The organism is Proteus sp. fly-1008, from assembly GCF_040140305.1.
In the GTDB taxonomy this organism is placed as follows: Bacteria; Pseudomonadota; Gammaproteobacteria; order Enterobacterales; family Enterobacteriaceae; genus Proteus; species Proteus vulgaris_B.
Genome location: NZ_JBEEWH010000007.1, coordinates 57,672 through 173,014, shown reverse-complemented (window position 1 = coordinate 173,014; position 115,343 = coordinate 57,672). Strand labels below are relative to the sequence as shown.

Here is a 115,343-nt window from a genome sequence, read left to right as displayed (position 1 = left end):
AATACCTAATTGCGCTAATTCTTCAACTGCGATAGAAGTAGATGGACCACCGATACCCGTTGAGCAAACAATGACAGCTTTGCCATCAATTTCACCACGCCATGACGTGTATTCACGTAAAGAAGCCAGATGGACAGGGTTATCCATTAATTTTGCAATTTTTTCAACACGCTTAGGATCACCTGGAACAATTGCTAAAGTGGCACCCTGTAGGTCATTTTTGGTTAAACCTAAGTGAAATACATCAGACATATCGGACTCCTCAATGGGACAAAACCAATGTTCATTAAATTAAGACTTACTTTATCAGCTTTACAGACCTTTTTAGTGACCAATATCACCTGCAAGGCGCCAAACAAAGTAACAATTTCATAAAATTGTGACCATAATCACGAAAAATGGCATTCGAAATACATTTTCAGCAAATACATCACCCATATTCGCTTACTAGTATAGATGCAATAAAAACCCTAGCGAATATAAATACCCAAATACATACATACTCTAAATAGTTCAAGATGTAGCTAGAATGAGTCGCTAGGAGCATACATCAGTATGTGACTAGCGCGAATAAACGAAGTCAACAACACTACAGCTTGAAGCATGACGAGTAAATACTCTAAATAGTTCAAGATGTAGCTAGGCGACAAGTGAACGAGTCGCTAGGAGCATACAATAGTATGTGACTAGTGTGAGAGAATGAAGTCAACAACGCTACAACTTGAAGTATGACGAGTATAGATGAATATACTAACTTCACGTACACTACCCGCCTTTAAAATTAACATCTAATGTGTGACACCTATTTTGTCACTGGAGTGATCATGAGTTTATTTAACCAAATTGCGAGCCTACTAGGTGGCGAAAAAATCAATCAATATAAAACTGTCCTCGACTGGGTTGAGTCTCAAGGTGGCATTGAGGGCTTAATAAAGCAATTTGATACAGCGGGTTTTAGTGAGCTAATCCAATCTTGGATAAGTACAAATACAAATTTACCTATCAGCGCTGAACAAATCGTAACTGTTTTCTCATCACCTGTTATTAACGAACTTGCGTCAAAGATTAATTTAAGTGCAACTGAAGCTTCTGAAATGGCGGCACAATATCTACCTAAACTCATTGATAAAGTGACGCCTGATGGAGTGGTACCTAAAGATTTAGATTTAGTCAGTGCAGGGATGGATATTTTAAAAGCGAAGATTTTCGGTGGTTAAATAAACCAACTATTTTAATCGTGCCTATTTAATGCGTTTCCTCTTACATCCCATAAGAGAAAACGCATTATGTTCTTAATAATTAAAATTGATTACAGCAAACCTTCTTCAATTAACGCGTCATGGAAACGTTGTTTCTCTTCTGGCGTTGCTTGAATACGCTCTAAAGGCACATCTAAAGCATAAGGGATATTTTGTTGTGGTGAATAAACAGCTAAGACATAAGTATTTCCATTTTGCTCAATCACAATAGGAGGTGTTTTCTTATTTCCTGAATAAGCAATACGAATATCTTTACCATCTAAGTTAAGATGATAAGTTGCAATAAATTGCTTATTACTCACAACCATTTTTGCCGGGATTGCTATTAATTTTAAAGGCTGAGTGCCCACTGATAATAATGCTTTTCTCACCTTACTCGTTAGTATTTGACGATAAATAAAAAAGATCACACTAAAACCAAATAAGCCGATAAAAATAATCGTACTAATTAAGCGAAGCCAAATATTATCTATCGCCACATCAACGGTCATTTTACTGAGATCATTTGCATCAGCGACGGGTTCAACTAACACATCTTTAGGGCCTAAATCTAAAAAAGTAAAATTACGCGAGACTTCATTGCCTTTATAGCGTAAGTCAACACTACAATTAGTCAAAACAAAGAGTTGAGAGCGACAAGAGCCATTTACTGTAGCATCAACAGGTACTGCATTCTCACTGATTTTATAATCATAAAGAATATTGGGAATTTGATAAGCACTAAATACAGTCATTACTAACATGAAAATAACTAAGAATAAGGTGCGAAATAATCCACCATCTCCTCTTAGTGGAACTAATTTCAAAGGTCGAGTTGGAAAAGCATCTAATACCTTATCCGAAAGTTTAATGCTAGTTTGCACAATAATTATATCCATAAAATTAAAGAGTTTTCGCAGTATAGCAACTCTAATGAATATCAATAATAAGATTTGTTCTGAGTTTTAATTAATTCTCTTTTTTATTTATATAAAATTAGCCTGCTATTTTGATGATGTAACTCTTTATCAAAGTAATCATTCAAAAAATAGCAGGCTAATAAGTAATTATTTTATTATGCGTTTTGGCGTAAATATTTAGCCGCTTCCACCATATTTGCTAATGCTGCACGTGTTTCAGTCCAGCCTCGTGTTTTTAATCCGCAGTCTGGATTCACCCATAAACGCTCTGCTGGAATACGCGATTGCGCTTTTCTTAATAATCCCACAATCCATTCCACATTGGGCACGTTAGGTGAGTGAATATCATAAACACCTGGCCCAATTTCATTTGGGTAATCAAAGTGTTCAAAGGCTTCTAAAAGCTCCATATCTGAACGTGATGTTTCGATAGTAATCACATCAGCATCCAATGCAGCAATAGAATTCATGATGTCATTAAACTCGCAATAACACATATGAGTATGAATTTGGGTGTCATCATCAGCGACAGCGGCACTTAATTTAAAGGCATCAACTGCCCAATCAAGATAAGCTTGCCATTCATCACGACGCAGTGGTAATCCTTCTCGTAAGGCTGGTTCATCTATTTGGATTATACCAATACCCGCTTTTTGTAAATCGTCTACTTCATCACGTAGTGCTAACGCAATCTGTTTTGCAATTGTTTCACGCGTCACATCTTCACGAGGGAACGACCAACATAAAATTGTCACTGGCCCTGTTAGCATTCCTTTGACTGGCTTTTCAGTTAATGATTGTGCGTAAGTTGCCCAATCCACAGTAATGGCTTCCGGACGACTAATATCTCCAATAATCACTGGTGGTTTTACACAACGTGAGCCATAACTTTGTACCCAACCATTTTGTGTAAAGACATAGCCATCAAAATGCTCGCCAAAATATTCCACCATGTCATTACGTTCAGCTTCACCATGCACTAATACGTCGAGGCCTAGGTTTTCTTGCTCTGTTATCGCTTGCTTAATATGTTCACTGATATTTTTGCGATAAGCGACTGTATCAATATTTCCTTTTTTAAAATCAAGGCGCACAGTACGAATTTCAGTAGTTTGTGGAAATGAACCAATGGTCGTGGTTGGCCATAATGGCAGATTAAACCGAGCACGTTGAACTTCTGCGCGTTGGGTATAAGGTGAATTTCGTTCACTGTCTTGCGTTTTAATCGACTCTAAACGAGCGGCCACTTTGGCATTATGCACGCGAGTAGAATGTTGACGTTGACGAATTGGGGCACTGTATTGTGCTAATTGATCATCATACTCGCCTTCGGGTGCATTTAGTGCCCTAGTCAACAAAGCCACTTCTTCACATTTTTGAATAGCAAAAGCAAACCAACTTTTTACTTCATCATCAAGTTTAGTTTCTGCCTTTAAATCAATTGGGCTGTGCAGTAATGAACATGAAGTTCCGATCCATAATGGACGTTTATCTTTTAGCGCAACGACTTGCTGATAACGTGTACTCAAATCGGCTTTCCAAACATTACGGCCATTAATGACACCTAATGACAGCACCCAATTTTTAGGTAATGTTTGATGTAAATGTTGCAAATCATCTTGGCCTGCTGAAATATCAACATGAAGCCCATTAATAGGTAAGTCCTTAATAATATCAAGATGATGAGAAACACTATCAAAATAAGTTGTTAGTAGTAATTTAACCTGCCCCGCTAATGCTTGATAAGCGGTTTGGTATGCGTTTTGCCATTCAATTGGTAAATCCAAGACCAATGCAGGCTCATCAATTTGTACCCACTCAATACCTTTTTCTTTTAATGCATTAAGAACTTGTTGATAGATAGGTAGAATTTCTTTTAAAAGCGTTAATCTATCAAATTCAGGTCCTTTTACTTTGCCTAACCAAAGATAAGTCACTGGACCCAGTAGCACCGGTTTTATTTTATGACCAAGAGCTAATGCTTCATCTACTTCATCTAATAACTCTTTCCATGCAAAGGTAAATGATTGACCTTGTTGGAATTCTGGCACGATATAGTGATAGTTAGTATTAAACCATTTCGTCATTTCAGATGCGGCAACAGGTTTACCCGTTGGCGCTCTACCACGCGCAACTCTAAATAATGTATCAAGATCTAATGAGCCATCTTCATTACGGTGGCGAGGTGGCACGTTGCCTAACAATAGACTTGTTCCTAATACTTGGTCATACCAAGCAAAATCACCAACAGGTAATAATTCGACACCTGCATCTGCTTGTTGCTGCCAGTGACGAGCACGAAGTGTTTTACCCACTGCGATAAGTTCTTCTTGTGAAATCTTGCCTGCCCAATAATTTTCTTGTGCCTTTTTTAGCTCTCTATCTAAGCCAATACGAGGGAAACCCAGTGTGTGATTGCGAATTGTCATAATTAAAATCCTATTTTTAGCCGTCTAGATGTTTACACATCCATAATCTACAGGTAGTGTATAAATCACAAGCGCAAATTTTTCATCAACAACCTGAAGGTTTCTCATGATAGAAATAAAACACTTAAAAACGATATTGGCACTAAAGCACACTGGCTCTCTTGCTAACGCAGCAAATCAACTACATCAAACACAGTCGGCTCTTTCACATCAATTTAGTGAATTAGAACATCGTCTGGGTTATCGAATTTTTGTGCGTAAAAGCCAACCACTGCGTTTTACTCCACAAGGTGAAATACTGGTCAAATTAGCTGAAGAAGTTCTGCCTATCGTACGCAGAGCGATTGAAGCGTGTAATGAGCCGGGGAGTTCAAATTTAAATATTGCGATTGAATGCCATAGTTGTATTCAATGGTTAACACCCGCATTACAGCAATATCGCCAAACATGGCCTGAAGTCAATGTTGATTTCCATTCGGGGGTTACGTTTGATCCACAACCAGCATTACTACAACGTGAATTAGATGTAGTACTAACTTCTGATATTTTAGATGATGCACGTTTACACTATACTCCGCTGTTTGACTATGAAGTTAAACTGGTTTTATCGCCCGACCACCCTCTCGCAAATCGCTTACATATTCAGCCACAAGATTTAATTGCAGAAACCTTATTTATTTATCCTGTGCAAAGAGAGCGTTTTGATGTGTGGCGCCATTTTTTACAACCCGCAGGAATAACACCACATTTTAAACATGTCGATAATACATTGTTGTTAATTCAAATGGTTGCGGCTGGCATGGGGATCGCTGCTCTACCTCATTGGGCAGTAGAGAATTTTGAAAAACAAGGATTAGTGGTGACAAAAACATTAGGTGAGGGATTATGGAGCCGGTTATATGCAGCCAATCGCAGTGGAGAGCAACATCAACCGGCAATTCGTGAATTTATTCGTTTATCAGGTCAGCACGCTGTTAACAATCTTCCTTTTGTAAAACAGGTCGGTGTATCCAGCGCCGATGGAACCAAAGCGATGCAACAATCAGGCTCGCGCCTATGATGAAACTTGGCCAATTTGGATGTTGTTGCCAAATAGAGAAATTCACTAATAACCCAGCTGGAACCATCATGTTATTCATAATAGCTAAGGTTCCAGCATCAACTTGTGTAGCACCATAGTTCCACATGAAATAGCCTATTCCAGAAGCCCCTATTCCTAACCAGAATAAAACCCCCCATTGTAGTGATGTTGTTGGCATTTTCTGCCAATCAGCAAAACACAATGCACCAACCAGTGAAACGGCAACTGCACCAAGATAAAACCAAGAAAACGCATGATGTTGTGGAATTGGATGTACTTCCATTAATCGCTTATAACCCACTTGGCCGATAGCAAAGAAAATATTAGCAAGTTGCACTAATAACAGCCCATACCAAAAATCATCACTTAAATGGTCATAACGAATAATAGCGGCGCCTAACACTGCTAATAAAGAGCTGAATACATAACCCCAGCGTAATTTTTGACGTTCTAATAGATCATAAATTAACGTGACATAAAGCGGTGTTAATACGGTAAACAGTAAGAATTCTGCGACGGTCAAATAGTTATAAGCATGGAAGACAAACAGATACATGATACCAAGTTGGCAAGCTCCCACACTCATATAAAGCAAAATTACCTTAAAACGAATTCCCTTCCAACGTAAGAAAGGTAAAAAGACCAAAGCCGCTAAAGAAACACGGATCAAAACAGAAAGCCAACTATCAACCTGACCCGCGAGATATTCGCCAATCAGGCTAAAAGAGGCTGCCCATAACAGTGTTGTAATAATGAGCAACCACATAATTAACTATCTTTCTCAACTAACAGCGCTTCCATTAAATCCAATTCATGTAGCAATAATTGGAGTGTTTCATTACTGATTTTTCGCGTAGCCCTTAAATGGTAAAGCTCACCACGTTCAGCACGTAATGCAGTTAGGCGAAAACGTCTTTCAAGATCTTCTTCTAACATGTTATGAACCATTTCATCTTGAGTTGCAGTACGACGTCGTAAATAGCCCGTTACCCGAGAAGCAACTTCATTAATTTCTTCTGCATCGAGTTGCTCTTCTGTACTCGCGGCTAAACGCTCTTCCATTTTATTCAAGCTGACAATCGCCACTTCTGCCATGATTTTTCGCGCATAACGAACTTCATTTTTATCGGCTTCTTTATCGGTAGTTTTCACGCCTTTCAACAGGAAAGGAAGCGAAATAATACCGACAAGGATTGACAGTAAAATAACACCTGCTGCGATAAAGATGATTTGATAACGCCCAGGGAAAGTACTGCCATCGGTTAAAAAGAGTGGAATAGAAAGCGCACCAGCTAGAGTAATCGCACCACGAACACCAGCAAATGACGAAAGCCACAGTTCACGCGTTGTATAATTGGCGAAATCAAGTGGGTGTTTTTTCATAAAGATACGGCTAATTTTTTTCATCAGCCATAACCATGTAAAACGTAAAATAAGTAATGCAAAATAGATGACGAATACGGCAGCAAACAACATCCATACTTCAACTTCTGGATCAAGGTCGGCTTGAATAACAGAGCTTGTCCAAATAATCGGAAGTTGTAAGCCAAGCATAATAAAGACCAGGCCGTTAAAGACAAATTCAAGCATTGACCACACACTATCAGCACGTAAACGCATTGCGAGTGGTGCATTACGAATAACACCGGATTTACTGATAGTCATACCGGCAGCAACTGCAGCTAAAATTCCTGAAAAACCAATATGCTCTGCAATTAAGTAGGATGCAAAAGGTAGCAATAACATAAAGACGATTTGTGTAGCAGGATCATCACCACTCCAGCGACTCATTAATCGCAGAGATTTACTGTAAATCAAGGTGACGCCAATACCGGCCAGTAGCCCGCCGACAGCGACTTTAAAGAACTCAAGTGTTGCACCACCCACAGTAAACACCATGGTGCCCATTGCCACAGCAACCGCAAATTTCAAGGCAACCAGACCTGAAGCATCATTCATTAATGCTTCACCCTCTAAAATGCCCATTATCCGCTTAGGTATTCGCCCTTTACCGACAATAGAAGAAAGTGCTACCGCATCCGTTGGAGAAAGCACCGCCGCTAATGCGAATGCAGAAATCAGAGGGATACTTGGCATCATCCAATAAATTAAATAGCCAATACCAACAACAGTTACCATCACTAAAACAAGTACAAGAATAAAAATTTCACGCCCATTTTGAATAAATTCTCGTGTTGGCGTTTTCCAACCATCAACAAACAACAAAGGAGGGATCAATAGGACGAGGAATAATTCAGGATCAAAAGTGACATGTAAACCAAACTGAGGCCATGCCAATAAAGCCCCTATCACAATCTGTATTAATGGTAACGGAACACGAAAGGGAATTAGTTTTGTAATAACTCCCGAAACTGAAACCACCAGTATTAAAATCAAAATAGTAAAGAAAATTTCCATGTTACCCTTACATGCCTATTTTTATCCCAAAAACCTGTTATCTTTTCCTTAAAAAAGAAAACCCTACTGAATGATAAAAAAACACACCCTGCAAAAACTTATGCGCCATGCCTTTCTTTACCTTTCCTTATTTTAAACAGATCCCACACAGACTCATGCGCGATTATTTAAAATTAAGATTAATCGTATCTAACGTAACAAATTGCACACTTCTCATTACTCTCTATTTATTAACGGCATTAAACATCGAAAGCATACGTTTTTATTTCTCTTTTTCCGTCTAAACGATGTAATTACTCGTATACAAACGTAAAACATTAAGAAATTAAATAAAAATAACAAATAAAAGACAATGTCGATTAATTTTTAGAGCCGCATCGCTTATTTACATGATTATTCAATCGTTCTTAACATCGACATCATGACAACATCACAATACTTTCCGTCTCTAAATGCTGCTTTACGGCGTATACCTTCAACTTCAAAGCCTAATTTTTTATATAAATGTAAGCCTTTTTCATTATCTGAATACACTTCCAACTCTAAACGTGTTGCGGCTAACCAATTGAATGCATAATCGATTGCTGTATTGATAAGTAACTTACCGACACCTTTTCCGGAGTACTCGGCACCCACACCAATACCAAAACTTACAATGTGGCGACGACGAGGATGATTATCAATTATCAGTGCTAAATGTCCCGCAACTTGACCATCAATAGTTGCTACAAAATTAGGAATATTTTGTTCTGCGAATTCGAGTAATCTTTTTTTCCACATCGTCACAGAAGGGTAAGGAAATTGGCAAGTACAAATATATAAATCAGGATGAGTATATAACTGTTGAATTGCGGCTGCGTCGTCTGGTTCGCCATGGCGTATTTTTATTTCTTGCATATATTCTACCAATTATTTAACAACTAAGCTTAATTTCGACAATAGCGAATTAAAGTAGATAAATAAATAGTAAAAAAGCGGAATATAGATATATTCCGCTTTTTGTCTTTAAAACCGATGATTCGAATTAAATCGCCCACTCACCCGCATAAAATGCCACTAAAGCAATTGTAATTAATACGGTACCAATATTGAGTTTACGCCATTCGCCGGCAAATACTCGACCAATCACTAAACAACCAAAACCTAGCATAATGCCAGTAACAATATTACACGTTAAAACAATAAAGACGGCACACACCATGCCTGACATTGCATCAACAAAATCACTGAAATCTAACTTAGTGACATTACCTAGCATCAATAAACCCACATACATTAATGCAGGTGCCGTTGCATAAGCTGGAACTAAATAAGAGAGAGGCGATAAGAAAAGGATCAGTAAAAATAAAATACCCACCACAGTTGCAGTTAGTCCGGTTTTACCACCTGCGGCTGTTCCAGCAGCTGATTCAACATAAACGGCTGCAGGTGCAGCACCAATTACACCTGCAAAAATACTACTGACAGAGTCAGAAGTCAGTGCTTTTCCGCCATTAATAATTTGTCCACGTTTATCTAATAAATTGGCTTGACCGGCAACGGCACGAATAGTCCCGGTTGCATCAAAAATCGCAGTCATCACTAACGCAAGAACACTTGGTAGAACTAAAGGCTGTAATGCTCCTTTAATATCCATTGCAAATAATAAAGAAAGCCCTTCTTCACCTAATTGAGGCATTTTAAAAACACCTTGATATTTTACATTAGGATCGAAAATCAGCCCAATAATAGAAATGGCAACAATCACCAATAATACGCCACCTGGGACTTTGCGTTTTTCTAATCCGAAAATAGCAGCTAAACCTGCAAGTGACATCAGAACAGAAAATGAAGTAAATTTACCCATCGCCACAGGTAAACCATCTAATGGATTTTTAACGACAAGTCCAACGCTATTGGCGGCAATTAAAAGTAAAAATAAACCTATCCCTATTCCTGCGCCATGAGCAATACCTGTCGGAATATTTTTTAAGATCCAAGTACGAATGCCAGTTAATGAAAAGACAGTGAATAAACACCCCATTAAAAATACGGCGCCTAATGCAACAGGCACAGAGATATTTTGTCCCAAGACCAAGCTAAAAGCGGTAAATGCTGTTAATGAAATAGCACAACCAATCGCCATAGGAAGATTTGCCCACAATCCCATTAGAAGGGAGCCCAATCCCGCGACTAAACAGGTTGCAATAAAAACTGCAGTATGCGGAAAACCGGCTTGTCCTAGCATGCTAGGAACAACAATCACGGAATACACCATAGCCAAAAAAGTCGTCAAACCGGCGATCATTTCTTTGCGAACAGTTGTACCACGAGCTGTAAGTTTAAAATAGCTATCCAGTTTACCAGTAGTTGCTGATTGATTAGCAGACATTACATTCCTCTGACATAAAAGCGGTTCACTCTCCAAAAAACGAAAACGATTACGTATCAATTAAAATAACCTCTTACTGATAAGGATCTTAAGAGGGAGTCAAAAGCAAACGTTTGGTTTTTCGTGTGGATTGAGTGAGAGAATTTGACGCAAACGATTATCTTGTGCTTTTAGGGTAAGAATCAAGCGAAAAAACATATTTTTAATAAAAATGTCATAAAAAGATAATTTAAAGTGAGAGAAAAAGAAAAAGAGGAAAGCCACTACCGACTTTCCTCATCATTCTACTTTTGTGCGGCCATCCAATGTCATGCTTATTCCATAGTATAAAAAAAGATTAACCAATTGGTTTAATTGAATTTATATTACATACCATGATAACTAGGTATATCTATCTATTATTAGTAACTTTAATAAGTTGCTTAGATAAATAATACCTTCCGTTCCCAATGTGTGGCGATTAATGATTTGCAGTATTCATGATTTTTATCTGAAGATAGTATTATCTTCTACTTCTAACGTTAGATGAATAAACGTCGTTTTAGCAAATTACTTCTGTTCAATATAAACATTTCTAGATTATTCTTAATAACTTTTAAAATAAGTACAATTACAAAAGATAATTATAATCATTTATAAAAAACAATAAGATAAAATTTGAATATTGAGAAATTAAGAAAAGGAAGACTTCCTCTATCGTATTCCTATCACCCTAAATGGAATACGATAAAGAAGAAATAATATTAAGATGAAATAATATTAAGGTGAACTGCTATTGAGTGCTTCAACACCCACATTCCAACGTTCCATAGTTGAAACTAAGAATAAACCTGTCATGGCGACCAATAGGAATGGTAGTGAAGATGAAGAGATTTCTGACAACGCCCCTGCCAGCAAAGGCCCAGATAAATTACCCACTCCCCATAACATGGCTGCTGATGCATTAGCGACCATCAGATCATTACCTGAGAAATATTGTCCTATTTGCACCAATGCAATGGTATATATCGCACCCGCTGTTGCGCCCAACACCAGTAATAAAGGCCAAATTAAAAATGAGTGAGACATAGTGATAGGTAATAATAAGCTTGCAAGTAGCGTTACCACACCACAAATTCGATATAACCGAGTCCTATTCATATGATCAGCAAGCCAGCCAAACGGCATTTGCATAATGGCATCACCTGCTAAAATCGCACTTATCATCATTGCGGCAATAGCTTCAGTGTGTCCCATACTTAAACCATAAATAGGAAACATAGAAAGTACGGTACCATCAAAAAAAGCAAAGAAAACAATACCGCCACAGATTGCTGGTGCAACTTTAACAAAGCGAATAATAGAAAAATTAGGCTCTTGTGTATCTTTTGGTAATTTATCACCCGTTTTTTGATCCATCATTAAAAACAGGATAATTGAGATAATATGAATAAAGACGCTAATTAGAATCGGTGTTTTATCTGCAACGCCATAAAGTGCAATAATTGAAGGCCCTAATAACTGGCTAATAGTAAATACCGTGGTATATACCGCTAAAATCCGCCCACGTTTATTATCTGGTGAAAGCTCATTAATCCACGTTTCTCCTAAACAAATCATCACACCACTGGCAATACCAGTGATTAATCGCAAAGGAAATAACAACTCTAGAGGTAAACTTCCCATTAAAGGTAATAAGCTTATTGCAGAAACAATGGTAGCTAATAGCATGGCAAAGCGTTTACCAATCCATTGCACAATACGTCGAGCAAAGGGTGAAATAATTAACATCCCAATAGCTGGTGCGGCAGAAATAAGTCCGATGATAGATTCACTAATACCCGCTAAATTGAGGCGTAGTGCAACCATGGGAATAGTTAATCCGATAACAATCCCGATAACGCCAATACTTACCGTGATAGTTGTTATCGCAAAAACTTCAGATTGGCGATAATTTTGATATGACATGTTATTTTGTTTCTGTAAGTAACAGAAACCTCTGTAATAAAAGAAAGGTAGTTAAATAAAATATTGTTGTATTATAAGGGATAAGAAATAGATAAACATGCTTAAAAAATAACATTAATTAGAGAAAGATCTCCATTTAGCTCACGAAGATCTTTGCCTTTCACAATATTCTCACTCCACCATAATTTACCCTAAAGATCTTAAGAGAAATAACGGTAAATAAGCACAGCACCAGATATCAATACAATGGTATAAATCACACTCATAAATCGTGCTTTCGACATACGTAATGTTAAATTTCGCCCTAACCAAACACCTGCAAACATGGCTGGTAAGAAAATAACAGCTAACTTAAGAATATCTAATTGCCAATAAATTCCTGCAAATAAAAAAATCACAACTCGAGTTAATGTACTGAAACCAATCAACGTCGTTTGTGTAATACGGAATTTATTTTTATCTGCAATTCGTCCTGACAAGTAAATGGCATATAAAAAGCCACCACTGCCAAATAACGCACTAAATACGCCGCCAATTAATCCAAAAGGATAAACTAAACGCTGAGAAAATCGGCTTTCTTGTTTTTTCCAAAATAGTGCATAAAGTGCATAACAAGCAGCAAAAATACCGAGAAGAAGAGAGAGTAAGTCCGGGCGGGTTGTTAATAGAATACTCGCACCGATAAGGCTACCAATAATAATCAGCGGAATAAGATAGCGTATCTCTTTGAAATCAGCTTGTTTTCCATCTCTTAATACATTAACCACAGCGGCACTTAAATCAATTAATGCCAATAATGGCACTATCATTGAAAGTGGTAAATAAATTGCCAATACAGGACCTGCAATTAATGCTGAGCCAAATCCCGCCATACCAAAAATAACATAAGCAAAAAATAAGGTCAGTAGGCACACAAAAATATCAGCCCAACTCAGTAATTCCATCACAATAAGCCTTAAATAGTTATCATTTTCAAAAATGATATTAGCTTAATTATTAAAAATCGAACAGCTATCATAAAGCTATTCATAAAATACAGCAGAAATAGGATCTCATTTTTCCGAAGACGGTTAATTAGTGTTATCATCTAATAAGAATGGCACTTTTAAACTAACGATATTTTGAATTGGCAATGAACCCACAACCTCCTAAAAAAACGAATGAGTACCTTGGTAATAAAGTCAAACAACTAAGACAATCTCGAAACTTGTCACTTAATGAGTTATCAAGAAAATCGGGAATATCCAAGGCTGCATTGTCAAAATTAGAATCTGGTGATTCTAATCCGAGGATCGATACCTTAGAGGCTATCGCAATAGCGCTTGGCTTTCCTTTGGGAGATTTATTTAGTTTTACACGCGAAGAATATCCTCGTTTAGAACGACATAAACCTATCGTTGGTGATTATGCCCAAGAGTTTAAATTCCGTATTGGTATCGGCAATATTACTGAGATTTGGCATATTGAGATGAAGCATGGCGCGATTATTAATAGCCCTGCTCACGCTGATGGTACTCAAGAACACATCATGGTCTATTCCGGTAAATTAATGATGCGTTTTGATAACGACGAAACCGTCTTATTAGAAACTGGGGATTTTTATGCTTTTCATGGCAATGCCCCCCACTCTTATATCTGTGTGGAAGGACACCTACGCGCATCCGTGATTATGTCTAGCCCAAATCAACAGCATTATCATCACCGCCCTTAAGCACGATATTGGCTCGCTCTTAATGATAAAGAGAGAGCCAATCTGCATTAATTTAAATAACTTTCCATTTGCTCAAAAACTCGTAAATCGTCGCTAAATCTCACTTCTTTTACATCTTCAAGCTTTTCTACCTGACTGACCATCTGCATTAGGCGATCATCTTTTTGCACTAATAGCCAAATACGACTTTTATCACTATTTTTCATTGGTAAACACAAAATGCCATCGACGTTAAATGCGCGACGAGCAAAGAGACCACAAATATGGGTCATAACACCGGGATGGTTGCGAACAATCAATTCCAGCGCGATAGGTTGTGATTGGTTTGACATAAATTAAGCTCCTATCATCTCAATATTTGCAGCCCCTGGTGGAACCATCGGAAACACTTTTTCATGGATATCAATCATAACGTGAATTAAGCAAGGCCCTGGTTTTTCAATAGCAGCTTGCAATGCACCTGCGGGATCTGCTTCCTGGTTTAAGTCACAGGTATCTAAACCAAAACCTTGTGCAATACGAATAAAATCTGTTTGATAAGGGTAAGCTGCAGCATAAATGCGCTCTTCAAAAAATAGCGTTTGTTGTTGGTGAACTAATCCTAATGCCTGATTATTAATCAAGATAATTTTGATATCTAATTGGTGTTCAGCCGCAGTGGCAAGCTCTTGAATATTCATCATAATACTGCCATCCCCCGAAAAGCAGAGGATTTTCTTATCTGGCTCAGCTAACGCCGCACCAATTGCGGCAGGTAAACCAAACCCCATCGTGCCTAATCCACCTGAAGTTAGCCATTGTCGAGGTCGATTTAACGGATACGCTTGTGCTACCCACATCTGATGTTGTCCTACGTCAGTCGTAATAATCGCATCATCATCTACGCAATTTGCGGCCGCCAATACAATACCGTAACCACTCAGAATATTTTCAGAGTTTTTCATCTCTAATGGATATTCTTGTTTCAGTGTCGTAACACGTTCTATCCATTCATTACGTTTATTGGTATTAATCAATGGTAATAACAGTGATAACACTGATTTTGCATCAGCATGGATCGCGATATCAGGGCGTTTGATCTTGCTAATTTCAGCGCGATCGATATCAACATGAATAATTTTAGCATTAGGGCAAAACTTCTCTGCTTTACCGATGGCACGATCGTCAAATCGAGCCCCTAATACAATCAACAGATCCGCTTCTTCTAAAATAAAGTTAGTACTACGAGTCGCATGCATACCCAACATCCCCAAATACAAAGGATGTGAAGGTGGCATTAAGCCTAACCCCATTAAGGTCATGGTTGTTGGCAGATTATTTTTCTCTGCCAATTCAATTGCCTCTTTACATGCCTCAGAGCTAATAATTCCCCCACCTAAATATAAAACGGGATTTTTAGCTTGATTAATCATTTGTGCCGCTTGTATCACTAAATCAGTATTAAAGGTGGGAACAGGATCCTTTTGTGGAATAGGTGGTAACGCTTCTAATGTAATTGTGGCTTGCTGAATATCTTTAGGCACATCAACCCAAACTGGTCCCGGTCTCCCTGACATTGCTAAACGGAATGCATCACAAATAATGCTAGGTAAGTCCGCAATATCGCGTACTAAATAGTTATGTTTAGTAATGGGAATAGACATGCCATAGGTATCAACTTCTTGGAAAGCATCGGTTCCGATCATGGCTGAAGAGACTTGGCCTGTAATACAAACCAAAGGAATAGAATCCAGTTTAGCATCAGCAATAGCTGTCACTAAATTCGTAGCACCTGGACCACTTGAGGCAATACACACAGCAGGTTTACCATTTGCTCTTGCAATACCTTGTGCAATAAAACCCGCACCTTGCTCATGGCGAGTTAAAATATGTCGAATAGAGTTACTTTGGCTCAATGCATCATACAAAGGAAGTGCAGCTCCACCTGGAATACCCGCAACTGTCGTAATGCCTTGTCGTTCCAGTAAATAAACGATTAATTGTGCGCCAGTAAACGTTCTACTTGTTGTGGCGTTTTCTTGTTGATCACCCATTTTTATCTGTCCTTTGTTCTAAGCCGGACTTGATGGGCAGGTAGAAATGAAAAACCCCGCCCAGTTAGTGCGCCGGCGGGGTTTCGAAACTGTGTTGATTCGGACCCGTTACGGCGCTTTGCCGACGACCACCACCACACGCACGACAACCACAGCCGCAATGTGCGCTGTTAGTCGTAGACTTTGTAGTAGAGTAGTGATGATCATGGGTTACCTATCAATTAATTTAATGATGTGTTTACGTGTTATCTGTATTTAAAAAAACATAACTTCTACAAATTAACAACCTTTTTTTTCGGTTTATTTTTTATCACCACTAAAAACGAGAACTAGATCACTTCTAATGAAAATCAAAAAATAATGACGATAACAGCACAAAAAACCAGATTAATTTCACATTACAGAATAACCAAAAATCCTTTTATCTGCGTAAACACACCAACTCAATTTTATAAAAACGCAACTTGCACTAAGAGTAATGTTGCCGAAAGTACAAACATAAATACCACCATTGGCATAATAAATTTGAGCCATTTGTTATAGGAGATATCTAACATTTGCAAGGTTGCTAACACCAGTCCAGTAGGAGCTAAGAACAACATAATATATTGCCCCCAATTATATGCTGACACTACCATATAACGAGGAACACCGACTGCGTCTGCTAATGGTGCCATAATTGGCATCGCTAAAACCGCAAGGCCAGAAGAAGAAGGAACAATAAAACCTAAACAAATAAAAACAACGAGCTGTGCTAATAAGAATAGGCTTGGTGGCATTCCTGCAACCATATGAGACATAAACTCAAGGATAGTATCGGCAATTTTACCTTGTTCCATCACAAGGTTAACACCTCGCGCTAAACCAATAATTAATGAAACGCCTACTAATTCAGATGCCCCGTGAATAAATCCATCAATGGCCGTTTTTTCTTTTAATCCAGAAAGGAAAATAATGACGATGGCAATGGCTAAAAAGAGAGCAGCCATTTGTGGAAACCACCAGCCCATATCCATGACACCCCAAACCATAATAGGGAAAGCGGCAACAAATAAGCAGAGGATCACTTTACGACGCCATGAAAATTCTAATATTTCGCTTGGATCGTAATTACTTAAAAAGCGCTGTTTAAAACTTTCGGCATTTTCATAGTTATAAGAAAAAGCAGGATCTTTTTTGATTTTTTTACAATACCAATATAAATAAACCAAAACGCCAATTGTACCTATAACTAACCCAATCGTACGAAAGCCAATCCCTTCAATAAAACTTATTCCTGATGCATTTGAGGCAATGACCACAGAGAATGGATTAACGGTTGAAAATCCAGCCCCCATTGAAGACGCAAGAAAAATAGCCCCCACACACACAATAGCGTCATAACCCAATATTAAGAATATCGGTACTAATATGGGATAGAAAGCTACGGCTTCTTCTTCAATCCCACAACTTGTCCCGCCTATGGATAATATAATCGTGACACCAAATACCACTAAAAACTCTTTACCTTTGGTTCGATTTGCCAGTGCTGTTAAACCTGCATTGAATGCACCGGTTTTATTAACAACCCCAATAAGCCCCCCCAAAACAAGAATGAAAACAATAACATCAGCTCCCTCTATCGTCCCTTTCACCATACTTTCGGTAATATCCATTATCCCTTTGGGTTGCTGTGCTACACGTTCATAGGTTCCAGGTATCGCTATTGGTTTTTTAATTGTTCCATCAGTAAATTTATTAATTTCAATAGAGACATTTAAATCGTTTAATGTCGCTTGAGTTGCAGGTAATACTTCATGAGAACCATCTATTTTCGCAACCACTAATGATGGTTCTGCTGAGTTATAACTTAATCGTTGATATTCGCCTGCCGGAATAATCCACGTTAAACCAACCACAATTACTGTAATTGCAAATAAAATAGTAAATGCGGTCGGAAACGCAAACTTTTTAAGTTTCATAGCGTCCTCGACTTAAATAAGAGGTAACGACTGCCAGTAGAAATAATATCTAACTGGCAGTGTTTATTTTTAAAATTAGTTTTAGAATAATAAAAATAATATTAATTAGAGATAATTATTGTGCCTGTTTTTCCTTCTAAAGCAGATAATGCATTATCTAAAGAAGTAATAATTGCTTGTGCATCCTTGTGACTTTCTTTTATAAAATTAAGACAAGCTTCAACTTTAGGTAACATACTTCCTTTAGCAAATTGCCCTTGAGAAATATATTCTTCAGCTTGAGAGAGTGTTATTTTATCTAAGTTGACTTGCTCTGGTTTATTAAAATTAATTGCCACTTTATCAACAGCCGTTAATATCAGTAAAATATCCGTTTTTAATTCGACAGCTAATTTAGCACTGGAGTTATCTTTATCAATAACGGCATCAATGCCCTCTAATAAATTATCTTTCCTAATAACAGGAATACCACCGCCACCAACCGTAATCACGACGATATTGTGTTCAACTAACTGTTTAATAATCGGTGATTCTACAATTTCTAACGGCTTTGGTGATGGAATAACGCGACGATATCCACGCCCTGCATCTTCCATAAAATGAAAACCATGCTCTTTTTGAATCGCCTCAGCTTGCTGTTGAGTATAAAACGCACCAATTGGTTTTGTAGGTGATAAAAAAGCAGGATCATTTTTATCAACAACCACTTGGGTCACTATTGTTGCACATCCATGATTTTTATTTAGATGTCGTGCACACAATTCATCATTAATAGCTTGTTGTAAGTGATAACCGATATAACCTTGGCTCATCGCACCACATTCAGCAAATGGCATATAAGGCGTGCCAATATTTTGTTGTGATGCATAATCCATAGCTAAATTTATCATCCCAACTTGTGGGCCATTACCATGACCAATAATGACTTGGTAACCTTTCTCAACCAAATCTACGATAGGCTTAGCGGTTTTTCGTACTATCTGCTTTTGCTCTAGTGGCGTATTTCCTAATGCATTTCCCCCTAAAGCAATAAATACCTTTTTAGGCATTGTTAACTCCTTGCTTTAGCTTAAAGTGGCGAACATAACTGCTTTAATGGTATGCATACGGTTTTCAGCTTGATCAAAAACTTTTGATTGGCGAGATTCAAAAACATCATCAGCCACTTCCATTTCACTCAAACCAAATTTCTGATAAATATCTTCACCAATAATAGTTAAACGATCGTGAAATGAAGGTAAACAGTGTAAGAAAATCGCATGAGGATTTGCCATTTTCATCATAGAACTATTCACTTGATAGGCTTTTAATAAGCGAATGCGCTCATCCCATACACTATCTGGCTCACCCATTGAAACCCAAATATCGGTATAGAGAACATCCGCGTCTTTTGCCCCTTTTTCAATATCCTCGGTTAACGTGATAGAGCCTTCATTTTCTGCCGCGATTGCACGACACTCTTTCACCAGTTGCTCTTCAGGCATTAAAGATGCTGGGCCACACGCTGTAAAATGTAAGCCTAATTTCGCACAAACCACCATTAAAGAGTTAGCAACATTATTGCGAGCATCACCAAAGAAAGTCAGCTTAAGCCCTTTTAAATGACCAAAGTTTTCTTCAACAGTCAGCATATCCGCCAACATCTGAGTTGGATGGAATTTATCAGTAAGACCATTCCATACTGGTACTCCTGATTTCGCCGCCAGCTCTTCAACTAATGACTGATCGAAACCACGATATTCAATACCATCATAGAAACGCCCTAACACACGTGCAGTATCTTCAATAGACTCTTTTTTCCCCATTTGTGATGAGCCAGGATCAAGATAAGTCACCCCCATTCCTAAATCATAGCCCGCAACTTCAAAAGCGCAGCGTGTCCGTGTTGAGGTTTTTTCAAATAATAAAACAATGTTTTTACCTTCCAAAGAACGATGAGGAATACCGGTCATTTTTAATGATTTAAAATGTTTAGATAACTTTAATAAATATTGAATTTCAGCAGATGAAAAATCGAGTAATTTTAAAAAACTTCTACCTTTAATATTAATAGACATAATAATCCTATCTCCTAATTATTCTGATAATAATAGAGTTAAAAATGATTTTTTATTTATAAAAATAGAAACTCCCCCAATAACACACGTTATTAGGAAATATGCTTTATATTTTTAGCGTGAGGAAAGAGAGCTTAGCCGTTAAAAACGGAGAAATGAAAACATTGACGTTTTTTATACATCATAATGTGGGCAATACGTCTAATATGAGGCGTTTTCCTATTATTATTTTCCATAATACTAGTACCTTCATCTATAGGTATTAAATGAGGGTTACAGTGAAACATATAGGAATTAACATTAATGTGATTATCATCTCAATTATCTATTTATGACTAAAATCATATCCCATTAAAAACAAATAATAAATCAAACATCCCATTAACACACAGATATTATAAGGAGAATTGAATTTATATTATAAAACTATCTCAATTAAATTAATAAGATAATATAAAATAAACCAATAAAAACAATCAGGCTTTATTTGGTTATTATTTATTATATTTTATAAATGTTAATATCAATGATATATTTTAACATTAAAATAATTTAGCCAGCATCATTACAGCACTACAAATAATTAAAACTAAAGTCGCATACTGAAACACCCTATCAGGCATCCTTATTAGCAACCATTTAGACAGCGGAATCGAGATCAACGAGCCTAAAAATAACAAAAGCGCCAAATGAATATCCGTATGCCCGTCTTGCATATAAGCCAGTGCCGAAGATCCCGATAACAATGTTGTGGTAAATATAGAAGTACCAATGGCCTGCTTAATAGAGAGGTTTGCATAACGTAGTAATAACGGTAATACAACTACACCGCCCCCCACACCGGTTGCACCTAAAATAACCCCTGCCATAACCGCAGGAAGTAAAAGTGCTTTAATATTTAAAGGTCCTAGTTTTATATTTTCAATCACAACCGGAGGTGATGAGAAAAACATTCTCTGCACAAAGAGAAAAAGAGAAAAAACAATCGCCCCCACGACAAGCGCATTAATTCCCCACTCTACTTGTTGCTGATACTGCTCTAATGAACCCAAATAGTTAACCAAAACGCTGGCCAAAAAGGTACTTGGTAGCATTATTCCTAATACAATCATTGCTCTTTTAAAAGGAATATTGCCAAGGCGAAAATGCATATAAGACGAGGTGACCTTCATCAACATCGATAATAAATTTGCAGTCGCCACAGCCATTAATGCATTCATACCAAAAAAATACGTCAATACAGGTAAAACAATAACACCCCCACCCACGCCCGTTGTGCTAATAATTAAACCAATAGCAGCACCCACCGCTAATGTGGTAATAAGTAACATTATTGATTTCCTTGCATGACAGCTTCTCGCCCTTTTAATAAGGCTTTTTCTGCTGACTCACTCGCCAGTGTCATATATTTAAAAAACAACACATCAAAGGCGACCATTTGTAAAACTTGTGGCGTGATCACCCCTAATTGAGAATGCTGTTCGTCATAAAAATAGGGCAATGTATAATCGGATAATCGAGTTGCTTCATCTTGTCCAAAACGCGTTAATGCCACCGTTAAACAGCCTTCATTCTTTGCTGATTTCAGCATCCGATTAATATCCGCCGTATTTCCTCTAGCCGTGACAGCAATAGCAATATCATCAGAAGATAAATTAGCGGAATAAGCCAGTTGAGCATGAAGATCCGAACTAAATAAGGCGTTTTTATTCACACGAATAAGCTTATGAAAAATATCACTTGCTACAACTGCTGATGCTCCAATACCAAACAGGACAATACGTTTAGCTGAGACCATTTTTTCAGCCAGCAGATCAATACACTTGGGATCTAACAAAGCCAATGAATCCTGAATAGCGCTAGTAAATAGATGACCTGTTTTTGAAATAATTAATTCTGTCGGATCTGTTTTCGCTAAATTACCATAAAGAATATCGCCACTGCTTTTTTGTTGCTTTTCTTCTGAAAGATAATCAATTTTAAATTCAGGATAACCACGATATCCCATTTGACGAGAGAAACGGATAACAGAAGCACTACTTACACCGGCTTTAAGTGCCAGATCAGCCGCATTCATACTGGCAATATTCTCACTATTCTCCAATAAATAATGAGCAATACGTTGTTCTGTACCTTTGCCTTGTGTTAGCAAACTTTCAAGCTTTTTTGTCAGCGTTGACATTCTGTTATCCTTTTTATCACTGGCTTATTTTTCTGGATCAGTAAAACCCATTAGCATACTGGCAATAAAACCGACAATCCATGCACCTAATACCGCGATCAGGAACTTAATAATTTGCCCATCACCAACTAACGGAATTAATGATAACCCAGCAGTACCAAATGGAATAATGATCCCCACTTGGAAATATGCCATTAATGCACCACCAGCAGCACCACCAATACATCCCGCTATAAAAGGTTTTCCTAATGGAAGAGAAACACCAAATAATAGCGGCTCACCGACACCAAAAATACCCACAGGTAATGCGCCCATTAATGTTTTCTTTAAACGTTGATTTTTAGTACGTAGATAAACCCAAAAACAAGAGCCTACTTGCCCCATTCCGCCCATAGCTAAAATAGGGAACAGGTAATTTAAACCAAAAGTATTTAAGATTTCGGTATGAATAGGAATTAATCCTTGATGTAATCCTGTTAAGAGTAAAAATAAGAAACTCCCCCCTAACGCAGCACCAGTTACAACCGCACCACCACCTTGATTTAATAGTGATAATGATACGCCTTGCGCTAATAACTGATTAAGGTAATGACCGATAGGTTGGAATATCATAATCGCCACAAGTGAAGAGACTAAAATCGTCACAAAGGGCGTAAGAATAAGATCGAGACTCTCTTTAACGATGCTACGAAACCACAGTTCTAATTTTGAAGAGAATACCACAACCATTAAGACGGCAAAAATTCCACCACTGTTTGGCTGTAATTTCTCACCAAATAACGTGATATCAGCAAGCCCTGGCATGGCTAATAATCCAGCCATTACCGCGCCAATTGAAGTTGATGCACCCAACTCTTTCGCTGTATTTATCCCAATCATAATGGAGAGATAAGCAAAAACGGTACTGCCGATTAATTTGAATAATTTAAATAACTCAGGGAACTGATCTACTAAACCGGGAGCCATTAAACGAATAATATTAATTAGCCCCATAATCAAGCCACAGCCAATTAATGCGGGGATCGTAGGAACAAAAATAGCTGCTAACGTATTAAGCATACGGCGAATAGAAAACCCTTTTTTCACAGGTGTTGACGCAGGCTCATCTTCACTACTTGCTGAACTTTTTTGCATACGCTTATTCATGATGGAATAAACTTTTGCAGCTGTTCCCATTCCGACAATCACTTGATGTTGCTCACCATTAAATACAACACCTTTAACGCCTTCGACTTGTTTTAAAGCATCAGCATTAAACAGCGAACTATCCTTTAAAACCAATCGAATGCGAGTCATACAATGTGTTAAGGTTGCCACATTTTGAAACCCACCAGCATGTTTTTCTATTTCTATTGCTAACGTGTCGAGGTGTTCTATTTTATTAGCCATATGTATGCCTGCTAAAGTTCAGAGTATTTACTCATATTGTTATTAATTAAATAGGGCAAGTTGCTGTTGTAGCGAACGATAAGGATATTGCTGTGTGATTTGCTCAACTTTCTCCACACTTAGATGAAGCTCATACATTAAAATGGCTTTTCTAGGATGATAATTAACCATTTGTAATAGTGTTCTGGCTCTTTCATTGGAAATTCCACACACTTCGCTAACAATACCTTCAGCACGACGTTGTAATTTCTCATTACTCGCAATCACATCTACCATCAGGTTTTTATGCACTTTACCGAGCTTAGTCATTACACTGGTGCTTAACATACCCAAAATCATTTTTTGAGCTGTACCACTTTTCATTCTTGTAGAGCCAGTTAATACCTCTGCGCCTACGTCTGGTGCAATAGATAAATCAGCAATCTCACTCATCTCACTTTTTCCACGCGTGGTAATAGATATTGTTAACGCTTTTAATTCCTTGCCATATTGCAACGCGGCAACCGTAAAAGGAGTTCGGCCGCTTGCAGCAATACCAATAACGACATCTTTATTACTAACATGGCGACGTTGAAGCTCTTCAATTGCCGCCTCTTGGCTATCTTCAATATTTTCAACTGCTTTTAGCATTGCATCATGACCACCTGCAATAATGGCCTGCACTAATGTAGAAGGTACACCAAAAGTTGGCGGACATTCGGCACTGTCTAATACTGCTAATCGCCCACTCGTTCCTGCACCAACATAAAAAATACGCCCACCTTTTTGCAAACGTTCAGTAATTTTTTCTACCGCATAGGCAATAGCTGGTAATTCTTTTTTGACTGCATTTGCAACCGTCATATCTGCACTATTGATTAATGTGACCAATTCCAATGCACTTAACTCTGAAAATTGGGTTGTTTCTTGGTTACTTTCATTTTTAAGACATTGGCTCAATGCATCTTCTTTCATCACAACAACCTTATGAAACTAAATTTCAATTAAAAATACATTTAATGAAATTATATTTCAATCCTATTTGTCCTGATGGTGTGAAATAAATCACATAATACGAGATCTTTTTCTGTAGAGAAAAATTTAATAGTCATCATCAATATAATTTAATTAATTGATTTCAATGGAGTTCTCTCAATTATCTTATGAGCTAGATAACTGAGAGAATAGAAAGGAGTGGTTATGAAAAAGGATATTACTTTGCTTGTGACAAAAACTGCCCAAACTCTTCAATACTCGGATAAGAAGATTGTGTGCCTTTTCCGGCGACACTTAAGCCTGAAAACATCACCGCTTTATTTAATGCTTCTTCAATATTATTAGTGTGAACATAATAATGAGAAAAACAACCAATAAAGGCATCGCCTGCTCCACTGGTATCTATTGCATCAACTTCAATAGCAGGAATATATTTTTCAATTTCACCATTCATCCATAATGCGCCTTTCTCACCTAATGTGACGATGACATTCTTAAAGCCTTTTTGTAGTAAAGAACAAGCGGCTTCGCGAATTTCATCCATTGTGGTGATTGGCATACCTGTCAAAATTTCAAGCTCTGTTTCATTCGGAACAAAAAAGTCACAACGGGCAGCAATATCAAGATCTAATGCTTTTGAAGCAGGTGCAGGGTTAAATAACACAGGAATATGGTGTTTGTTACCAAACTCAATAGCGTGATAGACCGTTTCAAGCGGGATTTCTAATTGCAGTACAATTATTTTGCATTTTTTCAGGCTATCTGCTGCTCTATCAATATCTTCTGGTGACAAATGTTGATTAGCACCCTTAACAATTAAAATACTATTTGATGATTGAGAAGTCACAAAAATAGGTGCAACACCGCTTGTTGTACCCGGCACTTTTTCAACATAGCGTGTGTTAATGCCATAAGATCCTAAATTCATGATGGTGTTATCCGCAAAAATATCATCGCCAACTTTTGTTAACATCATCACTTTTGAATTTAATTTAGCAGCAGCAACCGCTTGATTTGCTCCTTTACCACCACAACCAATTTTAAATGCCGGCGCCTCAAGGGTTTCACCCTCTTTTGGCATCCTATCTATATAGGTGATCAAATCCACCATATTTGAACCAATCACTGCGATATCCATAGCGCCTCTTACTCTTATGTAAAATTTATAAATGTGAAAATAGTGACATTCTGATAGATGTATAACAGTATCATGTTATTTAAATATCATTTGTGATTGTTATCTCGTTAAAACGGCACTAATATGTTGCCAAAGTAACATGAGTGATAAATAACAATCTTCTTATTAAGGAATATACAATGCGTCCATTAGCTAATTATATCGATCATACCCTTCTTGCTGCAGATACAACTGAAGCACAAATCAAGAAATTGTGTGCTGAAGCAGCTGAACACGGTTTCTTCTCTGTTTGTATTAACACTTCTTACATCCCTTTAGCAAGAACTTGCCTTGAAGGAAGTGATGTAAAAGTATGTTGTGTTATCGACTTCCCATTTGGTGCTGGTTTAACTGCAACAAAAGCATTTGAAGCCGCTGAAGCTATCCGCCAAGGCGCACAAGAAGTCGATATGGTTATTAACATTGGCATGTTAAAAAGCGGTCGTTTAGACTTTGTAAAACAAGATATCGAGGCCGTAAAAGCGGCTTGTGGTAACACAACACTGAAAGTTATTTTAGAAACTTGCTTATTAACTGACGACGAAGTACGTTTAGTGTGTGAAATGTGTCGTGAGATCCGCGTTGATTTTGTGAAAACATCAACAGGATACAGTACAATGGGCGCTACAGAACATCATGTTGCATTAATGCGTAAAACAGTGGGTGACGAAGTGGGCGTAAAAGCGTCTGGTGGTGTTCGCGATCGCCAAACAGCATTAAACATGATCAAAGCAGGTGCAACTCGTATTGGTGCTAGCGCAAGTGTCGCTATCGCAACAGATTCAGATGCACCTGAATCAAACTACTAAATAGTTTAGCGTATATTTTCTTGGAGTACGCTATTCAATAACACAAGGATCCTTCGGTGATAGAGACCAAACAGCACGAACGTTTGCGCCGCCTCAGTGAATGTATAAAACGCTCAGGTCGCATACATCTTAAAGACGCCGCGAGGATCCTTGAAGTTTCTGAAATGACGATTAGACGCGATCTTAGTTCTGACGCTGAAAATCCATTTCCAATGTCATTATTGGGTGGCTATATTGTTGCATTAGCCCAACCTCATTCTGGATTAATTTCAACATCATCCGATATTATTACACCAGATCAAACGGAAGAACTTCATATCCCTAATCTTGCTGCCGGTATGGTCTCTGAGGGTGATGTCCTTTTTTTCGATAATGGGCAATTTATTCCTACACTGATTGAACTTATACCTGATAATCTGCACTTCACGGGGATCTGTTATTCTCATCGTGTATTTTTAGCATTAAGCCAGAAAAAAAATGCCACCGTCTTACTTTGTGGTGGTGAATATCGTTCTAAAAGTGATTCATTCTACAACCCTACCCAACCTTCTTATCTTGATAGCATTAATCCTAAAAAAGCCTTTATTGCAGCTGAAGGTGTCCATCTCGATTTTGGTGTTACCTGTTATAACATCGACGATCTTTATATGAAGAAAAAAGCGATGGATAAATCTATTCGTAAGATCTTACTTACCAAATACCACTATTTTGATGAAACAGCGACAGGCAATATGGGCGATTTAGCTCAGTTTGATGTTGTTATCACAGATAGAAAATTAACGGATGATTACGAAGATTATTGCCGAAAAAGCTCAGTAAAAGTGATTTATTAATTAAAAATAGAGTGCTAACTAAAATAGATAATAAAGAAAAGTTAGCCTTAAATTAAATAAATTATATTTATTCTCTTTTATAAAAATAAAGAAAACTCACGCCACTTTTTGATTGCCAAGGCAAAAAAAAGTGGTTACTATGCCCGCGATTTATTATTTCTCACCCATTTTAATTAACGCAAGGAGGTATCCCATGACAACTAAAAATATGAATACTCTTTGCGGACAATCTCAGAAGTAATCCTTTTTTCCTTCTTTTTGCTGTCCGCCAATCAATTTATTTTTTTATCCTTTACATTATATGGATTGGTATATGGACAAGTGTGTTCATTATTTATCTGATAGCGTTTGTTATATCGCATCAGATAATACTTGGATTGAAAGCAAAGCAATCCAACAATTAGAAACAACGGCTCAACTTCCTGATATGACTTATGTCGCAGGTATGCCAGATCTACATCCTGGTCGTGGTTATCCTATTGGTGCAGCCTTTTTTTCTGTTAATCGTTTTTATCCTGCCTTAGTCGGAAATGATATCGGCTGTGGTATGACACTCTTTCAAACTGAATTTAAAAACAACAAACTCAACTTAGATAAAGCAGAAAAACAGTTGAGTGAAATGAGTGATATCGCACCTTCAGAATGGTTAGAAACTCATCTATCGACTGAAATGCAAAACCACTCTTTTGCTGGCTCTTTAGGCTCTATTGGTGGTGGTAATCACTTTGCTGAATTCCAGCAAATTGACCAAGTGATTAATGAAACGCTTTTCGCTGAAAGTGGTATCAATAAAAAACAGTTATTGCTCTTAGTCCACAGTGGATCACGAGGTTTAGGACAATCTATCTTACGCTCTCACACAGAACAATTTGGTCATAAAGGGCTGGTTGCAAACACTGATGATGCAAATGAATATTTGCAAGCTCACAATAAAGCACTTGATTATGCAAAACTAAATCGTCGCCTTATTGGTGAAAGAATGATGCGCCAAATTCATACTCAAGGTGAAGTCATTTCTGATGTTAATCATAATCTTGTAGAGCCTTGTGAATTACATGGTCAACAAGGTTGGTTACATCGTAAAGGTGCAACACCAGCACATCACGATATGGTCGTTATTCCGGGTTCACGCGGTGACTACAGTTATATTGTTAAGCCCATTGTGTCTGAATTAAGCCTTCATTCATTACCGCATGGTGCAGGCAGAAAATGGATGCGTACCGAGTGTAAAGGCCGTTTATCACACCGTTTTACACCCTTACAACTTTCACGAACTGCATTAGGTAGCCGTATTATTTGTGCCAATAAACAACTGATTTATGAAGAAGCACCACAATCTTATAAATCAATTGAAACTGTGATTGAAAGTATGGTGAGCATTGGGTTAATCGAAGTTATTGCACGTTTAAAACCTGTGATCACCTATAAAACAAGTGGGGAGATGGCGTAATGTTATTACAATTCACCTCCGCACAAGGCCCTGAAGAGTGCTGTTTAGCCGTTGAAAAAGCCTTAAATTACTTTTTGAAATCGACATTAAAACAACAAGTTAACGTAACCATACTTGAAAAAGAGCCTTCACGTTATGGCTTAAAATCTGCATTAGTGTCTCTTGAAGGCAATGATGCACAAACTATCGCCCAACAGTGGGCGGGTTCAGTACAATGGCAATGTGCAAGCACGTTACGACCACGACATAAACGTAAAAACTGGTTTATTGGTGTTGCTTGTTTTGAACAACCTGATGAAATTAATGACAAAGAAATTGTCTTTGAAACCATGCGTTCCAATGGCCCCGGTGGTCAGCATGTTAACAAAACAGAGTCTGCGGTCAGAGCAACACATATTGCCACCGGCATTAGTGTAAAAGTGCAATCAGAGCGTAGTCAGCACGCCAATAAAAAGCTCGCTAAGCAACTTATTGCATGGCATTTAGAGACTTATATGATGAAGCAACACGCCTCATTAAATAGCCAACGCCATATTGCCCATCACCGAGTTATTCGTGGCGATGCCACACTCTGTTTTAGTGGTAATGACTTTGTTCTGATAAGCAAATAATGTTATTAATCTAACAAAAGCAAAGCCACGATTTTTAATCGTGGCTTTTTTAAGACAAAAATACCCTACAATAAGATTTTTTAAATTAAAAAATCAATAAAGCGTATAGTGAGTTTTAATAAATAAATCTTACAGTTAATACATTTATTTTATTTAATTAATCTTATTTCTTTTAATAACATCACATTTATTCAAATATAAACGTTATTAATAATGATTAATTAAACGGATGCAGGTGTATTTCGCATTTTAACAGTGAATGTCACAACAGCAGAGGCAACCAATGCAATTATCATAAACATAAATGCACTGTCATAACTGCCACCACTTGCTTTAATTAAGAAGCCCATAACCGGTGCGGAAACAACACCCGCCATTTGACCACCAAAGTTAACAATTCCCGAAGCACGGCCCATGATTTTATTTGGGATAGTATCCATCAAAATACCCCAGAACATTGCCATGGCGAAGAACATAAATAATGCTGAAATACACTGATAAACTACTGCCATATCAGCACTTTCAACGGTGTAGGTCATATATAAAAAGCCTGCTGCAATTACTGCGGTAACCATATACAACCATTTACGTTGTGATTTACATTTATCAGAAACATAACCGCCTAATAATGTCCCACCAGCACCAAATAAGAATGGAATAGCCGCCATTACCCCTGTTTTCGCCAAAGAGAATTCACGAACAGTAATTAAATAGCTTGGCAACCAAGTTGAAAATCCCCAAAAGGTGATATCAAACAGAAACCAAATGGCTGCCATTTGCCATAACACTGGCATTTTTAACACATCTTTAAAAGGGACGGCTTCAACAGGTTTATCCGTTAATGTACCATCTGCCGCTAATTCATCGAGATCTTGCTGAGTAATGCTTGGGTGATCTTTTGGATTATCACGAGTAAAGAAGTAGATACCTGCGGCAATTAATAAGCCCGGAATACCTAAAACAATAAATACCATATGCCAGCCAAAAGCACCGATAATACTGGCTGCAACAATTACGGCTAATGCAGGCCCTAAAGTATTTACGGTTGATTGAATGGCAGTAGCACGACCACGCTCTTTAGATGGGAAATAAGTTGAGATCATTTTCCAAGAAGCGGATGGAAAACAGCCTTCACCAATACCAAATAAGAATCGTACCGCTAACATTAACGGTAATGTAAACACCATCCCCGTTAAACTGGTAAATACTGACCACCAAGCGATCCCTATTGCCATAATTTTACGTGCACCAAAGCGGTCAGCTAAGAAACCTCCCGGTATTTGGAATGCGGCATAACCGACAAAGAAGGCACTAATGATTAAGCCTTGTTGAGTGGTATCAAGATTAAGATCACGCCCAATAAAAGGTAACGAAACACTCATCACCATTCTATCTAAGAATGAAAGTAACCATGCTAACCAAATCAAAGATAAAACGGTGTAACGAGCTTTCCATGTCTTCTTCTGTTGAAGGTCTGGAATAATATTTGAACTCATTTTCCTGTTCCTCAGGTAAGGGGAAACCATCACGGTTGAAGAACAACCGTGATAAACAGAGATAAGATTTAACGTTTAAGAGCGCTATTGTGTTGTTATGCTCTTAAAACATGACCGCTACAGGCGTAACTTTCGACTCCATTAATTAAAGCGATACGCCCATTGACCATCACCAAATCAATTCCTTCTGGATATTGGTTTGGTTCAACAAACGTGCCTTTATCAATAATGGTCTCAGGATCAAGCATCACAATATCTGCTGCATACCCTTCTTTAATCAAACCTCTGTCGGTTAATCTAAGGACTTCAGCAGGTTTACCTGTCATTTTGCGGATAGCTTGTTCCCAAGTGAGGCATTTTTCTTCTCTAACGTATTTACCTAAAACACGAGGGAATGCACCAAATACACGAGGATGAGGTTTTCCTGCGCCCATTAATCCATCAGTACAGACGTTTTGCTCAGGACGACATAAAAATTTGATAACGTGCTCTTCTGTACCATAAAAATCCACCATACCTACCGCATTTTCTTCTTCATATAGCAGGTCAAAGGTTGCGTTATAGGGATCTTTACCTCTCAATTTGCCTAGCTCGACAAGACTAAGCCCAACAGCATCTTGGTTTTTTTCTGTTTTAGAACTAGTGACATAAATATTTTCTAATCCTGCGAAATCAATAAAGTTATCCCAACCTGGGATACCTTTTTCGATATCTTCAATCATCTTTTTACGCAGTTCAGGAGAGGCTAAACGTTCTAATAGTTTCTCTGTACCCCCTGCATGAACCCAAGGTGGTAAAATTACCCCAAGCATGGTACTGCCTGCCACATACGGATATTGGTCAAAAGAGATACGAATACCCTCTTTTTGGGCTTGCTCTAACATACCGAGCATTTCATCGATTAATCCCCAGTTTTTCTTACCGCATACTTTCATATGAGAAATATGCAACCAAACACCGGATGCTTTAGCGATATCAATAAGCTCTTGAGTAGACTGAATAATATCGTCAGCTTCACTACGTTGGTGAACAACAAAAATACCATTATGCTTCGCGGTAACCTTACAAAGCTCGATCATTTCGGCGGTATCGCCAAAGGCACAAGGCATATAAATCAATCCTGTTGATAAACCAAATGCCCCTGCTTTTAATTCACGCTCTAAGATCTCACACATTTTGGCGACATCTTCACGAGTAGAGGGATTACCTTCTAATCCCATTGCTTCCATTCTGATATTTCCATGAGGTACAAGGTAAGCGAGATTGGTTGCAGAGCCTCTGGCTTCCAACATCCCTAAGTAACCTTCGGTATTTTTAAAATGCCAATCAATACTGTCAGAATCTCCATCTAACCCCGCAATATTCTTACGCCATGCAGAAATATACTGCTCTGGCAATGGTGCTAACGCGACACCATCTTGCCCTAATAATTCCGTGGTGATCCCTTGACGGATCTTTGCCGATAATGCGGGATTAAGTAGAGCAGAAAGATCGGAGTGAGTATGCGTATCAATAAAGCCAGGACAGACTATCTTCCCTGTAGCATCAATTATTTGATCATTTGTTTTTGTCTCAAACTGACCGATTTTTATTATTTTTCCTTCATTAACCACGACATCAGCTTGAAATGCACTTGCCCCTGTTCCATCAATAACAGTGGCGTTTTTAAATATTGTTTTCATTCTGTTATTTCTCCAAAGAGCATCTGGCTATTTCGCCAGATACTCTTCTAGTAAGGATTTATTTGAGTAAGAATTAAAGGTGATAAAGGCTGTTCATAATGCTGTAATAACCGCGAGCAGCGCCTTTGAGTTGCTCAATCTCGATATATTCATCAATGGTATGTGCTAAATTTTCGCGAGATGGACCAAAACCAATCGTTTTAATACCCGCTTCACCCGCATAATGGCTACCGTTGGTACAGAAAGAGTATTGTGTGACCGTTGGTTTGAAACCAAATTCATGTAACCCTTTTAAAACACTTTGCACATAAGGGTCACTCTCTTCTAATACCCAACCAGGGAAGAAACGCTCACCTTCAATAGTCGCACCGGTGTAACATTTTTCAGTACCATAGGCATAAGAGACTTTGGCTTTAAAATCCGCATCTTGAGAAGCGAGTTCATCAATGGCTTTTTGCAGTGGTGCAAGCACGCCTTCTTTTGTTTCACCGACTAATAAACGGCGATCGTAAGTGGCTCGACAATACTCAGGTACAACAGAAGCTCCCGGATAAGGCGCTGATTTAATATCCGTCAGCTCTAAGATCCCTTTTCCTAATATCGGATGAACAGGTGGCGTTAATGCTCTGATCTTCTCGATCAGTTTTGCCATTTTATACACTGAGTTGATCCCAGCATCTGGGTTGGCGGAGTGCGCTGGCTTACCAAAGGTTTCAACAACAATTTCGGCACGGCCACGTTGCCCTATTTTCAGGTTTAATTCAGATGCTTCACCAATCACCACATAATCGGGTTTATATCGCTCTGAAACCAGTCTTGCCGCCACACCTTCAAAGCATTCTTCATGTACAATACAAGAGACATAAATACGGCCAGCAAAATTACGCTGATTATCTTGACCATAAAAACCAATTGCCGAAATCATCGCAGCCACAGCACCTTTCATATCACTAGTACCACGACCATAAATCTTGCCATCTTTTATTTCTGCACCATAAGGTTTTTCTTTCCAGTCTTGCTCACTCACTGGAACAGTATCGATATGACCATCAAAAATAAGGGTTTTCCCTGGGTGTTGGCCTATAATTCCACCAATAATATTGCCGTATTTATCAATATGAATATCGTCAAAATCATAGCTTTTCATCATCTCTTCTATGACTTTAACAACGTTACCTTCTTCACCCGAATAGCTTTTTTGTTGGATTAATAATTGGCAATTCTTAATAACTTCATCAAATCGGTTTGCTGATAACATACTTTTTCACTCCAAAAGACTTATTTGTTTTTTAAAATTGTTTGAAGCTAGGCAACTCACCATCCCACACGATATCGCGATAACGCTCAGGATCTGTGTCACCTTCAGTGCTTATCACAAGCACTCTTGCATTTTCATCTAATCCCAGCTCTTCTTTCACACTTTGATAAACCGGTGATTGCATTAAAATAGAGAGCAATCCTGTTGTCACAGCGCCAGATTCACCAGAAATGATGTGCGGATCACCGGGTAAAGGGTTCCCTAAAATCCGCATTCCCCTAGTCGCGACGGCATCAGGGCAAGAGAAAAATGCCGCTGAATAATCGCGTAACAAATTCCAACCAATACTATTCGCTTCACCACAAGCAAGCCCCGCCATAACGGTTTGTAAATCTCCGCCAACAGGAATGGCATCCGCTTTCCCTGATACGGCAGATTGATATAAACAGTCGGCAATACGTGCTTCTGCCACAATCACTTTAGGGGCTTGTTTGCCATAAGCTGCGGTTACCATGCCTTGCACCATACCCGCAAAAGAGCCCACGCCGGCTTGTACAAAAATATGCGTCGGTGGTACTTCATGTAATTGCGAAAGAGATTCCAGCATTAAAGTGCCATAGCCTTGCATGATCCATAAAGGGATCTCTTCATAGCCATCCCATGCAGTGTCTTGAACCACGATCCAGCCATATTTTTCAGCCATTTCCGCTGTCATTCTCACTGCATCGTCATAGTTCATATCAACGATTTCAGCGACTGCGCCTTCTCGTAAAATGGCATCTAAACGTTCTTGTGATGATCCTTTTGGCATATAGACCACCGCTTTTTGCTTTAACTGTCTTGCCATCCAAGCAACGCCACGTCCATGATTCCCGTCAGTGGTTGTCGCAAAAGTTACGCCATTTAACTTTTTCCTGATCTCATCACTGATCATTACCTCATAAGGTAATTCACTTATGTCCATTTCAAGAAAATCAGCGATATGGCGCGCCATCGCATAAGCACCACCTAACGCTTTAAACGCTTTTAAACCAAAACGGAAAGATTCATCTTTGAGATATAACTCACCAACCCCTAAAGTTTTAGCTAACTGGGGTAAATGAAATAACGGTGTAGGTGCGTATCCTGGAATAGTTCTGTGAAAATCTAACGCTTTGGCTAACTCGTCATAATGAAAAGGGGCAAGCTCAGCGGTTGGTTTTCGCGTAAATGAACTTTGGTTAATCAGGTACTGCAATTGCTCCTGCATGGAATTACCTCTTAATCACACTTTAAAATTCGCGATAACCCAATATCGCGATTAATCGGAATACATAGGGTTATCCCCTATATCGCAATATGTATGCCAACTCACTCAAAAAGCATCTAATAAAAATACAATTAATTGATTTTAAATATATTTATTACTTTAGTGATTAAGGGGTAAAATTTCTGATACAGAAAAGCTGTGATCTAGACGGTTTTATTTAGTTGATAAATTATCAATAATAAGAAACTGTGTGAGCTTTATACAAAATAAAACTAACCAATTAATAAATAACAATTAAATAAAACATCAAAAATAGATGATGATAATTTATTATCAATAATGATAATTTTAAGGTGAGAATGTGATGCACTCATTACTTAGTACACTGCAAGATGAAATCAGCAAATATACCGATGCCATTGCAGGGATCACTGGCACTGATGTTGAAATTATTGATAACAATTTAATTCGTATCGCAGGTACAGGACGTTACCGCTATATGCTCAATCAAGATGTCTCCAATAATGGGCATATTTATCGTCATGTACTGCAAGTACAAAAGACTATTTTGATTGAAGATCCGAAAGAAAATAGCCTCTGCCAACTTTGTCAAAATCGCTTAACCTGCACTGAAGAGCTTGATCTTAATGCCCCTATTTTTCTGAATAACCAAGTTATTGGTGTAATTGGAATTATCTGTTCTAACCGAGAACAAAAGATGTTTTTGATGAAGCAAAAACAAGCTTTTATCACCTTTATCGAACAATTTTCAGAAATGATCTCAAGCCGTATTTTTGAATGCCTTGAAAGGCTTCGTGAACAAGAGCGATTTGGCACTTTTCGAAATTTAATTGATGTGATGGATAGAGGCGTAATTGCTATTGATAGCCAAGGTAAGATTTGGCATGCCAATCTTTCTGCTTTGCGTTTTTTTGATTGTGAGCTTATTGGTCAGTCTCTTGATATCGATATGACTGGCGATATCCTTTATGGTGATGAAGAAGCGTGGCTGATATTAAACCAGCAACGCTACCATGTTCTGTGTAAAAAAATCACCTTTTCATCAGTTGATAACGACCAACTTACCATGGTTATCTTTCATGATGCCCGTGATTATATGACGCAGGTAAATGCCCTTTCCGTTGATGAAAATCCCCACTCTCCTTTAATTGGTAATTCACAAAATATGCTTCACTTAAAAAGCATGCTAAGTAAAGTTGCCGTAAGCCATGCCAGTGTGCTTATCACAGGAGAAAGTGGCTCAGGTAAAGAAGTGGTTGCTTATACTATTCATCAACAAAGCCTACGCACAAAGCAGCCTTTTATTACTATTAACTGTGCTGCTATTCCTGAACAACTCTTAGAAAGCGAGCTTTTTGGTTATGTGCGTGGCGCTTTTAGTGGTGCTGATCCTAAAGGCCGTATTGGTAAATTTGAATTAGCTCATGGTGGTAGCCTATTTCTTGATGAAATTGGTGATATGCCTTTGCATTTACAAGCCAAACTTTTACGTGTACTCCAAGAAAAAAGTATTACCCGTGTTGGCTCTAATAATCTAATTAATATTGATGTGCGTATTATTGCCGCCACAAACAAAGATCTGCGTGAAATGGTAAATAAAGGGCAATTTCGTGAAGATTTATTTTATCGTCTCAATGTTGTTCCGATCCATACACCAGCATTACGTGATCACAGAGAAGATATTGCAGAGCTTGCACAATTCTTTGCTGATAATCTGGCTTTAACCTATCAAAGGCCTTCCACGAAGATCCCCAACGTTGTTATTAACTACTTATATTCCTATGATTGGCCCGGTAATATTCGCGAGTTACGCAATGTGATTGAATATATGTATGTTATGCAAGGGGATACCGTCGATTTAAATCTCAGCCACCTTCCGCCTTATCTGTTAGAGGCTTCTCATGGTGATATATTAGAAAAAGAAAATCTTAGTCGTATCTATACCAAAACTAACGCATCCCATGAACATCAAACTCAATCCTTAAACACACAAGAACTTCTCAAAACTAGAAGCTTAACATCAGAGTATCAAACCATTATGGGCATATTAGAAAAAACAGGAACAACATTGGAAGGAAAGAAGAAAGCAGCAAAGATCTTAGGAATAAGCATTGCCACTTTATATAGAAAAATGAAAATACGATAAAAATTATTTAAAATTAAATTTTAATTTAATCAAAAGATTTAAATAAAATTTAAAGTTTTAATAAGAATTATTCCCACTAATTATTCTATCTATATTATTAGAAACTCTTCTTTTAATGACTACCTTTTATAAAGTATTGTTACCATGATATTTTAATCTTAATGCCATTTGTAACAAAATATATTTTCCATAAAGTAAATTTGAACTATCTCCCTTTCTTCCTTTCACTACATGAAAAATCAACTATATGAAAAATAAGCATAAATAATTTTATTTTCATTATCTTATTAATGTTTTTTCTAAATCACATAAGAAAACTTTGTAACACTGTACATAAGACATTATTAAATAAACTACATAGAATCCACCTGTACAGAAATTGAAGTCATTTTCTATATTCAGAATTAGTATTAATTATAAAAAGCAAAGTAATAAGAGTTGATTGTGAATTTTATGATTAATACTAAAAGCTATTGTATCTAAGATTATATTTCTATTAGAACTATCTTTTTTAATTTCTTATATCTATTGGTTCTTTTAGTTAACTTATGAGCAATAAGGATAAGCGGATCTTAGAGTAAATAGCACTTAATATAATTTATTAAATACTATTTATATCAATCACTAGGGGTCAACAATGTCTATTTTAACAAAAAAATTACTTCCAATGGCTTTCGTTATTTCAGCAATAACGGCAAGTACAACAGTTTCTGCTGAAGAGCAAACAGGTCAAATTTCTTTCACTGGTTTAATTTATGCATCAACTTGTACCATTGATATTAATGGCACCGGTTCTGATGGTAACGTTAATATGGGGCGTTATGCTACCAGTGAATTTGACGGTACAGGTAGCGAAGTAGGAGGAACTGGCGGTAATGGTAAATTAGATATCTCTTTAATTAATTGCCCACCTCAAGGTAAAGTTAAATTAAAACTAGAGGGTAAAACAGATAGTAGCTCTAACCAAATTTTGGCATTAGATAATCCTAATGATACTAACACCGCAAAAAATGTCGGTATTCATATTTATGATCATGATGATTTAGATGTTCCTTACAATATTAATTTTGCTGAAGAATATGATATTAAAGATAATGGAGATCTTAAATCTAAAACATTATCTTTTATTGCCAAATATGTCAGCACTGATAATGACGTTGAAGCAGGTCGTGCTGATGCAACATTAAATTATACTCTGACTTATCAATAATAAATAAATGCAGGTTAATTATTATATTAACCTGCATATCTTAAAGAGGTACTTTTTGATGATATTTAAAAAAATGCTATTAGGACTAGGCTTAATATTTAGCTCAATCACATCTAGCTTTGCTGGATTTGGTTTAGAAACAACCCGTGTTGTTTATAATGAAAGTAATAATAATGAAGGATTTGTTGCATTTAATAGCGATAAAAATACTAATTATTTATTACAATCTTGGGTCGAAGATCTTAATGGGAAACTTACCCAAGATTTTGTTATTACACCACCATTAATTAAATTAATAGCTCAACAAAAAAACACATTACAAGTGACTAAAAATACAATCTTACCTAATGATATTGAATCTATGTATTGGATAAATGTTAAATTTGTCGCACCAAGTAATGAGAACTTAGAGAATGTACTTCGCTATTCTATGACCAATAGAATTAAATTAATTTATAGACCTCAATCTCTTAAAAATGCCAATATTGAAAAAGAAATCAAAACGTTAAATTGGAATATAAAAAATGAAAACCTCGTAGTATCAAATAAATCACCTTATTTTATCAATATTGGGAAGCTAATAATCGATGGTAAAGAGATTGAAAATATACCTAGTTTTCTTTTACCAAAATCAGAAACAACAATTAATGTAGGTAAAACACTTCCGAGCAATAAGAAAATAGAATTATTTTATATCGATGATTTTGGAAAAAGTCTTCCAGTGGAATTCTCATTATAATAAGAGACGTTATTCAATATGAAAAAGACAATGGATAATTATTTAAATAAATCGCCACTCCATTTATTTATTGTTGGCGTTTTATTCGCTTCTTTTAATATATCTGCAAACGATTATTATCCAGCTAATCTATTAAATATTGAAGGAAGTACACAGCAAGTTACCAATGAAGATCTTAATGTCTTTAGAGAGAATAATATTGCTCCAGATAGTTATACTGTAACACTTTTTGTGAATGATAATCGCGTATTAACTCGTGAATTTGATTTCATTCTGATGGAAGATGAGGATGGTAATAAAATATTAGCACCTCGTCTTTCTGCTGAAGAATGGTATAACGCAGGTATTGATCTCCCTTATGATGTGATTAATAAAAACAAAAATAATGATTTTATTAATCTCAACGATATTAACAATGCCAGTGGTTATCTTGATCTAAATAGAAAAAAATATATTTTAACAATACCACAGTTATATGTTAACGAAGATAGACTAAAAGAAAATGAAATAAAAAATTGGGATTCAGGTATTCCTGCATTATTAGTTAACTATGCCTTATCTTCATTCAATAGCCGTAGTCATGGTAATACAACAGACAGTTATTATGGCAATATTCAAACCCAAGTTAACTTAGGACCTTGGCGCTTTAATAACTATTCAACCTGGTCAAAGAATGAGAATGGCGATAAAAAATGGAATACGCTAAGTAATGTGATTTCTAGAGCAATCACCAGTATTAATAGTGAATTAATGATTGGTGATCTTTATTCTTCTTCACAACTGTTTGATTCAGTAAAATTTAGAGGCATTAAATTAGTCACTGATAGATTAATGACACCAACACAAAATAGAACTTATGCACCGAGTGTTTCTGGTATTGCCAATTCAGAATCTATAGTGACTATTACCCAAAATGGTCAAGTCATTTATAAACGCAGCGTACCTGCGGGGCCTTTTAATATCACTGATTATTATCCGATGAACAGTGGTGGTGATTTACATGTTAGCGTTACTGAAGCCGATGGCTCTGAAAAAAATTTCATAGTCCCCTTTTCTTCTATTGCCAATCTTGAACGAAAAGGTGAAATAAAATATAGCTTTTCAACCGGTAAATATGACGGTAACAATAGCGGTGATGGCGCCTATGTTGTTCAAACTGAGGCTTTCTATGGTTTAACTGACTACGTTACTCTTTATGGCGGCGTGCTTGTTGGTGAAAAATATCAATCTGTTGGTATCGGAACAGGGCTCAATTTAGGTAGCTATGGTGCAATCACCTCTGATTTACTATACGCAAAATCTTCCACTAATCATGGTAATGACGCATTACATGGTAATGCCGTTAGAGTAAATTATTCTAAAAATATATCAGTTACAGATACAACACTTTCATTAGTCGGCTATCGTCATTTTGATGCCAACTTTCTTAATTTTACGCAAGCAATGGAACACAAGGATACAAAATATAATCCTAATAATGGATTAAAAAATGAATATACATTCTCCATTAACCAGCCTTTATTTTCTAATAATGCATCAATTAATTTAAACTCTGTTATTTATAAGTATGTCGATGGAAAAACTGTTCACTCTTATAATACAGGTATTAATAGCTCAATTAATAAAGTTAGCTATAGCGTTTATTATACTTATTATGATGGTAGTCGTTATAACGATAAGAATAAAAATAGTCATGATTTAAGTATGAATATTAGTATTCCATTCTCATGGAATGAAAACTACATTTGGGCTAATTATGGTATTTCGACTAATAATGATAGCCAAGTATTACAAACCGCACGTCTAAGCGGAACCTATGGTGATAAAAACCAAGCCAATTGGGATGTTTACCAAGGATATGGCAATAAAGGTGTTAATTATAGTGGTGGTTTAAACGGCTCTTATAAAGCACCAAACGCTGTCGTTAATGCAGGATATTCATATACAGAAGATAAACAAAATATTAACTACGGTATTAGTGGAGCATTAATAGCAACACAATATGGAGCGGTATTTACGCCTTCATTACAACAAACAAACGCATTAATATTGACCAAGGATACCTCTGGTGTAGAAGTGATTAATGGTCAATCTATTAAAACCAATAATAGTGGGTTAGCGGTTGTTTCTGGCATGTCTCCTTACCAAAAAAATAGCATTAGCGTTAATACCAATTCAATACCTAGTAACACTGAAATCTCGAACAATATTATTAGTAATATTATTCCGACCAAAGGTGCATTAGTGTTGGCTGATTTTGATGCCAAAAAAGGATTTAAATTCCTACTAACATTACAGACACCGGATAAAAGTACCATTCCAATGGGCGCTAAAGCCGTGATTGATAATGATGATACACAATTAGTAGCAAGCTTCCATCAACTCTATTTTGTTGCCAATAAACCACAAGGCAACATTCAAGTTTCATGGACTATTCACGGTGAGCAGAAAATCTGTCATGCAATTTATGACATTAATAACAAAGCGCCAGTTAATGGTTTATATATTTTAGATACTGAGTGTAAATAAGGAAATAAAATGACTAACTTAAAAAATAAGATGAATAAATTATTATTTCTAATTTTTATCCTTAGTTTATCTTCTCTCTCTTTTTACAGCCATGCGGCACCAAATTGTGTTAATAACGGGGGTATTAAACATGGCACGATGGATGCGAGAGGTGGCACAATTGAACTAAAAGGAATGGTCAAAAAAAATCAAGAAGTAGCCCGTTTTACATTTAAACGTGATGGCTCTGATGTTGCTGTTGCGGATTGTCCTGATGGTGCTGAGTTTTATGCTTATGCAACATATAGCGAGGCAAGTGGTGTAATGCCAACGTATTATATGGATATTGATGGTAGACCAGCTTATTACGTTGTTCGAAATGCCCCTATAGTCGGCTTAGATGATTATGCTTATGTTCTAATCGAAAACCAGTCTGGTCTTGCATTTAGAAGCCAACCAGGGCAAGAAGTCCCCGTTAATGCATCCAAGCTTAATACTAGAGACGCGACGGTAATTGTTTACGCCACTAAAGATAACCCTAAATCACAGCGTTTTACGACTCAATATATTGGCTCTATATTAATTAATCGGTTTAATTCAGGTGGTGGTACGACAGCCGTTGGCTTTAGTTACCGTTTATCGGTAAATATTATCAGCGCTCCCACATCATGCAGTGCAGAAAATACTAACCTTGAAATGAATCTCCCTAAAATGCCAATTACTGCATTTTCTAGCCTTGGTTTTCCACGCGATAATCAATATGCTGAAGATAATCTTAGAATAAATTGTACTGGTAATGCTTCCGCTAAAATTAAATTGATGGCACATAATACGACAAGTTATGAAGGGCAAAAAACAATTATAAAACCAGATAATGAAGGTGACGGTAATAATGCCAAAGGTGTAGGCTTTGTGGTTTCAGCCCCTCTAAATGATGATACGGTATTAATTAATAATCAGTTTGTGAAACTGGCTGATTTAACCAGTGGGATCAATAGTGTTCCATTAAAAACTGAATATTATCGTTATGGTGATGAGGTAAAACCCGGCAAGCTTAGTGCCTCTGCAAACTTTGTATTGGAGTTTAATTAAAAAGTCTTTGATAATTAAATAATCCACGATCTTTAAAAGAAAAAAACGCTATTCATTTTAATAGCGTTTTTCAATCAATAAGAAAGAATTAAGGATAAGCAGCTATTAATACGGCTGTACCACTATAATTACCCCCACTAGCATTTGTTCCTTTTAAAATACTTTCTATTTGGATCTGCTTATATTGCCCCACTCTAGAAGTAAATTTCTGTCCTCGATGACCAGTCTCAGCATCAATCATTTCAATTTTGCTATAGATAGTACTATTTGTGCCATCGACTTTTAAAGGTAAACGCTGTTGAGGATCACCATCTTTGGTATAAAACAGTTCAAATTCAACGGGGGTTGGAACAACGTGATCACAAGAGAAATTAATTGGTCTAACAACTCGGCTTTCATACTTTTCAGCATTTAATACACCGTGATTAATAATTAGACTTCCACCTACATCAGTTCGACATTCTGCTGGGGAAATAATAGTACCACCAATTAAACGCATAGGTGCCGTTACGCTAGATACTGGCATCATTTGTGGCAACTTAGCCATCGTTTGAGCTAATGGGAATGTACTGTATGCACGAGAATATCCCGCAAATTCAGAAGAAGGAATAACCGTGATCCCATCTAGGTTTCTCTTTTTTACATAAACAGATACTTCAAATGGAAATTGATAAACAAAGCTTTTCATAGTAGCAGTACCACTACCTGTTTGGCATATACTAGCTTTATAATTTATCCAATTATCCACCATTCCTTTATTTGAATAAATAGTCACAAAAGTATTAAAACTTAATTGATAGAGAGGTAATCCATTAATTGTTGCAGCACCCGGTGCACGAGGAATATAAGTAAAAATCCTATGAAAACCTTCTCTCTTAACCGGTTTTACACTAGCATCCTCTTGATAAAAAGCCCCCGTACAATTAACTCGTCCTGATGGGCGTAATCCCTTATCACTGATAACATAAGTCTCACCGACTTTATAATAATAAACACCATCAGTACCAACAGTAGGTATATTGGATATTTTCGCATTCCGACTTAAGTCAATAATATATCCATCTTGAGAACTTTGTGCCGTGCTTGTATATATTTTAGCAGGTGCCGCTACTGCATTGTTTGTTAACAATAGTCCCGTTACAAAAATAGTGTAAGAAATTTTATTTAGCACTATTAAAAAACTCTTCATATCAACCTCTAATTATAATCAACTAATAACGAGACATTAGCTGTAAAAGGTCCCATTTTAAGCTGTGAGCCAGCTTGATTTGATACCAACTGAGTACTTAGTGAAATTTTTCCTGAATTACTACTACTAAGGATCGGTGTAATACGTTCATAACGCTGAACATTAATTTTACGTTTACCACTGGTAATATCAGAAAATTCAATACCTAATTGAGCTGTTGTTGTAGCTAATACATCAGTACCATTATAAGAAAAATAACCATTATCTTTAGGAGAAAGATATAAGTTCATCATTTTATTTAAGTTACAATCTTTAATTAATACATCAAAGGTTTTAGGTGGTGTTTTTACTATTGCATTAACATCTACATTTTGAAAATCAACAAATAGCTCTTTCGCGCCTTTAGCATCCGTCACTGTACATGCCGGATTAATTAAGGTCGCATTAACTGTAATATAAATTTCAGCAGATGAAATAGGTACATATAATAAGCTAATAGTTAGCGCTAGTATTATTTTTTTCATTATCGCCTCCTATTGATAATCAATATTAAATGTAATTGTCGATGAAAATGCACCCTCTTTTAAATCCCCAGTGACAGGTGGACGTGCATAAACCTTAAAATTCAATAAATTTTGTTCATTTTGACCTGTCACCAAAACACGAGCCATATCAATTTTTTCATTAAATTTAATGACTGTATCGTTATTATCCAGTAGACCTAATAAAACATTAGAGCCACCTTCTGTTTTTAAATAGCTAATACCTTTATCTGTTACAAGAGTATTGCTATTTAATTTTATTGAAATTGTTTTATTTAAATCACTCACATAACAATCAATAATGGGTATAGAAAAATCGACAGGTTGAGAACGGCCATATTCATAAAGATATTTGCTACTAATTTTATTAAGCTGAACCTCTAAGTTATAAGGTGATTCAGGGAGCTTACACCCTGTAGAAACTAGATTTCCCATAAAAGAAATATCTAATGAACCACCCGCATAGCTATAAGTAGAAAGGCTACATAATGGCAATAGTAGATAAATCAACTTATTCATAATATATCTCCATCAGATAGCTATGAGCACCTAATTCTCGCGCTTCAAATTGCAATGCATTTTTACCATTTTGTAATGAAAATTTATGCTTTGATAAAACACGATCATATTCAATAAAAGATAAATTAATCGGTGTCGGTGCCGTCATATTTTTAACAGTCTGTGGAGCAAAAGAATTACCCATACCACATTCAGATAAATTCGCTGTAATTAAAAAAGCGTCATAACTTAGAAATTTATTTTTTGGACGATAAGTTTTTATTTTGTAGTCAATGAATTCACAGGGCGAACTAACAAGATTTGCAGTGACATAAATATAGCCACTGCTTTTATTGTTATATGCACTTTCTATCGTCTCAGTAGAATTTAATAAAGGTTTTGTTTCAATAGTAATTATTTTGGCATAGGCATAACTCCCAGATAATAAAATTATCATAGATAAACAGCTATTTTTTAGATAACGAAATTTCCGGGAATTCATATTCTATTCCTTATGTTACATTTCTTTTGCTACTGTGCATTTAGCTTGATCACACTTAAATTGCAGCGTCGGTTTTCCGCCATAATCATTAATAATGGTCATATAGGGAACATTTGTTTTAGGTACAGCAACTTCATAATCTGATTTAGGTGGGATCATCACAACACTAAAGGCGCCTGTTTCAGATGCTTTTTGTGTTGAAGCCAATCCAATCACAGTTAAATAAAAAGGTGTCACGTTATTCACGGTATACCCTTTCGCGGATGGTGTTAATGTCACATTATGGAACCACATGCTGTCTGCTTGTGACAGAATTTCTGCAGGACGATAGAACAGTTTTACTCTACTTTGTAATGCAATTTGTAAAACATTCGCTTCTTCAGATTTAGGCGGAACTTCACGTAAGTTATAGTAAAAAACAGTCTCTCTATCTTTTGGTAATGATGCGATAGAAGGTGTCGTACTAATTTGTACAATACTTGATGATTTAGGATCTAGACGCTGGATTGGTGGCGTCGCAATTAATGGCCCTGTTGTTAATTTTTTTTCATTAGCATCATCAATCCACGTTTGTGCTAAATAAGGAAGTGTTGGATTATCATTACGAATAGTAATGTTAATCGATTTTTCAGTTCCAGGAAAAATCACTCTCGTTCTATCTAGTGTTACTGCACTTTGAGCAACACTAGAGATCCCCATTAATGAGATAAAAAGAGTGGAAATGACAGTTTTATTAAATTCTTTTTTCATTTACGGTTAACCTTATTAGTATCACTTACATGGCATTAATAGCATCTGTGTTTTTGGATCAATGGTTTCAGGTAAATTAATGGTGCAACGCTTTTCATTTCCCCAGAAGACGCCCAGTTCTTCATTTTCAGCAACACCCACTACCCAAGCTATACCTTCGTCTCCAACAATACCTAATTCCACATTATCTTTATTACGAATACTTGCCCCAAATGGTGGGTGTTTACCATCACTCATATTAACTGTGGCAAATAACTTATAACCTTTAATTACTTTCATTTGGCGATAACCAATTGCACCTCTTGTTAAAGTGACATCTGTCATCGTATCAATAGCGTCATAGTTATCCGGTAATGCACTTACATCAATCGCTGCTGATGAACTACGGAAACTAGTAACACTTGGTATAACTGCTAATCCAAATGCGTTTGTTTTTACTGATTCACCTTCAATTGGAACACCCGCTATTCCCGGAGTTTCAATAAGTAAGCGTGTATCCCCATAAGCAGGTTGATGAAGCACAAGGCCATGAGATGTTCCTGTTAAACCACCAGAAAGTGTTCCGCTTAAACTTTTATATTGACTAGGTACATAACTTGCACTTGCAGCAAGGTTTGCAAGACTCATATCTTTACTGACATAACCACTAAATGAAGATTCTGAATCCACTTCTTTTCCATGTGTTAAGCCTGCATTCATACTGTAGCTTAAACCTTCATCATATCCACTATAGCCCACGTTATGGTTGTAACGTCCTTTTCCATCTGTTTTTGTATATTGTTCAGAGAAAGTCAGGTTGCCACCTTGATCGAAAGGCACTGATACATACAAACTTAACGTATCATCATTCACACCTTCACGCTGAGAGCGAAAAGCTGAGAGTGTTAAGTTAATATCGCGGATCTTCACTTTAGATAAAGAGAATCGCGTATTTGCATAAATACCATATTGCGTTTGAGAACGACTATTCCAGAAAGTATTATGTTGATAATTAAGTGATAATGAGAAATTATCAAAATATTTATTTAAATAAATTTGGTAACTTTCTTTTGGAGAATAAGCATCCTGCCCAGTTCTTCGCTCTTCCATAGCTTGGCTTAAGGTGCGATAGTCTTCATCCGTAAAACGATAACCAGCAAAGGTAATATTGGTTTTTACTTCATCAAATGATTTCGAGTAGTTCACACGATATGAACGACCTTGTTTATCACTCTCTGATAATTTGGCAAATGATTGGTTGATATCAAAAGAGAGCGCACCAAACATAGAAAGGTCACGCCCAACACCAACGGCAACAGATTGGTAGTGTTGAGATAATTGGCTACCACCATATAAGCTCCATGCATTACTCACACCATAGGAAATTTCACCGCCAATTGCTGTATCACCCGTTAATCTATGATCTTCATAACGTGATTTACCCCCCACCAATTTATAGCGGATTTGCCCAGGACGAGTTAAGTAAGGCAGTGTTGCTGTAGAAATAGTAAACTTACGCTCTTCACCATTATCTTCACGAATAGTGACATCTAATTGCCCTTGGATAGAGCTATCCAAAGTCTGAATTCTAAATGGTCCAGGTGGAACTGTTGTTTCTAAAATAATACGATCTTGGCTTTTAACAATAATGGTTGCATTCGTTTTTGCTACACCAACAATTTCTGGCGCATAGCCCACCAACTTAGGTGGTAACATACGATCGTCACTTTCTAAGGTGATACCCGTGTATTGCCAAGCATCAAATAATTGTGAATAAAAATAGTTTTCACCAACAGTTAATGTCGCAGCCAACGCTTTAATAGAACGATAAGCATAGAAACGATTGAAATCAAAATTATGTGATTCATGTTTATCACTGCTATTTCCGCCGTTTTCTTTCTGGTAACTCATACTATAGTCACTACGAAAACGCCAAACGCCCATATTAAAGCCACTGGTACCATTCATCGATGCATAAACAGATTTAGAACCTGAATTATATTTAGCACCACTGAGTGATAACGTGTAATCAATAAATGCACCTACAATACCTTCTTCCCAACGCGAAGGAGGTACCCATGAAGGATCTGAATATTGTAACCATGTTTGTGGAACTGTTAATTTAAGCGCGAGTGCGGGCAAATCAAATGTTAAATTTGTCCCGGTTAATGGGGATAAATCTAAACATTGACCATCATGATGTGTTAGAACTTTTTTTTCTGCTTCTTCTGTTAATCCTAATTTTTCAAGATTATTACTAGGCACACAGACAGTATTAAATATATTTTCTGAAGATGCTGTTTTTTCAATTGGATAAACAGAGACTTTTTGACTAGGGCCGATCCTTTCACCATTACTAAAAATAGTAAGATGGTAATCCCCTGGCATAATATAGCCAGCACTATTAAATTGGCTGATATCAATATTTGCAGCATCGGAAGCATCAAGAATATCTGTATTAAATTCGACAGAATAAGCATAGAAGCACGGTGACATTGTGAGTAATAAAACTACTTTTGCCATATTTTTTGAAATTAGCATATTCATTCACCGTGATAATGTGATCAAAAAAATAAATTTATTATCTATTTATAATCGATTGAAAAATACACAAATGCAGAGTGCTTTCCTGCTTCTATTATTTGATTAGTAAAAGCAAGTTCAATTTGATAATTTAATATAGGTTCTCTTTTTGCATCTTTAGTATGATATATAAGATGATCAATATAATAAGGCTTATTAGGGGTAATTATATTCTCATCTTCATCTAAAATATAAAAACCTAGTCCATTAGAGCTTCCAGACATCGAAAATATAGAATCATTATTAGCTTCTAATCCATTAAATTGAATATTTAATGCTTTCTTATCTGTATCACTATATTGACTAACGCAACTCGATAATCTTATATAAAATTTCTTTCTTAAATTTTCTCTTTTTACTTTATTATCAATGGCAGATAACGATATATCTCCAAATTGGATGTATTGATAACGATCTTCCATTTCAATAGAGCAAGGCGATGCTATAATTGAGCCAACTAATGATGCATTGCCTTTGAGAACTTTGGGTTTTACCACGTCATCAAAAGCAAAAGAGACTGATGATACAAAAAATAGTACTCCCATCGTATTTAAAATAGTCAGATACTTATTTTTATTAAATTTCATCATCTCATTACCATTATTTAAATATGTATAGGGGAAAATCCCCTATACATATATTGGTGCATTATTCGTATGAAATACGGAAGTCAGCGATAGCAGAAAATTCGCCTTCTTTAACTTCTTTAGATGCATCAACAGCTTTAGCTAAAGCAGTGAACTCAAGTACGTTAGTACCTTGTTTGTTACGCATTTTAGCTAAGATATCAGTAGCTTCACCAAATTTGTAAGTATCGATAGCGATACCAACGTTGTTAGCTTTAGTTCTGTCAGTTGCTAACAGTGTATTTGTTGCATCTGCATATGAACGTCCGTCAAATTGGATTTTCATAGTTTTAACAGGTAACCAGTCGCCATTTTCATCTTTTTTGAATTTGTCGAAGTTACACTGTTCTAATTTAATAGTGAATGCTCTTTCTCTTTCATTACCTTGCTCTAAGAACACACGAGAAATTTCACCAAATTTAACTGTTTGATTTAAACTTTCGTCAGCGATGTTACATGGAGAATCAACAACTGAACCAACGAAGTTAACTACGCCATTATTATCAGCAATAGAACCGAAAGATGCTAAAGATAATGCAACTGCAGCGCCAACGATGCTTAATTTCTTAAATGTCATTATGTATACCTCAAAAGTAAGTTAATATCTGACTAACGTCATTTTTTAAAATAGTAGAGCTTATCTTTATTAGATTAAGATATTTAAAAAACCTTTATCTAATTACCTAGATATTATTAATGGAATAATTAATTTATATTTTCTAATTACTCCACCAAATTTCGTTACGCACATACTATAACTTGAAATATTTCTTTTCAATTTGTAAAAAAACTTAAGGTTAAATAAAAAATAGTAATTATTTTTAATGAAATATAGGGATAAAAGATCAAAAAACATCAAAAAACGATCAATAACAAGTGTAATAAACTAAAAAGCAAATTAGGATAATCCGCATATGAGCAGAAGATTAATTTATTGATACTCGCATTGTGATTAAAAATAATATTATTTACCATAAATTAAGACTATTCTTGGTCATTGATATTCAATAAGAAACATCAAAATTACACGTAAAACACGTAAAAAATACACATATTTAATTTTATTAACAATCTTGAAACAAAAGTGGAGAAAAATATGGAATGAATATATATCAATAATTACATTTAATATTACTAATCCAGATAACTTTTTAAATCAAAAAAACAACAATAGAATTATTGTCTAATAAATTCTATTATTAAGTCCTTATTTACCCATCTAAAACAGAACGCCAACATAATTGTATGGTTATATTTTCACACACAAATAAATTAAGTATTATTACCTAATTATTTGAATCTCTTCTTTCAGAGAAGAAACTTTCGTTTGTTAAAAACAAGTAGCAAAAAAAACATTTTACTCACAATCAATATTGAGATACTTAACTCAACTTAATATATTAAATCTCACTTAAATTAATCTATTAGTTATTAAATAAAGTTAATTATCGTAATGTTATACACGTAAATACTAAAAATAGAATATCTGATAACTACTTATTATTAGAATAATCATGTAACTATTTTTTATGTTTTGGATAAATAATAATATCTATATTTCCTTCATAAACATTTATTATCTTAATTCGATATACATTAAACAATGATAGAAAGAAAAGTGAATTTATTCTCTTTAGTAAGCTTTTCATAATCACTAATAGATTTTCACTATTTACTAACTAAATAGTAGGAACTGGCTAGTTATATTATAAGTAGAGTTTTAATTAATTAAGCTTCGCTGTGTTACATTGCACACAATCGCTATTACACACTGTTATAATTGTGTCGCAATATCACGTATCCATGCCTTTAATGGGCTCGACAGCTATGCCTGATCACTTCTTATTGGTCGCGCATTGATCACAGAGAAGCTTATCGAATGCATTAAATTCTTTTTCTGTTCTTCTTTAACTTGATGCAATTGAGTATACATTGGAAGCTTGAAAAGCAGGGAAAATACTAATATGTCAGGGATTCCAGACATAAAAAAAGACGCTTTTAGCGTCTGATTTTTGGTGCGAAGGCCGGACTCGCTTTTGATATATAATGCATTGTTTTTATTTAATATAAATTTATAGTATTTTTTTTGTATACTTGAATGTATACTCAGTGGTTTGAGGTTAAAATTAATGTCAAAACTAATGTATTAACCTAAAAAGTTTAACTCATTAAACTTTCTAGGCATTTTACTATTTTATGCGCCGTACAGATAAAATTTCATTTGTATCATCAACTTCATCAGTTAAATACTCAACTTCATTCTCATAATTGCATCTTGAACATGTAATCTTCCCACTATATGTAAAAGAAGAAGTGTGACTACCAGAAGAACCATTACCTTCTCTATGTAACTGCCCTAGACTAAACGTGATTACATTATCGCACCCACTATTACCACAGTTAATTTCCATCTTTTTACCTTTTAGTAGCGGTTAAAGCTTCAAATAAATAATGGTATAAAATAAGCTATATGTAATCCAGCATTAGTACCATTTAAATTATGGTACCAAGATTATTGATAATATCAGTGATAACTCTAACACTTACTATTTATCTAAACACTCATACATCTTTTCTGTCATTACCCACAGCGCCTTATTCAATTTAATATCACCATCAATGCCATTCACTGAACGTGTACGAGCTCGCTTACCTTTCGCATTCCTGCCTGATAATCCCCCCTTGATTAAATTCTCCTGCAAACGTTGATATACCGTCCAAAGGTCATCTTTCTTATCCTCCCAACGACGAGGTTGTAATACTTGTTCTTCAGTAATCGGTTGATATTCCTCTCCAAAACGATAAGTTAAAGCTGCTTGTGCCAAGGCTTGCTGTGCTGGTGGCGGTAACAATAACGATTGCATTTGTTCACGTTTTTCAGCGACCGCATCAAAGGTCTCTAGTACTTCATAAGCACCTTCAATCACTTTACCGACGACATCGCCTTTATGGGGTACACGCACTTCACCAAAGGTATCTCCGCACACTAGCCCATTTTGACACACCGCTCTAAATAGCCCCGGTAACATTTGATAACTGCTTGAACCATCGTGACTATTTAAGAGGATAATTTCAGGCACTTGTATTCCTGTAATTTGGTCATGACGTCTCAGGCGAAGCATGTGTTTGGTGTGCATCTTTCGACTGCTGTCTCTCACTCGTGTTTGACAAGCAAAGAACGGATAAAACCCTTCTTTTTGTAGGCTATCAAGCAAGGTAATGGTAGGGATATAGGTATAACGGTCACTTCTCGACTCATGTTTTTCTTCAGAGAAGACACTGGGTACAGTACAAAATAGTTCTTCAATTGTAAGCGGGCGGTCACGACGAATACTGTTGGCACGCCCAAAGCGTGAGGCTAATCGACTCATCATCAATTCCTTAAATAATATATTGGGTTAGGGTGAGATAAATAAACGCGTTAAATACGGTGAAATAATGTCAATAGAAATAAGACAAATGGGGTGAATGCAGGAAGAAAGGCAAATGTGAATGGGTGATAATAGATTAATCAATCAGATAAAAGATGGCATCCGCTTCTGGGTGTTGCGAAGCAAAATCCCTCAGTTGATAAAAACGTTCACACATCACCTCACTCTCTGTTTTAAATGACCACAAGCTGAAAACTAATAAGCACACGACAATGCCCATCGCGTGAGGCGAAACCTGCGCTTCATGCCCGTTATGCGGATTGATTAATAGCAGTTTCTCTTCCAATAAATCCGGGTAAAGGTAAGCGCCTTGATTTGATAACGTACAGAACGACCAAAAACCGCCGTGATAGTCAGGACATAATTGGTCGAGGGTGTGAAAGATAACGGATTCTATTTTTAACCATTGTGGAATAGCACCAAAGTGCTGAAACCAAAAATTATCACGATGGCGTAACGAAACTTCTTTAGAGATAACGTGTTCAATTGAAGACATGATAAATTTCCTTGTTTAGGGCATAAAAAAACGAGGCGTGATGAGCCTCGTTATAGGGATTAAAATGTTAATGAAGGCAAATCAGGATGGAGTGAGTAAAACCAACTGTCCATCGTGATAGTTAGGGTTTAAAAAGCGCTTGTATGCTTTTATCCACCACACTGCCGACGATAACGGCACACGTAAACGCCGCACCCAAACGGGCTGTTTGACGGCTATCATCACTGAGTTCAGGGCGTTGCTGTAACGTTTCATCCACCGCTTTTTGGGCACAGTAGGCGGATGCTAAAACCACGAGTGCCCCACTGGCTTGGGCAACCCATCGACATAACGACATAGAAAAACCTCAAAAAAAGCCACTCAATGTGAGTGGCGTATAAAAGGGAAACGTGTTGATGTTAATAATGCTATCAACCTATATTGATTCATTGAGGGCCAGACCATGTATCTGATTGTAAGGTTAAAAATGACTCACAGCGTGGTTCACCGACTTTACACACTTTAGTGGCGATGGATTTAGCCGGCCATTGACGTGACGTGCTGTACTCAAGGCCTTGGTTATCTAAACACGCCACTTTTAACCAATTCTCTTGTGCCCCCGTATTAAAATAAATACTACTGATGCAAGTAATTGCTTTGGGCGCAGGTTTATTTGCCGCTTTTTGCCAATTGGTTTCTGAGACTAATTGTCCTGCCGGTAAGCCCAATCGCCATTTCCCTTCCCGTTTATCATTTTCGACTTTTAATTGTTGAGCAAATTCAGGGGTTAAATAATAGGTATAACGGTCTGATTGAACTTCACCGGGTAAATAAAGTGCACTTGCGGAAGGAATAATCACCGCACTCATCATGAATAAACCGATTTTCTTAAGCATAATAAAACTCCTTAATTAATAAAATAATTAACCCGATAATCAAAAACACTTATAAAGAAGAGAAGGTAGCTTTAATAATGGCGTCAGATAAACCCCCAATAATGACCACAGTGATAAAGGACATTATCAGTCGTACAACACGTTGTACGCTGGTTGGGGTATCATTGTGTGACATATTTACTTCACAACGTGCTTGGGCTTGATAAGCGAGATACAGTGTTGCAAGTGTTCCTAATACACTTGCAATACTTCTATTTAACGAAGACATAAATTATTCCTTATGACACCCCGAAATTAAGAAGACATCATGAGTGTTTTGATATAATGAAAATGAGGAAGTGCCGTAATAAACTGCGGTTGCTGTATTAATTGCTCTACCTCCTGTTGTTTAATAAAAGTGTGTTGAGTGACGAACACATCACTCATTTCTTTAAGATAAAAAACCTGTATGGCTTTATTTTTCACTTTCACACCACAAAAATACCAATGACCGTCAAAATAAATCAGTTTGTACGGTGCGATACCTTTTATCGTGGTGTCGCAATACAAGAACTGAATACAGCGTTTATCAATAATAGCTTGAGTTAATACTGCAAACGCCCCAAACAACGAAGGCGAATGCTGAGGAGCCTCATGATAAATCAGATAAGGCGGTGCTTCTTCAGTGTCCAATAACACCGAAATAAGCTTTCTATCCAGTGAAGGAAAGAACGGCACCATGCTCGTCATCGACGCAAATTGCAGAATGTCTTTATCGGTTCTAAAAAAACGTTGTGATTTTGCTAACCAATAACATCCTGCTTTATAGTCCAAATCGAGATAAATAAGCCGTTCATTAAAGTCACGTTGTAAAGTGCGTACTGACACATTAAATTCTTGTGCTAATACTTTTAAGGATAAGATTTCTCCTTTAAACAACTGGGTAATAATAAAGGCCAACCGTTGTGCCAAACGGTCATGCCGATGTTGAGATGATGACATAGACGTTATTCCGTTAAAGCAACAAATGAAAAGCCAACTTAGTCGCAAGAAAGGTGTTTTTGGCGTAAATAAGCCACGATAATGCACGCCGGCACCGTGACACGATAGGCAGGGCCTGCAATATCAGATAATAACCAAGCTGAGCTTAGCGCTAATCCAATCGGTCCTGCGATAAATGCCAATGCTCGCTGAGCCGCGAAAAGAGTCCCAAATGTCGCGATACCGCCTAAGGCGTTAATGACACTGATGGCCGATAACGTAGCTAATTCTAAAGCTGCAAAACCGGATGTTTTAATGGCAGCTTGCATGGCAATTAATATCAGTTGCGGGGTAGGGTTGGTCAGATTTAATTGTAACTCTTGAGCTAATTTTTTTAATTCCTCCTCTGTCATTTTGTCTAAGCTTTTCTCAAAAACTTTTAATAAAAGATTTAATTCAATGGTTTCTGTTTCACTATTTTTAGCGTAATTCACCTCCAACTTATCACAGACATCCGTTAATATTTCACGATACAACACACCTTTATTACCACGAAATAAACTCACTAAACTGTTAGCACCATAAGTTTGTAATTCTGCACAAATGGCAGGCCAATACTTTTGATGGTCAGGATAAAAGAGTTGATATTCAGGGGTGTTGGTTAACGTTTCAGACCAACGTTTTTCACCGTCTTTAACATCATGCGTTAATACTGATAATAATAACGAGAGGTCTTCATTACTGCATTGCCCAATAAAGGATAAATCTGCATCAATACGATAAGTTGCCATCTTGGTATACCTCATTAAATATAAGATGGCATTACTATAAAACACCCGCCTGACAGGATATGGCCGGCAAATTGATTATTTTTGAATAATAAAAAAGACTGAAACGACAGGATGTGTCGCTTCAATGATAAACCCTTTGTTTGGCTTCAAATGATTAATATATATCTAAGACTTTTTTGATTTATTCTTTTCTTTATCTTTTTTTAGCTTATTTTTTGCCATTTCTACTGATGCCATACCATAGCCTCTAAAATTCGGTATATAAAAAGATTTTTTTGCTAACGATATAAGGTAATTTTCAAAAAATTCTTTTTTATTATCATTATTGAAATAATATTCATAATTTTCATTACCTTCATTAAAATCAGGATAAACAATAAGAGTTTTATCATTTTTCATGGATGCAATAGAAACCACTTTTTCATATTTCTTTTTTATCTTTCTTCTTGTGGTGCTATCCCCTATACTTTCATATTGTTCAGCTGGGTTAATATTTTCTTTCATTGTGAAATATAAAACCTCACCTGTTCTATTTTCTGATTTAATCACCTTTCTCCAAATACCATTTATTTCCCTTACTAGCTTTTGGTTAAAATGACAATCCTTTAAATAAAAATTCACATGTGCATAGCAACAATTATTCGATTTTTTCTTGAGTAAAACCCAAAAATAGCCAATCACAAAATCTTGATAAAACGCATGAGACCGAAGATTATTAAAAAAACGAGATAATACTTTTTTATATTCTTTTGCAAAAGTAGCGTAAGATTCATTATGACTTATTTCATCCATTCCTAAAGAGACACAAATTGTGTATCTTTTTTTATTTATTGTTATCAATTTATTATGATAATTTTTTATCTTTCTATAGAGTAATGTCTTTTTATAGATTTGTTCATGTAAAGAATTTAAAACTTTTCTGGGAATATCATAGTTATAATTATTGAAATAATACTCATATAAATAATTTAATATTGATCCAAAAACTACCTTACCTTGATCCAATACCTCAATAAAGAAACAGTAATCCTGCATTAATCTTTCTATTTTTTCTATCAACGCCTTGTCAGCCTTAACTTCAATATAAGCATCTTTTTTGTCAGGTAACACAAAGTAAAAGTCTTCTCTCATTTCCTTTAAAATCATTATACAAACCTTATCTATTTAAAAACAAATATTATCTAAAAAAACACAGTAGTTATCATTTTAAAATACACAAATTATCACTTTACATAGAAAACACAAGGAAAAATAGGTGATGATGATTAAAACTAATATCAGAGTAAAAAAGGGAGAAGAAAACTCAAAAAAAGAGGGGGTAGAAAGCCTGTTTTTTCTCAACAAAGGCTGAGGGTAAACTCCCTTTTGTTGGTTTAGTAATATACCCAAGATTGTGACATGATTATCTTTGTTACATATTCACTTTATTGGTATATCTACCTTACTCATATACATACACTCCTCTCTGTGATAAAGATGAGTAAGTCATCACTAAGCACTCTCGCAGTAATATATATTAAGCATTCATATTAACTCACCAATAACGGTTCAATTAAACCATTAACAATAAATTACAAAGTAAAAAATAAACATTCTATCCATTGATATGAACAAACCCATTATCAAGGATAAATATCATGTTTATTAACTACCCTGACGAGAGTTACAATTCGTCTTACCTAACAATCATTCACGGTGTGATTAATGATGCGATAAATTCATTATCGCGTATTATTGCTATTCGTGTTGATCTCCGTTTTCCTTATTCCTCTATTGATATTCCACCTAATAATAAAGTGATGACACGCTTTATCGAATCACTCAAAGCAAAACTAATCAGTGACACGAGAAGAAAAGAGAAAGCTTGGGGTAGGCGTCTCAATAATCCATTACATTATGTTTGGGTAAGAGAGTACGGTGAAAGGAATAAACAAAAACATTACCACCTTCTTTTATTACTGAATAAAGACATCTATTACACATTAGGTCGATATAATGAAAGTGATAATAGCTTATCTTCTATTATTCAATCTGCTTGGTGTAGCGCACTTAATATTAATTATCCTGCCAATGCTTCTTTAGTCCATTTTACAGAGCACGGGAAATATTATTTAGATAGAAACTCACCTTCTTTTAAACAAGACGTAGATTCCCTTTTAACGCGTGTAAAATACTTGGCTAAGCATCATACAAAAGATTATAACGATGCTTACCGTTCGATTGGTTATAGCCTCTAATAGTCTTTTTTTACACAGAAGGGTAATGATATAGAAGTCATACTCTTCCCTTAATTAAGAGACGACTTCTGCTTTTTCATTCCCATAAAAGACAGGAGTATTATCATGAGTACACAACCCACTTCTTTATTAGACGGTGAATTAATCGATATGAAATTTATTACTCGATTTACTAAACTCACCGATAAATGGTTTTATGCACTGATTCAAAAGGGTGAATTTCCTGAGCCCATTAAACTAGGGCGAAGTTCACGCTGGTATAAATGTGAAGTAGAAAAATGGTTAGAAAAGAAGATTAGAGAATCAAGAAAGTAATTAACGCCTTTCTTATTTTCTTTTCGCTTACCTCGCTTATTTCTGAGTTAAATTATTTCATTGCCATCACGCTTATCATGTTAATCATGAGGCATAACGGTATCTGTCGTTTCTATTATTATTAATAACTGTTAACAGTAACCCACTGGCTTAAATCACGGCGAGTGGGTTACAAATACAATTAAGATCATTCTTTAATTAAGGCAACTCGACTTCACTGATACTCGGTGTTGCATTCGTGCTACCTTGATAAATATTGGCATATCCTTGCTGTGGATAAATAACCACGGCATTTTTTTCAATATCAAAATCACAGTTAGTCATATTAGGCATAAAGACAGCTTGTTTCTTCTTAACGTTAACAGCCCAAATCCCGCCTGATTCACAATCTCTAGGTAGCTGAGTTTTTACCACGCTATAACGTCCTTTCTCTGCTAAAAGCTCGCACATAATATATTCATTACACCCCTCAAAAGGTGAGACTCCCTCTGACGTCTTTACCGCTTCCAATTCATCCCAAGTTACCGCATAAGCATTTATAGATAACAATGATAAAGCTAGCCCTAGTATCAATTTTAGCTGTCTATTCATTACGATATCCTACTTTGTTAAATTTCAATGAAAAACATAAGTTATCTTAATAGTGTAGTCGTTTTTTCTGAGCTTTTTATCTCATTCACGCTTATAGCTAACTTATAAAAATACTTTCTTGGCTTATCAATGAACACTGAGCTTAATCTATCGCTTTATGGTATTATCTGAACAATCATTGTTTAAGTAGAAAAAATAGAATTAGGCATTATTAATCAGTAAGTAACTGTCTATTTTACAGCATTGTCATGACCAAAATAGCCAATCCGTACTACTGCAAAAATTAGCTATGTGCCACTGGTACACCAGATAAATAGTCAACTTAGAAAGTGGATCTCGTTATAGTTGAAAATGGTACTAGTTATTTGTTCAATGCATAGATAATTAACTAATTTAACTGATACAAGAATATACGATTAATAAATCTAAACAGGATAAGAAATGACAAGTCAACAACAACGTGCTGAATTACATCGCCAAATCTGGCAAATCGCTAATAATGTCAGGGGATCTGTTGATGGATGGGATTTTAAACAATACGTTCTAGGGGCTCTTTTTTATCGTTTTATCAGTGAAAACTTTGCTAACTATATTGAAGCTGGTGACGAGAGTATCAAGTATGCAGAATTAGATGACAATATTATCACAGACGATATCAAAGAAGATGCCGTGAGAACGAAGGGATATTTTATTTACCCAAGTCAACTGTTTTGCAATGTAGCAGCAACAGCAAATACTAATGACAGACTAAACGCAGATTTAAACAGTATTTTTGTGGCAATTGAAAGCTCTGCATCAGGCTACCCATCTGAACCCGATATTAAAGGCTTGTTTGCTGATTTTGATACCACCAGCAACCGATTAGGTAGCACAGTAAAAGATAAAAACAGTCGCCTTGCCGCTGTCTTAAATGGGGTAGAAGGCCTGAAGTTAGGGGATTTCGATGCTCATCAAATAGACTTATTCGGTGATGCTTATGAATTTCTGATTTCTAACTATGCCGCAAATGCGGGCAAATCAGGTGGAGAGTTCTTCACACCTCAGCACGTCTCAAAACTAATAGCGCAATTGGCTATGCATGGTCAAACACGTGTCAATAAAATCTATGATCCGGCTTGTGGTTCTGGTTCACTCCTCCTTCAAGCAAAAAAGCATTTTGATAATCACATTATCGAAGATGGCTTTTTTGGTCAGGAAATTAACCATACGACATTTAACCTTGCTCGTATGAACATGTTTCTGCACAACATCAACTATGACAAATTTAATATAAAACTAGGTAACACTCTGCTAGCACCTGAGTTTAAGGATGATAAGCCATTTGATGCAATTGTTTCTAATCCACCGTATTCGGTGAAATGGATTGGTAGTGATGACCCAACACTAATTAATGATGATCGCTTTGCACCTGCGGGAGTATTAGCACCAAAATCAAAAGCTGATTTTGCTTTTGTTCTTCATGCTCTAAATTATCTGTCATCTAAAGGACGAGCAGCCATCGTCTGCTTCCCTGGAATTTTCTACCGAGGCGGCGCGGAGCAAAAAATTCGTCAATACTTGGTTGATAATAACTATGTAGAAACCGTTATTTCATTAGCGCCAAACTTATTCTTCGGAACAAGTATTGCGGTGAATATTTTAGTGCTATCAAAACATAAAACCGATACCCATGTGCAGTTTATCGATGCAAGTGAGTTATTTAAAAAAGAGACCAATAACAATATCCTAACGGATGAACATATCAAAAAAATTATTCAGGTATTTGATAGTAAAGTAGATATCGACTATTTAGCAAAGTCTGTCGAGTATAAAACTATCGCAAGTAATAATTATAACCTGTCTGTCAGTAGCTATGTGGAAGCCAAAGATACACGTGAAGTTGTCGATATCGCTGCACTTAATGCTGAGCTAAAAACGACCGTTAGCAAAATTGATCAGTTACGCAAAGATATTGATGCGATTGTAGCGGAGATTGAAGGTAGTGAGGTACAGGAATGAGTAAGTTGAGCTATCTAGAAAAATTACTAGATGGGGTTGAGGTTGAGTGGTTGCCTTTATGGAAAGTTACTATTTGGGATAAAAAATTTAATGCTGTTGATAGAAAAAAACAACCTAAGGTTATTAATTATCAATACTTACTTGCAGCAGAGCTTTTTAAGTTAGAACAAAAGAATGGTGATGTTTTTTTACTGTCAACTGGTGAGAAAACAGGGTGGACTAACGAGGTATTAGCTGGTTCATATTTACGTGAAGGTGAAGTAGTGACCATTCCTTGGGGAAAATCTCGGCCAGTTAAAGATGTTATAAAGTATTATAAAGGTCGATTCGTAACAGCCGATAATAGGATCGCCACGTCAAACAATACTGCTGTGCTACTGAATAAATATTTGTACTATTGGATGATGCATCAATCACAACTAATTGATAGTTATTATCGGGGTTCTGGAATTCAACACCCAAGTATGGCTGATGTTTTAGATATGTTAATTCCAATTCCTTCAGTTGCAATCCAATCTGAAATCGTACGGATTTTAGATAAATTTACTGCCCTTACCGCTGAGCTTACCGCTGAGCTTACCACACGTAAAAAACAATATAACTACTATCGTGACCGGCTATTGAGTTTTAAAGAAGGTGAGGTTGAATGGAAGACATTGGGGGATGTTACTAAAAAATGGTATTCTGGCGGAACTCCAACAGCAGGTAACCCTGAATATTATGTAAATGGCAAAATTCCATGGTTAAGAACTCAAGAGGTTAAATTTACTGATATTTCAGCAACTGACGTTAAAATAACTGAAGCTGCATTGAAGAATTCATCCGCAAAATGGATCCCTAAAAACTGTGTCATTATAGCAATTTCTGGAGCTACAGCAGGTAGATCAGCTATTAATAAGATACCATTAACTACAAATCAGCACTGTGGCTGTTTAGAAATAGATAGTAAAAAAGCTCTATACCGCTATGTATTTCATTGGGTTAGTTTTAACTACGAAAGTATTAAAGTACTTGGGCAGGGAGCTAGAGGGGATCTTAACTCCACAATCATAAAAAATTTCAAACTACCGATTCCTTATGCCACTAATCCTGAAAAATCACTACAAGAACAAGCAAAAATTGTTGCTGTCCTTGATAAATTCGACGCACTAACAAACTCAATCTCCGAAGGCTTACCCCGTGAAATTGAGCTACGACAGAAGCAATACGAATACTATCGAGATTTATTATTTAACTTTCCCAAACCAAAACCCGTAACCAACTAATATAATCCCCCCTTGTTAGTAAGCGTATTTTGCTGACAAGGTGATCATTTATTTAATCGCCTGATACTCTATACCGTACAAGTATCACTGGCTCACCGAAAAACAGAATAATGAAAGCAGGGAGCAGTATGATGCAACAAACAAAAACGATTGCCGAATCCAATCACTTTATTGTGCTAGATAAATACATCACTGAATGGGAAGCAAATGATCGCTATCAAAGTGAGGCAGAGTTAGAGCGTGAATTGATCCAAGATTTACGCAATCAAGGCTATGAGTTTGTGCCTGATTTAACATCACAATCAGCTATGTTGGCAAATGTTCGAGTTCAACTCCAAACACTGAATAATGTTGTTTTTACAGAAAGTGAATGGCGACGCTTTACCGAGCAATATCTCGATAATCCCAGTGATACGATTGTCGATAAAACACGAAAGATCCACATCGATTATATTTGTGATTTTACTTTTGATGATGGTCGACTAGAAAATATCTACCTTGTTGATAGAAAAAACCTGCTTCATAATAAGGTGCAAGTTATTCAGCAATTTGAACAAACAGGTTCACACGCCAATCGTTATGATGTCACTGTATTAATCAACGGTTTACCATTGGTACAAATTGAGCTGAAAAAGCGTGGCGTAGCGATTAAAGAGGCATTTAACCAGATACACCGTTACAGCAAAGAGAGCTTTAACTCCGATAATTCCCTGTTTAAATATCTGCAAGTTTTCATTATCTCAAATGGCACAGATACCCGCTACTTTGCTAATACCACAAAACGCGATAAAAACAGTTTTGATTTTACTATGAACTGGGCGCGCTCAGATAACACCCTGATTAAAGATCTCAAAGACTTTACGGCAACTTTTTTCCAAAAAAATACATTATTAAACATTTTATTCAATTACAGTGTATTTGATATTAGTAATAACCTGCTAATTATGCGCCCTTATCAAATAGCGGCGACTGAACGAATTTTGTGGAAAATTAACAGTGCCTACCAAGCCAAAAGTTGGAGTAATAAAAATAGTGGTGGATTTATTTGGCATACAACGGGTTCAGGTAAAACCCTGACCAGTTTTAAAGCTGCACGACTGGCGACCGAACTCGACTTCATTGATAAAGTGTTCTTCGTGGTTGATCGTAAAGATCTTGATTATCAAACAATGAAAGAATATCAGCGTTTTTCCCCTGATAGTGTTAATGGTTCTGATAGTACTGCGGGGCTGAAACGTAATCTGGAAAAGAATGATAATAAAATCATTGTGACGACGATCCAGAAACTGAACAACCTGATGAAAGGTGAAACAGATTTACCTATCTACCACCAGCAAGTTGTTTTTATTTTTGATGAATGCCACCGTAGTCAGTTCGGTGAAGCACAAAAGAATCTGAAAAAGAAATTCAAACGATTTTACCAATTCGGTTTCACGGGTACACCGATTTTTGCGGGTAAAAATGCCTTAGGAGCAGAAGATACGGCAAGTGTCTTCGGTACTGAATTACACTCTTACATTATCACCGATGCGATCCGTGATGAAAAAGTGTTGAAGTTTAAGGTAGATTACAATGATGTTCGTCCACAGTTTAAATTGATAGAAACCGAAACGGACGAGAAAAAGCTCAGTGCGGCCGAAAACAAACATGCTCTACTTCACCCTATGCGGATCAGTGAAATTACTCATTACATCCTAAAAAACTTTCGTAAAAAAACACATCGAGCTTTTTCTGGAGCAAAGGGATTTAATGCGATGTTTGCCGTTAGCAGTGTAGATGCAGCAAAAGCCTATTATGAGACTTTTAAACATCTCCAACAGGCTGCTATTGAGCAAGATAATCATTATAAACCACTCAAAGTGGCCACCATCTTTTCTTTCGCTGCCAATGAGGAGCAAGATGCTATCGGTGATATTAATGATGAGAGTTTTGATGTTACTACGATGAACAGCAGTTCACGGGAGTTTTTAGAGTCAGCTATTGACGATTATAATACTGAATTCAAAACCAACTTTAGTACTGATGGTAATAGTTTTCAAAACTACTACCGAGATCTTGCAAAACGAGTTAAAAACCAAGAAATTGACTTACTGATAGTCGTCGGCATGTTCTTAACAGGCTTTGATGCACCAACACTCAATACCTTATTTGTAGACAAAAACCTACGCTATCACGGATTAATGCAGGCATTTTCTCGCACCAATCGAATTTATAATGCCACAAAGACCTTTGGTAATATTGTCACTTTCCGTGATTTAGAGCAGGCAACCGTCGATGCAATTACTCTGTTTGGAAAAAGTAATACCAAAAGTGTTGTAATGGAAAAAAGCTACATCGAGTATATGGAAGGCTTTACAGACAGCTTAACAGGTGAAGCACGACGCGGTTTTATGGATATTGTAAGCGAATTAGAAAACCGCTTCCCTAACCCTGCTGATATTGAATCCGAGAAAGAGAAAAAAGCCTTCATCAAACTATTTGGAGAATATTTACGTGCTGAAAATGTTCTGCAAAACTACGACGAATTTACCTCATTAAAAGCCTTACAAACCGTTAATCTTGATGACCCTGATGCAGTAGAAGCCTTTAAAACCGAACATTATTTGGATGATGAGAAATTCGCAGAACTTCAAATAATACGTTTACCCGCAGATCGCAAGATCCAAGATTATCGCTCAAGTTATAATGATATCCGTGAATGGCAACGTCGTGAACGCGATGCTAATGCTAAAGACAAAAATACCGTTGACTGGGATGATGTCGTTTTTGAGGTGGATTTACTGAAATCACAGGAAATTAACCTCGATTATATTTTAGGGTTAATTTATGACTACAATAAAAATAACACCGATAAAGAGACGCTCAAAGAAGAAATTAAACGTTTAATCCGTGCCAGTTTAGGCAACCGAGCAAAAGAAGGATTAGTCGTTGACTTTATCGAACAAACAAACTTTGATGATATACCAGATAAAACAAGTATCATTGAAACGTTCTATACCTTTGCACAACAAGTCCAACAACGTGAAGCGGATGCGTTAATCAAAGAGGAAAATTTGAACGAAGCCGCTGCACGACGTTATATCAGTACCTCATTAAGACGCGAATATGCCACTGAAAATGGTACTGCGTTAAATGAGACTCTCCCCAAACTCAGTCCGCTTAATCCTCAATACAAAACTAAAAAACAAACTGTGTTTCAAAAGTTTGTGGCTTTTATTGAGAAATTTAAAGGAGTGGGGGGGAACGTATAACATATCATCTAATTTACTAGTACATCTGATTTTGACAATATCAAACTCGTGATCATGCTAAATAAAATTAGACATAGTACTACATTTTATCGTCTACGATCCCCCTATGACCGTAATTTAACCCCTTCCTAATAGGTTAGTAATACGTTTGAGGAAAAGTATATGACTAAATTTTTACCTTTTATTGGTCGTAAATATAACAATAGTATCTATGAAGTGAGAGTTATGATCTTAGGATTATCTCATTATGGTGATTACGAAGATCAATATCACGAATTTACAAGAGATGTTATAAATGAAAATGCCTATTCAACAGGAAATAGATTTTTTACGCTTTTAACTAACTTATTACGTTTATCTAAAATAGCGCCAAGTGATGATGAAAGAAAAGCTGCATGGGAACATGTTGTTTTTTATAACTATATACAAGATATTGTTGGAGCTACAGGAAGGATATCACCCACAACAGAAATGTGGAATGCAGCAAAACGCCCATTTTTAAATGTAGTTCAAGAATTGAAACCACAATTAATCATTGTTTTAGGTACCCAATTATGGGATCAACTTCCTGAAATTAATGGAATTGAATGGTGTTATGTGAAGCACCCTAGTTCAGGAAGCTTTTCATATGATGAAGCTTTCCAAAGTTTTCAAGAAGCGCTAAAACGTATAAAAAAATAATTCACACAGTAACCATCTTTACGTATAGACGTAAAGATGGCTACTGTTATTTAAATTTTATACTCAACACATTACTCAAACTCCTTTCCAACTCATCCATATAATCCGCATACCACTGCATCATTTCTCTGCCGCCCATCCATATACTGAGCATGATTATACGTGCCACGGATCGCATACTTATCGATATATCCAGTTCAGTCCATGTAGAGTTATCTTTTTTCATGCAAAATTGTGCTCATCGTATAGAGGAATACATCCCCTGTCAGCCTCCCTTTATATCCGACAATTCAATGTTCTAATTTAAATTGCCTTTAATGGATTACCCGACTTAGCAAAACTAAACGGCGAAATTTCCCTTTCCCTATTCGCATCTAGATAATCAGCCCACCACTGCACCATCAGTCGCCGTTCCTCAATATGCTCTGCTTTATGAATATAAGCAGCTCTTACTGAGTTTCGTTCTTGGTGGCTCATCTGCCTTTCTACTGCATCCTTCGACCATAGCCCTGACTCGATCAGCGAGCTACACGCCATCGTTCTAAAACCATGACCACAAACTTCTGTCTTAGTGTCATAGCCCATCACGCGTAATGCGTTGTTAACCGTATTTTCACTCATAGGTTTTCTAGGGTTATGATCGCCAATAAAAATCAGTTCATGGTTGCCGCTGAATTGATAGAGCTGTTTTAAGATCTCAATGGTTTGTCTACTTAAAGGGACTAAATGAGTAGTACGCATTTTTGATCCGCGATGTGAATGCTTAACCCCTTCTATCGCTTCTCTTTCAGCGGGGATCGTCCACATGGCATTTTCAAAATCGATTTCATCCCAACGAGCGAAACGGAGTTCACTGGAACGAATGAAGACTAACAAGGTAAGTTTGACTGCAAGCTTAGTTAACGGTCTTCCCTTATAATCATCGATGCGTTGTAAGAACTCAGGTAAGCGTTTAAGCTCTAATGCGGCTCTATGAACTCGTTTACCAGTGGCAACTGCGCCAGCCATATCTTGCGCTGGGTTATAGTCGATTAAACCGCTTTGTACGGCATAACGCATTATGGCAGTCACACGTTGCTGTAAACGCGCCGCCACCTCAAGACGTCCAGACATCTCTACGTCTTTAATCGGTTCGAGTAGGTCACGAGTTTTCAGTTCAGCAATATTACGTTTACCTATAGAGGCAAAGATATTGTCTTCAAGACTTTTTAATACTCGATGGCTATGCCCCTCTGACCACTTCTTATTCGTTGCGTGCCAATCGCGAGCAACCTTCTCAAAGGTATTAAATTCCTTTTGTTGTTCTTCCTTTAATTCTTTCTTGAGTTCGCGTGGATCGATGCCTAAAGCAACTTGTTTTCTGGCAGCATCCCTTCTTTCTCTTGCATCTGCTAAAGAAATTTCAGGGTATACACCAAAAGCCATCAAATGTTGTTTGCCACCAAAGCGAAAACGGAAACGCCAATATTTAGAACCATTGGGGTGAATATAAAGAAACAAGCCATTACTGTCTGTCAGTGTATAAGCTTTCTCTTCAGGTTTAGCTGCACGAACTTTTGTATCGGTTAATGCCATATTCTTTGTCCTCTTCACCCCTGAGTGAGTATATAAACAAGATATCTCAGATTACTGTTGATGATTTCAAGTTACATAAACAACTAAGTGCCTACGCCACAGGCTTCACCTGCATTGCACTATCATCGGTAATACGAGGTAAAATGAGTATACATTCATTATCGAAGCGATGTATATACTCAGATGTATACTCACTCGGAGGTTGATGTGGGTTGAGTTAGATTGACATGCATTGACTGAAAACGTGGGAAAAGCCTTGCTAACATTGGATTTTAGATACAAAAAAAGACGTCCATTGACGTCCATTGATGTTCTTATGGTGCCGAAGGCCGGACTCGAACCGGCACACCCGAAGGCGGTTGATTTTGAATCAACTGCGTCTACCAATTTCGCCACTCCGGCACTGAAGTGTATTTGGAAAACCTGCCCATTATACTTGCGTGAAGAAGCCTCGCAACAATTATTGTTAGTTTTCAGTTTGATTGGCGAAAAAAAGTGCACTTATGTTGTAGAGTTACCATAAAAGTACAATTGTGTGTTACCCAAAAGCGACTGCTGTGTAGGTTTAAGTCGCATTGTATCAATCATCAAAATTCTTTGAGACAATTTGACCTGTTTTTTATTTATTTTTATTCTTTTTATGTATTTTTTATTTCACTCTAATTTATTTAAGAATAAATTAATAGCAATTATATTTACTTACTCTTCTAGAGTAATATCTTTTTTCATTAAAGTAATCTTTTAATTATTATTATCCAATAAGATCGAAATATTATTTTTTATATAACGATAAATAAAAAAAGGATCAAAACTTGGGTTAGTGTTTTGATCCAACAGTACTGCTAATAGAGGGCTTAATTTTATTTTAATGACTATAAGTTATTTTTATAGTGTCACTGCCCTTTTCTTCCCTGGTGTGAGGAAGAAGGTAGTTATATTTTAATATGATAAATAAACTTCTTTATCGGTACTGCATTTTATTGATATAAAGGTACTTATTACTAAACTAACAAACTTACTTTTAAAACAAAGGTATACATTACTACTATAACGAAAATTCTACTATCTAATATAAAGGTACTTTTTTACTGCTATAACGAAGGTACTACTATCTAATATCAAGGTATTTATAACTAAATTAATAAACTTAATTTTAAAACAAAGGAACTACTATTTAATATAATGGTGTTGAAATACTACTACTAATATATAAATAATTTTATTATTTAAGAGGCCATTTTATAATATGCCTTCTTATTGCTTCACTCTATTATTGCTGTGTTATCTTTGCTCTGTAACGCTTATATTCTCAGTCTCTCGACTTGATGAAACTATAATAAGTTTAATTTCACGTTCCCACAATCACTAAATTATTACAAAATATGACACAGTCTTATATTACATTTATAAAATATTGCAAATAACTCTAAATTAGAATCCACTTGAATTAAAATCTTAAAAAATCAAAATTTATAGAAATTAAACTCCATCCATTAACATTTGCTTGATATACACATTTTAACTTAATAATAAAGAAAAACTGATAATAGAGTTAAAATATACGATAAATGAGGGAGATTGTAACTTAACGGTAATACTTATCTCATTTTTAGATGAGAAATAGGAGAGAATTATCTTTTTATGATGCAGTTTTTCTTCACTATCTTTATATCAGAGACAATTTGACACATTTAATGTCAACTTTCTGATAACTGGCACTTGCACTGATAGACATTCTTATTTCTGATAATATAATCAAAATTTGGTTTAAATCGGATTAGAAGGCGGTGTTATGGGCATTGTTGGCTGGATTATAACGGGTATATTTGTTGGTATTATCTTAGGTGCCGTATTAAAAATGATAAAGAAAAAATAGCGCGACGCGATAAGAAAGGCACCAAATTAAAACATAAACCACTTATGTTGATCGCACTCCTTTCACCTCACTGACTTCTGTTGAAAGTAAAAATGAAAAAACATTTTCTAAAATATCTTATGATCCCAGTCGCTTTGCTGACATTGAATGCCTGTAGCCAGCATTCATCGCTGCCACCAGCAACGCAACCTTCTATGTTAAATCAGCAGAATAATAATGTACCTGAACTTACACAATGGCCTACAGCATTAAGCCCTAATGTGAGTAATGCGCGAGTGTTGTTTGATAAATACTCGTCTCAAATCTATCAAAAAAGTAATCCTCAAGGCATGGTTATTGTCATGATCAATAACTCTCAAACCTTAAATCGTGCTTTTGGAACCACAACACCAGAAAGCCGCAATACACCATCCATGAATTCACTTATTCGTATTGCTTCAATTACAAAGTTAATGACCAGTGAAGTCATGTTAAAACTACAAGATGATGGGAAATTATTAGTTACTGATCCATTACAGAAATACAATTACTATGGTGTTGATATCCCATTAGTGAGAACTCAATCACCTATCCGTCTTTATCATTTAGCTAGTCATACCAGTGGTTTTCCTCGAGAACAACCAGGTGGAAAATGGGGAAGACCCGTTTTTATTTGGCCAACTCATGGCGACCGTTGGAACTGGTTAAAAAAAGCAACATTAACATCGCCTGCTGGAGATCAAGCTGCATATTCAAATTTAGCGTATGACTTATTAGCAGATGCCTTAGTGAAAGCATCCGGTAAAAGTTATCCGCAACTATTAAAACAATATGTTACTCAACCGGCAGGAATGACCAATACCACATTGACGCCAACCCCCGCACAATGCCAACGATTATTAGTCGGGTATAAACCAAGCCCATGTTCTGACACGATAGCAGCAGCAGGAAGTGGTGGTGTGTATTCAACGCCAGCAGATATGCAACGTTGGATGCAAGGCTTTTTGACCTCTCATAATGCCATGCGAAAAGCAACAGCAAGTAAAGAGCAGTCTGTCTATTTTCCTCGTAATCGGCTCTCTTCAATAGAAGGAATGGATGTTGCGGGTCGTGCCGATGGTGTAGGTTTAGGCTGGGTTTATATGGCTCCAGCTAATGGAGTTCCAGCTATCTACCAAAAAACTGGCGGTGGTGGTGGATTTAATACCTATATGGCAACAATACCTGAATTAAATATTGGTGTATTTGTTGTGATCACTCGTAAACCAAATGGCACTAAATTTAGTGAAGTGACTCAAGGTACTAATGCTCTTGTTCGCGCACTTGCCAAAGACTTCTATCAGTAGTGTTCAGTCTCTCGCAATAGTGCTAAAAAAAGCGCCTTTAAGGCGCTTTTTGCTTTTTAGTCTGCTGCTATCTAACGATTACGCCTCATCAATAGCCATAAACTTAATGTTAGGAATAATATTCCTGGCACTAATGCTGCAATCACAGCAGGTATGCCATAAACCAAACTTAATCGTCCTGAAACTTCATTGACGATATAGAATAGGAAACCAAAAGAGATACCTGTTAAAACTCTTAATCCCATTGGCACCGTACGTAATGGGCCAAAGATAAATGACAATGCCATCAGCATCATTACTGCAACAGAGACTGGTGCAAAGATTTTTTTCCAGAAATTCAGCTCATAGTTTGCTGATTCCTGTCCACTCTGTTTGAGATATTTAACATATTGATAGAGCCCACTAATCGATAATGCATCAGGATCTAAGGCCACAACGCTCAATTTTTCTGGCGTTAATCGTGTTGGCCATTCAAGTGATACTTGTTTTTTGCCTGTGATTTTTTGTGGATCTGTTAAGTCTGACTGTTCGACTTGTTTTAACATCCACGTTTTTTTATCGACATCATAGGTTGCACTTGATGCATAACGCACAATTTCTAGTTTTCTATCATTATTAAAATCATAGAGTGTGATGCCTTGCATCTCATTTTGGCTCTTTATTCGGTTGATATGAATAAATTGGTTGCCATCTTTAGCCCACATACCACGGTTAGTGGAAACTAAAGAGTTACCCATGATTTTTTCAGCACGATAGTTACGTGCATATTGTTCACCTTGTGGTGCCCCCCATTCGCCAATCAGGACTGTCAACAGTACTAATGGAATAGCGGTTTTCATCACAGAGCCAGCAATTTGCAAACGTGTAAAACCAGATGCCTGCATGACCACCAGCTCACTACGAGTTGCCAATGCGCCTAACCCTAATAATGCACCAAGTAACGCAGCCATGGGGAAGAAAATCTGCACATCTTTAAGGATATTTAAGATCGCATAAATACCCGCATCAAGTGTAGTGAAATCCCCTTGCCCTACTTTACGGAGTTGATCGACAAATTTGATAATGCCAGATAAAGAAACCAGCAAAAATAGTGTCATCAAAATCGACTGTAAAATAGTACGCCCGATATATCTATCTAATACACCAAACATCAGGCAACTCCTTTCTTAAAGCGAGCTCGGAATTTACGCATAGGCAAGGTATCCCAAATATTCAATAAGATAGCTAAGCCAAGATAAACACCATTAACACTCCACATCGCAATGAGAGGATCAACTTTTCCTTTTTCGCCATTAGAATGTAGCGAACTTTGTAATAAGAAAAAGACCAGATAAAGCAACATTGCGGGTAACATACTTAATACTCGGCCTTGGCGTGGATTAACCTCACTTAAAGGCACTACCATCACAGCCATAATGACAACAGAGAAAATCAAGGTTAATCGCCAATGGAATTCAGCGATAGATTCTGTTTCATTAGAATGCCAAAGTTCTGTCATCGTTTTTTGTTCTACACGATTACTGCTAATGGTAGATTCACGATGCCCGATAACAGCTTGGTAGTCATTAAAATCGGTGATACGAAAATCACGTAATACAGCCGTACCTTCATAGCGAGTTCCCTCACTGAGCACAACAATCTGATTTCCGTTAGGCAATTCCTTGGTATAGCCTTTATCTGCCACCACAACCGATGGACGCTGATCTTGCGTTGGACGTAACTGTGCGAGGAACACATCTTGGAATTGGTTACCTTTCACGCTACCAAGATAAAGCACCATATTACGGTCACTGGACATTTTAAATTGTCCTTCCATCAAGGCCGCCAAACTTGGGTTTGCCTTGGCATCTTCAAGCACTTGCTCTTGATGTGCTGATGACCATGGAATAAGCCAAATAACATTCCCTGCGGCTAATGCGCTGGTCAGTAATGAAAGCAATAGTGCTGCTTGCACTAATGCTTTTTTACCTATCCCACACGCATTCATGACGGTTATCTCACTTTCAACATAAAGTTTGCTGTAAGTCATCAGAAGCCCAAGAAAGAGGCTTAATGGAAGAATAAGCTGTGCCATCTCTGGAATTCCCAGCCACAGCAGAGAAACCACGAGGTTTGTAGGAATGTTACCTTCAACAGCAGCCCCTAAAATTTCAACCAGTTTCTGGCTAAAGAAGATAAGCATCAAAATAAATAAGATGGCTATCTGACTTTTAAGGGTTTCCCGAGCTAAATATCGAATTATAATCACGCTAGTTATGCCTGTGAAAACTTGTCTTTTTGCAGGAAAATCGCTAACTTCGTTGTATATCTATCATTTGTGCATCTCAGTTAGACATTCTTGCAGCCCAAATGATATCAAAACATGCTATAAACAGGTTCCCAATAAGAACAAGCTTATAAGTTAGCTAAATTAGTTGTGTTCAATTAATGCATTTAGCTTAACATAAAAAGTAAACTTTCTATGGGGTAGATTAATGCGGATCACTATTCTAAACGATACTTTCCGTTTTTGTCTTTAATATTCAGGAGAACGCATGGAGTTTAATGTAAAAAGCGGCAGCCCAGAGAAACAACGCAGCGCTTGTATTATCGTGGGGGTGTTTGAGCCTCGTCGTTTATCTCCGATCGCGGAGCAACTTGATAAAATCAGTGATGGCTATATCAGCGCCTTATTACGCAGAGGTGAGCTGGAAGGCAAAGTTGGACAATCATTGCTGTTACATCATGTACCTAATGTTCTCTCTGAGCGCGTTTTACTGATCGGTTGCGGTAAAGAGCGTGAGTTGGATGAACGTCAATATAAACAAATCATTCAAAAAACCATTAATACGCTCAATGAAACTGGCTCAATGGAAGCAGTCTGCTTTCTCACTGAGTTACATGTTAAAGGTCGTAATAACTACTGGAAAGTACGTCAAGCGGTTGAGACTGCAAAAGACTGCCTCTATACTTTTGATCAACTAAAAAGCAATAAGACAGAATTACGTCGTCCATTACGTAAGATGGTCTTTAATGTTCCTACTCGCCGTGAACTACCTAGTGGCGAACGTGCCATTGCTCATGGTTTAGCTATCGCATCAGGCATTAAAGCATGTAAAGATTTAGCAAACATGCCACCCAATATCTGTAATGCAGCTTATTTAGCTTCTCAAGCACGTCAATTAGCAGACTCTTCTTCAAATGTTTCTACGCGTGTTATTGGCGAAGAGCAAATGAAAGAGCTCAACATGAATGCTTACCTTGCGGTAGGTCAGGGCTCTCAAAATGAATCTTTAATGTCTATCATTGAGTACAAAGGCAGTAAAGATCCTGAAGCTCGCCCTATTGTATTGGTGGGTAAAGGGCTAACATTTGACTCTGGTGGTATTTCTATCAAACCTGCTGACGGTATGGATGAGATGAAATATGACATGTGTGGTGCTGCAACAGTCTATGGTGTGATGCGTGTGGTTGCAGAACTGCAATTACCGATTAACGTCATTGGTGTACTAGCAGGTTGTGAAAATATGCCGGGTGGAAAAGCCTATCGTCCTGGTGACATTTTAACAACCATGTCCGGCCAAACCGTTGAAGTATTAAACACTGATGCTGAAGGTCGCTTAGTGCTATGTGATACGTTAACTTATGTTGAACGTTTTGAGCCTGAGTTAGTTGTCGATATCGCAACATTAACAGGTGCATGTATGGTGGCTTTAGGTCATCACTACAGTGGATTAATGTCTAACCATAATCCATTAGCACATGAGTTAATGAATGCATCAGAACAAGCCGGTGACCGCGCTTGGCGCTTACCATTAGGTGATGAGTTCTATGAACAAATCGAATCAAATTTTGCTGATTTAGCCAATACAGGTGGTCGCTTAGGTGGTGCAATTACTGCGGGTTGTTTCTTAGCGCGTTTTGCGACGAAATATAACTGGGCTCACTTAGATATTGCGGGTACAGCATGGCGTTCTGGTAAAGCCAAAGGCGCAACAGGTCGTCCTGTTTCTTTACTGTCTCAGTTCTTACTTAATCGCGCGGGTTTGAATAGCGACGAGTAATACCGCATAATTATCAGGGTTAAGGTATTACCCTATTATTATGGTAAATAGCGCAGACTCCAAGAAGGGTATTGCAACGCAATACCCTTCTGTTATCGGGATATCATGAAAAACGCCACGTTTTATTTAATGGAACACCCATCAATACACGATGATTTACAGGCTCATGAGTGGCTTGCCTGTCAACTTACCGCTGAACATTGGCGATTAGGCAAACGTATTTTATTGGTTTGTGAGTCTCAGGCTCAAGCTGAATTGCTTGATGAGGCATTATGGGCCAGAGAACCTCATCAGTTTGTTCCTCATAATCTTGCAGGTGAAGGCCCTCGTTATGGCGCTCCTGTTGAATTATGTTGGCCTGGAAAACGTGGTAACGCACCTCGTGATCTCTTGATTAATTTGCAATCGCAATTCGTAGACTTTGCCACAGCTTTCCATGAAGTGATAGACTTTGTACCTATTGATGAACAATTGAAACAGTTGGCGCGTGAACGATATAAAATTTATCGTAGCGTCGGCTTTACTTTGACAATGGCTACGCCGCCAACCTATTGAATACGTAAAAAATATGGAAAATAAATCCGCACCGAAAGAGCCATCGCTCGACACAACTTATAATCCAGCAGAGATTGAACAACCTCTGTATCAGCATTGGGAAAAAAACGGCTACTTTAAAGCCAATGGCGATACAACAAAAGAAAGCTTCTGTATCGTGATCCCACCGCCAAACGTCACTGGTAGCCTACATATGGGCCATGCTTTCCAGCAGACCATTATGGATACCATGATCCGTTATCAGCGCATGCAAGGTAAAAACACTTTATGGCAATCAGGGACTGACCATGCGGGTATCGCAACTCAAATGGTCGTTGAGCGTAAAATTGCTGCTGAAGAAGGTAAAAATCGTCATGACTATGGTCGTGATGCATTTATCGACAAAATTTGGGAATGGAAAGCTGAATCAGGTGGCAACATTTCTAACCAAATGCGTCGTTTAGGTAACTCTGTTGATTGGGAACGTGAACGTTTCACAATGGATGAAGGGTTATCGAAAGCGGTTAAAGAAGCTTTTGTTCGCTTACATAAAGAAGATCTTATCTACCGTGGTAAACGCCTTGTAAACTGGGATCCTAAATTACATACTGCAATTTCTGATCTAGAAGTTGAGAACCGCGAAGTTAAAGGATCTATGTGGCATCTGCGTTATCCTTTAGCGGATGGGGCAAAAACAGCAGAAGGTAAAGATTACCTCATTGTTGCAACAACACGTCCTGAAACCATGTTAGGTGATACTGGTGTTGCGGTTAATCCAGAAGATCCTCGTTATAAAGATTTAATTGGTAAAGAAATTATTCTACCAATCGTAAACCGTCGTATTCCTATTTTAGCGGACGAACACGCTGATATGGAAAAAGGTACAGGTTGCGTAAAAATCACCCCTGCCCACGACTTTAATGACTATGAAGTTGGACGCCGTCATCAATTACCCATGATTAATATCATGGACTTTGATGGCAATATCCGTGCTAGCGCAGAAGTCTTAGACACCAATGGTGTTGAGTCAGATGTTTACAGTACTGAAATTCCAGAAGCCTACCAAGGTATGGAACGCTTTGCAGCACGTAAAGCAATGATTGCTGAATTTGAACGTCTAGGTTTATTAGAAGAGATCAAACCTCACGATTTAACCGTACCTTACGGCGACCGTGGTGGTGTCGTTATCGAGCCTTTATTAACAGACCAATGGTATGTTCGCGCGGCGCCTTTAGCGAAACCTGCGGTTGAAGCGGTTAAAAATGGCGATATCCAATTTGTACCAAAACAGTATGAAAACATGTACTTCTCTTGGATGAATGATATCCAAGATTGGTGTATTTCTCGTCAACTGTGGTGGGGTCACCGTATTCCGGCTTGGTACGACAATGAAGGTAATGTTTATGTTGGTCGTGACGAAGAAGAAGTGCGTCGTGAAAACAATATCGCCGCTGATGTGGCATTACGCCAAGATGAAGACGTACTCGATACGTGGTTCTCATCTGCACTGTGGACATTCTCAACATTAGGCTGGCCTGAAAATACCGAAGCACTGAAAACATTCCATCCAACGAATGTATTAGTCAGTGGCTTTGATATCATTTTCTTCTGGATTGCTCGCATGATCATGATGACCATGCACTTCATCAAAGACGAAGACGGTAAACCGCAAGTTCCATTTAATACGGTTTATATGACGGGTCTTATCCGTGATGAAGAAGGCCAGAAGATGTCAAAATCCAAAGGTAACGTACTTGATCCTCTGGATATGATCGACGGTATTTCATTAGAAAACCTGTTAGAAAAACGTACTGGTAATATGATGCAGCCACAAATGGCTGAAAAAATTGCTAAACGTACTAGCAAAGAGTTCCCAGAAGGTATTGAAGCACACGGTACAGATGCCCTGCGCTTTACCTTAGCGGCATTAGCTTCAACAGGTCGCGATATTAACTGGGATATGAAACGCCTATCTGGTTACCGTAACTTCTGTAACAAGCTGTGGAACGCAAGCCGCTTTGTTCTGATGAATACTGAAGATCAAGATTGTGGCTACCAAGGTGGTGAGATGACATTCTCACTGGCTGACCGTTGGATCTTAGCTGAATTTAACAATACCGTTAAAGCCTATCGTGAAGCGTTAGACAACTATCGTTTCGATATCGCTGCGGGTATTTTATATGAGTTCACTTGGAACCAATTCTGTGACTGGTATCTTGAGCTATCAAAACCTGCGGTACACAAAGGTAATGATGCACAAAAACGTGCAGCACGTCATACACTGATTGAAGTGTTAGAAGGCTTACTGCGTCTTGCTCACCCTATTATTCCATTTATCACTGAAACAATCTGGCAACGAGTGAAGGAAGTTAAAGGCATTGAAGGTGAAACCATCATGCTACAAGCTTTCCCTGAGTTCGATGCTTCATTAGTGGATGAACACGCACTTAGCGATCTTGAGTGGATCAAAGAAGTGATTGTTGCAGTTCGTAATATCCGTGCTGAAATGAATATAGCTCCGGGCAAACCACTTGATGTTATTTTACGTGGTGCGGATGACAATGCTAAGCGCCGTGTCAGTGACAATATTGGTTTCTTAAAAGCGATGGGTCGTTTAGCTGATATTCGTCCATTAGCAGAAAGTGAAGAAGCGCCATTATCAGTGACTAAATTGGTTAGCGGTGCCGAATTGCTTATCCCGATGGCTGGCTTTATTGATAAAGATGCAGAGCTTGCACGTTTAGATAAAGAGCTTGAAAAAGTAGAGAAAGATATCACAACTTTAGACAGCAAATTATCTAACGATGGCTTTGTTAGCCGTGCACCAGAAGCGGTTGTTGCTAAAGAGCGTGAACGCTTAGCAACATGCTTAAGCGCAAAAGAAAAGCTAATCGCACAGAAAGTCTCTATCGCCTCTTTATAAGCACTATCGCTTTAAAGGCACAGAGATTGTTAATAAAAACCCGCGTTTATCGCGGGTTTTTGCTTAGTTTTTTCAGCAAAAAATAAAACCATTTTTCACTTCATTTTTTACTATTCTCGGTTCTATACTCGTTAATATATCTTTCTATCCCTTATTTTCGCTTAAATTTAATCACCCACTAAAATATAACGCTAGGAATAAAGGGAATAGGTAAGCAAAGAAAACGAGCTAACGGTTTACAAACACGCTTAATCAATTAAGATAGTTTTCGTAGCTATCCGTGCTACTTTCAATGAAGAAGTTCCTTTCCGGTGCTCTCTCAATACGTAATCAAAAAATATTCTACTAATAAGTGAAACGATGAGTGCAACTATGACTGCAACCCAAATTATAGCCCCAAATATTATTATTCGAGCGATTGAAGAAAAAGACAATGCAGGTATTGCACGCGTTATTCGTGAAGTCTCTGCTGAGCACGGTTTAACTGCTGATAAAGGCTTTGCGGTTGCCGATCCGATTTTAGATACTCTCTATGAAGTTTATCATCAGCCACGTAGCGCTTACTGGGTTGTTGAAATGGAGGGAGAAATTGTTGGCGGTGGCGGTGTCGCACCACTTGCTGGTGGTGATGGCAATACCTGTGAATTACAAAAAATGTATCTTTCATCCAAACTGCGTGGCAAAGGCATTGCAAAAAAAATCGTTCTACAATCTCTTGAGTTCGGTAAAGCACAAGGCTTTAGCCGTTGCTATTTAGAAACCACCGACATCTTAAAAGCGGCGGTGGGCTTATATGAGAAATTAGGATTCGAATTTATTGATGAAGCCTTAGGTAATACAGGACATAGTGATTGTGAAATTCGTATGGTGAAATCACTTTAAGCGTTCTCGTTGTTCCCTACGTAATACAATAAATAAAATAAGTACGACTTTACCCGCATTTCTTATGCGGGTTTTTATTATCAAAAATAGCATCTATAAACACAAATTCTATTTTTTAAAATGATATAAAAGAACTCTATTTACCCTCTATTTGTTCAAATTGATTTATTATTAAATTATTAGCTATTTATTATTCAATAATTCCTTATCTTAAATATCATTAAAAAACACAAGTTTATTTTTTTACTCATTTCACTCTGGATAATTATATTTCACTTCTTAAGTTAAATATTTTTTAGCATCTTTTCTATTTTAAATTTTCTTATTTTTTAGATTGCTATTTATCGCTAATTTAATATCTTTATGCAGATAAAGTCATGTAATGGCTTTTATAACTCTAAAATTTAAAAGGAATTTTTCATGAAAAACTTTGTTAAAATTGCACTTATTGCTTCTGTAATTACCGTAATGACTGGTTGTACTGGTAGCGTGTACAATAAAGAAAAAGACTGTAACTACGACTACTTACTGCACCCAGCAGTTTCTATTTCTAAAATCATTGGCGGTTGTGGCGACACAAGCAAATAAGATTTAAGAAATAAACGTATTAATAAACTACATTCTGACTTATTGTTGCTAAGAAAGAATGTGGTTTTTATTATTTCATATTTTATATTTTCAACCATTTTTTATGGTTCGCATTCCTCACCACCATAAGAAATCAGAGCTTAGTGTTTCCATTTTAATGGAAGATAGATTAAATTAATCATTAATAAAATCTATTTTAGGTAATTTTATATGACATTAAGCTACAAGATTATTATCGTCACATTATTTTTATCTATTCCTATATTGGCCTATTCCTCCCCCCAAGTTAAATGCATTTCCGAAGAAAAAAACTTTTCCACATGTGAGATATTAGCAAAACAAGGAGACGATAAGGCATTATTAGTACTTGGACGTTTCTATGAAACGGGTACTGGAATTGAGAAAAATGTAGAGAAAGCAGAACAAATCTATCAACTCTTAGCAGATAAAAATGATGCTGATGGATTTAATCAACTGGCAATGCTTAAAGAAGATCAGGGTAAAAAACAAGAAGCTATCAAAGATAGGAAGGATCTAATTACAATGAATTTGCTAGATTTACTGTACTAATATGGTTTTGGTAAAAAATGTGATATCAGCCAAGCGATAAAAATATACTAAAATGCGGTAAATAAAGATGTATAAATATTTAGCCTTTCGTAGTCACCAAATTACACATTCAATCAATATGCCTATTTATTTTTAGAAGTTTGTTCATTTTTTTTGAACACCATCAACAAATTCCCCCTATTTTGTTCATCATGAGAACACTTTATGATCAGCTTCATTAAGAAATCGCAATAATCTGTATTACCTCCTTCTGTGTCTTGGTTATTGCGGTTTCTTTCCTTAACTCGGAGAACAATCATGACTATCAGACAGATTAATCATATTTATTCGGCGCCAAATTCACACTGGGTAGGTAATGGCTTTCCAGTCAGCACCTTATTTTCCTATCAGGAAAATGGTGAGAAACATAGCCCGTTTCTGCTGATGGATTATGCCGAGCCAACACTGTTTAAACCTGTTACCAATGCCCGTGGTGTAGGAGCACATCCTCATCGTGGATTTGAAACCGTAACAATCGCCTATCAAGGTGAGGTTTCTCATCATGACTCTAAAGGCCATGCAGGAACTATTACCGCAGGTGATGTGCAATGGATGACAGCCGCTTCTGGCATTTTGCATAAAGAGTATCACTCTGAAAAGATGACTAAAGAAGGTGGTGTACTGGAGATGGTGCAACTTTGGGTGAATCTGCCGACAGCGTACAAAATGACACAGCCTCGTTATCAGGCGCTGAAAGCAGAGGATATCCCTCATGTTGGATTACCTAATGATCAAGGCTATGTCCGAGTGATCGCAGGTAATTATGCTAATACCCAAGGTATCGCAATGACCTACTCACCACTTAATGTGTGGGATCTGCGCTTAAATCGTGCTGGTGTTTCACACTACAGTATTCCTGAAGGTCATAATGCAATGCTGTTTGTGGTGAAAGGTGCTGTACATATCAATGACAGTGAAATTGCCCGTCAACATGACATGGTAGTATTAGATAATTATGGCGATACACTGACATTAGAATCAATGGGTGACACCATTGTTTTAATTCTCACTGGTGAGCCAATTAATGAACCAATTGCAGGACAAGGGCCTTTTGTAATGAACACTCAAGAAGAGTTACAACAAGCTTTTGATGATTATGACAATGGCAAATTTGGTGTGATGGATTAATGGCTCTCCCCTTAAAACCAATAACACCAGTCACAAAGCAGTAATTTTGTGGCTGGTGTTATTATTTTGCACTGATAAATCAGGTACAAAGGGACAACATTTAGCAAAAATTAATGTAAACGTGATGACTTATCAGACTCTCCATCTTCGCCGTCTTCGTCTTCACCGTCTTCATCATCATACTCAGCGTCAGGATCTTCAAAGTAAGTTCCCCAACCATCGTAATAAACACCCATTTTTTCAGCTAAATTCATTAACTGTTCAACTTGAGCATCAATAAGCTCAGCATTTAAACCGCTTTCACTCACAGCATCAAAGCAAACTAAAATTTCACCTGATTCTACTTCAATTTCTTCAGGTTCAGTCACTTCATAACCTAATTTAAATACTTCAACTGCCGCTTTTTCTAGTGTTTCGAAGTTTTCACAAGAGATGTGGTGTTCGATAGCATACAGCGCATCAGGATCACTACCATCTTCAAGTAATTCTTCAATAATAAGACGTGTTTCTTCACGTTGTTCTGCTAATTCTTTGCTGTCCGCCATAATCATGCTCCGCAATAGTCTGAAAAGGTATCTTGTTCATTCTCCCACAGGGCGAATCAACACTCCATACCTAATATGATGTGCTTATCGCAGACTGTCTAAATTAAAAGTTTTTCTCTAGGGGTTGATGATGAATATTTATTGATATAAATTGAATATAAATTCAATGACAGGATATCACTCTATGAACCCTTTTTATCAAAAATCATTCTTACGTTTACTGGATTTTTCACCCGCTGAAATTCAACAACTACTTACATTGTCAGCACAATTAAAAAAAGCCAAAAAATCAGGTAAAGAAACTCAATATCTTGCAGGAAAAAATATTGCGCTTATTTTTGAAAAAGACTCAACACGTACTCGTTGTGCCTTTGAAGTTGCGGCTTTTGATCAAGGCGCCAGAGTGACTTATTTGGGGGGCGGAAGCCAAATTGGGCATAAAGAATCCATCAAAGATACCGCTCGAGTATTAGGCCGTATGTATGATGGTATTCAGTATCGGGGTTATGGGCAAAAAACGGTAGATGCCCTTGCACAATATTCAGGTGTACCTGTTTGGAATGGTTTAACCAATGAATTTCACCCAACCCAGCTGTTAGCAGACTTACTGACTATCACAGAACATCAAACCAAGCCATTATCAAAAACCGTATTTGCTTACCTTGGTGACGCTCGTAATAACATGGGAAATACTATGCTGGAAGCAGCAGCGTTAACAGGTATAGATTTACGTTTAGTTGCACCTAAAGCATGTTGGCCTGATGCAAGCTTAGTGGCTCAATGCCAAGATGTTGCCAACAAAAATGGTGGAAAAATCACACTTACTGAAAATGTGGCTGAAGGTGTTAAAAATGCTGATTTTCTTTACACCGATGTATGGGTCTCTATGGGTGAACCAAAAGAAGTTTGGAAAGAGCGTATTGCGTTACTGAAGCCTTACCAGGTCAATATGAATGTTGTTAAATTAACAGGAAACCCAGAAGTCAAATTCCTTCACTGTTTACCGGCTTTTCATGATGAAGAAACCACAATGGGTAAAGCATTAGCGGAAGAGTTTAACCTATATGGCGGTTTTGAAGTCACTGATGAAGTATTCGAATCAAAACACAGTATTGTGTTTGATGAAGCAGAGAACCGTCTTCACACCATAAAAGCCGTGATGGTAGCGACCCTTGCCAATCCGTTCTGAAATACATAATCATGCAAAACACCTATTTTTTCTCGATTAAAAAATAGGTGTTTTCTTCGTTTTATCTCAAGCTTATTGATTTTTAAATCAAAAAAAAAATTTTAGAAAAAAATAAAAGCAAACGCTTGCGTGCAAAGCTAAGATGCGTATAATGCGCCACAATTTGTCAGGAGGAAAGATGAAACAGCGCCTATTCCAATTTTTCACAAAAACACGCACCTTAATGGGTCGCAAGCGCATTCACTTTTTTCCAATAGCCCAATTTTTTGAAACCCCTCTTATTGAGGGGTTTTTTTTGGCCTATAAGAAACCACTCATCGCACAATTCATCGCTAAAGGAGAACTCTAATGACTAATCCGCTCTACCAAAAGCATATTATCTCCATCAATGATCTGGACAGGGAAGATTTGGAAGCAGTTCTTCGCGTTGCTGATAAATTAAAACAGCAGCCTAATAACGAATTGTTAAAAGATAAAGTGATAGCAAGTTGCTTTTTTGAAGCATCAACACGAACTCGTTTATCATTTGAAACAGCGATCCACCGCCTTGGCGCATCTGTTGTCGGCTTTTCTGATGGAAGCAACACATCATTGGGAAAAAAAGGTGAAACATTAGCGGATACCATTTCTGTTCTACGCACTTATGCCGATGCCATTGTGATTCGCCATCCTCAAGAAGGTGCAGCACGTTTAGCCTCTGAGTTTGCTGGTGATATTCCTGTTCTAAATGCAGGTGATGGTGCAAATCAACATCCAACACAGACTTTACTGGATTTGTTTACCATTCAAGAAACACAAGGCCGTTTAGATAATCTCAATATCGCAATGGTTGGTGACTTAAAATATGGTCGAACTGTGCATTCACTGGCACAAGCATTAGCGAAATTTAAAGGTAATCATCTCTATTTTATCGCCCCTAAAGTACTCGCGATGCCAGAGCATATTCTTCACTTGCTGGAAGAAAATGGTGTTGAATATAGCCAGCATGAAACAGTAGATGAAGTCATGCCAGAGCTGGATATTCTCTATATGACACGTGTACAAAAAGAACGTTTAGATCCTTCTGAATATGCAAATGTTAAAGCTCAGTTTATTTTAACTAGCGCTGATTTAGTGAATGTGAAAGATAATCTCAAGATTTTACACCCACTGCCGCGTATTGATGAAATCACAACGGATGTAGATAAAACACCTTATGCTTACTATTTCCAACAAGCTGGAAATGGTATCTACGCACGTCAGGCATTACTTGCCTTAGTTCTGAATAAAAACTTAGTTCTTTAATAAGGAGCACACCATGACACATGATCACAAACTAAAAGTTGAAGCTATCAAACGTGGGACTGTTATTGATCATATTCCAGCGCAGGTGGGCTTTAAAATTCTTTCACTGTTCCGTTTAACTGAAACTGATGAAAGAATAACCGTAGGTTTTAATTTACCTTCAGAAAATTTAGGTAAAAAAGACCTCATTAAAATCGAAAATGTCTTTTTAACCTCAGAACAAGCAAACCGTTTAGCAATGTATGCGCCACAAGCCACTGTCAATATTATCGATGATTACCAAGTGGTTAATAAGATGGCGTTAAGCTTACCTGAATTACTTGAAGATGTGGTGCCTTGTCCTAATAGCAACTGTATTAGTCATAACGAGCCAGTACAAAGTAGTTTCCGAGTCAAAAAACTGGCCTCAGATGTGGTATTAACCTGTAAATACTGTGAAAAAGAGTTCGAACGCCACGCGGTTATTCGTTAATTATCTTCACTATCTGCTCGCAAGGGCAGATAGTTTTTTATAAAAAGAGAATAATTACCTATTAAAAGCTTCAAGGCTATTTATATTAAAAATGAAAATAGCCTATCCTTTCTTTTTTATAAAAAAATTTACTATAACTTCGCCACTTTTATGGGCTAAAAATAGCGTCAAACCGCACTACTACTCTTCATTTATTTTCTTTTTATACTTACAGACTTTATGATAAAGCCTGACATCTGTCATATTGCTAACTTACAGCGCTGGCTATAATAGCGCCGTGCTAATCAAGCGTTAGTCTTAATCTTATAAAAACAGGAGTTCTACATGTCTTACGAAATTAATACCGATAAAGCCCCTGCAGCAATTGGCCCTTATGTACAAGGCGTTGATTTAGGTAATTTAGTGATCACTTCAGGTCAATTACCTGTTGATCCAGCTACAGGTGAATTTGTTTCTGATAATGCTGCAGAACAAGCTCGTCAGTCTTTAGAAAATGTAAAAGCAATTATTGAAAAAGCGGGTTTAACTGTTGCTAATATCATCAAAACTACTGTTTTCGTAAAAGATTTAAATGATTTTGGTACCATTAATGCCGCTTATGAAGCTTTCTTTAAAGAGCATAATGCAGCATTCCCAGCTCGTTCTTGTGTTGAAGTTGCTCGTTTACCAAAAGATGCAAAAGTAGAAATCGAAGTTATCGCTATCCGTTAATTTCATTTCAAGAATCGATCATAAAAAAGCAAAGGTCTCTTTATGAGCACTTTGCTTTTTTTATGTTCTCATTTTTTCATGATTAATTTATCGTTTCTGTTTTGGCGTATATTTACAATTCAGCTAACCCCTCTTGATGCCTGATGTAGCAAAAATACCTTGATTTAGATCAGTTTTAATGAAGATTATTTCCCTTTCAATTACTATATATTGTGTTTTAATACATCTCGATATACAACATATAGTAATTATACACATCTTATCCACAATAAGCCTGAATGCTGTGCCATCACCTGTTTTTATGGGATTTGAGCCTGTGGATAAATAGTTAAGGAGCAAGATTGTGAAAACCATAGTGATAAAACGAGACGGATGTAAAGTCTCTTTTGACCAAACCCGCATCAGCGATGCTATCAAAAGAGCCGCCGTAGCTTGTGAGATCACTGATGATGATTATTGCGATTCTGTCGCGCAATCCGTTTCACAATCTCTCGCAGGACGTTCGAATGTCGATATCCGTGAGATCCAAGACGCCGTAGAAAATCAGCTGATGGCTGGCGAGCATAAAGATGTCGCCAGAGCCTACATTGAATACCGTCATGACCGGGATGTTGCCCGTGAGCAACGCGGAAGATTAACTCAGGAAATTCGAGGTCTTATCGAACAAAGCGATGTCTCTATTCTTCATGAGAATGCGAATAAAGACAGTAAAGTTATCCCTACCCAACGTGATTTACTTGCGGGTATTGTGGCTAAACATTACGCAAAATTGCATATCCTGCCAAGAGATGTGGTACTCGCTCATGAGCGAGGTGAAATTCATTATCATGATCTCGATTATTCACCGTTTTTCCCTATGTTTAACTGTATGCTAATTGACCTTAAAGGCATGTTAAACAATGGCTTTAAAATGGGGAATGCAGAAATAGAGCCTCCTAAATCTATTTCAACAGCAACCGCAGTAACAGCACAAATTATTGCACAAGTGGCGAGCCATATTTATGGTGGTACAACGATAAATCGTATCGATGAAGTATTAGCGCCATTTGTAAAATCAAGTTATGACAAACACTATAAAGTAGCGCAAGAGTGGCAAATTGCTGATAAAGAAGCCTATGCCAATGCGCGCACTGAAAAAGAATGTTATGACGCATTCCAATCTTTAGAGTATGAAGTTAATACACTACATACCGCTAATGGACAAACGCCATTTGTCACTTTCGGCTTTGGTCTTGGTACGTCAAAAGAAGCGCGTCTAATTCAACGTTCTATCCTTGAAAACCGTATGGCTGGTTTAGGCAAAAACCGCAAAACAGCTGTTTTCCCTAAACTTGTTTTTGCCATCAAAGATGGCTTAAACCATAAGTTCGGTGATCCTAATTACGATATCAAACAACTTGCGCTTGAATGTGCAAGTAAACGTATGTATCCGGATATCTTAAATTACGATCAAGTGGTTAAAGTAACGGGATCATTTAAAACTCCAATGGGTTGCCGTAGCTTCTTAGGTGTTTACGAAGAAAATGGTGAAATGATCCACGAAGGCCGTAATAACCTAGGTGTTATCAGTCTGAACTTACCGCGTATTGCCATTGAAGCCCAGGGTGACGAAGCCGCATTCTGGTCACTACTTGATGACCGTCTTGAATTAGCTAAAAAAGCGCTAATGACACGTATTGCACGTTTAGAAAATGTTAAAGCACGTGTTGCCCCAATTCTTTATATGGAAGGTGCATGTGGCGTGCGCTTAAAAGCAGACGATAACGTGTCTGAAATCTTTAAAAATGGCAGAGCGTCAATTTCATTAGGTTATATCGGTGTTCATGAAACCATCAATGCACTGTTTGGTACTGAAAAACACGTTTTTGATGATGAAACCTTAAGAGAAAAAGCGGTGGCGATTATTAATCGCCTACGTGAAGCAACAGACCAATGGAAAGCAGAGACTGGCTATGGCTTCAGTCTTTACAGCACACCGAGTGAGAACTTATGTGATCGTTTCTGTCGTTTAGATGCGGCTGAATTCGGCATTCTACCGGGTGTAACGGATAAAGGTTATTACACCAATAGCTTCCACTTAGATGTTGAGAAAAAAGTAAATCCATACGACAAACTGGATTTTGAAGCACCTTATCCTCCATTAGCCAATGGCGGTTTTATTTGCTATGGCGAATATCCAAACTTACAACATAACCTTAAAGCATTAGAAGACGTGTGGGATTACAGCTATACCCGTGTTCCTTACTACGGCACAAACACCCCAATTGATGAATGTTATGACTGTGGCTATACCGGTGAATTCTCTTGTACTAGCAAAGGCTTCACTTGCCCGCGTTGTGGTAATCACAACCCCGCGAGAGTCTCTGTTATTCGCCGTGTCTGTGGATATTTAGGTAGTCCAGATTCACGCCCATTTAATGCAGGTAAGCAAGAAGAAGTTAAACGCCGTGTAAAACATCTGGCAAATGGTCAGTTAGGTTAAGATTGTGAATTACCATCAATATTACCCTGTTGATGTTGTGAATGGTGAAGGTACACGTTGCACCCTGTTTGTTGCAGGGTGCATACACCAATGCCGAGGCTGTTATAACAAATCAACGTGGTCATTAACGTCAGGTAAGCCGTTTACCCAAGAGATGGAAGATCAGATCATTGCTGATCTACAAGACAATCGTATTAAACGCCAAGGATTATCACTTTCAGGTGGCGATCCTCTACACCCTCAAAATCTTTCTGCTATATTAAAATTGGTAAAACGCGTTAAAATGGAATGCCCTGAGAAAGATATTTGGGTTTGGACTGGCTACTTACTGGCTGACTTAACCCCAGAGCAGCAAGAAGTCGTTAACTATATTAACGTACTGATTGATGGGAAGTTCGTGCAAGAACTTTATGATCCCGCATTACTGTGGCGTGGTAGTAGTAATCAGGTGATCCATAAATTGAAATAATACACATTGAATTAACTGGAGGATGTATGCCTTTAAGTGATAATAAATATGTAAGCTTTTCTGAAGATCATGAGCTGAACTACCATTTAAAAAAATGGGGTAAAAAGCAGTCTAAAGCGAATCGAGAACAACTCGTGAAGCTAGGTACCGAATTGAAAAAGAAACTCGGTGCTAAACATCTCCAGCATACTGAAATAGATGCTGAGATAGAAAAAAATCTTTCATCATTTGAGTAACGCCTAAAAGCCCATTTCATAATGGGCTTTTTTCTTTCATCATTATCATTTAATCACCTCCGTTATCAAATGCGAATCATTTTCAAAAAAGATAGTCAGAGTGATTAGTTTTGTTTTATTATTAACACTCTTAACTATTCTTTTTATGATGATATTTGATATGAAATTAGCACTCTTCCCTTTATTTTCAATAGTTTTACTTTCTGGTTGTAGCAGTACTTGGGAACCTAAAGGTGCATCAGATTACACATTACAAGAAGCTAAAATGCTTTGTGAACTTGATGCAAATACTCGCTACCCTATTCGTAAAGAAGTACTACAACGTACTGTTTATCGCGATGTACAAAAAACATGTCGTAAAGATGATAAAGATCACTGTGGGGATAAAAAAACCTACACTGAACGTGTACCAATGACAGAAAGCTATGTTGAAGACATTAATCAAGAAGACAGAAAAACCTTCTACACCTCTTGTATGTCTTTAAAAGGGTGGGAACAAAAAAGTCATTATTTTTGGGAATAATAAGAAGTTAAGAACATAAGAGGCTTAATGACGTTGCCAATACAGCTTAGTCCCAAAACCTAACTGATTATTGACCATCTTAATTTCTTGTAATTGTAATTCCCATAAAGGCACATGGATGGCGGCTAATGCGACAGGAAAACGTAAACAATAATGTTTTCTTGCGTTGATGTCGTCCTTACCTGCCAGTAAAGCAACAGAACCTGTGAATTGAATACCTTGCAGATCGGATACTGCAATTTCTTGTGTGCTAATACTCCCTGCAACTAATAAATTTTCCTGCATCATTTGAGCATGACGAGTTTTCTTTTCAGAAAGGAAAACGAGCCTCATCTGACATTCATCAAACCAATAAAAACAATTAGCACACCAAATATCACTCAATGAACATGTTGTACATAAGGTGAACACATAGTTATTGTGTATATATTGTTTAATTAATTTGATCGAGTCTAGAGAAGTCATTATATACCTGCATAGAAACAAAAAGAGACGCTGTTTAGATGATAATTATATCATCAAAACGAGCGTCTTACCGCGTGTCTCTTATTACAGATTATTTATCGAAAATAGTTAAAATTAACGATAAATTTCAGCATTAACAGTGAGGTAATCTTCACCAGTTGCGCCAACAACTTTAAAGCCTTTTGCTCCTTCATCTTTTGCGATTTGAGCAATTTTGGTGGTTAAGCCATCTAAAGTATCACTACCTGTGATTGTGATATACTCACCATTGACAGAAGGACTTTTTGATACGCTATCAGCAGCCATTGAACCAAATGAAATAGCACTTAAAGCGAATGTTGCAGCGATTAATGTAGATTTTTTCATAATAAACTCCAATTTAATTCTAATTTTGTCAGATATCGCGGAGTGTGTCTCTGTGATGTGGATCATATTATGCGCTTTAATTTAACTTTAAAATTAGCAATAATTGCTGTTCATTTTCAAAAAAATTGAATGTTATTTTTTAAATTATAAATTTTATTGTCACAAAAATTTCACAACATATTGATATATTTAATAGATTTATTTTTGACATGGTTTAAATTACTCACTTCAAAAACTAAGAAATATTATTTATCAAAAGAAAAAGTAGCACGAAAAGGAAAAAATGATGGCTGACACAATGTGGTCACTCTATATTGTTAGAAATCGTCTTGGCTATCTTTATACCGGGATCACAACAAATGTTGAGCGCCGTTTTCAACAGCATCAGGATGGAACTGGCGCGAAAGCATTAAAAGGAAAAGGACCTTTATTATTAGAATTTTATTGTCAGGTTGGCGATAGGCAACGAGCCTCTCAGCTTGAATACCAATTAAAGCAGTTAAAAAAATGGCAAAAAGAAAAGCTGATCACAGACCAGCCTTCAGACATTGCACTGTATTTAATACAGGATAAATAAAATGAGTTAAGCGGATCAGCTAAACTGGTCAAATAAAGGTGAGTAGTTGACTAAACCGTGGATCTCTTCAACATTGCCATTATCTAACGCATAAAGCTGAAATGCCTCTTCTGTATCAGGCCATTTGCAATGTAAGCCTTGAGATTTAGCAGGAATAAAACCCGATACTTGATAGTATTTAGGATCTCCCAACACTACGACTGCGCCATACCCAAATTCATTTAGGCTATCTAACCCTTCATTAATCAGTTGGCGTCCAATACCTTGGTTTTGGAACTCTGGTGCAACAGCAAGTGGCGCAAGACCAACCCACTGACAATCTATTCCATCAACATCAACTGGTGTAAAACCGATATAGCCAACTAATTGGCCTTCATCGCTAATAGCCACCATGCCTAATGTTAATAGACCTTCTTCACGTAAATGCCCGACTAAATCAGCTTCAGGGCTTGTCGGAAACACTTGGCGCAAAAGGCTATCAATAGCAGGAATATCAACAGGAATTTCAACACGTATTAGCATGAAGTTGAGCTCAGTTCATGGCTGTGCATTTTGTCTTCAGTTTCTTCTTGAAGTCCACTTTTTACAAATTCAGCCAGTTGTAATAAACCAAAACGCAACACAGATGGCATTGAGTCTAATTCAATTGCATCCATCAGGTTCTTAACATATAACCCGAGTTCTGTATCACCCTCAATTTGTAGACGGCGTTGGAAAAATAAGGTGTCAGGATCTTCTTTGCGAGCTGCAATTAAAATAAGATCATTAGCATTACCACTAAAGCTGACATCTTCTTTTTCTAAGCGACTAACCACTAATTTATCATCACGAACACTGATAAACCACTGTAAATGTAAGTCTCTTATCTCTACTTTTAGCCATTTATCTTCTAAAAAGTGTAAATCACCTTCTGCAAGAGATTCACGAAACTGCCAACTTAAAAACTGTTCTAAAATATCGCGTTGCAAAGCAAATGGGGTAACTTGTAAAGGGTAACGTAAAAAACGAGGCCCCTCTTTTACCAAATGGGTACGAATTTTGTTAAACATGTTCGGACTCCTATAAATAAATTTAGGGGCTATTGTGCCAGAAATGAACAGATATTCTGCGATCCTATATCAATATTCTGTTAATCCATTGTTCGCTTTTTGAGTTCTTTGATTTTACTTAAGTAAAAAACAAACTTCTCTGCCTTAAATCAAAACCTTTTTTTATCTTACTCATTACAATTTCCGATCATTCTTAATTTCTAAAGGGAAGTGAAGATGGAATTGCTGTGCCCTGCGGGTAATTTACCTGCCTTAAAAGCAGCCATAGATAATGGTGCGGACGCCGTTTATATCGGCTTAAAAGATGATACTAATGCAAGACATTTTGCAGGTTTGAATTTCACAGAAAAGAAGCTACAAGAAGCAGTTAATTATGTTCATCGCCACCAGCGAAAACTACATATTGCAATAAACACCTTTGCTCACCCTAATGGATTTGAACGCTGGCAAAAGGCCGTTGATATGGCGGCATCTTTGGGTGCTGATGCGCTTATTTTGGCAGATATTGCGATGCTAGAATATGCGGCTGAGCGTTATCCTCATATTGAACGCCATGTTTCTGTACAAGCCTCAGCAACCAATACACAGGCAATTGAGTTTTATCAACGCAATTTTGATGTTGCTCGTATTGTTCTTCCTCGTGTTCTATCTATTCATCAAGTGAAACAATTAGCACAAACTAGCCCAGTACCTTTAGAAGTTTTTGCCTTCGGAAGCTTGTGTATTATGGCTGAGGGCCGATGCTATCTTTCTTCCTACTTAACCGGTGAATCACCCAATACGGTAGGTGCTTGCTCTCCTGCGCGTTTTGTACGCTGGCAACAGACACCACAAGGAATGGAATCTCGCCTTAATGATGTTCTGATAGATCGCTATGCGCCTGATGAAAATGCAGGCTACCCAACACTGTGCAAGGGACGCTATTTTGTTGATGACCATTGTTATCATGCATTAGAAGAGCCAACTAGCCTAAATACCCTTTCCCTATTACCTGAATTAATGGCAATGAATATTGCCTCTGTCAAAATTGAAGGTCGCCAGCGTAGCCCCGCTTATGTCACAGAAGTCGCAAGAGTTTGGAGAACGGCAATTGATCAATGTAAGAAAGATCCCCAAAGCTTTAACACTGATCCTCGTTGGATGAATGCCTTAGGAAAAATTTCAGAAGGAACACAAACAACATTGGGTGCTTATCACCGTAAATGGCAATAATAAGGATAAGAAAATGAAATATGCATTAGGCTCTGTACTTTATTATTGGCAAAAATCTACACTCGAAGCGTTCTATGAAAAAGCAAAACAATGTGATGCTGATATTATCTATTTAGGCGAAACAGTTTGCAGTAAACGCCGAGAAACTAAACCTCAAGATTGGATTAATCTCGCCAAAGAAGTCGCTAAAAGTGGCAAACAAGTGGTTCTTTCTACCTTAGCGTTATTACAAGCGCCTTCTGAATTGAAAGAAATTACTAAGCTGGTTGATAACGGCGAGTTTTTAATTGAAGCCCATGATTTTGGCGTCATCAATATGCTTTATGAGCGCAATCTTCCTTTTGTTGCGGGTCACGGATTAAATTGCTACAACGCTTATGCGCTACGTTTATTGTATAAACAAGGCATGATACGTTGGTGTATGCCTGTAGAACTTTCTCGTGAATGGCTAAGTAACCTTCTAAACCAATGTGAAACATTGGATATTAGGAATAAATTTGAAGTCGAAGTCTTGGCTTATGGACATCTTCCTTTAGCTTATTCAGCACGTTGTTTTACTGCTCGTTCTGAAAATCGCTCTAAAGATGATTGTGAAACTTGTTGCCAAAAATACCCACAAGGCCGTGAAGTATTATCACAAGAAAATCAGCAAGTTTTTGTATTAAATGGTATTCAGACACAAAGCGGTTATTGTTACAACTTGGGTAACGATCAAACATCAATGGCAGATTTAGTGGATATTATCCGGCTTTCACCTGAATCTGACGCTATTTTTGATACCTTGCAACAATTTCGCCAAAATGCAGAAGGCCAACATCCTCTTACAACTATCCATCACCATGACTGTAATGGTTATTGGCGTAAACTAGCTGGATTGGAGTTGGTAGAATAAGTCTTTTATCCACTCTGTTTCATCTATAATAGAGTGGATTTGTCATGTTCTAAGCCAACTACTCTTAGCGTTAGCTGGCGCCTCATTTAAATAAATCTTGAGATATTTCTTGAATTAAAACCTATTTAGATCCACGGTGATGTAACCAATGTTTAAATTGGTGTGTAATATGTCTTAACTCACCATTACGTAGCATACCCACCAGCACACCTAATACCGTATAAATCACACCTAAAACAAGCATCATCACGATATCACCCAATATACTTTGGAATGACAGCCCCATTTGGTTAATCCCTGCCATCGCGTTTACAGCCCATGTAGACGGTAATGCAGATGAAATGGCAAACACCCAATCTGGCATAGCTTGTAGTGGCCATATCGTGCCAGAAATATAAAACACAGGTGTTGTTACAAATGCCAATGTCAGATAAATCATCTCAACACTGCGTAAGCATTCTGTAATTAATTTACCTAACCCTAAGACCGCTAATAAGAATGGAAATGTCAGCATCCAGACTTGATAAAGTGGAGCCTCTTGGCGATAACCCAATACCCAAGGCCATAATGCAAAGAATACAGCCGACAAAAATAACCAAATAGGAATAAGTGCAGATAATGCCCCTAAATAAACCGCTAGTGGTGGTTTTCCTTTCGGCGTACTTCTTACTGCAATACTGACTCGTACACAGGCAATTAAAAGGGAGTGTTGCAATAACATAACTAATAGACCAGGAAAAATAATCGCAGCAAAACTAACACCAGGGTTATACATTGCGATCGTTTCACCTTGGATAGGTTTTAGCAAAATCGTTGATTGTTCAATGCTAAAACCAGCATTTCTCAAAATACGACCATTATAAGCATCTAATAGCTGCTGATAAGCCAACATCAATTCTTGCTGAATTTGCCCACTGGCAAGTCGGTTTGTGGCATCACCAAACACAGGAACAGTGACATCTTTACCATTAAGAAGTTTCTTTTCAAAATTCGTTGGCACAATAATGATGGCAAATAGCTCGCGCATGATCATATCGTGGCGAGCTTCATCTAAACTATCGTAATTCTTGATACTGAGCTTTGGTGTTGCATTTAATGAGCGAATAAGAGAGTAGCTCGCAGGGCTGTGATCTTGATTAATGACCGCAACGGGTAGATCCCATAATACGGGTTTAGCATAAACCAAACTCATAACGCAAAGTGACACAATCAATAGCATCCACATCGGTTTTTCTAACATACCGAGTAATACACGCTTAAAGGTTTGGAAATACATTTGCATCATGCAACACCTACCTGTAATTCTAATCGTTTAAAAATACGTTTACGAACTAAGAAGGCGATAGCAAAAGGATAAATCAGCAAGAGCGAACAAACATACAAAATGCCTTGCAATGACACCTCTCGTAAGAAGATATCAAACATTGCATTTAAAGCATGCGTTAAAGGCTCAAGGTTAGAGATAATTTGAGCAGGCAATATCATCGAAAGCTCTGGTACTGCCATACCTGAAAAAGCTAAGGCAATACTCACTAACATACCTATCATACTGTATGCAGTGATCGCACTATTGGTAAACGCAAAAAGCAGTAACCCCACACTTTGTGCCGCGATAATATAAAAGAACCCAACAAGTACCATATAGAGTGGATTGCCATTTACTTTGGCACCTGAAAAATGCACCAATGCTGCAAGCTCTATAATTAATAATGTTAAGAAAAATAACGTATAAGGAGAAAGTTTACCAATCAATGCAAACGTAAAAGGCTTAATATTCAACAGCATATTTCCTCGTGACAACGAATAAATCGTGCAGGTCACGACAAATAACTGAAGCATATGGATCGTAGCGGCAAATTGCTGATAATAGATATAACTACCGCTGGCATTAAATAAGCTGTCATAAGAGAGCGTGACTTTTGCCAATGGCGGTACAGGCTTATTCATTTCTTGTGCTAAAACAGTGCGATACTGTGCATTAAGTTCTGCAATAAGGCCACTAAAATCCTGTATCGCATAACTCCCTGCGGCATAATACAACCCATTGTAATACATCCGTGTGGTGGGTTGCTTTCCTGCTAATACATCACTTTCAAAATGGCGAGGAATGGTCAATATAGCGTAATCTTTTGCACTACCTAACCGCTCCATTGCTGTACGAGGGTTGCCATCTAGTGTATTTAATTGCGCATGGGAGCCAGCATTTAAGTCTCTGATCAGTGTTCTCGATAATGGGCTATTATCGTTATTGATCACTGAAACGGGCAAATTCAGCAATGTACCTTCAGAAAAGTTAGCACTAATTAACGTGAATAACATCAATGGAAACAGCCAGCTCAGCCAGTGAAAAACGGGGCTACGAACTGCCATATGAGTTTCTCGTGAAAATGCGCTACTAAAGCCACGCCAAGCTGCTTTTACTCTCATTATTCGCCCTTATTTATCCCAGCGCCATAACGCACTCATTCCAGGACGTAGCCCCTCAATCGGCGTCACAGGATACAGTCGAATTTCAAACGTTTTTAAATCGAAATCACCCGTTGCTCTTGTCGCTCTTTTTGTTGCGTAGTCACCCATCGGAGCGATATAGCGAATTTCCGCTTCGACTTCTTTGTTGCCCAGAGCAGGAATAATGATAGTAATGCGATCACCTTTGCGAATATCCGCTAAAATATCTTCGCGAAGGTTATAAACAAAATAGGCATCAGGAATGCGAATGAGTGTCGCAAGTGGGCTATTAGCATTAAAAAGCTCACCAATTTCTGCCGGAATTGGTCCAACCTCACCATCAACAGGTGCTTTGACGTGTAAATCGTCTTGTTGGATCTTCAGCTCGATAAGTTGTTGTTCTGCTTGTTGTACCGCAGCCATGTATTTATGACGTAACTCAATGCGATCGCCATTTTTAGCTTCATCTAATTCTGCTTGGGCAGCTCTTACTCGTTGTGATGCAACATCACGACTACGACGTGCATTGTCCAGCTCGGTTGCTGAGACATAACCTTGATTAGCTACTGCGTTAATACGCTGATAATCTCGTGTCGCATTACTAGCTTCTACTTTGGCTTGAGATAACACTGCTTCTAAATTACGAATGCTCTCTTCTCTTGTGCCATGTAGTGATAAATCTAATTGAGCTTGCGCTTGTGCTTTCGCCGCTTCGAGTGCCGCAACTTGTGCATTAAGTTCAGGGCTTTCTAATGTGATCATTAATTGCCCGGCTTTGACATCATCACCTCGCTCTATATGGCGCTCAATTACACGGCCTTTAGCTTTTGAGGCAACAATCACTTCTGGTGCATCGACTTCCCCTTGCAGTAATAAATATTGATTATGCGCGCGGAAAAGTACGGCTAATGCAATTAGTATTAGCATTAATAAAATAAGATAAATGGTTCTTTTTTTCATATAACGATTAGACCTTAATAGTGAAGTAGAACACTCACTGACAGAGTTATATTACACAATAACTCAGAATTTCTTTAAGAATTTTGTGCGCCAGATCACTGATGCAAAGGAATATTTTCTTTGAAAGCGCGATTAAGTTACTCTTATATCAAACTTTATTGCCTAATTAATAGCCCCGTTTTATCTGAACTTTTTATATTAATCAGATGAAAAAGAGAACGGTACTCAATACCTATGTATGAATTTGATCTTATTTTGCTGTTATTACAGCAAATGTGTGTTTATTTAATTATTGCTTGGTTTTTAAGTAAAACACCTCTATTTACGCCGCTTTTACAGGTCACAATAAAGCTACCTCATAAGTTGATGTGCTATGTCATTTTCTCTATTTTTTGCATTATGGGTACCTATTTCGGATTGCACATTAATGACTCTATTGCTAACACTCGTGCGATTGGCTCCGTCTTAGGGGGATTACTCGGCGGCCCATATGTTGGCTTTCTTGTTGGCTTTACGGGAGGATTACATCGTTATTCTCTCGGAGGTATGACAGCACTGAGTTGTATGGTTTCTACTATCGCAGAGGGATTAATTGGTGGATTAGTTCACCGCTATTATGTCAAACGTGGCCAAATGCATCGAATATTTAATCCATGGACTGCGGCAGCGGTAACTTTCTTTGCCGAAATAATACAGATGAGTATTATTTTATTATTAGCCCGCCCGTTTAATGAAGCACTTGCCTTAGTTAAGGATATTGCAGCGCCAATGATTGTTGCAAACACTATTGGTGCGGCAATGTTTATTAGAATATTACAAGATAGACGGGCAATATTTGAAAAATACACCAGCGCTTTCTCAGCGCAAGCATTAAAAATTGCCGTTTGCACCGAAGGTATTTTGCGTAAAGGATTTAATCAAGACAATAGCACTCGAGTTGCAAAAGTCATTTATCAAGAATTAAGAGTCAGTGCTGTTGCTATTACTGATAGAGATAAACTGCTCGCCTTTATTGGCATTGGCGCTGACCACCATTTACCTGGTACCCCTATTTCATCAGAACAATCGAAGCAGGCAATTAATAATAATGAAGTTGTTTATGCTGACGGGAATGAAACTCCGTATCGTTGCACTCTTTCTCCTCATTGCAAGCTAGGATCAACCTTAGTTATTCCGCTAAGAGGTGAAAATAACCAAGTCATTGGGACAATAAAACTCTATGAAGCTAAAAATCGCCTGTTTAGTTCAATTAACCGTACTTTAGGGGAAGGTATTGCCAGTTTATTATCTGCACAAATTCTGGCAGGGCAATATGAGCGAAATAAACAATCACTTTTAGAATCAGAGATTAAACTTCTACATGCACAAGTAAATCCACATTTTCTTTTTAATGCGTTAAATACACTACAAGCCGTTATTCGTCGTGATAGTGAACAAGCAAAACAATTAGTTCAATTTCTTTCTGCTTTCTTTCGTAAGAACTTAAAAAGACCGGAAGCAGTTGTGACATTAAGTGATGAAATCGAACATGTAAATGCTTATTTGCAAATTGAAAAAGCCCGTTTTCAAGATCGTTTACAGATTGATATTCACATTCCAGAAACTTTAGCCAATGCTCGTTTACCGGCTTTTTCGCTTCAGCCGATGGTCGAAAATGCAATTAAACATGGAACATCACAGTTATTAGACACCGGAAAGATTACAATTAGAGCGCACCAAGAGCATCATCTGATCATTATTGAAATCAGTGATAATGCGGGGCTTTATCGACCTCAATCTCCTTCCCATGAATTAGGATTAGGCATGAGGTTGGTGGATAAGCGATTAAAATTACGCTATGGCGAGCTTTATGGTGTTTTAGTCGAATGCCAAGCTGATGAATATACAAAGGTGAAAATTTGCTTACCTCTAGAAAAAAGCATGGATAACGTTACATAACAATGAATATATTAATCGTTGATGATGAGCCACTGGCTCGTGAGAATTTACGTTGTTTACTTGAAGTTGAAAAGGATATTCATATTATTGGTGAATGCAGTAATGCTATTGAAGCCATAGGAGAAATACATCGTAAAAAACCTGATGTTGTTTTCCTTGATATTCAAATGCCTCGCATTACTGGACTTGAAATGGTCACAATGCTAGATCCTGAACATCGCCCTTATATTGTTTTTTTAACTGCATTTGAAGAATATGCGATCCAAGCCTTTGAAGAACATGCTTTTGATTATTTACTCAAACCTTTAGAGCAGGAACGTCTCACAAAAACATTAAACCGTTTACGCCAAGGTAATAAACAAAATATTGATTTATTAACTCCGCCAGAAGAACGCTTAAAATGCATTCCATGTACCGGACATAGCCGTATTTGGTTAATGCCAATTGATGAAGCCATATTTGCCACCTCAAGACTCAGTGGTGTTTATGTCACGAATAATCAAGGCCAAGAAGGTTTTACTGAATTAACACTACGTACACTAGAAACACGCACACAATTAGTTCGTTGTCATCGCCAATATTTAGTCAATATGGATTATGTTAATGAGATTATTTTTGGTGATAATGGGCAAGCTGAACTGATCTTACACAATAACAGCCAAATTCCTGTTAGCCGTCGATATCTAAAACCGTTAAAAGAAGCGATTGGCTTAAGTTAATTAATAAAATCCCATAATAAATGAGTATTTAGATAATTATAAGTATTGTTCTAAATACTCATCAAAAACTTGTTGGTACTGCTTACGGTTAAAAATAAGTTGTTTAATCGGAGTAATTCCATGTTCATCAAGCTCTAGGGCATCTTCTCTATCTAATCCATCTTCATAAGTAATATTATTCCATTGCACATAATCTTTCGTAATATCTAAATCACAAGAAATCACAGAGCAATAATCACAACCACAATGGCAACGATATAGCACCAGCCTATTATTATCTAATTGGGTATAAAGTGGTTTAGTACCCAAAAACTGCTCTATTTTGCTACAAATAATTTTATGGCGATCGTAATTAGGGAAATAAGCTTTATCAACCACAATAAGGTCTAAATCAAAGTCTGAAAAGCGCAAATCTGTTTGTTTATCAAATCCCAACCACTCATCCAGGGCTTTACCATCAATATAAAAATTAAAATCTGTATGTTGAGTATTCGCCCCATGCTGAATACAACGTAATTCTAGTTTATTTATTTTATTCATTATAATTTCATACCCTGTTAATAATTCACTTTTTTATTATTACTTAAATCTTATTTATCACCAACGCATTGATAAATATATATTCTTTATTTAACTCAATAAAAATTAAAATATTTACACATAATTTTTAATTAAAAACCACAAGTTATAAACGGTGACTACTAACCTAACCATTAAATCTTAATTAAATAAAAAATAAACAGAAAGTTAATTATTCTAATAAAAACCATAAGTAGACAAATTAAAAGTTTAATTTTAGTTTAATAATAAATTTATTTTTTTAACATAAATCTTAGGGATAAGAGATCATTATGAAAGAGAAAAAGCACTATTCAATTCATAAAGTAGAAGATATGAATATTTACGGTGAATATAACGGAAATTTTTATTATAGTAAATATGGACATCCTGAAGTAACAATATTCGTTGCCCCATCAGGCAGTAAAATCTACCATGAACATGGAGAAACAGACCAAACTTCAACTTTTGGGCATACATTTATTGGTATTAGAGGCTGGGATCCTGTTACCGAAGAAAGGGAAGTTATTACCATCGGTTTTAGCCCTGGTGATAATATGAAGACAAGTGAGGATAATTTTTCATTTAATGATCACCTTCGTTATCCAGATGCATCCACTCTATCAATTAGATCATACAATTGGCCCTTTGCTAAAAATTTTGAAAAACTGTTCACACTATTACATACATATAAAACAGGTGAAAAACTTCCACCAAAATATAATCTTCTTTTTAATAATTGCGGTCAATTCGTTCAACATGTTTTGGATATATCAGGATTTAAAAACATTTATATTGCATTTCAACCAGATGATCTTTATGAGAATCTAAAACATGCAGCAGATAATTATAGAACACCATTAGCTATCGATTTAAATGCTAATGGAATACAAACACTTTCTAGCAATTCAAATATAGCGTTTGACTTTGATAGTAATAAGACTCCTATTCAAACAGGCTGGATCCATCCAGATGATGGTTTTTTAGTTTGGGATAAAAATAATGATGGGGTTATAGATAATGGAGAAGAATTATTTGGTGATAGAAGTTTGTTACCAAATAACACTAAAGCTCAAGATGGATTTTTAGCACTTTCATACTTAGATAGTAACAGGAATAAATTAATAGATAAAGGTGATAATCTTTGGTCTGAATTAAAAGTATGGCAAGATAAAAATTCAGATGGAATAACACAAAAAGATGAACTCTATTCGCTAGATAAAGCTGGTATTAATTATATAGAACTTAATATAACTAAAAGCCATTTCTATGATTTAAATAATAATTTTCATCAATTAGAATCCTTTGTAAACTGGGATAATGGAAATAGAACATTGATTACTGATGTTTTATTGCATCAAAAACCTAATACTGATAATAATAAAATTTCTCAACAATTAATGAACAATATTATCAATGAGATGGCTCGTTTTCCTTCTTCTCATCATAGTGAATCAATCCCAATAAATCAATTTATAAATCCAATTAAAAATACAATTTTAGCAACATCAAATCTATTGGGACAATAGAATGAAAATATTTAATAAGTTATTTTTTAGTTTATTCATTATTAGTAGCTCTTCATTTGGAAATGAATATCCTATTGTTACAGATAAAATGTTAATTTCCGGATATAATAAATTAGAGTTACGGTATAACCCTCAATTACCTTTTATTGCCCCTTATCCTGAAAATAAAAAACTTGTTTTTTCTCTTATTGAAAAAGCAAAAAAAAATAATAATGCTAATGATAGCTATCTCATTGCTTCAATTTTCTTTATTGGATGTTCTAATTTAAAATATAAAATCACTCATGAAAGTGATAAAAATCAATGCGAATTATCACGTCATTTTTTAAATAAAACATTAATATTGGAACCTAATCATGGAGCAGCTCTTTTCTATCAAGCTGCTGTTTTTAAAAATGGGTATGGTGTTAAAAAAGATATTAGCAAAGCAATTAAATACTATGATAAAGCATGCCGAATAAAAGGAAATCGAGTTATTATTGCTTGTGAGAATCTTTTTTCTATCTATTTACATGGTGAAAAAGGTATTCCTCAAGATTTAAACAAAGCTAAAGAATATGCAAAATGGACTGCTGAAAATGGTAGTAAAGAATATCAAGAATATATAAAAAAATGGGATTACATTTTATTTTCTCTAGAATTAAAGACAAAATTAAAAGAATGTAAAAGAAGTGGGATAGATGCATCTATATGCATCCGCAGAAGTAATAATGCACTCATGGAATATGCCAATAAAATGTACCCAATGGAATAACTATTTATCTCTACTTTATAAAAAAACCAGCCAACTTTCATTGACTGGTTTTATTTTTTATCATCAACTCAATTTAAAATTAAGTTAATTACCAACTCTTATTGGTTATGAGAACTGCTACGACGACGTGGAGTACCTTCGTTGTTACGACCACGGAAGTTACCGCGCTCGCCACCACGATCGTTGCTACGCTCACCACCGCGGTCATTATTACCACGACGTTGTGGTTGATCACCATTGTTAAAACGACGACCACCTTGTGGTTGACCATCACGACGGCTATTATTACGACGCTCACGGAAAGGCTGAGATTGAGCATCACCCACTAATTGCATATTCAGTGGTTTGTTCATGATACGTGTACGTGTAAAGTGGCCTAATAAGTCAGTTGGCATACCTTTTGGCAACTCGATTGTTGAGTGAGAACCATACAGTTTGATATTACCAATATAACGGCTGCTAATATCGCCTTCGTTAGCAATTGCACCGACGATATGACGAACTTCAACACCATCATCACGACCCACTTCAATACGGTATAAATCCATTTCACCAGCATCACGACGTTCACGACGAGGAGCACGTTCACGATCGTTATCACCGCGACGACGATCATCACGATCGTTAAATTCACGACGAGGGCGACGAACTGGATCAGGTGGCAGGATAAGCGCACGCTCACCTTGAGCCATTTTCAATAATACCGCAGCCAGTGTTTCCATATCTAACGCTTCTTCGCCTTGTGGCGCTAATTTAGGTAACAGAGCGCGATATTGGTCAAGGTTGCTTGTTTCTAATTGCTGAGCAATTTGCTGTGCAAATTTTTCCTGACGACGTTGGCTGATAAGTTCTGCATTTGGCAGTTCTACTTCAGGGATAGTCATCTTCATTGTACGTTCGATGTTACGCAGTAAACGACGTTCACGGTTATCAACGAATAAAATTGCACGACCCGCACGACCCGCACGACCTGTACGACCAATACGGTGAACATAAGATTCTGAATCCATAGGGATATCATAGTTCACAACAAGGCTAATACGGTCAACGTCAAGACCACGAGCGGCAACGTCAGTTGCGATAAGAATATCTAAACGACCATTCTTCAGACGCTCTAAGGTTTGCTCACGCAGTGATTGGTTCATATCACCATTCAATGCAGCACTGTTATAACCATTACGCTCTAATGCTTCTGCAACTTCTAATGTTGCATTTTTGGTACGTACGAAAATAATCGCCGCATCAAAATCTTCCGCTTCTAAGAAACGAATTAATGCTTCATTTTTACGTGCACCAAATGTCATCCAGTAACTTTGGCTGATGTCTGGGCGAGTTGTTACGCTGCTTTGAATGCGAACTTCTTTAGGATCATTCATGAAACGACGTGTAATACGACGAATAGCTTCTGGCATTGTTGCAGAGAACAGCGCAGTTTGGTGTTCTGCTGGGATCTTACTTAAGATATTTTCAACATCTTCAATAAAGCCCATACGTAACATTTCATCAGCTTCATCTAAAACTAAACCTTTCAGTTTAGATAAATCTAATGTGCCACGATTTAAATGGTCTAATAAACGACCAGGTGTACCTACAACCACTTGTGGCCCTTGGCGTAATGCACGTAATTGAACGTCATAACGCTGACCACCATACAGTGCAACTACATTTACTTTTGGTAAATGCTTAGAGAAATCTTCGATGGCTTCAGCAACCTGAACAGCGAGCTCGCGAGTTGGTGCTAAAACTAAAATTTGTGGTGCTTTTAATGATTCATCAAGATTGTGTAATAACGGCAGGCTAAATGCAGCGGTTTTACCACTACCAGTCTGTGCCATACCTAAAACATCATTGCCGTTTAAAAGGAAAGGAATACATTGTTGCTGAATTGGAGAAGGCTTCTCGTAGCCTAAGTCATTCAGTGCAGTCAAAATAGGTGCTGATAAACCTAGATCAGCAAAAGTCATATCGGTTTCAGTAGTCATGTCACTGTGCCTCATTCATTATGGCAGCCAGTTGACATAACATACCGCATGGTTTGTCGGTCTTTATCATCTAAAATGTGAACTGGCTCAAATTATATTATTAAACGAACAAACAAGCCCTCATCCTATGCAGATGATGGCTTTCAAACTGATCAGAGAAATGTTCGTCAGCTATTGCTGGTCCGATTCCGCTAGGTCTTCTTGTTGGCCTAACAGTGCTAATTCCAACAATGCGTAGCGGTGCTCAACAAAGTTATGTGCGTTGTTGGCAACCGTCAGCTTGAATAACGCTTCTGCGCTATCCATGTCCCCCAGACTTAGGTAATACTTACCTAAATAGAAGTTAGTTTCACTAAGATGCTCAGCGAGCGAAGTGTTATCGGTTGAGGCTTCATGTAGTTTTGACATTAACGCTTTTTCATTAATGTCGCCTAAATAAAACTCAACTATATTCCATCCCCATTGCCCCGTTTTATCCGCCTGCTGGTATCGCTGTTTTAACTGTTGTTTAGCTAAATCAGTGTTTATCTCTTTTTCGACAAGATATAACCAAAGCGAACGAATGGGGTCATTTGGATCGACCTGATAAAACGCCTGCAGATCATCCTGCGCCAATTTCAATCGGCCACCGTAGTATAAAGCGATACCACGATTAAAACGCGCATTATTGTAAGTTGGATCAAGCTCTAAAACAGAATCAAACGCTTCATAAGCAGCATCATAGTTCGCTGCTTGCGTAAAATAGATACCTAGAAAATTAAAAATTTCTAGCATATCTGGTCTTATTGATAGCGCCATTGAAAAATCATTACGCGCTAAAGCTCGTAAACCGAGACTATCATACAGCACACCACGCTCATATAAAAGCTGTGCGTATTCATCTTCGGTTAATGAGCGACTCGCAAGAATTTGTTCTATACGAGCCAATATCACTTCTTGTTGTAAAGAAGGTTGTAATGGAGTGGCGAAAATCGCATTCTGACGCCATTCTGGACTAGTGCTGCATCCGGAAATAAAGATGAAAACAGCAATAGAACAACTGCGCAGAAATGTTTTCATTTCTCACTCCCAAAGTCAGACCTTTCAACAAAAAGCGTTCTGGACGTCCTACTTGTCAATCATAATAAGTCTCTACCGATACCTATGTCTAGATATCGGTAGTAGAATATCATTAATTCGCAGAATCTTCAGAAGAAGTTTCTGTTGCTTCCTGCTGATTAGCTTGAGCTTCTTTCATGCTTAAGCGAATACGGCCTTGGCGGTCAATTTCCAGCACTTTAACTGGAACTTCTTGGCCCATTTCCAAGTAATCACTCACTTTCTCAACACGTTTATCTGCAATTTGAGAAATATGAACCAGGCCTTCTTTACCGCCACCGATAGCAACAAACGCACCGAAATCTACGATACGAGTTACTTTACCGTTATAGATACGGCCCACTTCAACTTCAGCTGTGATTTCTTCGATACGAGCAATTGCCATTTTAGCTTGCTCATTGCTTGTTGCCGCAATCTTCACAGTACCATCATCTTCAATTTCGATAGTTGTGCCCGTTTCTTCCGTTAATGCACGGATAACTGAACCGCCTTTACCGATAACATCTTTGATTTTGTCTGAATTAATTTTGATAGTATGAATACGTGGTGCGAATTCAGAAATATCAGCACGAGGTTGGCTAATAGCATCTTCCATAACACTTAAAATATGTAGACGTGCGCTTTTCGCTTGGTTTAACGCAACTTGCATAATTTCACGTGTGATACCTTCGATTTTGATATCCATTTGTAATGCGCTGACACCGTTACGACTACCCGCAACTTTAAAGTCCATATCGCCTAAATGGTCTTCATCACCCAGAATATCGGAAAGAACAACAAAGTTGTCGCCTTCTTTTACCAAGCCCATTGCAATACCAGCAACAGATTCTTTAATTGGCACCCCCGCATCCATCAGTGCTAAAGAAGCACCACATACAGACGCCATTGAAGATGAACCATTTGATTCAGTGATTTCAGAAACCACGCGAACAGTATATGGGAATTCTTCAATAGTAGGCATTACTGCTAATACACCACGTTTTGCTAAGCGGCCGTGGCCAATTTCGCGACGTTTTGGTGAGCCCATCATACCTGTTTCACCAACAGAGTATGGAGGAAAGTTATAATGCAGTAAGAAGGTATCAGTACGCTCGCCCATGATATCATCAATAGTTTGAGCATCACGCGCAGTACCTAATGTCGCAGTTACTAAAGCCTGTGTTTCACCACGCGTAAACAGCGCTGAACCGTGAGTACGTGGTAATAAACCTGTGCGAATATCTAATGCACGTACCATATCTTTTTCACGACCATCGATACGAGGTTCACCTGCTAATACACGGGCACGAACAATGTTTTTCTCTAAGCTAGAGAATAGATCGTTGATTTCACCTTCATCTAAGGTTTCATCTTCAGCTAATAACGTTGCAACAACTTCATCGCGAATTGCTTCGATTTGTTCATAACGTTCTTGTTTTTCAGTAATACGGTAAGCATCACCGATGCGCGCTTGCGCTAATTCTGCAATGCGATCATGTAAAGTTTGGTTAACGGCCTCTGGTGCCCAATCCCATTTTTCTTTACCGACTTCTGCAACTAATGCATTGATATTTTCAATCACAACTTGTTGTTGATCATGGCCAAATACCACTGCACCTAACATTTCTTCTTCTGATAATAAATCAGCTTCTGATTCTACCATCAGCACTGCACCCGCAGTACCTGCAACCACCAAGTCTAATTTACTTACTTTTAGTTCATCAACGGTCGGGTTAAGAACATATTGACCATCGATGAAACCAACACGAGCACCACCGATAGGACCATTAAATGGAACACCTGACAGAGCTAATACAGCAGAAGCACCAATCATTGCAACAATATCTGGGTTAACTTGTGGATTAACAGAAACAACAGTAGCAACGATTTGGATTTCGTTTAAGAAACCTTCTGGGAATAATGGACGTAGAGGACGGTCAATTAAACGTGCAATTAATGTTTCGCCTTCACCTGGACGACCTTCACGACGGAAGAAACTACCAGGAATACGACCAGCAGCGTATGAACGCTCTTGGTAGTTCACTGTTAATGGGAAGAAATCTTGACCCGCTTTAACTTTTTTCTTTGCAACAACGGTAACAAAAACAGCAGTGCCGTCCATGTCAACCATAACAGCAGCTGTTGCTTGACGAGCCATCATACCCGTTTCGATTGAAACCGTATGTTGACCGTATTGAAATTTACGAACTGTAGGATTCAGCAAAATAATATCCTTTATCTTATTGTCGCCAGATGTTTAGCGACGATGAATGATCTTTTCTCCGCTACGTCCCCTCGCGACTAATGAAAATCTTTATTTACTACCTAGCAATAAAAACTTTCATTAGCCGCGCGAATTGTCGTAACTAGAGAGACTAAATAACAATCACCACATTAAAACATAACGACTAATATTAAAAATAGCACTTTCTAGTAGAAAAGGGGCCAACAGGCCCCTTTCCACTGAAACTCGCTTGATTAGCGACGCAGACCTAAACGTTCAATCAGTGCAGAGTAACGAGCAACATCTTTACGTTTCAGGTAGTCCAGCAGATTACGACGGCTGGAAACTTTACGTAGCAGACCACGACGGCTGTGGTGATCTTTTTTGTGCTCTGAAAAGTGACCTTGCAGGTGGTTGATTTCTGCAGTCAGCAGTGCAATCTGAACTTCGCTTGAGCCAGTATCGTTAGCATCACGACCAAATTCAGCAACGATTTGTGCTTTCGCTTCAGTACTTAGAGACATAATAAACTCCAATTTAATTAAAATTTTTAGGGTAGCCAATCTCTAATTCAGCTACCCAACTCAGCCACCTAAACAGATAGCCGCATTATTCTACGCTTCAAACACTTTTAGCGCAAGATTGCTATTAAGTGTTATCTTGTGCGCTATAGTCTACAACGACTCTTTTCGGAGCAACTAGGCCATCTTTAATGATAGCAAGACCAATGAATTTTTTTTCATCACCTTCAGTTACTCTCACCCATTCGCCTTCATTGATATCATGATTAACGCGAACAGGCTGTCCCAGCTTGAGATAACCCGCAATAATCGTGGTTAAATTCACGACAGGGAAATGGGCAACAGCGGTATCCATAGGCAATAACAGTGCATCAAGTGCTGTGAAAGGATCTTCTTGTGCAGTTTGTGCATTTTCTATCATCGCTCTTAATTGCTCTAACGTTACCATTCGCTCTTTAGGATAATCTGCAACTTCTAATCGCCGTAAGAAAATAACGTGGGCACCACATTGTAATTTCTCACCGAGATCATCAATGATAGTCCGGATATACGTTCCTTTAGAACAATGAATTTCTAGTTCTAATTCGTCACCTTCCCAGCGAATAAACTGAAGTTCATAAACGGTAATCGGTCTTGCTTCTCGTTCAACTTCTATGCCTTGTCTTGCATATTCATAAAGCGGTTTACCTTGATGCTTTAAAGCAGAGTACATTGAAGGAACCTGCAATGTTTCACCACGAAAGCTCTCTAAGGCATCGTCTAAAGCTTGTTGCGTAAATTGCACTGGGCGCTCTTGGATAACTTCACCATGCGCATCAGAAGTATCTGTTCGTTGGCCTAAGCGGGCAATAACACGATAACGCTTATCCGAATCCAATAGAAACTGTGAAAACTTCGTTGCTTCACCTAAACAAATAGGTAGCATACCTGTTGCTAAAGGATCCAATGCCCCCGTATGTCCTGCCTTACTGGCATTAAACATACGGCGGACTTTTTGGAGTGCGTCGTTAGAGGAAATATCTTGGGGTTTATCGAGTAGCAATACGCCGTTAATCTCACGCCCCTTACGACGACGCCCCATTATTCTTCCTCTTTATGACGACGCTCTTCGTCGTTTTTAACGACATTAGAAACTAAGTTAGACATGCGCATACCTTCAACTAATGAGTTGTCATAAGCAAATGTCAGTTCTGGCACAATACGTAAACGCATTGCTTTACCTAATAATGAACGAATAAAACCTGCCGCTTCATTCAAGGCAGTTAAGCCATCATCAACCATCTCTTCTTCGCTTTTTTCACCACCAGATAAGTTCAAGAAGGTGACAAACACTTTGGCATAAGCCAAATCGCGAGAAATTTCAACGCCAGATACAGTGGCCATTCCAATACGTGGATCTTTCACTTCACGCTGTAGAATGATGGCGATTTCTTTTTGCATTTCCTGAGAAACACGCTGACTACGGCTAAAATCTCTTGCCATTTTATCTCTCCCGGACAATAGGGTATTGCCCTGATTGTCACTATTAATTCAGATCTAAAATCAATGATATCTAAAGAGTATACATGAAGTGGTATTTAACAACCGCTTTCTCTGATTTCTTTCTTTAGAAATAAAATGTTTCTTTGTTGCTATTTTACCCTGTTATCCCACTTTCATAAATTACTGAAAGCCAATCTATTTCGGTTATGTTGAAAAATGAAGAGGAAAATAAAAGAGAATACAGCAAAGAAGGGAATAAGAAGGGAGCCGTTAAGCTCCCTTTTAAAACAAGACGTACTAGATTAATCAATAGAACGTTTGATTTCGATAACTTGGAATACTTCAATCATGTCGCCAACACGAACATCATTGTAGTTTTTCACACCGATACCACATTCCATGCCGTTACGCACTTCGTTGACATCATCTTTAAAGCGACGTAATGACTCAAGTTCGCCTTCGTAGATAACCACGTTATCACGTAGAACACGAATTGGGTTATTACGTTTGATGTTACCTTCAACCACCATACAGCCCGCAATTGCGCCGAATTTTGGTGATTTAAACACATCACGGACTTCTGCAAGACCCATGATTTCTTGTTTATATTCAGGAGCCAACATACCGCTCATTGCCAGTTTGATTTCGTCAATCAGGCTATAAATAACGGAGTAGTAACGTAAATCAACACTTTCTTGTTCAATGATACGGCGAGCAGATGCATCTGCACGAACGTTGAAACCAAGAATAATTGCGTTAGAAGCAGCCGCTAATGTTGCGTCAGTTTCGGTGATACCACCTACGCCAGAACCGATAATTTTCAGTTTAACTTCGTTAGTAGACAGTTTAACTAATGCATCAGTAATCGCTTCACAAGTACCTTGAACGTCTGTTTTCAGAACGATGTTCAGTTCAGAGGTTTTACCTTCTTCCATGTTAGCAAACATGTTTTCCAGTTTAGATTTCTGCTGACGAGCCAGTTTAACATCGCGGAATTTACCTTGACGATATAATGCAACTTCACGCGCTTTCTTCTCATCACGAACAACCGTTGCTTCGTCACCTGCAGAAGGAACGTTAGACAGACCTAAAATCTCAACTGGCATTGATGGGCCAGCAGATTGAACGTCTTGGCCTAATTCGTTACGCATTGCACGAATACGACCGTATTCGAAACCACAAAGAACGATATCGCCTTTATTCAGTGTACCTTCACGAACAAGGATAGTTGCCACAGGGCCACGGCCTTTATCGAGATAAGATTCGATAACAACACCGCTTGCCATACCTTCTTTAACTGCTTTCAGTTCAAGAACTTCAGCTTGTAAAAGAATCGCATCTAGCAATTCGTCAATACCTAAACCTTGTTTTGCAGATACATGCATAAACTGAGTTTCACCGCCCCACTCTTCTGGCAGGATGCCATATTGAGACAGTTCAGTTTTCACGCGATCAGGATCAGCTTCGTGTTTATCGATTTTGTTCACAGCAACAACAACAGGTACGTTTGCAGCTTTTGCGTGTTGAATAGCTTCGATTGTCTGAGGCATTACACCATCGTCAGCCGCAACAACCAGAACAACGATATCCGTTACCTGAGCACCACGAGCACGCATTGATGTAAACGCGGCGTGGCCTGGAGTATCCAGGAAGGTGATTTCACCTTTATCTGTTTTAACGTGATAAGCACCGATATGCTGGGTGATACCACCCGCTTCGCCTGATGCAACTTTTGTTGAACGAATGTAGTCCAGTAATGATGTTTTACCATGGTCAACGTGACCCATGATAGTCACAACTGGCGCACGAGATACGGCACTTTCTTCGCCAGTATCACGATCACTCATGACTTGTTCTTCTAACTCGTTTTCACGACGTAAGATAACTTTGTGGCCCATTTCTTCAGCAACAAGCTGTGCAGTTTCTTGGTCTAAAACCTGGTTAATGGTTGCCATAGCACCCATTTTCATCATGGTTTTGATAACTTCAGACCCTTTTACTGCCATTTTGTTAGCAAGTTCAGCAACAGAAATAGTCTCACCGATAATAACATCACGGTTTACAACAGCGGCTGGCTTATTGAAGCCTTGTTGTAATGAGCTACCTTTACGTTTACCTTTCTTGTTAGTACGGCCAGCAGCACGTGCTTCTTCACGATCTGCTTTTTCAGAATGGCGGTTGTTTTTCTTAGGACGAGGAGCCTTAGCATTGCGACCACGACCACGGCCACCTTCAACTTCAGCATCACTTTCATCTTCTGCATCACGAGCATAACGTGATGTTGTTACATGATAGTCTGAGCCTTCAGTTTCTGGTGCTTTAGGTTCAGCAGTCCATTTTTCAGCATTCTCTTCAGCTAAAAGACGTGCTTTTTCTGCTGCAACTCGTGCTTCTTCTTCCGCTTTACGGCGCTGTGCTTCTTCCGTTTTACGCTTCAGTTCAGCCTGTTCAGCATTGCGACGTGCTTTTTCCTGATCTGCTGCTTTATCAGCTTTTGGTTTATCGTTTTGTTTCACTTTATCTTTTTCCGCTGCTTCGCGCTTAGCTAATTCCGCTGCTTCACGTTTTGCTTCTTCAGCTTCACGTTTCGCTTTTTCTTCGGCGTCTTTCTTTGCCTTTTCAGCTTCACGTTTTGCTTTTTCTTCAGCTTCGCGCTGTGCTTTCTCTTGTGCTTCGCGCTGGGCTTTTTCTTCGGCTTCGCGATGCGCCTTTTCTTCCGCTTCACGCTGGGCTTGCTCATCCGCTTGCGCTTTTTCAACGGCGTCACGGTTCACATAAGTGCGTTTTTTGCGGACTTCGATGGCTACTGATTTACTTTTGCCACCTGTACCAGGAACACTTAACGTACTACGCACTTTACGTTGTAACGTTAACTTTTCTGGTTGGTTGGTTGATACGTCTTTATCACGATTCAACCAAGCCAGTAAGGTTTCTTTCTCTTTTTGGGAGACAGAATCAGAGACGGTCTTCTTAATACCGGCATCAGCAAACTGCTGTACCAAACGTTCAACCGGTGTCTGAATCTCTTCTGCCAGTGATTTTACTGTTTCATCTGTCATTCTGTTCCTTCCTGCTCAGTTGTTACGCATCATTCCCAAACCAGCAGATATTACGTGCGGCCATAATGAGTTCGCCTGCGCGCTCACTATTTAAACCTTCAATATCAGTTAGGTCGTCGATACCCTGTTCGGCAAGATCTTCCAGTGTGCAGATACCACGGGCAGCTAGATCAAATGCTAAAGAGCGCTCCAAGCCTTCGAGAGCTAATAAGTCCTCGGCTGGCTGGTTATCGCCTAGGCTTTCTTTTTGAGCCAATTCAATCGTTGTTAGTGCTGCTTTTGCTCTTTCACGTAGAGCTTCAACGGTGTCTTCATCTAATCCGTCAATAGCCAGCAGTTCACTGATTGGCACATAAACTAACTCTTCAAGGGTAGAGAAACCTTCTTCAACTAAAACAGTTGCGAAGTCTTCATCAATGTCGAGATGCTTAGTAAATATTTCAATGGCTGCGTTTGCTTCTGCCTGATGTTTCGCATTCAGTTCATCAGCAGTCATGACGTTTAATTCCCACTTGTCATCACCACGATGTTTTTTCAGTAACTGAGCTGCCAGACGTACGTTTTGACCATTACGGCCAATAGCCTGAGCAAGGTTACTGCTTTCAACTGCAACATCCATTGTACATTTGTCTTCATCGACAACAATAGAAGCAACATCTGCCGGAGCCATTGCATTAATCACGAATTGTGCAGGATTATCATCCCATAAAACAATATCAATTCGCTCGCCGCCCAGTTCACTGGAAACGGCTTGTACACGTGCGCCACGCATACCAACACAAGCACCCACTGGGTCAATACGCTTGTCGTTAGTTTTTACTGCGATTTTGGCACGAGAACCTGGATCACGCGCTGCAGCTTTAATTTCAATGATTTCTTCGCCAATTTCTGGCACTTCAATGCGGAAAAGTTCAACCAGCATTTCAGGGCGAGAACGCGTCACGAAAAGTTGTGCACCACGAGTTTCTGTACGTACATCGTATAATACACCGCGTAAACGGTCGCCTGGACGGAAGTTTTCACGCGGCAACATATCTTCGCGTAAAATAACAGCTTCTGCGTTATTTCCTAAGTCTAAGGTGATGTTTTCACGGTTTACTTTCTTCACAACACCCGTGATAATTTCGCCTAATTGTTCGCGGAATTGATCAACAACCATCGCTCTTTCAGCTTCACGTACTTTTTGTACGATAACTTGTTTTGCAGTTTGTGTTGTTATACGGTCGAAAGTAACTGATTCAATCTGATCTTCAATATAACCACCTAGTTCGATACTAGGATCTTCATATTGAGCAGCTTCAAGTGTAATTTCACGAGTAGGCTGAGTCACTTCATCTACAGCGACCCAACGACGGAATGTATCAAAGTCGCCGGTTTTACGGTCGATACATACGCGAACATCAATTTCTTGCTCGTATTTTTTCTTAGTTGCTGTCGCTAGTGCGGTTTCCAGTGCTTCAAAAATCTTTTCACGAGGAAGAGATTTTTCGTTAGAGACCGCTTCCACAACAGCCAGAATCTCTTTGTTCATCCTAGTTGCCTCTTCAAAACTTAAAAGTGGGGTACCAGGTTAGCTTTCTGGAT

The 115,343-nt window shown here is 37.5% G+C and carries 105 protein-coding genes, 1 tRNA gene and 1 pseudogene (2 of these 107 cut by a window edge); 43 read left to right on the top strand and 64 right to left on the bottom strand.

What is annotated here, in order from left to right:
* Positions 1 to 252: the beginning of a uridine phosphorylase gene (gene udp / locus ABN256_RS13305; protein WP_023583501.1), read on the bottom strand. 507 nt of this gene lie to the left of the window's left edge; the window shows 252 of its 759 coding nt (coding positions 1-252); it begins with the start codon at positions 250 to 252; the stop codon falls past the left edge of the window.
* A gap of 572 nt (positions 253 to 824) precedes the next feature.
* On the opposite strand from udp, the gene ABN256_RS13300 reads away from it, so the two are divergent.
* The gene (locus tag ABN256_RS13300) at positions 825 to 1,217 is read left to right on the top strand and encodes a YidB family protein (protein ID WP_196554332.1); all 393 of its coding nucleotides are present in this window, start codon (positions 825 to 827) and stop codon (positions 1,215 to 1,217) included.
* 92 nt (positions 1,218 to 1,309) lie between these two features.
* On the opposite strand, the gene ABN256_RS13295 is transcribed toward ABN256_RS13300, so the two are convergent.
* Both ABN256_RS13295 and metE read right to left on the bottom strand, forming a co-directional pair.
* Positions 1,310 to 2,137, bottom strand: coding sequence for a hypothetical protein (locus tag ABN256_RS13295; protein WP_349439551.1), 828 nt, complete (start codon positions 2,135 to 2,137; stop codon positions 1,310 to 1,312).
* 176 nt (positions 2,138 to 2,313) lie between these two features.
* The gene (gene metE / locus ABN256_RS13290) at positions 2,314 to 4,587 is read right to left on the bottom strand and encodes a 5-methyltetrahydropteroyltriglutamate--homocysteine S-methyltransferase (protein ID WP_196554331.1); all 2,274 of its coding nucleotides are present in this window, start codon (positions 4,585 to 4,587) and stop codon (positions 2,314 to 2,316) included.
* Positions 4,588 to 4,693: 106 nt separating this feature from the next.
* Between metE and metR the strand changes: the two genes are divergently transcribed.
* Positions 4,694 to 5,647: an HTH-type transcriptional regulator MetR gene (gene metR, locus ABN256_RS13285; protein ID WP_349439549.1), complete on the top strand. Its 954-nt coding sequence runs from the start codon at positions 4,694 to 4,696 to the stop codon at positions 5,645 to 5,647.
* Here metR and ABN256_RS13280 read toward each other — a convergent pair.
* The 6 genes from ABN256_RS13280 to ABN256_RS13255 all read right to left on the bottom strand — a co-directional run bounded on the left by ABN256_RS13280 (position 5,562) and on the right by ABN256_RS13255 (position 13,351).
* Positions 5,562 to 6,434, bottom strand: coding sequence for a carboxylate/amino acid/amine transporter (locus tag ABN256_RS13280; protein WP_197269605.1), 873 nt, complete (start codon positions 6,432 to 6,434; stop codon positions 5,562 to 5,564). The genes metR and ABN256_RS13280 overlap by 86 nt on opposite strands.
* A gap of 2 nt (positions 6,435 to 6,436) precedes the next feature.
* The gene (locus ABN256_RS13275) at positions 6,437 to 8,086 is read right to left on the bottom strand and encodes a Na+/H+ antiporter (protein WP_072069503.1); all 1,650 of its coding nucleotides are present in this window, start codon (positions 8,084 to 8,086) and stop codon (positions 6,437 to 6,439) included.
* Between the two features lie 393 nt (positions 8,087 to 8,479).
* Positions 8,480 to 8,983, bottom strand: a complete 504-nt coding sequence (locus ABN256_RS13270) for a GNAT family N-acetyltransferase (RefSeq protein WP_072069504.1) — start codon at positions 8,981 to 8,983, stop codon at positions 8,480 to 8,482.
* Positions 8,984 to 9,110: 127 nt separating this feature from the next.
* Positions 9,111 to 10,457: an NCS2 family permease gene (locus ABN256_RS13265; protein ID WP_164525884.1), complete on the bottom strand. Its 1,347-nt coding sequence runs from the start codon at positions 10,455 to 10,457 to the stop codon at positions 9,111 to 9,113.
* 759 nt (positions 10,458 to 11,216) lie between these two features.
* Positions 11,217 to 12,404: an MFS transporter gene (locus tag ABN256_RS13260; protein ID WP_196554328.1), complete on the bottom strand. Its 1,188-nt coding sequence runs from the start codon at positions 12,402 to 12,404 to the stop codon at positions 11,217 to 11,219.
* 200 nt (positions 12,405 to 12,604) lie between these two features.
* On the bottom strand, positions 12,605 to 13,351 hold the full coding sequence (locus ABN256_RS13255; protein WP_502929698.1) for a sulfite exporter TauE/SafE family protein: 747 nt from the start codon (positions 13,349 to 13,351) through the stop codon (positions 12,605 to 12,607).
* Positions 13,352 to 13,536: 185 nt separating this feature from the next.
* Here ABN256_RS13255 and ABN256_RS13250 point away from each other — a divergent pair, with 185 nt between their 5' ends.
* On the top strand, positions 13,537 to 14,115 hold the full coding sequence (locus ABN256_RS13250; RefSeq protein ID WP_069368071.1) for a helix-turn-helix domain-containing protein: 579 nt from the start codon (positions 13,537 to 13,539) through the stop codon (positions 14,113 to 14,115).
* A gap of 47 nt (positions 14,116 to 14,162) precedes the next feature.
* Here the strand turns inward: ABN256_RS13250 and ilvN are convergent, their stop codons facing one another.
* Entirely contained in the window at positions 14,163 to 14,447 is a 285-nt protein-coding gene (ilvN, locus tag ABN256_RS13245) for an acetolactate synthase small subunit (RefSeq protein ID WP_006535577.1), read from the bottom strand.
* A gap of 3 nt (positions 14,448 to 14,450) precedes the next feature.
* Complete coding sequence (gene ilvB / locus ABN256_RS13240) at positions 14,451 to 16,148, bottom strand: acetolactate synthase large subunit (protein ID WP_197269608.1); 1,698 nt, start codon at positions 16,146 to 16,148, stop codon at positions 14,451 to 14,453.
* Between the two features lie 91 nt (positions 16,149 to 16,239).
* Here ilvB and ABN256_RS19245 point away from each other — a divergent pair, with 91 nt between their 5' ends.
* Positions 16,240 to 16,407: a hypothetical protein gene (locus ABN256_RS19245; protein ID WP_420902346.1), complete on the top strand. Its 168-nt coding sequence runs from the start codon at positions 16,240 to 16,242 to the stop codon at positions 16,405 to 16,407.
* 190 nt (positions 16,408 to 16,597) lie between these two features.
* On the opposite strand, the gene ABN256_RS13230 is transcribed toward ABN256_RS19245, so the two are convergent.
* The 9 genes from ABN256_RS13230 to rbsK all read right to left on the bottom strand — a co-directional run bounded on the left by ABN256_RS13230 (position 16,598) and on the right by rbsK (position 25,850).
* Positions 16,598 to 18,109 carry a YfcC family protein gene (locus ABN256_RS13230; RefSeq protein ID WP_197269609.1) on the bottom strand — a complete coding sequence of 504 codons (1,512 nt, stop codon included), beginning with the start codon at positions 18,107 to 18,109 and terminating at the stop codon, positions 16,598 to 16,600.
* A 101-nt stretch (positions 18,110 to 18,210) separates the two neighbouring features.
* Positions 18,211 to 19,158 (bottom strand): carbamate kinase, encoded by a 948-nt coding sequence (arcC, locus tag ABN256_RS13225; RefSeq protein ID WP_340894859.1) that lies wholly within the window; start codon positions 19,156 to 19,158, stop codon positions 18,211 to 18,213.
* Positions 19,159 to 19,173: 15 nt separating this feature from the next.
* Positions 19,174 to 20,166 carry an ornithine carbamoyltransferase gene (gene argF, locus ABN256_RS13220; RefSeq protein WP_196554324.1) on the bottom strand — a complete coding sequence of 331 codons (993 nt, stop codon included), beginning with the start codon at positions 20,164 to 20,166 and terminating at the stop codon, positions 19,174 to 19,176.
* Positions 20,167 to 20,300: 134 nt separating this feature from the next.
* Positions 20,301 to 20,402: a leader peptide SpeFL gene (speFL, locus tag ABN256_RS13215; protein ID WP_197269610.1), complete on the bottom strand. Its 102-nt coding sequence runs from the start codon at positions 20,400 to 20,402 to the stop codon at positions 20,301 to 20,303.
* A 306-nt stretch (positions 20,403 to 20,708) separates the two neighbouring features.
* A complete protein-coding gene (locus ABN256_RS13210; protein WP_197269611.1) occupies positions 20,709 to 21,497 on the bottom strand; it encodes a sulfite exporter TauE/SafE family protein in 789 nt (262 codons plus the stop codon).
* Entirely contained in the window at positions 21,497 to 22,348 is an 852-nt protein-coding gene (locus ABN256_RS13205) for a MurR/RpiR family transcriptional regulator (RefSeq protein ID WP_197269612.1), read from the bottom strand. Before ABN256_RS13205 ends, ABN256_RS13210 begins: the two co-directional genes overlap by 1 nt.
* Before the next feature lie 24 nt (positions 22,349 to 22,372).
* Positions 22,373 to 23,737: a PTS transporter subunit EIIC gene (locus tag ABN256_RS13200; protein ID WP_349439542.1), complete on the bottom strand. Its 1,365-nt coding sequence runs from the start codon at positions 23,735 to 23,737 to the stop codon at positions 22,373 to 22,375.
* Between the two features lie 42 nt (positions 23,738 to 23,779).
* The gene (gene murQ, locus ABN256_RS13195) at positions 23,780 to 24,691 is read right to left on the bottom strand and encodes an N-acetylmuramic acid 6-phosphate etherase (protein ID WP_197269614.1); all 912 of its coding nucleotides are present in this window, start codon (positions 24,689 to 24,691) and stop codon (positions 23,780 to 23,782) included.
* Between the two features lie 238 nt (positions 24,692 to 24,929).
* A complete protein-coding gene (gene rbsK, locus ABN256_RS13190) occupies positions 24,930 to 25,850 on the bottom strand; it encodes a ribokinase (protein ID WP_072069515.1) in 921 nt (306 codons plus the stop codon).
* Positions 25,851 to 26,029: 179 nt separating this feature from the next.
* On the opposite strand from rbsK, the gene deoC reads away from it, so the two are divergent.
* The 4 genes from deoC to prfH all read left to right on the top strand — a co-directional run bounded on the left by deoC (position 26,030) and on the right by prfH (position 29,592).
* Complete coding sequence (gene deoC / locus ABN256_RS13185; RefSeq protein ID WP_072069516.1) at positions 26,030 to 26,698, top strand: deoxyribose-phosphate aldolase; 669 nt, start codon at positions 26,030 to 26,032, stop codon at positions 26,696 to 26,698.
* Positions 26,699 to 26,754: 56 nt separating this feature from the next.
* Positions 26,755 to 27,531 carry a DeoR family transcriptional regulator gene (locus ABN256_RS13180; RefSeq protein ID WP_115351181.1) on the top strand — a complete coding sequence of 259 codons (777 nt, stop codon included), beginning with the start codon at positions 26,755 to 26,757 and terminating at the stop codon, positions 27,529 to 27,531.
* A 313-nt stretch (positions 27,532 to 27,844) separates the two neighbouring features.
* Entirely contained in the window at positions 27,845 to 28,981 is a 1,137-nt protein-coding gene (locus ABN256_RS13175) for an RNA ligase RtcB family protein (RefSeq protein ID WP_349439538.1), read from the top strand.
* Entirely contained in the window at positions 28,981 to 29,592 is a 612-nt protein-coding gene (prfH, locus tag ABN256_RS13170; protein ID WP_349439536.1) for a peptide chain release factor H, read from the top strand. Before ABN256_RS13175 ends, prfH begins: the two co-directional genes overlap by 1 nt.
* Before the next feature lie 221 nt (positions 29,593 to 29,813).
* On the opposite strand, the gene ABN256_RS13165 is transcribed toward prfH, so the two are convergent.
* The 4 genes from ABN256_RS13165 to dpaL all read right to left on the bottom strand — a co-directional run bounded on the left by ABN256_RS13165 (position 29,814) and on the right by dpaL (position 35,277).
* The gene (locus ABN256_RS13165; protein ID WP_072069520.1) at positions 29,814 to 31,088 is read right to left on the bottom strand and encodes an MFS transporter; all 1,275 of its coding nucleotides are present in this window, start codon (positions 31,086 to 31,088) and stop codon (positions 29,814 to 29,816) included.
* A gap of 95 nt (positions 31,089 to 31,183) precedes the next feature.
* Complete coding sequence (locus ABN256_RS13160) at positions 31,184 to 32,770, bottom strand: N-acyl-D-amino-acid deacylase family protein (RefSeq protein WP_072069521.1); 1,587 nt, start codon at positions 32,768 to 32,770, stop codon at positions 31,184 to 31,186.
* Between the two features lie 73 nt (positions 32,771 to 32,843).
* Positions 32,844 to 34,028, bottom strand: coding sequence for a YgeY family selenium metabolism-linked hydrolase (locus ABN256_RS13155; RefSeq protein WP_196554315.1), 1,185 nt, complete (start codon positions 34,026 to 34,028; stop codon positions 32,844 to 32,846).
* A gap of 31 nt (positions 34,029 to 34,059) precedes the next feature.
* Entirely contained in the window at positions 34,060 to 35,277 is a 1,218-nt protein-coding gene (gene dpaL, locus ABN256_RS13150) for a diaminopropionate ammonia-lyase (RefSeq protein ID WP_115351184.1), read from the bottom strand.
* 364 nt (positions 35,278 to 35,641) lie between these two features.
* Here dpaL and ABN256_RS13145 point away from each other — a divergent pair, with 364 nt between their 5' ends.
* The 5 genes from ABN256_RS13145 to ABN256_RS13125 all read left to right on the top strand — a co-directional run bounded on the left by ABN256_RS13145 (position 35,642) and on the right by ABN256_RS13125 (position 42,993).
* Positions 35,642 to 37,444, top strand: a complete 1,803-nt coding sequence (locus ABN256_RS13145; RefSeq protein ID WP_349439553.1) for a sigma-54 interaction domain-containing protein — start codon at positions 35,642 to 35,644, stop codon at positions 37,442 to 37,444.
* 637 nt (positions 37,445 to 38,081) lie between these two features.
* On the top strand, positions 38,082 to 38,654 hold the full coding sequence (locus tag ABN256_RS13140; RefSeq protein WP_196554313.1) for a fimbrial protein: 573 nt from the start codon (positions 38,082 to 38,084) through the stop codon (positions 38,652 to 38,654).
* A gap of 58 nt (positions 38,655 to 38,712) precedes the next feature.
* Complete coding sequence (locus tag ABN256_RS13135; RefSeq protein ID WP_349439535.1) at positions 38,713 to 39,393, top strand: fimbrial biogenesis chaperone; 681 nt, start codon at positions 38,713 to 38,715, stop codon at positions 39,391 to 39,393.
* Positions 39,394 to 39,411: 18 nt separating this feature from the next.
* Entirely contained in the window at positions 39,412 to 41,922 is a 2,511-nt protein-coding gene (locus ABN256_RS13130) for a fimbria/pilus outer membrane usher protein (protein ID WP_349439534.1), read from the top strand.
* Between the two features lie 9 nt (positions 41,923 to 41,931).
* A complete protein-coding gene (locus tag ABN256_RS13125; protein WP_349439532.1) occupies positions 41,932 to 42,993 on the top strand; it encodes a fimbrial protein in 1,062 nt (353 codons plus the stop codon).
* Positions 42,994 to 43,081: 88 nt separating this feature from the next.
* Here ABN256_RS13125 and ABN256_RS13120 read toward each other — a convergent pair whose 3' ends face one another.
* The 16 genes from ABN256_RS13120 to ABN256_RS13045 form a co-directional block, all read right to left on the bottom strand.
* Positions 43,082 to 44,182, bottom strand: a complete 1,101-nt coding sequence (locus ABN256_RS13120) for an MrpH family fimbial adhesin (RefSeq protein ID WP_196554311.1) — start codon at positions 44,180 to 44,182, stop codon at positions 43,082 to 43,084.
* An 8-nt stretch (positions 44,183 to 44,190) separates the two neighbouring features.
* A complete protein-coding gene (locus tag ABN256_RS13115; protein WP_196554310.1) occupies positions 44,191 to 44,706 on the bottom strand; it encodes a fimbrial protein in 516 nt (171 codons plus the stop codon).
* 9 nt (positions 44,707 to 44,715) lie between these two features.
* A complete protein-coding gene (locus ABN256_RS13110; RefSeq protein WP_072069530.1) occupies positions 44,716 to 45,243 on the bottom strand; it encodes a fimbrial protein in 528 nt (175 codons plus the stop codon).
* A complete protein-coding gene (locus ABN256_RS13105) occupies positions 45,236 to 45,724 on the bottom strand; it encodes a hypothetical protein (RefSeq protein ID WP_196554309.1) in 489 nt (162 codons plus the stop codon). The genes ABN256_RS13110 and ABN256_RS13105 overlap by 8 nt, the downstream gene beginning before the upstream one ends.
* Before the next feature lie 15 nt (positions 45,725 to 45,739).
* Positions 45,740 to 46,474 (bottom strand): fimbria/pilus periplasmic chaperone, encoded by a 735-nt coding sequence (locus ABN256_RS13100; protein ID WP_196554308.1) that lies wholly within the window; start codon positions 46,472 to 46,474, stop codon positions 45,740 to 45,742.
* 21 nt (positions 46,475 to 46,495) lie between these two features.
* Positions 46,496 to 49,000 (bottom strand): fimbria/pilus outer membrane usher protein, encoded by a 2,505-nt coding sequence (locus ABN256_RS13095; protein ID WP_419775797.1) that lies wholly within the window; start codon positions 48,998 to 49,000, stop codon positions 46,496 to 46,498.
* 38 nt (positions 49,001 to 49,038) lie between these two features.
* Positions 49,039 to 49,626 (bottom strand): fimbrial protein, encoded by a 588-nt coding sequence (locus ABN256_RS13090; RefSeq protein WP_072069534.1) that lies wholly within the window; start codon positions 49,624 to 49,626, stop codon positions 49,039 to 49,041.
* Positions 49,627 to 49,684: 58 nt separating this feature from the next.
* Positions 49,685 to 50,239, bottom strand: coding sequence for a fimbrial protein (locus ABN256_RS13085; RefSeq protein ID WP_072069535.1), 555 nt, complete (start codon positions 50,237 to 50,239; stop codon positions 49,685 to 49,687).
* Between the two features lie 1,969 nt (positions 50,240 to 52,208).
* On the bottom strand, positions 52,209 to 53,033 hold the full coding sequence (locus ABN256_RS13080; RefSeq protein ID WP_239739363.1) for a DUF932 domain-containing protein: 825 nt from the start codon (positions 53,031 to 53,033) through the stop codon (positions 52,209 to 52,211).
* A 136-nt stretch (positions 53,034 to 53,169) separates the two neighbouring features.
* Positions 53,170 to 53,589, bottom strand: a complete 420-nt coding sequence (locus ABN256_RS13075) for an antirestriction protein (RefSeq protein ID WP_239739361.1) — start codon at positions 53,587 to 53,589, stop codon at positions 53,170 to 53,172.
* A gap of 121 nt (positions 53,590 to 53,710) precedes the next feature.
* Complete coding sequence (locus ABN256_RS13070) at positions 53,711 to 53,926, bottom strand: hypothetical protein (RefSeq protein WP_239739359.1); 216 nt, start codon at positions 53,924 to 53,926, stop codon at positions 53,711 to 53,713.
* Positions 53,927 to 54,014: 88 nt separating this feature from the next.
* The gene (locus ABN256_RS13065) at positions 54,015 to 54,464 is read right to left on the bottom strand and encodes a hypothetical protein (RefSeq protein WP_223673770.1); all 450 of its coding nucleotides are present in this window, start codon (positions 54,462 to 54,464) and stop codon (positions 54,015 to 54,017) included.
* 49 nt (positions 54,465 to 54,513) lie between these two features.
* Complete coding sequence (locus ABN256_RS13060; RefSeq protein ID WP_223673769.1) at positions 54,514 to 54,732, bottom strand: hypothetical protein; 219 nt, start codon at positions 54,730 to 54,732, stop codon at positions 54,514 to 54,516.
* A 26-nt stretch (positions 54,733 to 54,758) separates the two neighbouring features.
* Positions 54,759 to 55,445, bottom strand: coding sequence for a helix-turn-helix transcriptional regulator (locus ABN256_RS13055; RefSeq protein ID WP_239739350.1), 687 nt, complete (start codon positions 55,443 to 55,445; stop codon positions 54,759 to 54,761).
* Positions 55,446 to 55,483: 38 nt separating this feature from the next.
* Complete coding sequence (locus ABN256_RS13050) at positions 55,484 to 56,215, bottom strand: YaaW family protein (RefSeq protein WP_243213847.1); 732 nt, start codon at positions 56,213 to 56,215, stop codon at positions 55,484 to 55,486.
* Between the two features lie 165 nt (positions 56,216 to 56,380).
* Positions 56,381 to 57,361: a hypothetical protein gene (locus tag ABN256_RS13045; protein ID WP_239739346.1), complete on the bottom strand. Its 981-nt coding sequence runs from the start codon at positions 57,359 to 57,361 to the stop codon at positions 56,381 to 56,383.
* A 491-nt stretch (positions 57,362 to 57,852) separates the two neighbouring features.
* Between ABN256_RS13045 and ABN256_RS13040 the strand changes: the two genes are divergently transcribed.
* Both ABN256_RS13040 and ABN256_RS13035 read left to right on the top strand, forming a co-directional pair.
* Positions 57,853 to 58,452, top strand: coding sequence for an inovirus Gp2 family protein (locus tag ABN256_RS13040; protein ID WP_239739344.1), 600 nt, complete (start codon positions 57,853 to 57,855; stop codon positions 58,450 to 58,452).
* A gap of 105 nt (positions 58,453 to 58,557) precedes the next feature.
* The gene (locus tag ABN256_RS13035; RefSeq protein ID WP_165121797.1) at positions 58,558 to 58,767 is read left to right on the top strand and encodes a helix-turn-helix transcriptional regulator; all 210 of its coding nucleotides are present in this window, start codon (positions 58,558 to 58,560) and stop codon (positions 58,765 to 58,767) included.
* Positions 58,768 to 58,965: 198 nt separating this feature from the next.
* Here ABN256_RS13035 and ABN256_RS13030 read toward each other — a convergent pair whose 3' ends face one another.
* Positions 58,966 to 59,358, bottom strand: coding sequence for a hypothetical protein (locus ABN256_RS13030; protein ID WP_239739338.1), 393 nt, complete (start codon positions 59,356 to 59,358; stop codon positions 58,966 to 58,968).
* Between the two features lie 441 nt (positions 59,359 to 59,799).
* Between ABN256_RS13030 and ABN256_RS13025 the strand changes: the two genes are divergently transcribed.
* From ABN256_RS13025 to ABN256_RS13010, 4 genes are all read left to right on the top strand, one after another.
* Positions 59,800 to 61,356, top strand: coding sequence for a type I restriction-modification system subunit M (locus ABN256_RS13025; RefSeq protein WP_239739336.1), 1,557 nt, complete (start codon positions 59,800 to 59,802; stop codon positions 61,354 to 61,356).
* Positions 61,353 to 62,621, top strand: coding sequence for a restriction endonuclease subunit S (locus ABN256_RS13020; RefSeq protein ID WP_239739333.1), 1,269 nt, complete (start codon positions 61,353 to 61,355; stop codon positions 62,619 to 62,621). Before ABN256_RS13025 ends, ABN256_RS13020 begins: the two co-directional genes overlap by 4 nt.
* A gap of 128 nt (positions 62,622 to 62,749) precedes the next feature.
* A complete protein-coding gene (locus tag ABN256_RS13015) occupies positions 62,750 to 65,872 on the top strand; it encodes an HsdR family type I site-specific deoxyribonuclease (protein ID WP_239739330.1) in 3,123 nt (1,040 codons plus the stop codon).
* A gap of 162 nt (positions 65,873 to 66,034) precedes the next feature.
* A complete protein-coding gene (locus ABN256_RS13010) occupies positions 66,035 to 66,553 on the top strand; it encodes a uracil-DNA glycosylase family protein (RefSeq protein WP_239739328.1) in 519 nt (172 codons plus the stop codon).
* A 46-nt stretch (positions 66,554 to 66,599) separates the two neighbouring features.
* On the opposite strand, the pseudogene ABN256_RS13005 reads toward ABN256_RS13010, so the two are convergent.
* From ABN256_RS13005 to ABN256_RS12995, 3 genes and pseudogenes are all read right to left on the bottom strand, one after another.
* Positions 66,600 to 66,843: pseudogene (locus tag ABN256_RS13005) on the bottom strand (integrase); the annotation flags it as partial.
* A gap of 13 nt (positions 66,844 to 66,856) precedes the next feature.
* The gene (locus ABN256_RS13000; RefSeq protein ID WP_239739327.1) at positions 66,857 to 68,128 is read right to left on the bottom strand and encodes a tyrosine-type recombinase/integrase; all 1,272 of its coding nucleotides are present in this window, start codon (positions 68,126 to 68,128) and stop codon (positions 66,857 to 66,859) included.
* Between the two features lie 317 nt (positions 68,129 to 68,445).
* A tRNA-Leu gene (locus ABN256_RS12995) sits at positions 68,446 to 68,530 on the bottom strand.
* Positions 68,531 to 70,096: 1,566 nt separating this feature from the next.
* Between ABN256_RS12995 and ampH the strand changes: the two genes are divergently transcribed.
* Positions 70,097 to 71,329 carry a D-alanyl-D-alanine-carboxypeptidase/endopeptidase AmpH gene (ampH, locus tag ABN256_RS12990; RefSeq protein ID WP_197269636.1) on the top strand — a complete coding sequence of 411 codons (1,233 nt, stop codon included), beginning with the start codon at positions 70,097 to 70,099 and terminating at the stop codon, positions 71,327 to 71,329.
* A 71-nt stretch (positions 71,330 to 71,400) separates the two neighbouring features.
* Here the strand turns inward: ampH and lptG are convergent, their stop codons facing one another.
* Both lptG and lptF read right to left on the bottom strand, forming a co-directional pair.
* Positions 71,401 to 72,480 (bottom strand): LPS export ABC transporter permease LptG, encoded by a 1,080-nt coding sequence (gene lptG / locus ABN256_RS12985; RefSeq protein WP_115351194.1) that lies wholly within the window; start codon positions 72,478 to 72,480, stop codon positions 71,401 to 71,403.
* Positions 72,480 to 73,577: an LPS export ABC transporter permease LptF gene (lptF, locus tag ABN256_RS12980; protein ID WP_072069541.1), complete on the bottom strand. Its 1,098-nt coding sequence runs from the start codon at positions 73,575 to 73,577 to the stop codon at positions 72,480 to 72,482. Before lptF ends, lptG begins: the two co-directional genes overlap by 1 nt.
* 286 nt (positions 73,578 to 73,863) lie before the next feature.
* On the opposite strand from lptF, the gene pepA reads away from it, so the two are divergent.
* The 7 genes from pepA (at position 73,864) to ABN256_RS12945 (ending at position 82,036) form a co-directional block, all read left to right on the top strand.
* A complete protein-coding gene (gene pepA, locus ABN256_RS12975) occupies positions 73,864 to 75,372 on the top strand; it encodes a leucyl aminopeptidase (RefSeq protein ID WP_036939243.1) in 1,509 nt (502 codons plus the stop codon).
* Positions 75,373 to 75,477: 105 nt separating this feature from the next.
* Positions 75,478 to 75,927, top strand: a complete 450-nt coding sequence (locus ABN256_RS12970; RefSeq protein WP_006535638.1) for a DNA polymerase III subunit chi — start codon at positions 75,478 to 75,480, stop codon at positions 75,925 to 75,927.
* 13 nt (positions 75,928 to 75,940) lie between these two features.
* Complete coding sequence (locus tag ABN256_RS12965; protein WP_196554284.1) at positions 75,941 to 78,829, top strand: valine--tRNA ligase; 2,889 nt, start codon at positions 75,941 to 75,943, stop codon at positions 78,827 to 78,829.
* Between the two features lie 372 nt (positions 78,830 to 79,201).
* Positions 79,202 to 79,711, top strand: coding sequence for a GNAT family N-acetyltransferase (locus tag ABN256_RS12960; protein ID WP_196554343.1), 510 nt, complete (start codon positions 79,202 to 79,204; stop codon positions 79,709 to 79,711).
* 420 nt (positions 79,712 to 80,131) lie between these two features.
* Positions 80,132 to 80,299 carry a YhfL family protein gene (locus ABN256_RS12955; RefSeq protein ID WP_036914671.1) on the top strand — a complete coding sequence of 56 codons (168 nt, stop codon included), beginning with the start codon at positions 80,132 to 80,134 and terminating at the stop codon, positions 80,297 to 80,299.
* A 210-nt stretch (positions 80,300 to 80,509) separates the two neighbouring features.
* Positions 80,510 to 80,869, top strand: a complete 360-nt coding sequence (locus ABN256_RS12950; protein ID WP_197269637.1) for a tetratricopeptide repeat protein — start codon at positions 80,510 to 80,512, stop codon at positions 80,867 to 80,869.
* 297 nt (positions 80,870 to 81,166) lie between these two features.
* Positions 81,167 to 82,036, top strand: coding sequence for a pirin family protein (locus ABN256_RS12945; protein WP_197269638.1), 870 nt, complete (start codon positions 81,167 to 81,169; stop codon positions 82,034 to 82,036).
* 110 nt (positions 82,037 to 82,146) lie between these two features.
* Here the strand turns inward: ABN256_RS12945 and rraB are convergent, their stop codons facing one another.
* Entirely contained in the window at positions 82,147 to 82,581 is a 435-nt protein-coding gene (rraB, locus tag ABN256_RS12940) for a ribonuclease E inhibitor RraB (RefSeq protein ID WP_072069545.1), read from the bottom strand.
* Positions 82,582 to 82,765: 184 nt separating this feature from the next.
* Between rraB and argF (ABN256_RS12935) the strand changes: the two genes are divergently transcribed.
* The 9 genes from argF (ABN256_RS12935) to ABN256_RS12895 all read left to right on the top strand — a co-directional run bounded on the left by argF (ABN256_RS12935) (position 82,766) and on the right by ABN256_RS12895 (position 89,947).
* A complete protein-coding gene (gene argF / locus ABN256_RS12935; RefSeq protein ID WP_196554281.1) occupies positions 82,766 to 83,770 on the top strand; it encodes an ornithine carbamoyltransferase in 1,005 nt (334 codons plus the stop codon).
* A gap of 178 nt (positions 83,771 to 83,948) precedes the next feature.
* Positions 83,949 to 84,119: a hypothetical protein gene (locus tag ABN256_RS12930; RefSeq protein ID WP_176694712.1), complete on the top strand. Its 171-nt coding sequence runs from the start codon at positions 83,949 to 83,951 to the stop codon at positions 84,117 to 84,119.
* Entirely contained in the window at positions 84,119 to 85,054 is a 936-nt protein-coding gene (gene pyrB / locus ABN256_RS12925; protein ID WP_072069547.1) for an aspartate carbamoyltransferase, read from the top strand. Before ABN256_RS12930 ends, pyrB begins: the two co-directional genes overlap by 1 nt.
* A gap of 13 nt (positions 85,055 to 85,067) precedes the next feature.
* Positions 85,068 to 85,526: an aspartate carbamoyltransferase regulatory subunit gene (gene pyrI / locus ABN256_RS12920; RefSeq protein ID WP_006535648.1), complete on the top strand. Its 459-nt coding sequence runs from the start codon at positions 85,068 to 85,070 to the stop codon at positions 85,524 to 85,526.
* Between the two features lie 324 nt (positions 85,527 to 85,850).
* Positions 85,851 to 86,237, top strand: coding sequence for a RidA family protein (locus tag ABN256_RS12915; protein WP_006535650.1), 387 nt, complete (start codon positions 85,851 to 85,853; stop codon positions 86,235 to 86,237).
* Positions 86,238 to 86,580: 343 nt separating this feature from the next.
* Positions 86,581 to 88,719, top strand: coding sequence for an anaerobic ribonucleoside-triphosphate reductase (nrdD, locus tag ABN256_RS12910; RefSeq protein WP_196554280.1), 2,139 nt, complete (start codon positions 86,581 to 86,583; stop codon positions 88,717 to 88,719).
* A gap of 4 nt (positions 88,720 to 88,723) precedes the next feature.
* Positions 88,724 to 89,188 (top strand): anaerobic ribonucleoside-triphosphate reductase-activating protein, encoded by a 465-nt coding sequence (gene nrdG, locus ABN256_RS12905; RefSeq protein WP_196554279.1) that lies wholly within the window; start codon positions 88,724 to 88,726, stop codon positions 89,186 to 89,188.
* Positions 89,189 to 89,214: 26 nt separating this feature from the next.
* Positions 89,215 to 89,424, top strand: coding sequence for a hypothetical protein (locus tag ABN256_RS12900; protein ID WP_023583554.1), 210 nt, complete (start codon positions 89,215 to 89,217; stop codon positions 89,422 to 89,424).
* A gap of 160 nt (positions 89,425 to 89,584) precedes the next feature.
* Positions 89,585 to 89,947 carry a hypothetical protein gene (locus tag ABN256_RS12895; protein ID WP_082151806.1) on the top strand — a complete coding sequence of 121 codons (363 nt, stop codon included), beginning with the start codon at positions 89,585 to 89,587 and terminating at the stop codon, positions 89,945 to 89,947.
* Between the two features lie 24 nt (positions 89,948 to 89,971).
* Here the strand turns inward: ABN256_RS12895 and ABN256_RS12890 are convergent, their stop codons facing one another.
* Both ABN256_RS12890 and ABN256_RS12885 read right to left on the bottom strand, forming a co-directional pair.
* Entirely contained in the window at positions 89,972 to 90,412 is a 441-nt protein-coding gene (locus tag ABN256_RS12890) for a YhbP family protein (protein ID WP_196554278.1), read from the bottom strand.
* Between the two features lie 114 nt (positions 90,413 to 90,526).
* A complete protein-coding gene (locus ABN256_RS12885) occupies positions 90,527 to 90,778 on the bottom strand; it encodes a YdgH/BhsA/McbA-like domain containing protein (RefSeq protein WP_115351203.1) in 252 nt (83 codons plus the stop codon).
* A gap of 286 nt (positions 90,779 to 91,064) precedes the next feature.
* On the opposite strand from ABN256_RS12885, the gene ABN256_RS12880 reads away from it, so the two are divergent.
* The gene (locus tag ABN256_RS12880; RefSeq protein ID WP_196554277.1) at positions 91,065 to 91,355 is read left to right on the top strand and encodes a GIY-YIG nuclease family protein; all 291 of its coding nucleotides are present in this window, start codon (positions 91,065 to 91,067) and stop codon (positions 91,353 to 91,355) included.
* A gap of 15 nt (positions 91,356 to 91,370) precedes the next feature.
* On the opposite strand, the gene ABN256_RS12875 is transcribed toward ABN256_RS12880, so the two are convergent.
* Together ABN256_RS12875 and ubiT are read right to left on the bottom strand one after the other, a co-directional pair.
* A complete protein-coding gene (locus ABN256_RS12875) occupies positions 91,371 to 91,877 on the bottom strand; it encodes a GNAT family N-acetyltransferase (protein ID WP_196554276.1) in 507 nt (168 codons plus the stop codon).
* The gene (ubiT, locus tag ABN256_RS12870; protein WP_072069553.1) at positions 91,871 to 92,404 is read right to left on the bottom strand and encodes a ubiquinone anaerobic biosynthesis accessory factor UbiT; all 534 of its coding nucleotides are present in this window, start codon (positions 92,402 to 92,404) and stop codon (positions 91,871 to 91,873) included. Before ubiT ends, ABN256_RS12875 begins: the two co-directional genes overlap by 7 nt.
* 216 nt (positions 92,405 to 92,620) lie before the next feature.
* On the opposite strand from ubiT, the gene ubiU reads away from it, so the two are divergent.
* Both ubiU and ABN256_RS12860 read left to right on the top strand, forming a co-directional pair.
* Positions 92,621 to 93,616, top strand: coding sequence for a ubiquinone anaerobic biosynthesis protein UbiU (gene ubiU / locus ABN256_RS12865; RefSeq protein WP_072069554.1), 996 nt, complete (start codon positions 92,621 to 92,623; stop codon positions 93,614 to 93,616).
* A gap of 13 nt (positions 93,617 to 93,629) precedes the next feature.
* Entirely contained in the window at positions 93,630 to 94,508 is an 879-nt protein-coding gene (locus ABN256_RS12860) for a U32 family peptidase (protein WP_196554275.1), read from the top strand.
* 121 nt (positions 94,509 to 94,629) lie between these two features.
* Here ABN256_RS12860 and ABN256_RS12855 read toward each other — a convergent pair whose 3' ends face one another.
* Genes ABN256_RS12855 through ABN256_RS12845 form a run of 3 tightly spaced genes read right to left on the bottom strand, consistent with a single transcriptional unit; the run spans position 94,630 to position 97,916 of the window.
* The gene (locus ABN256_RS12855) at positions 94,630 to 95,790 is read right to left on the bottom strand and encodes an ABC transporter permease (protein ID WP_164525868.1); all 1,161 of its coding nucleotides are present in this window, start codon (positions 95,788 to 95,790) and stop codon (positions 94,630 to 94,632) included.
* A complete protein-coding gene (locus tag ABN256_RS12850; RefSeq protein WP_072069557.1) occupies positions 95,790 to 96,935 on the bottom strand; it encodes an ABC transporter permease in 1,146 nt (381 codons plus the stop codon). Before ABN256_RS12850 ends, ABN256_RS12855 begins: the two co-directional genes overlap by 1 nt.
* Before the next feature lie 9 nt (positions 96,936 to 96,944).
* The gene (locus tag ABN256_RS12845; protein WP_072069558.1) at positions 96,945 to 97,916 is read right to left on the bottom strand and encodes an HlyD family secretion protein; all 972 of its coding nucleotides are present in this window, start codon (positions 97,914 to 97,916) and stop codon (positions 96,945 to 96,947) included.
* Between the two features lie 234 nt (positions 97,917 to 98,150).
* Here ABN256_RS12845 and ABN256_RS12840 point away from each other — a divergent pair, with 234 nt between their 5' ends.
* Both ABN256_RS12840 and btsR read left to right on the top strand, forming a co-directional pair.
* A complete protein-coding gene (locus ABN256_RS12840; protein ID WP_196554274.1) occupies positions 98,151 to 99,854 on the top strand; it encodes a sensor histidine kinase in 1,704 nt (567 codons plus the stop codon).
* A 2-nt stretch (positions 99,855 to 99,856) separates the two neighbouring features.
* Positions 99,857 to 100,573 carry a two-component system response regulator BtsR gene (gene btsR / locus ABN256_RS12835; protein ID WP_072069560.1) on the top strand — a complete coding sequence of 239 codons (717 nt, stop codon included), beginning with the start codon at positions 99,857 to 99,859 and terminating at the stop codon, positions 100,571 to 100,573.
* Positions 100,574 to 100,609: 36 nt separating this feature from the next.
* Here the strand turns inward: btsR and ABN256_RS12830 are convergent, their stop codons facing one another.
* Entirely contained in the window at positions 100,610 to 101,113 is a 504-nt protein-coding gene (locus tag ABN256_RS12830; RefSeq protein WP_340894797.1) for a hypothetical protein, read from the bottom strand.
* A gap of 311 nt (positions 101,114 to 101,424) precedes the next feature.
* Here ABN256_RS12830 and ABN256_RS12825 point away from each other — a divergent pair, with 311 nt between their 5' ends.
* Positions 101,425 to 102,660, top strand: a complete 1,236-nt coding sequence (locus ABN256_RS12825; RefSeq protein WP_340894795.1) for an SPM autocatalytic domain-containing protein — start codon at positions 101,425 to 101,427, stop codon at positions 102,658 to 102,660.
* Position 102,661: 1 nt separating this feature from the next.
* A complete protein-coding gene (locus tag ABN256_RS12820) occupies positions 102,662 to 103,414 on the top strand; it encodes a tetratricopeptide repeat protein (protein WP_197269640.1) in 753 nt (250 codons plus the stop codon).
* Positions 103,415 to 103,512: 98 nt separating this feature from the next.
* On the opposite strand, the gene ABN256_RS12815 is transcribed toward ABN256_RS12820, so the two are convergent.
* The 9 genes from ABN256_RS12815 to rimP form a co-directional block, all read right to left on the bottom strand.
* Positions 103,513 to 105,396: a DEAD/DEAH family ATP-dependent RNA helicase gene (locus ABN256_RS12815; RefSeq protein ID WP_072069562.1), complete on the bottom strand. Its 1,884-nt coding sequence runs from the start codon at positions 105,394 to 105,396 to the stop codon at positions 103,513 to 103,515.
* Between the two features lie 171 nt (positions 105,397 to 105,567).
* A complete protein-coding gene (nlpI, locus tag ABN256_RS12810; protein WP_349439527.1) occupies positions 105,568 to 106,455 on the bottom strand; it encodes a lipoprotein NlpI in 888 nt (295 codons plus the stop codon).
* Between the two features lie 112 nt (positions 106,456 to 106,567).
* A complete protein-coding gene (gene pnp / locus ABN256_RS12805) occupies positions 106,568 to 108,697 on the bottom strand; it encodes a polyribonucleotide nucleotidyltransferase (protein WP_196554272.1) in 2,130 nt (709 codons plus the stop codon).
* 254 nt (positions 108,698 to 108,951) lie between these two features.
* Positions 108,952 to 109,221, bottom strand: coding sequence for a 30S ribosomal protein S15 (gene rpsO, locus ABN256_RS12800; RefSeq protein ID WP_023583571.1), 270 nt, complete (start codon positions 109,219 to 109,221; stop codon positions 108,952 to 108,954).
* 124 nt (positions 109,222 to 109,345) lie between these two features.
* Positions 109,346 to 110,299: a tRNA pseudouridine(55) synthase TruB gene (gene truB / locus ABN256_RS12795; RefSeq protein WP_349439526.1), complete on the bottom strand. Its 954-nt coding sequence runs from the start codon at positions 110,297 to 110,299 to the stop codon at positions 109,346 to 109,348.
* Positions 110,299 to 110,700, bottom strand: coding sequence for a 30S ribosome-binding factor RbfA (gene rbfA / locus ABN256_RS12790; protein WP_072069566.1), 402 nt, complete (start codon positions 110,698 to 110,700; stop codon positions 110,299 to 110,301). Before rbfA ends, truB begins: the two co-directional genes overlap by 1 nt.
* 302 nt (positions 110,701 to 111,002) lie before the next feature.
* Positions 111,003 to 113,759 (bottom strand): translation initiation factor IF-2, encoded by a 2,757-nt coding sequence (infB, locus tag ABN256_RS12785; protein WP_072069567.1) that lies wholly within the window; start codon positions 113,757 to 113,759, stop codon positions 111,003 to 111,005.
* A 22-nt stretch (positions 113,760 to 113,781) separates the two neighbouring features.
* A complete protein-coding gene (nusA, locus tag ABN256_RS12780) occupies positions 113,782 to 115,290 on the bottom strand; it encodes a transcription termination factor NusA (RefSeq protein WP_006535691.1) in 1,509 nt (502 codons plus the stop codon).
* Positions 115,291 to 115,310: 20 nt separating this feature from the next.
* Positions 115,311 to 115,343, bottom strand: partial view of a ribosome maturation factor RimP gene (rimP, locus tag ABN256_RS12775; protein WP_196554270.1) — the final stretch only. It continues 420 nt past the right edge of the window; only the last 33 of its 453 coding nucleotides appear in the window; its start codon lies off the right edge, out of view — the gene reads right to left on this strand; its stop codon occupies positions 115,311 to 115,313.

Excerpts from the sequence above, each read along its gene's own strand:
- rbfA (WP_072069566.1), bottom strand. The coding sequence starts at position 110,700 with ATGGCAAGAGATTTTAGCCGTAGTCAGCGTGTTTCTCAGGAAATGCAA.
- murQ (WP_197269614.1), bottom strand. The coding sequence starts at position 24,691 with ATGAAAGAAGATGCATTGAGCCAATGTCTTAAAAATGAAAGTAACCAA.
- pepA (WP_036939243.1), top strand. The coding sequence starts at position 73,864 with ATGGAGTTTAATGTAAAAAGCGGCAGCCCAGAGAAACAACGCAGCGCT.
- ubiT (WP_072069553.1), bottom strand. The coding sequence starts at position 92,404 with ATGTTTAACAAAATTCGTACCCATTTGGTAAAAGAGGGGCCTCGTTTT.
- ABN256_RS13125 (WP_349439532.1), top strand. The coding sequence starts at position 41,932 with ATGACTAACTTAAAAAATAAGATGAATAAATTATTATTTCTAATTTTT.
- ABN256_RS13120 (WP_196554311.1), bottom strand. The coding sequence starts at position 44,182 with ATGAAGAGTTTTTTAATAGTGCTAAATAAAATTTCTTACACTATTTTT.
- ABN256_RS13025 (WP_239739336.1), top strand. The coding sequence starts at position 59,800 with ATGACAAGTCAACAACAACGTGCTGAATTACATCGCCAAATCTGGCAA.
- ABN256_RS12860 (WP_196554275.1), top strand. The coding sequence starts at position 93,630 with ATGAAATATGCATTAGGCTCTGTACTTTATTATTGGCAAAAATCTACA.
- ubiU (WP_072069554.1), top strand. The coding sequence starts at position 92,621 with ATGGAATTGCTGTGCCCTGCGGGTAATTTACCTGCCTTAAAAGCAGCC.
- deoC (WP_072069516.1), top strand. The coding sequence starts at position 26,030 with ATGCGTCCATTAGCTAATTATATCGATCATACCCTTCTTGCTGCAGAT.
- ABN256_RS12885 (WP_115351203.1), bottom strand. The coding sequence starts at position 90,778 with ATGAAAAAATCTACATTAATCGCTGCAACATTCGCTTTAAGTGCTATT.
- dpaL (WP_115351184.1), bottom strand. The coding sequence starts at position 35,277 with ATGCAGGAGCAATTGCAGTACCTGATTAACCAAAGTTCATTTACGCGA.
- ABN256_RS12855 (WP_164525868.1), bottom strand. The coding sequence starts at position 95,790 with ATGCAAATGTATTTCCAAACCTTTAAGCGTGTATTACTCGGTATGTTA.
- ABN256_RS12890 (WP_196554278.1), bottom strand. The coding sequence starts at position 90,412 with ATGACTTCTCTAGACTCGATCAAATTAATTAAACAATATATACACAAT.
- ilvB (WP_197269608.1), bottom strand. The coding sequence starts at position 16,148 with ATGGGTGATCAACAAGAAAACGCCACAACAAGTAGAACGTTTACTGGC.
- ABN256_RS13075 (WP_239739361.1), bottom strand. The coding sequence starts at position 53,589 with ATGTCTTCAATTGAACACGTTATCTCTAAAGAAGTTTCGTTACGCCAT.
- ABN256_RS12875 (WP_196554276.1), bottom strand. The coding sequence starts at position 91,877 with ATGCTAATACGTGTTGAAATTCCTGTTGATATTCCTGCTATTGATAGC.
- ABN256_RS13060 (WP_223673769.1), bottom strand. The coding sequence starts at position 54,732 with ATGTCTTCGTTAAATAGAAGTATTGCAAGTGTATTAGGAACACTTGCA.
- metR (WP_349439549.1), top strand. The coding sequence starts at position 4,694 with ATGATAGAAATAAAACACTTAAAAACGATATTGGCACTAAAGCACACT.
- ABN256_RS12930 (WP_176694712.1), top strand. The coding sequence starts at position 83,949 with ATGAAACAGCGCCTATTCCAATTTTTCACAAAAACACGCACCTTAATG.
- ABN256_RS13260 (WP_196554328.1), bottom strand. The coding sequence starts at position 12,404 with ATGTCATATCAAAATTATCGCCAATCTGAAGTTTTTGCGATAACAACT.
- ABN256_RS13280 (WP_197269605.1), bottom strand. The coding sequence starts at position 6,434 with ATGTGGTTGCTCATTATTACAACACTGTTATGGGCAGCCTCTTTTAGC.
- ABN256_RS13300 (WP_196554332.1), top strand. The coding sequence starts at position 825 with ATGAGTTTATTTAACCAAATTGCGAGCCTACTAGGTGGCGAAAAAATC.
- ABN256_RS13155 (WP_196554315.1), bottom strand. The coding sequence starts at position 34,028 with ATGTTATCAGCAAACCGATTTGATGAAGTTATTAAGAATTGCCAATTA.
- infB (WP_072069567.1), bottom strand. The coding sequence starts at position 113,759 with ATGACAGATGAAACAGTAAAATCACTGGCAGAAGAGATTCAGACACCG.
- ABN256_RS12965 (WP_196554284.1), top strand. The coding sequence starts at position 75,941 with ATGGAAAATAAATCCGCACCGAAAGAGCCATCGCTCGACACAACTTAT.
- rbsK (WP_072069515.1), bottom strand. The coding sequence starts at position 25,850 with ATGGATATCGCAGTGATTGGTTCAAATATGGTGGATTTGATCACCTAT.
- ABN256_RS12895 (WP_082151806.1), top strand. The coding sequence starts at position 89,585 with ATGAAATTAGCACTCTTCCCTTTATTTTCAATAGTTTTACTTTCTGGT.
- ABN256_RS13230 (WP_197269609.1), bottom strand. The coding sequence starts at position 18,109 with ATGAAACTTAAAAAGTTTGCGTTTCCGACCGCATTTACTATTTTATTT.
- ABN256_RS13085 (WP_072069535.1), bottom strand. The coding sequence starts at position 50,239 with ATGACATTTAAGAAATTAAGCATCGTTGGCGCTGCAGTTGCATTATCT.
- ABN256_RS13100 (WP_196554308.1), bottom strand. The coding sequence starts at position 46,474 with ATGAAAAAAGAATTTAATAAAACTGTCATTTCCACTCTTTTTATCTCA.
- ABN256_RS13040 (WP_239739344.1), top strand. The coding sequence starts at position 57,853 with ATGTTTATTAACTACCCTGACGAGAGTTACAATTCGTCTTACCTAACA.
- btsR (WP_072069560.1), top strand. The coding sequence starts at position 99,857 with ATGAATATATTAATCGTTGATGATGAGCCACTGGCTCGTGAGAATTTA.
- ABN256_RS13165 (WP_072069520.1), bottom strand. The coding sequence starts at position 31,088 with ATGAGTTCAAATATTATTCCAGACCTTCAACAGAAGAAGACATGGAAA.
- ABN256_RS12825 (WP_340894795.1), top strand. The coding sequence starts at position 101,425 with ATGAAAGAGAAAAAGCACTATTCAATTCATAAAGTAGAAGATATGAAT.
- ABN256_RS13070 (WP_239739359.1), bottom strand. The coding sequence starts at position 53,926 with ATGTCGTTATGTCGATGGGTTGCCCAAGCCAGTGGGGCACTCGTGGTT.
- ABN256_RS13175 (WP_349439538.1), top strand. The coding sequence starts at position 27,845 with ATGGACAAGTGTGTTCATTATTTATCTGATAGCGTTTGTTATATCGCA.
- ABN256_RS13105 (WP_196554309.1), bottom strand. The coding sequence starts at position 45,724 with ATGAATTCCCGGAAATTTCGTTATCTAAAAAATAGCTGTTTATCTATG.
- speFL (WP_197269610.1), bottom strand. The coding sequence starts at position 20,402 with ATGGAAAATAATAATAGGAAAACGCCTCATATTAGACGTATTGCCCAC.
- ABN256_RS13035 (WP_165121797.1), top strand. The coding sequence starts at position 58,558 with ATGAGTACACAACCCACTTCTTTATTAGACGGTGAATTAATCGATATG.
- ABN256_RS13055 (WP_239739350.1), bottom strand. The coding sequence starts at position 55,445 with ATGTCATCATCTCAACATCGGCATGACCGTTTGGCACAACGGTTGGCC.
- ABN256_RS12845 (WP_072069558.1), bottom strand. The coding sequence starts at position 97,916 with ATGAAAAAAAGAACCATTTATCTTATTTTATTAATGCTAATACTAATT.
- ABN256_RS13015 (WP_239739330.1), top strand. The coding sequence starts at position 62,750 with ATGATGCAACAAACAAAAACGATTGCCGAATCCAATCACTTTATTGTG.
- argF (WP_196554281.1), top strand. The coding sequence starts at position 82,766 with ATGAACCCTTTTTATCAAAAATCATTCTTACGTTTACTGGATTTTTCA.
- ABN256_RS13145 (WP_349439553.1), top strand. The coding sequence starts at position 35,642 with ATGCACTCATTACTTAGTACACTGCAAGATGAAATCAGCAAATATACC.
- ABN256_RS13295 (WP_349439551.1), bottom strand. The coding sequence starts at position 2,137 with ATGGATATAATTATTGTGCAAACTAGCATTAAACTTTCGGATAAGGTA.
- rraB (WP_072069545.1), bottom strand. The coding sequence starts at position 82,581 with ATGGCGGACAGCAAAGAATTAGCAGAACAACGTGAAGAAACACGTCTT.
- ABN256_RS13205 (WP_197269612.1), bottom strand. The coding sequence starts at position 22,348 with ATGTCAACGCTGACAAAAAAGCTTGAAAGTTTGCTAACACAAGGCAAA.
- ABN256_RS12880 (WP_196554277.1), top strand. The coding sequence starts at position 91,065 with ATGGCTGACACAATGTGGTCACTCTATATTGTTAGAAATCGTCTTGGC.
- ABN256_RS12900 (WP_023583554.1), top strand. The coding sequence starts at position 89,215 with ATGCCTTTAAGTGATAATAAATATGTAAGCTTTTCTGAAGATCATGAG.
- argF (WP_196554324.1), bottom strand. The coding sequence starts at position 20,166 with ATGTCTATTAATATTAAAGGTAGAAGTTTTTTAAAATTACTCGATTTT.
- ABN256_RS13265 (WP_164525884.1), bottom strand. The coding sequence starts at position 10,457 with ATGTCTGCTAATCAATCAGCAACTACTGGTAAACTGGATAGCTATTTT.
- pyrI (WP_006535648.1), top strand. The coding sequence starts at position 85,068 with ATGACACATGATCACAAACTAAAAGTTGAAGCTATCAAACGTGGGACT.
- ABN256_RS12960 (WP_196554343.1), top strand. The coding sequence starts at position 79,202 with ATGACTGCAACCCAAATTATAGCCCCAAATATTATTATTCGAGCGATT.
- ABN256_RS12915 (WP_006535650.1), top strand. The coding sequence starts at position 85,851 with ATGTCTTACGAAATTAATACCGATAAAGCCCCTGCAGCAATTGGCCCT.
- ABN256_RS13065 (WP_223673770.1), bottom strand. The coding sequence starts at position 54,464 with ATGCTTAAGAAAATCGGTTTATTCATGATGAGTGCGGTGATTATTCCT.
- ABN256_RS13050 (WP_243213847.1), bottom strand. The coding sequence starts at position 56,215 with ATGGCAACTTATCGTATTGATGCAGATTTATCCTTTATTGGGCAATGC.
- ABN256_RS13080 (WP_239739363.1), bottom strand. The coding sequence starts at position 53,033 with ATGAGTCGATTAGCCTCACGCTTTGGGCGTGCCAACAGTATTCGTCGT.
- ABN256_RS13160 (WP_072069521.1), bottom strand. The coding sequence starts at position 32,770 with ATGAAAACAATATTTAAAAACGCCACTGTTATTGATGGAACAGGGGCA.
- ABN256_RS13135 (WP_349439535.1), top strand. The coding sequence starts at position 38,713 with ATGATATTTAAAAAAATGCTATTAGGACTAGGCTTAATATTTAGCTCA.
- truB (WP_349439526.1), bottom strand. The coding sequence starts at position 110,299 with ATGGGGCGTCGTCGTAAGGGGCGTGAGATTAACGGCGTATTGCTACTC.
- ABN256_RS12820 (WP_197269640.1), top strand. The coding sequence starts at position 102,662 with ATGAAAATATTTAATAAGTTATTTTTTAGTTTATTCATTATTAGTAGC.
- ABN256_RS13030 (WP_239739338.1), bottom strand. The coding sequence starts at position 59,358 with ATGAATAGACAGCTAAAATTGATACTAGGGCTAGCTTTATCATTGTTA.
- ABN256_RS12840 (WP_196554274.1), top strand. The coding sequence starts at position 98,151 with ATGTATGAATTTGATCTTATTTTGCTGTTATTACAGCAAATGTGTGTT.
- rpsO (WP_023583571.1), bottom strand. The coding sequence starts at position 109,221 with ATGTCTCTAAGTACTGAAGCGAAAGCACAAATCGTTGCTGAATTTGGT.
- ABN256_RS13130 (WP_349439534.1), top strand. The coding sequence starts at position 39,412 with ATGAAAAAGACAATGGATAATTATTTAAATAAATCGCCACTCCATTTA.
- nusA (WP_006535691.1), bottom strand. The coding sequence starts at position 115,290 with ATGAACAAAGAGATTCTGGCTGTTGTGGAAGCGGTCTCTAACGAAAAA.
- nlpI (WP_349439527.1), bottom strand. The coding sequence starts at position 106,455 with ATGAAAACATTTCTGCGCAGTTGTTCTATTGCTGTTTTCATCTTTATT.
- prfH (WP_349439536.1), top strand. The coding sequence starts at position 28,981 with ATGTTATTACAATTCACCTCCGCACAAGGCCCTGAAGAGTGCTGTTTA.
- ABN256_RS12945 (WP_197269638.1), top strand. The coding sequence starts at position 81,167 with ATGACTATCAGACAGATTAATCATATTTATTCGGCGCCAAATTCACAC.
- ABN256_RS13020 (WP_239739333.1), top strand. The coding sequence starts at position 61,353 with ATGAGTAAGTTGAGCTATCTAGAAAAATTACTAGATGGGGTTGAGGTT.
- ampH (WP_197269636.1), top strand. The coding sequence starts at position 70,097 with ATGAAAAAACATTTTCTAAAATATCTTATGATCCCAGTCGCTTTGCTG.
- ABN256_RS13000 (WP_239739327.1), bottom strand. The coding sequence starts at position 68,128 with ATGGCATTAACCGATACAAAAGTTCGTGCAGCTAAACCTGAAGAGAAA.
- ABN256_RS13045 (WP_239739346.1), bottom strand. The coding sequence starts at position 57,361 with ATGATTTTAAAGGAAATGAGAGAAGACTTTTACTTTGTGTTACCTGAC.
- ABN256_RS13110 (WP_072069530.1), bottom strand. The coding sequence starts at position 45,243 with ATGAATAAGTTGATTTATCTACTATTGCCATTATGTAGCCTTTCTACT.
- pyrB (WP_072069547.1), top strand. The coding sequence starts at position 84,119 with ATGACTAATCCGCTCTACCAAAAGCATATTATCTCCATCAATGATCTG.
- ABN256_RS12830 (WP_340894797.1), bottom strand. The coding sequence starts at position 101,113 with ATGAATAAAATAAATAAACTAGAATTACGTTGTATTCAGCATGGGGCG.
- ABN256_RS13275 (WP_072069503.1), bottom strand. The coding sequence starts at position 8,086 with ATGGAAATTTTCTTTACTATTTTGATTTTAATACTGGTGGTTTCAGTT.
- metE (WP_196554331.1), bottom strand. The coding sequence starts at position 4,587 with ATGACAATTCGCAATCACACACTGGGTTTCCCTCGTATTGGCTTAGAT.
- ABN256_RS13095 (WP_419775797.1), bottom strand. The coding sequence starts at position 49,000 with ATGAATATGCTAATTTCAAAAAATATGGCAAAAGTAGTTTTATTACTC.
- ABN256_RS13115 (WP_196554310.1), bottom strand. The coding sequence starts at position 44,706 with ATGAAAAAAATAATACTAGCGCTAACTATTAGCTTATTATATGTACCT.
- ABN256_RS13140 (WP_196554313.1), top strand. The coding sequence starts at position 38,082 with ATGTCTATTTTAACAAAAAAATTACTTCCAATGGCTTTCGTTATTTCA.
- arcC (WP_340894859.1), bottom strand. The coding sequence starts at position 19,158 with ATGCCTAAAAAGGTATTTATTGCTTTAGGGGGAAATGCATTAGGAAAT.
- ilvN (WP_006535577.1), bottom strand. The coding sequence starts at position 14,447 with ATGTCAAACCAATCACAACCTATCGCGCTGGAATTGATTGTTCGCAAC.
- ABN256_RS13090 (WP_072069534.1), bottom strand. The coding sequence starts at position 49,626 with ATGATGAAATTTAATAAAAATAAGTATCTGACTATTTTAAATACGATG.
- ABN256_RS13010 (WP_239739328.1), top strand. The coding sequence starts at position 66,035 with ATGACTAAATTTTTACCTTTTATTGGTCGTAAATATAACAATAGTATC.
- ABN256_RS13210 (WP_197269611.1), bottom strand. The coding sequence starts at position 21,497 with ATGTTACTTATTACCACATTAGCGGTGGGTGCTGCTATTGGTTTAATT.
- ABN256_RS12850 (WP_072069557.1), bottom strand. The coding sequence starts at position 96,935 with ATGAGAGTAAAAGCAGCTTGGCGTGGCTTTAGTAGCGCATTTTCACGA.
- ABN256_RS12955 (WP_036914671.1), top strand. The coding sequence starts at position 80,132 with ATGAAAAACTTTGTTAAAATTGCACTTATTGCTTCTGTAATTACCGTA.
- ABN256_RS13200 (WP_349439542.1), bottom strand. The coding sequence starts at position 23,737 with ATGGCTAATAAAATAGAACACCTCGACACGTTAGCAATAGAAATAGAA.
- ABN256_RS12970 (WP_006535638.1), top strand. The coding sequence starts at position 75,478 with ATGAAAAACGCCACGTTTTATTTAATGGAACACCCATCAATACACGAT.
- lptG (WP_115351194.1), bottom strand. The coding sequence starts at position 72,480 with ATGTTTGGTGTATTAGATAGATATATCGGGCGTACTATTTTACAGTCG.
- ABN256_RS12815 (WP_072069562.1), bottom strand. The coding sequence starts at position 105,396 with ATGACTACTGAAACCGATATGACTTTTGCTGATCTAGGTTTATCAGCA.
- ABN256_RS13250 (WP_069368071.1), top strand. The coding sequence starts at position 13,537 with ATGAACCCACAACCTCCTAAAAAAACGAATGAGTACCTTGGTAATAAA.
- ABN256_RS12950 (WP_197269637.1), top strand. The coding sequence starts at position 80,510 with ATGACATTAAGCTACAAGATTATTATCGTCACATTATTTTTATCTATT.
- ABN256_RS13270 (WP_072069504.1), bottom strand. The coding sequence starts at position 8,983 with ATGCAAGAAATAAAAATACGCCATGGCGAACCAGACGACGCAGCCGCA.